At 71.7% G+C, this 115,343-nt stretch carries 92 protein-coding genes and 4 tRNA genes (2 of these 96 only partly in view); 60 read left to right on the forward strand and 36 right to left on the reverse strand.

The features are described 5' to 3' along the window. Positions 1–1,744, reverse strand: the 5' portion of a protein-coding gene (gene cysC, locus FRANCCI3_RS06705; protein ID WP_035958213.1) for an adenylyl-sulfate kinase. 143 nt of this gene lie to the left of the window's left edge; 1,744 of the gene's 1,887 nt are visible here — the first part of the coding sequence; its start codon is at positions 1,742–1,744; its stop codon lies off the left edge, out of view. Between the two features lie 35 nt (positions 1,745–1,779). Between cysC and FRANCCI3_RS06710 the strand changes: the two genes are divergently transcribed. From FRANCCI3_RS06710 to FRANCCI3_RS06720, 3 genes are all read left to right on the forward strand, one after another. After that, the gene (locus tag FRANCCI3_RS06710) at positions 1,780–2,592 is read left to right on the forward strand and encodes a 3'(2'),5'-bisphosphate nucleotidase CysQ (RefSeq protein WP_011435783.1); all 813 of its coding nucleotides are present in this window, start codon (positions 1,780–1,782) and stop codon (positions 2,590–2,592) included. 196 nt (positions 2,593–2,788) lie between these two features. Next, complete coding sequence (gene cysD / locus FRANCCI3_RS06715) at positions 2,789–3,694, forward strand: sulfate adenylyltransferase subunit CysD (protein ID WP_023840933.1); 906 nt, start codon at positions 2,789–2,791, stop codon at positions 3,692–3,694. Beyond that, positions 3,694–4,938, forward strand: coding sequence for a sulfate adenylyltransferase subunit 1 (locus FRANCCI3_RS06720; RefSeq protein ID WP_011435785.1), 1,245 nt, complete (start codon positions 3,694–3,696; stop codon positions 4,936–4,938). Before cysD ends, FRANCCI3_RS06720 begins: the two co-directional genes overlap by 1 nt. A 31-nt stretch (positions 4,939–4,969) precedes the next feature. Here the strand turns inward: FRANCCI3_RS06720 and FRANCCI3_RS06725 are convergent, their stop codons facing one another. From FRANCCI3_RS06725 to FRANCCI3_RS06735, 3 genes are all read right to left on the reverse strand, one after another. After that, positions 4,970–7,195: a hypothetical protein gene (locus tag FRANCCI3_RS06725; RefSeq protein WP_011435786.1), complete on the reverse strand. Its 2,226-nt coding sequence runs from the start codon at positions 7,193–7,195 to the stop codon at positions 4,970–4,972. A gap of 5 nt (positions 7,196–7,200) precedes the next feature. Then, on the reverse strand, positions 7,201–7,482 hold the full coding sequence (locus tag FRANCCI3_RS06730) for a hypothetical protein (RefSeq protein WP_011435787.1): 282 nt from the start codon (positions 7,480–7,482) through the stop codon (positions 7,201–7,203). A 158-nt stretch (positions 7,483–7,640) separates the two neighbouring features. Further along, positions 7,641–8,522, reverse strand: coding sequence for a pyrimidine reductase family protein (locus FRANCCI3_RS06735; protein WP_049760862.1), 882 nt, complete (start codon positions 8,520–8,522; stop codon positions 7,641–7,643). 178 nt (positions 8,523–8,700) lie between these two features. Between FRANCCI3_RS06735 and zapE the strand changes: the two genes are divergently transcribed. Next, positions 8,701–9,873, forward strand: coding sequence for a cell division protein ZapE (zapE, locus tag FRANCCI3_RS06740; RefSeq protein WP_011435789.1), 1,173 nt, complete (start codon positions 8,701–8,703; stop codon positions 9,871–9,873). A 341-nt stretch (positions 9,874–10,214) separates the two neighbouring features. On the opposite strand, the gene treZ is transcribed toward zapE, so the two are convergent. The 3 genes from treZ to glgX form a co-directional block, all read right to left on the reverse strand. Further along, on the reverse strand, positions 10,215–11,996 hold the full coding sequence (gene treZ, locus FRANCCI3_RS06745; RefSeq protein ID WP_011435790.1) for a malto-oligosyltrehalose trehalohydrolase: 1,782 nt from the start codon (positions 11,994–11,996) through the stop codon (positions 10,215–10,217). 694 nt (positions 11,997–12,690) lie between these two features. After that, positions 12,691–15,186: a malto-oligosyltrehalose synthase gene (gene treY / locus FRANCCI3_RS06755; protein WP_011435792.1), complete on the reverse strand. Its 2,496-nt coding sequence runs from the start codon at positions 15,184–15,186 to the stop codon at positions 12,691–12,693. Next, a complete protein-coding gene (gene glgX / locus FRANCCI3_RS06760; RefSeq protein WP_023840937.1) occupies positions 15,176–17,455 on the reverse strand; it encodes a glycogen debranching protein GlgX in 2,280 nt (759 codons plus the stop codon). The genes treY and glgX overlap by 11 nt, the downstream gene beginning before the upstream one ends. Before the next feature lie 125 nt (positions 17,456–17,580). Between glgX and FRANCCI3_RS06765 the strand changes: the two genes are divergently transcribed. From FRANCCI3_RS06765 to FRANCCI3_RS06780, 4 genes are all read left to right on the forward strand, one after another. Then, positions 17,581–18,015, forward strand: coding sequence for an NfeD family protein (locus tag FRANCCI3_RS06765; protein WP_011435794.1), 435 nt, complete (start codon positions 17,581–17,583; stop codon positions 18,013–18,015). A gap of 127 nt (positions 18,016–18,142) precedes the next feature. Further along, entirely contained in the window at positions 18,143–19,087 is a 945-nt protein-coding gene (locus FRANCCI3_RS06770; protein WP_011435795.1) for an SPFH domain-containing protein, read from the forward strand. A 298-nt stretch (positions 19,088–19,385) separates the two neighbouring features. Then, positions 19,386–19,919 (forward strand): DUF3145 domain-containing protein, encoded by a 534-nt coding sequence (locus FRANCCI3_RS06775; protein WP_049760863.1) that lies wholly within the window; start codon positions 19,386–19,388, stop codon positions 19,917–19,919. A gap of 291 nt (positions 19,920–20,210) precedes the next feature. Next, positions 20,211–20,504 (forward strand): DUF4193 domain-containing protein, encoded by a 294-nt coding sequence (locus FRANCCI3_RS06780; RefSeq protein WP_011435797.1) that lies wholly within the window; start codon positions 20,211–20,213, stop codon positions 20,502–20,504. Between the two features lie 111 nt (positions 20,505–20,615). Here FRANCCI3_RS06780 and FRANCCI3_RS06785 read toward each other — a convergent pair whose 3' ends face one another. Then, complete coding sequence (locus FRANCCI3_RS06785; protein ID WP_011435798.1) at positions 20,616–21,203, reverse strand: isochorismatase family protein; 588 nt, start codon at positions 21,201–21,203, stop codon at positions 20,616–20,618. Positions 21,204–21,429: 226 nt separating this feature from the next. On the opposite strand from FRANCCI3_RS06785, the gene FRANCCI3_RS06790 reads away from it, so the two are divergent. Together FRANCCI3_RS06790 and FRANCCI3_RS06795 are read left to right on the forward strand one after the other, a co-directional pair. After that, the gene (locus FRANCCI3_RS06790) at positions 21,430–22,239 is read left to right on the forward strand and encodes a DUF3097 domain-containing protein (RefSeq protein WP_011435799.1); all 810 of its coding nucleotides are present in this window, start codon (positions 21,430–21,432) and stop codon (positions 22,237–22,239) included. A 99-nt stretch (positions 22,240–22,338) separates the two neighbouring features. Beyond that, entirely contained in the window at positions 22,339–23,199 is an 861-nt protein-coding gene (locus FRANCCI3_RS06795; protein ID WP_011435800.1) for an N-acetylmuramoyl-L-alanine amidase, read from the forward strand. 145 nt (positions 23,200–23,344) lie between these two features. Here the strand turns inward: FRANCCI3_RS06795 and FRANCCI3_RS06800 are convergent. The 3 genes from FRANCCI3_RS06800 to FRANCCI3_RS06810 form a co-directional block, all read right to left on the reverse strand. Continuing rightward, a tRNA-Val gene (locus FRANCCI3_RS06800) sits at positions 23,345–23,416 on the reverse strand. A 13-nt stretch (positions 23,417–23,429) separates the two neighbouring features. Then, positions 23,430–23,501 (reverse strand) — tRNA-Cys (locus FRANCCI3_RS06805). A 43-nt stretch (positions 23,502–23,544) separates the two neighbouring features. Further along, positions 23,545–23,617 (reverse strand) — tRNA-Gly (locus FRANCCI3_RS06810). Positions 23,618–23,837: 220 nt separating this feature from the next. On the opposite strand from FRANCCI3_RS06810, the gene FRANCCI3_RS06815 reads away from it, so the two are divergent. Then, positions 23,838–25,019, forward strand: a complete 1,182-nt coding sequence (locus FRANCCI3_RS06815) for a chorismate-binding protein (RefSeq protein WP_023840940.1) — start codon at positions 23,838–23,840, stop codon at positions 25,017–25,019. A gap of 152 nt (positions 25,020–25,171) precedes the next feature. Here FRANCCI3_RS06815 and FRANCCI3_RS06820 read toward each other — a convergent pair whose 3' ends face one another. Beyond that, positions 25,172–25,603, reverse strand: a complete 432-nt coding sequence (locus FRANCCI3_RS06820; RefSeq protein ID WP_009739629.1) for an SsgA family sporulation/cell division regulator — start codon at positions 25,601–25,603, stop codon at positions 25,172–25,174. Between the two features lie 444 nt (positions 25,604–26,047). Between FRANCCI3_RS06820 and FRANCCI3_RS06825 the strand changes: the two genes are divergently transcribed. Then, positions 26,048–26,119, forward strand: a tRNA-Val gene (locus FRANCCI3_RS06825). A 1,343-nt stretch (positions 26,120–27,462) separates the two neighbouring features. Then, positions 27,463–28,041: an HIT family protein gene (locus tag FRANCCI3_RS06830; RefSeq protein WP_011435802.1), complete on the forward strand. Its 579-nt coding sequence runs from the start codon at positions 27,463–27,465 to the stop codon at positions 28,039–28,041. A gap of 212 nt (positions 28,042–28,253) precedes the next feature. Here the strand turns inward: FRANCCI3_RS06830 and FRANCCI3_RS06835 are convergent, their stop codons facing one another. Beyond that, positions 28,254–30,422 carry an elongation factor G-like protein EF-G2 gene (locus FRANCCI3_RS06835; RefSeq protein ID WP_011435803.1) on the reverse strand — a complete coding sequence of 723 codons (2,169 nt, stop codon included), beginning with the start codon at positions 30,420–30,422 and terminating at the stop codon, positions 28,254–28,256. A 181-nt stretch (positions 30,423–30,603) separates the two neighbouring features. Here FRANCCI3_RS06835 and pgsA point away from each other — a divergent pair, with 181 nt between their 5' ends. From pgsA to cutA, 17 genes are all read left to right on the forward strand, one after another. Beyond that, a complete protein-coding gene (gene pgsA, locus FRANCCI3_RS06840) occupies positions 30,604–31,317 on the forward strand; it encodes a phosphatidylinositol phosphate synthase (RefSeq protein WP_023840942.1) in 714 nt (237 codons plus the stop codon). Between the two features lie 35 nt (positions 31,318–31,352). Then, positions 31,353–32,231 (forward strand): phosphatidylinositol mannoside acyltransferase, encoded by an 879-nt coding sequence (locus FRANCCI3_RS06845; protein WP_011435805.1) that lies wholly within the window; start codon positions 31,353–31,355, stop codon positions 32,229–32,231. Positions 32,232–32,238: 7 nt separating this feature from the next. After that, positions 32,239–33,405, forward strand: coding sequence for a glycosyltransferase family 4 protein (locus FRANCCI3_RS06850; protein WP_011435806.1), 1,167 nt, complete (start codon positions 32,239–32,241; stop codon positions 33,403–33,405). Positions 33,406–33,459: 54 nt separating this feature from the next. Continuing rightward, entirely contained in the window at positions 33,460–34,014 is a 555-nt protein-coding gene (locus FRANCCI3_RS06855) for a hypothetical protein (RefSeq protein ID WP_023840944.1), read from the forward strand. Between the two features lie 149 nt (positions 34,015–34,163). Beyond that, complete coding sequence (gene pdxS, locus FRANCCI3_RS06860; protein ID WP_011435808.1) at positions 34,164–35,096, forward strand: pyridoxal 5'-phosphate synthase lyase subunit PdxS; 933 nt, start codon at positions 34,164–34,166, stop codon at positions 35,094–35,096. Further along, positions 35,093–35,692, forward strand: a complete 600-nt coding sequence (gene pdxT / locus FRANCCI3_RS06865; RefSeq protein ID WP_011435809.1) for a pyridoxal 5'-phosphate synthase glutaminase subunit PdxT — start codon at positions 35,093–35,095, stop codon at positions 35,690–35,692. Before pdxS ends, pdxT begins: the two co-directional genes overlap by 4 nt. A gap of 22 nt (positions 35,693–35,714) precedes the next feature. After that, complete coding sequence (locus FRANCCI3_RS06870) at positions 35,715–36,470, forward strand: YebC/PmpR family DNA-binding transcriptional regulator (protein WP_011435810.1); 756 nt, start codon at positions 35,715–35,717, stop codon at positions 36,468–36,470. A 103-nt stretch (positions 36,471–36,573) separates the two neighbouring features. Further along, positions 36,574–37,092 carry a crossover junction endodeoxyribonuclease RuvC gene (gene ruvC, locus FRANCCI3_RS06875; RefSeq protein ID WP_011435811.1) on the forward strand — a complete coding sequence of 173 codons (519 nt, stop codon included), beginning with the start codon at positions 36,574–36,576 and terminating at the stop codon, positions 37,090–37,092. Further along, on the forward strand, positions 37,089–37,832 hold the full coding sequence (gene ruvA, locus FRANCCI3_RS06880) for a Holliday junction branch migration protein RuvA (protein ID WP_011435812.1): 744 nt from the start codon (positions 37,089–37,091) through the stop codon (positions 37,830–37,832). The genes ruvC and ruvA overlap by 4 nt, the downstream gene beginning before the upstream one ends. Positions 37,833–37,962: 130 nt before the next feature. Beyond that, the gene (gene ruvB, locus FRANCCI3_RS06885; protein ID WP_011435813.1) at positions 37,963–39,009 is read left to right on the forward strand and encodes a Holliday junction branch migration DNA helicase RuvB; all 1,047 of its coding nucleotides are present in this window, start codon (positions 37,963–37,965) and stop codon (positions 39,007–39,009) included. A gap of 185 nt (positions 39,010–39,194) precedes the next feature. Then, positions 39,195–39,662 (forward strand): preprotein translocase subunit YajC, encoded by a 468-nt coding sequence (gene yajC, locus FRANCCI3_RS06890; RefSeq protein WP_011435814.1) that lies wholly within the window; start codon positions 39,195–39,197, stop codon positions 39,660–39,662. Positions 39,663–39,809: 147 nt separating this feature from the next. Beyond that, positions 39,810–41,633 (forward strand): protein translocase subunit SecD, encoded by a 1,824-nt coding sequence (gene secD / locus FRANCCI3_RS06895; protein WP_011435815.1) that lies wholly within the window; start codon positions 39,810–39,812, stop codon positions 41,631–41,633. Between the two features lies 1 nt (position 41,634). Continuing rightward, positions 41,635–42,831: a protein translocase subunit SecF gene (gene secF / locus FRANCCI3_RS06900; RefSeq protein WP_011435816.1), complete on the forward strand. Its 1,197-nt coding sequence runs from the start codon at positions 41,635–41,637 to the stop codon at positions 42,829–42,831. Between the two features lie 141 nt (positions 42,832–42,972). Beyond that, positions 42,973–43,539 (forward strand): adenine phosphoribosyltransferase, encoded by a 567-nt coding sequence (locus FRANCCI3_RS06905; protein ID WP_011435817.1) that lies wholly within the window; start codon positions 42,973–42,975, stop codon positions 43,537–43,539. Between the two features lie 82 nt (positions 43,540–43,621). Then, on the forward strand, positions 43,622–46,210 hold the full coding sequence (locus FRANCCI3_RS06910; protein ID WP_011435818.1) for a RelA/SpoT family protein: 2,589 nt from the start codon (positions 43,622–43,624) through the stop codon (positions 46,208–46,210). 22 nt (positions 46,211–46,232) lie between these two features. After that, positions 46,233–48,476 carry a RelA/SpoT family protein gene (locus FRANCCI3_RS06915; protein WP_011435819.1) on the forward strand — a complete coding sequence of 748 codons (2,244 nt, stop codon included), beginning with the start codon at positions 46,233–46,235 and terminating at the stop codon, positions 48,474–48,476. A 346-nt stretch (positions 48,477–48,822) separates the two neighbouring features. After that, positions 48,823–49,149, forward strand: coding sequence for a divalent-cation tolerance protein CutA (gene cutA / locus FRANCCI3_RS06920; protein WP_011435820.1), 327 nt, complete (start codon positions 48,823–48,825; stop codon positions 49,147–49,149). Here the strand turns inward: cutA and FRANCCI3_RS06925 are convergent. Further along, complete coding sequence (locus tag FRANCCI3_RS06925) at positions 49,142–50,665, reverse strand: helix-turn-helix domain-containing protein (protein WP_011435821.1); 1,524 nt, start codon at positions 50,663–50,665, stop codon at positions 49,142–49,144. The genes cutA and FRANCCI3_RS06925 overlap by 8 nt on opposite strands. Positions 50,666–50,837: 172 nt before the next feature. Between FRANCCI3_RS06925 and FRANCCI3_RS06930 the strand changes: the two genes are divergently transcribed. Then, positions 50,838–52,643 carry a DEAD/DEAH box helicase gene (locus FRANCCI3_RS06930; protein ID WP_011435822.1) on the forward strand — a complete coding sequence of 602 codons (1,806 nt, stop codon included), beginning with the start codon at positions 50,838–50,840 and terminating at the stop codon, positions 52,641–52,643. Positions 52,644–52,651: 8 nt separating this feature from the next. On the opposite strand, the gene FRANCCI3_RS06935 is transcribed toward FRANCCI3_RS06930, so the two are convergent. Continuing rightward, entirely contained in the window at positions 52,652–53,530 is an 879-nt protein-coding gene (locus tag FRANCCI3_RS06935) for a peptidylprolyl isomerase (protein ID WP_011435823.1), read from the reverse strand. A gap of 221 nt (positions 53,531–53,751) precedes the next feature. Between FRANCCI3_RS06935 and serS the strand changes: the two genes are divergently transcribed. Next, positions 53,752–55,014, forward strand: a complete 1,263-nt coding sequence (gene serS / locus FRANCCI3_RS06940; RefSeq protein ID WP_011435824.1) for a serine--tRNA ligase — start codon at positions 53,752–53,754, stop codon at positions 55,012–55,014. Here the strand turns inward: serS and FRANCCI3_RS06945 are convergent. From FRANCCI3_RS06945 to FRANCCI3_RS06970, 6 genes are all read right to left on the reverse strand, one after another. After that, positions 54,987–55,988: a phytoene/squalene synthase family protein gene (locus tag FRANCCI3_RS06945; protein ID WP_035958219.1), complete on the reverse strand. Its 1,002-nt coding sequence runs from the start codon at positions 55,986–55,988 to the stop codon at positions 54,987–54,989. The two genes, serS and FRANCCI3_RS06945, sit on opposite strands and share 28 nt — an antisense overlap. Positions 55,989–56,095: 107 nt before the next feature. Next, on the reverse strand, positions 56,096–57,055 hold the full coding sequence (locus FRANCCI3_RS06950) for a VWA domain-containing protein (RefSeq protein ID WP_011435826.1): 960 nt from the start codon (positions 57,053–57,055) through the stop codon (positions 56,096–56,098). Then, positions 57,052–58,104, reverse strand: a complete 1,053-nt coding sequence (locus FRANCCI3_RS06955; protein ID WP_011435827.1) for a DUF58 domain-containing protein — start codon at positions 58,102–58,104, stop codon at positions 57,052–57,054. The genes FRANCCI3_RS06950 and FRANCCI3_RS06955 overlap by 4 nt, the downstream gene beginning before the upstream one ends. After that, the gene (locus FRANCCI3_RS06960) at positions 58,101–59,210 is read right to left on the reverse strand and encodes an AAA family ATPase (protein WP_011435828.1); all 1,110 of its coding nucleotides are present in this window, start codon (positions 59,208–59,210) and stop codon (positions 58,101–58,103) included. Before FRANCCI3_RS06960 ends, FRANCCI3_RS06955 begins: the two co-directional genes overlap by 4 nt. A gap of 177 nt (positions 59,211–59,387) precedes the next feature. Continuing rightward, positions 59,388–60,899, reverse strand: coding sequence for a phytoene desaturase family protein (gene crtI / locus FRANCCI3_RS06965; RefSeq protein WP_011435829.1), 1,512 nt, complete (start codon positions 60,897–60,899; stop codon positions 59,388–59,390). A gap of 67 nt (positions 60,900–60,966) precedes the next feature. Continuing rightward, positions 60,967–62,163: a polyprenyl synthetase family protein gene (locus FRANCCI3_RS06970; RefSeq protein ID WP_049761056.1), complete on the reverse strand. Its 1,197-nt coding sequence runs from the start codon at positions 62,161–62,163 to the stop codon at positions 60,967–60,969. Between the two features lie 99 nt (positions 62,164–62,262). Between FRANCCI3_RS06970 and FRANCCI3_RS06975 the strand changes: the two genes are divergently transcribed. Then, a complete protein-coding gene (locus FRANCCI3_RS06975) occupies positions 62,263–62,955 on the forward strand; it encodes a hypothetical protein (protein ID WP_236707299.1) in 693 nt (230 codons plus the stop codon). A gap of 244 nt (positions 62,956–63,199) precedes the next feature. Continuing rightward, the gene (gene metF, locus FRANCCI3_RS06980) at positions 63,200–64,096 is read left to right on the forward strand and encodes a methylenetetrahydrofolate reductase [NAD(P)H] (protein ID WP_011435831.1); all 897 of its coding nucleotides are present in this window, start codon (positions 63,200–63,202) and stop codon (positions 64,094–64,096) included. A gap of 104 nt (positions 64,097–64,200) precedes the next feature. Here metF and FRANCCI3_RS06985 read toward each other — a convergent pair whose 3' ends face one another. After that, a complete protein-coding gene (locus tag FRANCCI3_RS06985; RefSeq protein ID WP_011435832.1) occupies positions 64,201–64,449 on the reverse strand; it encodes a hypothetical protein in 249 nt (82 codons plus the stop codon). Positions 64,450–64,738: 289 nt separating this feature from the next. Between FRANCCI3_RS06985 and FRANCCI3_RS06990 the strand changes: the two genes are divergently transcribed. Next, the gene (locus FRANCCI3_RS06990; RefSeq protein ID WP_023840954.1) at positions 64,739–65,497 is read left to right on the forward strand and encodes a CDP-alcohol phosphatidyltransferase family protein; all 759 of its coding nucleotides are present in this window, start codon (positions 64,739–64,741) and stop codon (positions 65,495–65,497) included. Here FRANCCI3_RS06990 and FRANCCI3_RS06995 read toward each other — a convergent pair. The 7 genes from FRANCCI3_RS06995 to FRANCCI3_RS23260 form a co-directional block, all read right to left on the reverse strand. Beyond that, entirely contained in the window at positions 65,420–66,907 is a 1,488-nt protein-coding gene (locus FRANCCI3_RS06995) for a phytoene desaturase family protein (RefSeq protein ID WP_011435834.1), read from the reverse strand. The two genes, FRANCCI3_RS06990 and FRANCCI3_RS06995, sit on opposite strands and share 78 nt — an antisense overlap. Positions 66,908–67,055: 148 nt before the next feature. Next, positions 67,056–68,243 carry a glycosyltransferase gene (locus FRANCCI3_RS07000; RefSeq protein ID WP_011435835.1) on the reverse strand — a complete coding sequence of 396 codons (1,188 nt, stop codon included), beginning with the start codon at positions 68,241–68,243 and terminating at the stop codon, positions 67,056–67,058. Further along, positions 68,240–69,067, reverse strand: a complete 828-nt coding sequence (gene cruF, locus FRANCCI3_RS07005; protein ID WP_011435836.1) for a bisanhydrobacterioruberin hydratase CruF — start codon at positions 69,065–69,067, stop codon at positions 68,240–68,242. Before cruF ends, FRANCCI3_RS07000 begins: the two co-directional genes overlap by 4 nt. After that, positions 69,064–69,642, reverse strand: coding sequence for a GNAT family N-acetyltransferase (locus FRANCCI3_RS07010; protein WP_232234953.1), 579 nt, complete (start codon positions 69,640–69,642; stop codon positions 69,064–69,066). Before FRANCCI3_RS07010 ends, cruF begins: the two co-directional genes overlap by 4 nt. Before the next feature lie 220 nt (positions 69,643–69,862). After that, complete coding sequence (locus FRANCCI3_RS07015) at positions 69,863–72,547, reverse strand: FAD-dependent oxidoreductase (RefSeq protein ID WP_011435838.1); 2,685 nt, start codon at positions 72,545–72,547, stop codon at positions 69,863–69,865. A gap of 144 nt (positions 72,548–72,691) precedes the next feature. Further along, positions 72,692–73,435 carry a hypothetical protein gene (locus FRANCCI3_RS07020; protein WP_011435839.1) on the reverse strand — a complete coding sequence of 248 codons (744 nt, stop codon included), beginning with the start codon at positions 73,433–73,435 and terminating at the stop codon, positions 72,692–72,694. Beyond that, complete coding sequence (locus FRANCCI3_RS23260) at positions 73,432–77,391, reverse strand: BTAD domain-containing putative transcriptional regulator (protein WP_011435840.1); 3,960 nt, start codon at positions 77,389–77,391, stop codon at positions 73,432–73,434. The genes FRANCCI3_RS07020 and FRANCCI3_RS23260 overlap by 4 nt, the downstream gene beginning before the upstream one ends. A gap of 336 nt (positions 77,392–77,727) precedes the next feature. Here FRANCCI3_RS23260 and FRANCCI3_RS07030 point away from each other — a divergent pair, with 336 nt between their 5' ends. Both FRANCCI3_RS07030 and FRANCCI3_RS24255 read left to right on the forward strand, forming a co-directional pair. Then, positions 77,728–78,465, forward strand: coding sequence for a hypothetical protein (locus FRANCCI3_RS07030; RefSeq protein ID WP_011435841.1), 738 nt, complete (start codon positions 77,728–77,730; stop codon positions 78,463–78,465). A 74-nt stretch (positions 78,466–78,539) separates the two neighbouring features. Then, positions 78,540–79,181, forward strand: a complete 642-nt coding sequence (locus FRANCCI3_RS24255) for an SAV_6107 family HEPN domain-containing protein (protein ID WP_011435842.1) — start codon at positions 78,540–78,542, stop codon at positions 79,179–79,181. Positions 79,182–79,257: 76 nt separating this feature from the next. Here the strand turns inward: FRANCCI3_RS24255 and FRANCCI3_RS27875 are convergent, their stop codons facing one another. Beyond that, a complete protein-coding gene (locus FRANCCI3_RS27875; RefSeq protein ID WP_035730597.1) occupies positions 79,258–79,497 on the reverse strand; it encodes a hypothetical protein in 240 nt (79 codons plus the stop codon). Here FRANCCI3_RS27875 and FRANCCI3_RS07045 point away from each other — a divergent pair. Together FRANCCI3_RS07045 and FRANCCI3_RS07050 are read left to right on the forward strand one after the other, a co-directional pair. Continuing rightward, positions 79,496–80,308 carry a class I SAM-dependent methyltransferase gene (locus tag FRANCCI3_RS07045; protein WP_011435843.1) on the forward strand — a complete coding sequence of 271 codons (813 nt, stop codon included), beginning with the start codon at positions 79,496–79,498 and terminating at the stop codon, positions 80,306–80,308. The two genes, FRANCCI3_RS27875 and FRANCCI3_RS07045, sit on opposite strands and share 2 nt — an antisense overlap. 167 nt (positions 80,309–80,475) lie before the next feature. Further along, positions 80,476–80,886, forward strand: a complete 411-nt coding sequence (locus FRANCCI3_RS07050) for a DUF3040 domain-containing protein (protein ID WP_011435844.1) — start codon at positions 80,476–80,478, stop codon at positions 80,884–80,886. Here the strand turns inward: FRANCCI3_RS07050 and FRANCCI3_RS07055 are convergent. The 3 genes from FRANCCI3_RS07055 to FRANCCI3_RS07065 are packed head-to-tail and all read right to left on the reverse strand — an operon-like array spanning position 80,834 to position 85,904. Continuing rightward, the gene (locus FRANCCI3_RS07055) at positions 80,834–83,401 is read right to left on the reverse strand and encodes a transglutaminaseTgpA domain-containing protein (RefSeq protein WP_023840959.1); all 2,568 of its coding nucleotides are present in this window, start codon (positions 83,399–83,401) and stop codon (positions 80,834–80,836) included. The genes FRANCCI3_RS07050 and FRANCCI3_RS07055 overlap by 53 nt on opposite strands. Further along, positions 83,398–84,837 (reverse strand): DUF58 domain-containing protein, encoded by a 1,440-nt coding sequence (locus FRANCCI3_RS07060; protein WP_011435846.1) that lies wholly within the window; start codon positions 84,835–84,837, stop codon positions 83,398–83,400. The genes FRANCCI3_RS07055 and FRANCCI3_RS07060 overlap by 4 nt, the downstream gene beginning before the upstream one ends. 38 nt (positions 84,838–84,875) lie before the next feature. After that, a complete protein-coding gene (locus tag FRANCCI3_RS07065) occupies positions 84,876–85,904 on the reverse strand; it encodes an AAA family ATPase (protein WP_011435847.1) in 1,029 nt (342 codons plus the stop codon). 460 nt (positions 85,905–86,364) lie between these two features. Here FRANCCI3_RS07065 and mraZ point away from each other — a divergent pair, with 460 nt between their 5' ends. The 10 genes from mraZ to murG all read left to right on the forward strand — a co-directional run bounded on the left by mraZ (position 86,365) and on the right by murG (position 99,156). After that, positions 86,365–86,796 carry a division/cell wall cluster transcriptional repressor MraZ gene (gene mraZ, locus FRANCCI3_RS07070; protein WP_011435848.1) on the forward strand — a complete coding sequence of 144 codons (432 nt, stop codon included), beginning with the start codon at positions 86,365–86,367 and terminating at the stop codon, positions 86,794–86,796. 223 nt (positions 86,797–87,019) lie between these two features. Further along, entirely contained in the window at positions 87,020–88,006 is a 987-nt protein-coding gene (gene rsmH, locus FRANCCI3_RS07075; protein ID WP_035730593.1) for a 16S rRNA (cytosine(1402)-N(4))-methyltransferase RsmH, read from the forward strand. A 101-nt stretch (positions 88,007–88,107) separates the two neighbouring features. Further along, positions 88,108–88,773, forward strand: a complete 666-nt coding sequence (locus FRANCCI3_RS07080; protein WP_011435850.1) for a hypothetical protein — start codon at positions 88,108–88,110, stop codon at positions 88,771–88,773. A gap of 86 nt (positions 88,774–88,859) precedes the next feature. After that, positions 88,860–90,782, forward strand: coding sequence for a peptidoglycan D,D-transpeptidase FtsI family protein (locus FRANCCI3_RS07085; RefSeq protein WP_308726843.1), 1,923 nt, complete (start codon positions 88,860–88,862; stop codon positions 90,780–90,782). Between the two features lie 73 nt (positions 90,783–90,855). Next, complete coding sequence (locus tag FRANCCI3_RS07090) at positions 90,856–92,490, forward strand: UDP-N-acetylmuramoyl-L-alanyl-D-glutamate--2,6-diaminopimelate ligase (protein WP_011435852.1); 1,635 nt, start codon at positions 90,856–90,858, stop codon at positions 92,488–92,490. Beyond that, positions 92,487–93,890, forward strand: coding sequence for a UDP-N-acetylmuramoyl-tripeptide--D-alanyl-D-alanine ligase (gene murF, locus FRANCCI3_RS07095; RefSeq protein ID WP_011435853.1), 1,404 nt, complete (start codon positions 92,487–92,489; stop codon positions 93,888–93,890). The genes FRANCCI3_RS07090 and murF overlap by 4 nt, the downstream gene beginning before the upstream one ends. Before the next feature lie 49 nt (positions 93,891–93,939). After that, positions 93,940–95,007: a phospho-N-acetylmuramoyl-pentapeptide-transferase gene (mraY, locus tag FRANCCI3_RS07100; protein ID WP_011435854.1), complete on the forward strand. Its 1,068-nt coding sequence runs from the start codon at positions 93,940–93,942 to the stop codon at positions 95,005–95,007. 4 nt (positions 95,008–95,011) lie between these two features. Further along, positions 95,012–96,427 (forward strand): UDP-N-acetylmuramoyl-L-alanine--D-glutamate ligase, encoded by a 1,416-nt coding sequence (murD, locus tag FRANCCI3_RS07105; RefSeq protein ID WP_011435855.1) that lies wholly within the window; start codon positions 95,012–95,014, stop codon positions 96,425–96,427. 2 nt (positions 96,428–96,429) lie between these two features. Next, positions 96,430–98,022 carry a putative lipid II flippase FtsW gene (gene ftsW, locus FRANCCI3_RS07110; protein ID WP_011435856.1) on the forward strand — a complete coding sequence of 531 codons (1,593 nt, stop codon included), beginning with the start codon at positions 96,430–96,432 and terminating at the stop codon, positions 98,020–98,022. Positions 98,023–98,025: 3 nt separating this feature from the next. Next, the gene (murG, locus tag FRANCCI3_RS07115) at positions 98,026–99,156 is read left to right on the forward strand and encodes an undecaprenyldiphospho-muramoylpentapeptide beta-N-acetylglucosaminyltransferase (RefSeq protein WP_011435857.1); all 1,131 of its coding nucleotides are present in this window, start codon (positions 98,026–98,028) and stop codon (positions 99,154–99,156) included. Between the two features lie 57 nt (positions 99,157–99,213). Here murG and FRANCCI3_RS07120 read toward each other — a convergent pair whose 3' ends face one another. Together FRANCCI3_RS07120 and murC are read right to left on the reverse strand one after the other, a co-directional pair. Further along, positions 99,214–99,663, reverse strand: coding sequence for a nitroreductase family deazaflavin-dependent oxidoreductase (locus FRANCCI3_RS07120; protein WP_011435858.1), 450 nt, complete (start codon positions 99,661–99,663; stop codon positions 99,214–99,216). Between the two features lie 333 nt (positions 99,664–99,996). Beyond that, positions 99,997–101,505, reverse strand: coding sequence for a UDP-N-acetylmuramate--L-alanine ligase (murC, locus tag FRANCCI3_RS07125; RefSeq protein ID WP_011435859.1), 1,509 nt, complete (start codon positions 101,503–101,505; stop codon positions 99,997–99,999). 435 nt (positions 101,506–101,940) lie between these two features. Between murC and ftsZ the strand changes: the two genes are divergently transcribed. The 6 genes from ftsZ to FRANCCI3_RS07155 all read left to right on the forward strand — a co-directional run bounded on the left by ftsZ (position 101,941) and on the right by FRANCCI3_RS07155 (position 107,102). Beyond that, positions 101,941–103,431, forward strand: coding sequence for a cell division protein FtsZ (ftsZ, locus tag FRANCCI3_RS07130; RefSeq protein WP_011435860.1), 1,491 nt, complete (start codon positions 101,941–101,943; stop codon positions 103,429–103,431). Between the two features lie 23 nt (positions 103,432–103,454). Further along, on the forward strand, positions 103,455–104,138 hold the full coding sequence (gene pgeF, locus FRANCCI3_RS07135) for a peptidoglycan editing factor PgeF (protein WP_011435861.1): 684 nt from the start codon (positions 103,455–103,457) through the stop codon (positions 104,136–104,138). 14 nt (positions 104,139–104,152) lie between these two features. Continuing rightward, positions 104,153–105,175, forward strand: a complete 1,023-nt coding sequence (locus tag FRANCCI3_RS07140; RefSeq protein ID WP_148214906.1) for a YggS family pyridoxal phosphate enzyme — start codon at positions 104,153–104,155, stop codon at positions 105,173–105,175. Between the two features lie 10 nt (positions 105,176–105,185). Beyond that, the gene (locus FRANCCI3_RS07145; protein WP_023840535.1) at positions 105,186–105,728 is read left to right on the forward strand and encodes a cell division protein SepF; all 543 of its coding nucleotides are present in this window, start codon (positions 105,186–105,188) and stop codon (positions 105,726–105,728) included. A 74-nt stretch (positions 105,729–105,802) separates the two neighbouring features. Continuing rightward, entirely contained in the window at positions 105,803–106,057 is a 255-nt protein-coding gene (locus tag FRANCCI3_RS07150; RefSeq protein WP_035730579.1) for a YggT family protein, read from the forward strand. Positions 106,058–106,151: 94 nt separating this feature from the next. Then, positions 106,152–107,102 carry a DivIVA domain-containing protein gene (locus FRANCCI3_RS07155; protein WP_011435865.1) on the forward strand — a complete coding sequence of 317 codons (951 nt, stop codon included), beginning with the start codon at positions 106,152–106,154 and terminating at the stop codon, positions 107,100–107,102. Positions 107,103–107,376: 274 nt separating this feature from the next. Here FRANCCI3_RS07155 and ileS read toward each other — a convergent pair whose 3' ends face one another. After that, positions 107,377–110,586, reverse strand: a complete 3,210-nt coding sequence (gene ileS / locus FRANCCI3_RS07160) for an isoleucine--tRNA ligase (RefSeq protein ID WP_011435866.1) — start codon at positions 110,584–110,586, stop codon at positions 107,377–107,379. A 571-nt stretch (positions 110,587–111,157) separates the two neighbouring features. Between ileS and lspA the strand changes: the two genes are divergently transcribed. The 5 genes from lspA to FRANCCI3_RS07185 all read left to right on the forward strand — a co-directional run. After that, positions 111,158–111,763 (forward strand): signal peptidase II, encoded by a 606-nt coding sequence (gene lspA / locus FRANCCI3_RS07165; RefSeq protein WP_011435867.1) that lies wholly within the window; start codon positions 111,158–111,160, stop codon positions 111,761–111,763. Beyond that, positions 111,744–112,685: an RluA family pseudouridine synthase gene (locus FRANCCI3_RS07170; protein ID WP_011435868.1), complete on the forward strand. Its 942-nt coding sequence runs from the start codon at positions 111,744–111,746 to the stop codon at positions 112,683–112,685. The genes lspA and FRANCCI3_RS07170 overlap by 20 nt, the downstream gene beginning before the upstream one ends. Beyond that, positions 112,682–113,764: a hypothetical protein gene (locus FRANCCI3_RS07175; protein ID WP_011435869.1), complete on the forward strand. Its 1,083-nt coding sequence runs from the start codon at positions 112,682–112,684 to the stop codon at positions 113,762–113,764. Before FRANCCI3_RS07170 ends, FRANCCI3_RS07175 begins: the two co-directional genes overlap by 4 nt. Positions 113,765–113,954: 190 nt before the next feature. Next, positions 113,955–114,599, forward strand: a complete 645-nt coding sequence (locus tag FRANCCI3_RS07180; RefSeq protein WP_035730575.1) for a DUF6308 family protein — start codon at positions 113,955–113,957, stop codon at positions 114,597–114,599. A gap of 49 nt (positions 114,600–114,648) precedes the next feature. Further along, positions 114,649–115,343, forward strand: partial view of an ABC transporter ATP-binding protein gene (locus FRANCCI3_RS07185; RefSeq protein WP_011435871.1) — the 5' portion only. The gene runs 268 nt beyond the window's last position; 695 of the gene's 963 nt are visible here — the first part of the coding sequence; its start codon is at positions 114,649–114,651; its stop codon lies off the right edge, out of view.

The following is a 115,343-nucleotide window of genomic DNA, read 5'->3' on the forward strand; positions in this document are numbered from 1 at the left end:
GGACGCCTGCGCGCGCCTTGGCATAGAGCCCCTTGCGGTCCCGCGCCTCGCACACCTCCAGCGGTGTGGACACGTGTACCAGCACGAATCCGCCGCCTGCGGCCCGGACCATCCCCCGGACCTGGGCGCGCACGTCGGCGTACGGCGCGATCGGCGCGCACACCGCGGTGCCTCCGGCTCCCGCGACCTGGGCCGCGACGAAGCCGATCCGTCGGACGTTGATATCGCGGTCGGCGCGGGAGAATCCCAGTCCCTGGGACAGGTGGGTCCGCACGACGTCCCCGTCGAGCAAAGTGAGCCGGCGTCCGCCGTATTCCAGCAGTCGACAGACGAGCAGGCCGGCCAGCGTCGACTTCCCGGAGCCGGACAGCCCGGTGAGAAACACGGTCAGGCCCCGCTTCGAACGTGGTGGGATGGCGCGGGAGAGCTCCGCGGCCACCGTCGGCGGGGTCAGTTCGGCCGGTATCGGGTTGCCAGCGTCGAGCAGCGAGGCCAGCTCCATCCGCCCGGGTGCCCCGATCGCCGGCCCGATGAGGCTGCCGGTCAGGCCGTAGAAGCTGGCCAGATGCGCCCGCTGGGCGGCGAGTTTCGCCAGTTCGTCGGCGGAGCTCGCCGCCGTCTCCACGCCTGTCCAGGCCGCGCCCGCCGCCGCCCACGCGATGTCCGCCAGGTCCGTCGGCGCTGGGGGGGCGGGCGTCACGGCCGTGGCCGGGCCCGGTACCCCTGCCGCCGCGTCGCTCGGTTTCGCGGATGTTTTCAGGACCGTCGCGCTCATGCCCGGTTCGCGGGGGGTGGCCAGCGCCTCCGACGGGATGACCGGAACGAGGACCAGCAGGCTGCGGTGCTCCGGCGTTCCCGCCTCGCCGGCTTTCGGCCGCCGGTAGGGGTCTGGCGGCGGTTCCGACCGCCGGCCGGCAACACCCGGCGGGCTGATCGCGTCGGCGGCGAGCGCCTCCGAGGAGAGCGTCGCCTCGGCGGCCCGCAACGGGGCGTCAACCGCCTTGAGAGCGGCGAGCAGGCAACGGACCCGCAGGTGATGCTCGGCGTCCGCGGGATCGGCGCCACCCACCGGGGCGAGGACGACACACCGTTTGCCCTGCCGGGTCAGCGCCCGGATCCGGCCCACGTCCGCCGTGTGGAGCAGGCCGTCCGCCCACACCGCCCAGCACGCGCCGGAACCCGCCTCGAGGCTGATCCAGCCTCGGGCGAGCAGCTCGGCCCGGACCTGGGCCGGGGTGAGCCGCAGGCCGGGATGATCGGGGTGGTGGGGCAGCCGGATGCCCTCGACCGTGCCGACTAGCCGGACCCGGGGTCCGTCCGGCCCCCCCGGCTGGTCCGGCAGGGGAATGGTCGTTCGGAGGTGCAGCGCCGCGATCATCACTCCCTCGGTGTCCCGCAGGGCCGCCGTGGAACTCGGTGTCAGTGCCTCGGCCTCGGCCGCGCCGACGACGAGGGTCGGCACCGGCACGCCGTTGATCTCGGGGTCCTCGGGATAACCGGGTTCCGACCCGAAGGCACCGAGCAGCAGCAGTTCCAGCTCGGCGAGCTGGGTCGGGCGCAGGGTCAGCGACGGCCAGGCGACCGACGCGGCCGTCAGCTCCGCGCCCCGGGCCGGCGTCGCCAGGACGGGGGTTGGTCCGGACCCGCCGGACTTGCCAGATCCGCCGGTCACACCGGCGGCACCGTTGGCACCGGACCTGGGGTGGTGATCAGGATCGGGGGCGGGATGGGAGGTGGTACTCACACTTGCGACGGTAGCTGGTGACAGACTCCATCCCAATGAACACCGATGACACCCGCCCGCCGTCCACCGTGCCGGTCGACATCGCGACCGACGAACTCGATGACGACGTCCTGGCCCGACGGTTGGCCACGGACGCCGGCAAACTGCTGTTGCGGATCAGGGAGGAGGTCGGGTTCGCCGAACCCGCGACCCTGCGTGACGCCGGGGACGCGCGTTCGCATCAGCTCCTGACCCGGGCGTTGGCGCGGCACCGCCCGCGGGACGCTGTGCTGTCCGAGGAGGGCGTTGACGACGTCGCGCGGCTGTCCGCGGAGCGGGTCTGGATCGTCGACCCCCTGGACGGCACCCGCGAGTTCGCCGAACCCGGCAGGTCGGACTGGGCGGTGCATGTCGCGCTCTGGCAGGCCGGCGAGCTCGTCTCGGGCGCGGTGGCGCTGCCGGCGCTCGGGTTGACGCTGTCCAGCGCGGGCGGGCTGCCGCCGCGGCTGGCCGGGGCGCGTCCGCCACGGATCGTGGTCAGCCGGACCCGGGCCCCACAGCTGGTCACGGAGGTCGCGGAGGCACTGGGCGCCACCATCGTCCCGATGGGTTCGGCCGGTGCGAAGGCCGGCGCCGTCATCCGCGGGGAAGCCGAGATCTACCTGCACGCCGGCGGCCAGTACGAGTGGGACTCCGCCGCCCCGGTGGCGGTCGCGCGGTCGGCGGGGCTGCACACCAGCCGGCTGGACGGCTCGCCGCTGCGGTACAACCAGCCCGACCCGCTGTTGCCCGACCTGGTCATCTGTGCTGCGAGCTGGGCATCGGAGGTTCTCCGGGCGATCGGCGCCGCGGGGGGCTCCGGCGGTTGAGGCGCGTGCCTGCGGAGTGCGCTCGGAGCGGCCGCGGAGGGTGGCGATTGTCGATCCATGGTTGTTCTGGATGGCGTCGGTCGTGGATGTGGGTCCACCGTGAGGGGCGTAATGCCGCCGAAACCGCCGGCAGGGCCGCCGTGTCCGCTACTTTGGTGGGACACATCGCCTCGACGGGGGGTTTCGCGTGCCGGTGATGGGTTACGAGCTCACCCAGCTGCAGATGCTTGAGGCCGAGGCCGTCCACATCTTCCGCGAGGTGGCCGCGGAGTTCGAGCGTCCCGCCCTGCTGTTCAGCGGCGGGAAGGACTCGATCGTCATGCTCCGGGTCGCGCAGAAGGCCTTCTGGCCCGCGAAGCTGCCGTTCCCCCTGCTGCACATCGACACCGGGCACAACTTCGACGAGGTCCTCGAGTTTCGGGACAGGCGGGCGGCGGAGCTCGCCGCCCGCCTGGTGGTCGGTTCCGTCCAGGCCGCCATTGACGAGGGCGTGCTCACCGAAGACACCCGTCCGGGAGCCTCGCGTAACCAGCTACAGACACCGGTGCTGCTCGACGCCATCGCCGACAACAAGTTCGACGCGGTGTTCGGCGGCGCGCGCCGGGACGAGGAGAAGGCGCGGGCCAAAGAGCGAGTTTACTCCTTCCGGGACGAGTTCGGCCAGTGGGACCCCAAGAACCAGCGCCCCGAGCTGTGGTCGCTCTACAACGGCCGGCACCGCCCCGGTGAGCACATCCGGGTGTTCCCGCTGTCGAACTGGACCGAGCTCGACATCTGGCGGTACATCGCCCAGGAACGGCTGGAGATCCCCTCCATCTACTACGCGCATCGCCGGGACGTGTTCGAGCGTGACGGCATGCTGCTGGCGGTCACGCCGCTGACCCGCCCCCTGGCCGGTGAGACGGCGGCGCCCCGGCAGGTGCGCTATCGCACGGTGGGCGACATCACCTGCACCGGAGCGGTCGAGTCAACCGCGGCGACCGTCGAGGAGGTCATCGCCGAGGTGGCCACCACCCGGCTCACCGAACGCGGCGCGACCCGGGCTGACGACCGGGTCAGCGAGGCGGCGATGGAGGACCGTAAGCGGGAGGGGTACTTCTGATGGCCGAGTTGCTGCGGGTCGCGACGGCGGGGTCCGTCGACGACGGGAAGTCGACCCTGATCGGGCGGCTCCTCTACGACACGAAGTCGCTGTTCTCCGACCAGCTCGCCGCGGTCGAGCGGACCAGTCGGGAGCGCGGCGACGGCTACGTCGACCTCGCGCTGCTCACCGATGGTCTGCGGGCCGAGCGGGAGCAGGGCATCACGATCGACGTCGCGTACCGTTACTTCGCCACGCCCCGGCGGTCGTTCATCCTCGCTGACACCCCCGGGCACGTGCAGTACACCCGCAACATGGTCACCGGCGCGTCCACCGCCGACCTCGCGCTGCTGCTCGTCGACGCGCGCAAGGGGGTCGTCGAGCAGACCCGCCGGCACGCCTTCCTGACGTCCTTGCTGCGCGTGCCCCATCTGGTGCTCTGTGTGAACAAGATGGACCTCGTCGACTTCGATCGGGACGTCTTCGAGAAGATCAAGGAGGAGTTCCGGCACTTCGCGGCGAAACTGGAGATCGTCGACGTCACGACGATCCCGATCTCCGCGCTGGGCGGGGACAACGTGGTCTCCCGGTCGCCGAGCACTCCCTGGTACGGGGGCAGCTCGCTGCTGCACCACCTGGAGGAGCTCCACATCGCCTCCGACCGCAACCTCATCGATGTGCGCTTCCCGGTGCAGTGGGTGGTCCGGCCGCGGAACGACGACCTGCACGACTACCGCGGGTACGCCGGTCAGGTCGCCGGCGGGGTGCTCAAGCCCGGCGACGAGGTCGTCGTCCTGCCCTCCGGGCTGACCACGCGGATCGTCGGCATCGACACGTTCGACGGCCCGGTTGACGAGGCCTTCCCGCCGATGTCGGTGACCATCCGGCTCGAGGACGATCTGGACGTCTCCCGGGGCGACATGATCGCCCGGCCGATGAACCAGCCGACCGTCGGCCAGGAACTCAACCTGATGGTCTCCTGGATGGTCGACGCCCCGCTGCGCCGCCGGGCCCGGATCGGGATCAAGCACACCACCCGTTCGGTACGGGCGATGGTCACCGACATCTGCTACCGCGTCGACATCGACACCCTGCACCGCGACGAGACCGTCGAGACGCTGGGTCTGAACGACATCGGCCGGATCGCCCTGCGGACGACGTCCCCGCTGTGCTACGACCTGTACCGCCGCAACCGGAACACCGGCAGCGTGCTGCTCATCGACGAGTCGACCGGGACCACTCTCGGCGCCGGGATGATCATCTAGCCGGTGGCGACGGGGAGAGCCGGGGGCCGGGTCAGCCCGGCCGCCGCCCCCAGTCCGGTGGCAGGGAGGATCCCCGGCTGCCGGCCCGGCCGTCGAGGAACGAGATGCGGTCGTTGTTCGCGACCATCGCCGGGCTCGCGAGCCAGGCGGCATAGGCACGCCGCTGGGTCGGCGTCATCCGCGCGGACGGACGCGGATTCCCCGAGGCGTCGAGGAAGTTCTCCGCCGGCGAGGTGATGAACCCGTCGGCCCTCGGATCGCCGGTGTAGACGCGGCACGGCCCGCCGGCGGGGGCCACCGCGATCGGCCGGAGCGGGTCACGATCCCGGCGGGCCCAGAGCCGGCGGGCGCTGGTCTCGTAGGCCGCCGCCCAGCCGGGCAGGACCCGGGAGGCGTCTCGCAGGTCCGCGACGACCTGGGCGGGGCGGGTGGTCGGCAGGTCGCTGTAACGGGCCCGGATCCAGGCCTCGATCATCTCCACGGTGACCCCGACGCCCAGATGGACGAAGGTGCCCGGTGGGTTCGTCGGATCGATGGACTTGCCCACCTCCCCGAGCACGTCGAGCAGCACCGCCTGCTGCCGGCGGTGGGCGCCGACCGCGTCGGCATGCTCGCGCAGCACCGCCTCGGTCGCATCGGCGAGGGCGCCGGCGAAGAACGCCTGCGCGCGTTCGACCCGCAGGTAGCCCAATGCCAGGGGGCTCGACGAATACCCGCCGGGGGCCGTTTTCCAGCCCTGGACCGAGGCGGCCACCTGGTCGTCGAGACGAAGACCGTAGGTCGTGACATCCTGGGCGAGCAGACCGGCCAGCGCCCCGCCGCGCAGGCACTCCCGCAACAGCGACTCCCACGCCTCGAGCGGGATCAGCTCGACCAGGGCGGACTGCGCCGCCGCGGCCCCGGCCTGCGGGTCCACCGTGGGACCGGGGACCACGGCGGTGACGGCGTCGTAGAGCTCGTCCCGATAGGTCCGTAGCGCCGGGACGAGGGCCGCCCGCAGCCGGAGGAGCAATGGCCGGTCACCGGTCGCCTGGACGGCCCCGGCCAGCCGGGAGACGAACGAGGCCGAGGCCCGCGGATCGGCACGGCGGCTCTCCTGGCTTCCCGCCGCGGCCACCAGCCGGATCCAGGCATCTTCCAGGGATCGGGCCGTCGCGAGATCCACCGGCAGCGGAAGGGCGAGCACGGCCGCGCCGCGCAGGATGGTGTCGATGTGGTCCGCCGCGAACCGGGCGGCCAGCGCCGGGGTCGCGGCGATGGCGTCCAGCAGCACCCCCTGGTAGTCGGTGACGGTCGGTCGGCCCCGGCTCGTGGGCCCGGCCGCGGCGGGGGCGAGCAGGCCGACGTCGTGCGGCGCCGACGGGGCGACCGCGGCGTCACCTGGTCCGTTACCCGGTCGGTCACCCGGTCCGAAGGCCATCCGGCCCAGCCGGTCTAGCAGCGCACTGTCGAGGCGGGCCGAGGCGAGCAGGGGGGTCAGTAGGACCGTCTCGGCCGTGTCGGTCCTCCCGGCGGTGTTGAACCGACCGAGCCAGGCGGCGTCGAGAGTTCGCCGGTGGCTGTAGGAGGCCAGGGTGGCGCCGAGGATCCGTTCGGCCTCCCGCCGGTCGAAGCCGAGCGGTTCGGGTGGACGGTGGACCATCGGCCCCCGCGACAGTCCCTCCACCCGGTAGAGCAGCCGCGCGAGCCCGTCGGGTCCCAGCGCGTCGTGAAAGCCCAGGACGAAGTCCGGATCGTTCATCCGGGACCGCAGCACGGTCAGCGCGTCACGCGGGGTGACCATGCCTGAGGCGTTTCCGCCCGTTCCGCCCCGGCCCGTTCCGCCCCGGCCCGTTCCGTGCCGGCCTGATCCGTGCCGGTCCGGCTCGTCCCCCCGCAGCGAGTGCGCCAACGCCCGTCCGGCGGCCACGGCCTGCTCGGAGGCGCGGGGCGCCTCGGAGGTACCAGGAATGCCCGGCGCCTCGCGGTGCACCGGCCGCCGAAGCGGGGCGGATGTCGGCCTGATCGTGATGCCGATCCCGTCGTCGACACCCTCGGCGAGACGCAGCCGGCGCCGCAGCATGGTGACCTCGGCCTTGACTTCGTCCTCCAGCGCGCCGAGCCGTTCCGCCGGGGTGGGCGGCAACCCGGCATCCGTCAACGCCGCGACGAGGGAGCGGGACCAGGAGCGCAGCAGATCCCCGGCCTCGGCCACGCTGGACACCAGCACACGCATCCGGTCGGGGTCGACGAGCACCCGGTCGCTTGGTCCGGGCATGCGCGTCAGCCGACCTTCCGCGGCCCGCCGGGGCCCGCCGGGGCGAACGCTGTCTCGCGGACCTGCAACGCTGTCTCGCAGGCCTGCACGCACCGATCGAGGGCCATGGCCGCCTCCGCCGCGAGCCGCCGCATCCGGCGTTGCCAGACCTCGGCCTGACGACCCTCCCAGGCCTCGGCACCGACCGCCGAGATCCGCTCCAGCGCGGCGGCTACGTCCAGCCGGGCACGCCGGGCTTGGGTCAGGGCGACGGCCACCGTCGCGCGACGTCCCTCGGGCACCGTCATGCGCACACCACCCAGATCGTGATCAGGTTTACCGGTGGCGACGCTAACAGCGGCCCGCCCGCCCGCGCCCGCGCGGCGACGCGACTGTGGATGACGCCGGTGCCGGTTCGGCCGCCTGTGGATGACGCCGGTGCCGGTTCAGCGCCGGTAACGCCGGTTCAGCGCCGGTAACGCAGGAACAGGACGTCGTCCTCGGCGAGGATCTGGGTCAGGGTGAGCGCGGCCGGTGCCGGCCACGGCTCGCCTTTCATGATCCCGAGTCGGCCCGGTCCGGCCAGTACCGGGGCGATCGTCAGGCACAGCTCGTCGAGGAGACCCGCCGCGGCGAGCTGGGAGTGCAGCAGCGGACCGCCCTCGGTGAGGATGCGGGTCATTCCCCGTTCCGCCAGGGCCCGGACGGCGAGGTCGGGTTCAACGGCGCTGCCGCCGCAGATCGCGATGTCGGCGACCGCCGCCAGCCGCCGGCGCCGATCGAGGGGCGCGGTCTCGCAGGTCAGTAGCACCGGTCGGATCTCCCCGCGGAACAGCCGGGCACCCGGGTCGAAGCCCGCCGTCGCGGTCACGACCGCGATCGGGGGCACCGCCGCGAGCCCCGCGGCGACGCGCCGCTCCCTCCGTTCGGGCGGGATGACCACCGGCCCGTAGTTCTCCGTCCGGGCAGTGCCGGCACCGACCAGCACCACGTCGCTGAGCCAGCGCAGCAACCGGAAGACCCGCAGGTCGGCTTCCCCGCCCAGGGGGCCCGAGCGGCCGCCCACCTCGGCGGCCCCATCGACCGAGGCCACGAAGTTTGCCCGGATGTAGGGGGTATGCGCGGCGGACGGGGGGTAGGCGTACACCTCGTCGAGATCGATGTCCTCGATGTCCTCGACGGCCTCGATGTCCTCGATGGCCTTCCTCGCGAGCCCGGCGCCCGCCGCGGCCGTGGAGTCTGTGGTCGCTGCGGCGTCTGTGGTCGCCGCGGCCTTTCCGGGGGCCACCGCCCCGGCGGCCCCCGCGGAACCGGCGAACGGGGGTGGAACCGGGAAGATACGTCGCACCGGGCCGACTGTAACGGGCGACGGTGCTGGTCATCCGATCGGCGGCGAACCCAGGTCGGCGGCGAGCCCATGGCCGGCCCGGGGCCGATCAACCGTTGTGGTATCGCGGTCGTTGTGACGTCGGCCGCGATACCGCGGGCCGGGACGGCGGGTACGGGCGTCTCCGTACGCTGGGCGGGTGGCGCAGCGTCTCGTCGATCGCCGGCCGATTGTGCCGCCCGGGGACCTGGTCGCGGCGCTCGTCCCGCCGCCCCGGTTCGACGCGGTCCGGTTCGCCGGCTACCTGCCCGATCCGGCCGAGCCGAGCCAGGCCGCCGCGGTCATGGCGCTGTCCGCGTTCGCCGACCGGTTGACCGCCTCGTCCGGGCGGTCCAGCCGTTCAGATCGTTCCAGCCGTTCCAGCCGTTCCAGGTATGCGGGCCATTCTGGGAAGGGCGGCCTGTGCGGGCTCCTGACCCGGGGGACGGGGGTGTCGGGTCCGTTCGGATCGGGCCCGCGCCGTTCCGGAAGCGCCGGTCCGTCCGGAATGCGGCCGGGGGTGTACCTCGACGGCGGCTTCGGCGTCGGTAAGACCCACCTGCTCGCCTCGCTGTGGCACGCCGTGCCCGGTCCGAAGGCGTATGGCACGTTCGTAGAACTGACCTCCCTGGTCGGCGCGTTGGGATTCGCCGCGACCGCGCGGGCCCTCGCGGGCCTGCGCCTGGTCGCGATCGACGAGTTCGAGCTCGACGATCCCGGCGACACGGTGCTGGTGTCCAGCCTGCTGACTCGGCTCGTCGAGGCCGGTGTCCACCTGGCCGCGACGAGCAACACCCAGCCGGAGGACCTCGGTGCCGGTCGGTTCGCCGCCGCCGACTTCCGCCGTGAGATCCAGGGTCTGGCGGCCAGCTTCGACATCCTCCGGGTGGACGGGGAGGACTATCGGCACCGGGGTCTTCCGGCCGCGCCCCCGCCGTGTACCGACGACGAGGTCGGCGCGCGGGCGGCTGCCGTGGAGGGGGCGACCGAGGACGGATTCGCCGCGCTGTGCGAGCACCTCGCCGGGCTGCACCCCTCCCGGTACGGCGCGCTCGTGGCCGGGGTCACCCTGGTCTGCCTGCACCGGGTCGTGCCGGTCGAGGATCAGGCGGTGGCGTTGCGGGTGGTGGTCCTCGCCGACCGGCTCTACGACCGGTCGATCCCGGTCGTGGCCTCCGGCGTGCCCTTCGGGGAGCTGTTCGGAGCGGAGCTGCTCGCCGGGCCGCATCGCAAGAAGTACCAGCGGGCCATGTCCCGGCTGAGCGCGCTGGCTCGGGACGCCGCGGCGGGGAACGACACCGCGGGCCGCGTCGCCGGGATGCTGCCCGGCTGACGCACCCGGCCGGGTGCGGCGGCCCGAACGTGCGGCTGACGCACCCGAGTGGGGTGTCGGAGCCTGCGGTCCGGACGCCGGACCGGCCGGAGTATCTGTTCGCCGTTCCGGGCGTGGACGACCCGCTGGCGGTTGTGCCGAGGCCTGCGACCATGGGTGCATGGGAACCTACGTCGTGCTGCTCGTCATGGTGTTGTTGGTGGGGCTGGCGGTGCTGGGCGGACTCTATTTCGTGCTGTCCAGGGACCACACCCGGCGCTGACGGCTGGTGCGCTGACGGCTGGTGCGCTGACGGCTGGTGCGCTGAGGGCTGGTGCGCTGAGGGCTGGTGCGCGGACAGGTCAGCCAGCGGTCGGCTCGACCGGGGGGAGCAGGCGGATGATCACGACCGACTCGCCGTCGAGTTCCACCCGTCCCGGCATGTAGGTGAACCCGTGGGCGGATGCGGCCGGGGCGTCGAACGGGACGCCGTCGAGGGGGACGGCCTGCCGTTCGGCGGCCAGGTTCACGACGATCGCCACGTCGCCGCGACGGACCACCAGCCAGCGGGCCTCCTCGTCGAAGGTGCACGCGACCGAGGACCACGCCGGGTCGGTCAGCGCCGGCAGCCGGCGACGCAGCGCGATCAGCCGGCGGTGCCAGTCCAGCAGGTCGGAGTGACCCTCCCGGCCTGGTTCGGACCAGTCGAGTTTCGACTGCTGGAAGGTCGCCGGGTCCTGGGGATCGGGAACGTCCTGCGGCTCCCAGCCGTGGGCGGCGAACTCGGCGCGCCGACCCTCCCGCACCGCGTCCCCCAGCCCGGGGGCGGTGTGGTCGGTGAAGTACTGCCAGGGGGTGCGGGCACCCCACTCCTCGCCCATGAACAGCATCGGGGTGACCGCCGAGGTGAGCAGCAGGGCCGCACCGATCCGGAGCAGGCCGTCGCTGAGCGTGGCTGACGCCCGGTCGCCGGCGGCCCGGTTGCCGATCTGGTCGTGGTTCTGCAGGAAGGTGACGAACCGGTAGGCGGGCGTGGTCGGGGGGATCGGCCGGCCGTGGGAGCGCCCGCGGAACGTCGAGTAGCCGCCGTCGTGGACGAACCCACTGGTCAGCGCGTGGGCGAGGGTCGAGATCGAACCGAAGTCCCCGTAGTACCCCTGCCGTTCGCCGGACAGGGTTGCCCACAGCGCGTGATGGATGTCGTCGCACCACTGCCCGTCCAGGCCGTACCCGCCGGCCTCGGGTGCGGCGACCAGTTTCGGGTCGTTGAGGTCCGACTCGGCGACGGCGAACAGCGGGCGGCGCAGCTGGGCGCCGAGCCGGTGGACCGCCTCGGCGATCTCCTCCAGCAGGTGCAGTGCCCGGCTGTCCTGAAAGGCGTGGACGGCGTCGAGACGCAGCCCGTCGCAGTGGTAGTCGCGCAGCCAGGACAGGGCGCTGTCGATGATGAACGTGCGGACCTCGTCGGAGCCGGGGGCGTCGAGGTTGACCGCGGGGCCCCACGGAGTGCTGTAGCGGTCGGTGAAGTAGGGCCCGAAGCGGCCGAGGTAGTTGCCGTCCGGACCGAGATGGTTGTAGACGACGTCCATGATCACGCCGAGGCCGCGAGCGTGCGCGGCGTCGACGAAGCGCTTGAGCCCGTCCGGGCCGCCGTAGGGCTCGTGCACCGCGAACAGACCGACGCCGTCGTAACCCCAGCCGTGCCGGCCCGGGAAGGCGTTGACCGGCAGCAGTTCGATGGCGTCGATGCCGAGCTCGACGAGATGGTCGAGCTTGCCGATGGCCGCGTCGAAGGTGCCCTCCGGGGTGAACGTCCCGACGTGCAGCTCGTAGAGCACGCTGCCGGCCAGCGCGATGCCCCGCCAGGTCCCGTCGGTCCAGGGGAAGGTCGAGTGGTCAACCAGCCGCGACCGGCCGTGAACCCCCAGCGGCCCCGGCTGCCAGGCCGATCGGGGGTCGGGCAGCTCCTCGCTGCCGTCGTCGAGCAGGAAGGCGTAGTCCGTGCCATGCTTCGCGGACGGGACGTTGACCCACCACCACCCCCGTTTCCCGGCGGTCATCTCGTGCGTCGAGTCGCCGGCGGAGCCCGCCACGACCAGGCTGACCGTCTTCGCCTCAGGGGCCCACAGCCGCAGGGTGCTCATCGGTCTTGTCTACCTGCCAGAGCCGTCGGACACGCCGTGACGGCGACAATGGTGACGACATCGGTCCCCGGCCGAAGGCGCCCGGCTGCCCGGCATGCCGAGCCGGATGGCACCGAGATGGCAGCGAGGTAGTCCCCGGAGGGGAGGGCAGCCGCCGCGCGATGCCTCCACATCTTGATCGTATGGCACCGTTATGCCATGATTTTGCTGTCGTGATGTTCGACCGGAGGTTCGCTGCACTCCCGCCCCTCCGCCGGGCCTACGACACGCCGTCCCACCTGCGCGTTGATTTTCGGGTCCTCATGATCCCTACGAGGGATTGCAACATGATCATGACGAACCGGCGGGTGGGCCACCACCAGGTCCTCATGATCCCTACGAGGGATTGCAACATGACCATGACGAACCGGCGGGTGGGCCACCACCAGGTCCTCATGATCCCTACGAGGGATTGCAACATGACGGGCGTGAGCCGGTGCGCGATGTCATTTGCCAGGAGCCTGGGACCAGGGTCTTGCCATGACCTAGGGACCATCTTGCGGCTGCCGGGACCTTGCCGCACGCGCGGTGGAACGCACGGGCGGCTGAACGGTCTGGCTCAGGGTCGGTGAGAGGCAGGCGACCCAGCCGTGAGCCGCCCCTGCCAGCCCGGCCGCGGGCCACCAGATGTTGGCCGGGGCCGGCCTGCCGCGTGCTACGCGCGGACGAGCAGGCTCACCGGGAAGTCGCGTAGCAGCCGGAGCACATAGGCGGTGCCGCCGTCGTGCTTGCGGCCGGTGAGCACGTCCGTCCAGCGTCCCTCGGGCAGGGGGATGGTGGTGTCCCGCCAACCGCCGCCGCGGCGCAGGCCGAGGACAAGCCGGGGCACCACGGTGACGACGGACTCGGACCGGCTGAAGGCGACGACGTTCTCCGCGGCCGAGCCGGAGGCCCACAGCGGCCGGTAGATCGCGTCCGCCCCGAACCATTCGGGATGGTCGCGGCGGGTCCGTAGCGCCCGGGCGACGACGAGCAGCTTCGCCGCGCCGGAGTCGTCGAGGGTCGGCGGGCGCCGCGGCGCACCGGTCTCGGCGGTCGACTCCACACCGATCTCGGCGAGCAGCTTGGTGCGGTCACCGTAGTTGACCGCCCGCCGGTTGTCCGGATCGACGAGGGAGAGATCCCACAGCTCCTGGCCCTGGTACACGTCCGCCACCCCCGGCATGGTCAGCTGGAGCAGCTTCTGGGCCAGCGAGTTCTGCCGGCCCAGCTCCACCAGCGTGGCGACGTACCGCTCCAGGATGCCGACGAACTCGTCGTCCTCCAGCACTGACTCGATGTAGTTCGTCAGGGCCGCCTCGTAGCCGGGGTCCTGGTCGGTCCAGCTCGTGTGGGTCTTCGCTTCCCGGACGGCCTTGAGCATGTACTGCGTGGCCCGGTCGGCGGGCAGCGGCCAGGCGCCGACCAGGGTCTGCAGCAGGAAGTAGACGGTGACCCGGTCGGGCCAGCCCTGCTCGGTGTCGCGGTGGCGTTCCCCGAGCCGCGCGAGCCGGCCGGCCACCTCGGCCCAGCCGCGGGGGTCCTCAGACAGCACCGCGAGCCGGGCCCGCACATCCTCCGACCGCTTGGTGTCATGCGTGGACAGGGTGGTCATCGTCAGTGGCCAGTTTCGCTGGACCGACAGGTTCGCCTCGTGGAACTCGGTGACGGCGCTGCGTGGGTGCCCGGTCGTGAACGCCGGGAAGCGGCCGGGGTTGCCGCCGACCTCGTTCAGTGCCAGCAGCCGGGCATACCGGTAGAAGGCGGTGTCCTCGATGCCCTTGGCCATCACCGGCCCACAGGTCTGCTGGAACCGGACGACGAACTCGGCCGGCCCGCCCAGCGCCAGGTCCTCGATGAGATCGACCTCGGTCGCCCGCCCCGGCAGGTGGGACCGGGCCTGCTCGCAGGCGCGGACCACGTGCCCGCGGGCCTCCAGGCTCGGCGTGCCGTCTGGGCGGATGTAGGCCCGGTAGACGTCGAAGGCGGCGAGGATCTCGCACATCGCTTCGTGCAGACCGGTTCGGGTGAGGTCGGCCCGGGCCTCCCTGGCCTCCCCGAGCGCGAGGCTTGTCAGCCGGTCCACCTCGGGCTGGAGCACGCCCGCGAGGACGTCGAGCTTGGCGGCCCGCGCCTCGGCCTCGTAGTCGGGGTCCGCACGGGTGATCTCGCCGTAGAGCACCGCGAGGGGATGACCCGCCATCGGGTCGAGAAACAGCCGGGTCAGCCGGCCGATCCCCTCGTAGCCGGTGGTGCCGTCGCAGGCCCAGGTGTCCGGCAGCGCCTCGTCATCCTCCAGGATCTTCTCGACGACGGTCCACACCCCGCCGGTGGCCTCCGACAGCCGGCGCAGGTAATCTTCCGGGTCCGCGAGCCCATCCGGATGGTCGATGCGCAGCCCGTCGAAGGTCCCCGCGCGGACCTGTTCGATGAGAATCCGGTGCGTGGCGGCGAACACGTCCGGGTCCTCCTGGCGCAGCGCCGCCAGGGTCGTGATATCGAAGAACCGCCGGTAGTTCAGCTCGGTCGCGGCGACCCGCCACCAGCACAGCCGGTAGAACTGCGCGTCGAGGGTCGCGGCGACGTCGTCGGGGTTGGCGGTGCCCGCGGCGACGGGCAGCACGTGGTCGTAGTAGACGACGACCCAGTCGCCGTCCTCGTCCTGTTCGACGGAGATCTCCCCGGCCGCCAGGCAGTCGGCGAGCCCGGCGCCCAGGATCGGCACCAACACCCGGCCGGGGTTGTCGGGGGAGGCCCAGTCGATGTCGAACCAGCTGGCGTAGGGGGATTCGGGTCCCTCGCGCAGCACCGACCACCAGGCCGCGTTCGTCGTTTCCGGGGCGATCGCCATGTGGTTGGGGACGACGTCGACGATCAGGCCGAGTCCCGCCTTGCGGCACGCGGCGACGAGCCGGCGCAGCCCGCCGGCTCCCCCCAGCTCGGGATTGATCTGCCCGTGCTCGACGACGTCGTAGCCGTGGGTCGAGCCGGGCGCGGCCTCCAGCACGGGCGAGAGGTACAGGTGGGAGACGCCGAGCGTGGCCAGGTAGGGGACGACGACCGCCGCATCGGTGAGGGAGAAGTCCAGGTTGAGCTGGAGCCGGTAGGTGGCGGTCGGTACCACCCGGTCGGCGCCGTACCCCCCGTCGGGGTGCGTCGGGTCAGCTGACACGGCGCAGCACGACGGTCGAGCGGGCGTCGAGTTCGATGGGATCGCCGGCCTTCACGGCCCTTCCCATGCTCGCGGGATCGAGGGCCGAGTGGAGCAGCGCGGTGTCGCTGAGCCGGGCGTCGACCTCGGCCGTCGACGCCCGGGTGTCGACGACGATCTCCCACGAACTGCCGAAACTGGTCGCCGGCGCCTGGAACCCGACCGGTTCATGGTGGGCATTGAAGAACAGCAGGAACGAGTCGTCGATGATGGCCTGGCCCAGCGCGTCGGGGTCCGGTATCCCCTCACCGTTGAGGTAGACGCCGAGTGATCGCGCCGTCCCGGACTCCCAGTCGCTGTCGGACATCTCCGTGCCGTCCGGGCGGAGCCAGGCGATGTCCTTGACGGCGGGGTCGTCCTTGACGGCGGGGTCGTCGCCGGAGCGCCCGCCACTGCCGTCCGCGTCCTGGCCGCCCGCCTGCCCGCCGGTGACCGCCTCGGCCGCGCCGTGCGTCGTGCCGCCCTGCCCGCGCAGCGACTTGCCCTGGAAGAACCGGCGGCGGCGGAAGATCGGATGATCATGGCGCAGCCTTGACAGCATGCCGGTGAACTCGATCAGGTCGGCGTTGCGCTCGGCGTCGGACCAGTCCAGCCAGGAGATCGGGTTGTCCTGGCAGTACGCGTTGTTGTTGCCCTGCTGGGTGCGTCCCATCTCGTCTCCGGCGACCAGCATCGGCACCCCCTGGGACAGCAACAGCGTCGTCAGCAGGTTACGGGTCTGCGCGGCGCGCAGGGACAGGACGGTCGGGTCGTCGGTGGGCCCTTCGACTCCGCAGTTCCACGACCGGTTGTCGTCGGAGCCATCCCGATTGTCCTCGCCGTTGGCTTCGTTGTGTTTTTCGTTGTAGGAGACCAGGTCGTGCAGGGTGAACCCGTCGTGCGCGGTGATGAAGTTGATCGATGCCCACGGCCGGCGCCCGCTGTTCTCGTACAGGTCGCTCGATCCGGTCAGCCGGGAGGCGAACTCGGCGATCCCGTGGTCCTGCCCGCGCCAGAAGCCGCGGACGGTGTCGCGGTATTTACCGTTCCACTCGGTCCACAGCGGGGGGAAGTTCCCCACCTGGTAACCGCCCTCGCCGAGGTCCCACGGTTCCGCGATCAGCTTGACCTGGGAGACCACCGGATCCTGCTGGACGAGGTCGAAGAACGATGACAGCCGGTCGACGTCGTAGAACTCCCGGGCCAGGGTCGCCGCGAGATCGAACCGGAACCCGTCCACGTGCATGTCGGTGACCCAGTAACGCAGCGAGTCCATGATCAGTTGTAGCACGTGCGGGTGTCGTACCCGCAGGCTGTTGCCGGTGCCCGTGTAGTCCATGTAGTACTGGGGACGGTTGTCCACGAGCCGGTAGTAGGCGCTGTTGTCGATGCCGCGGAAGCACAGCATCGGACCCATGTGGTTGCCCTCGGCGGTGTGGTTGTAGACGACGTCGAGGATCACCTCGATTCCGGCCTCGTGCAGGTTCTTGACCATTCCCTTGAACTCCTGCACCTGGCGGCCGTGGCCGCCGGAGGCGGAGTAGCCGCTGTGCGGCGCCAGGAACGCGATGGAGTTGTAGCCCCAGTAGTTGCGCAGCCCGCGGCTGACCAGATGCTCGTCATGGACGAACTGGTGCACCGGCAGCAGCTCGATCGCGGTCACGCCGAGCTTGCGATAGTGGTCGATCATCACCGGGTGGGCGACTCCCGCGTAGGTCCCGCGGTACTCCTCCGGCAGGCCGGGATGGTTCTTGGTCAGCCCCCGGACATGCGCCTCGTAGATCACCGACTCGTTGTAGGGCCGGCGTGGCGGGCGGTCCCCGTTCCAGTCGAAGAACGGGCTGATTACCACCGACTTCATCATGTGGGGGCCGGAGTCGGCGTCGTTGACGCTGTCGGGGTCGCCGAAGGTGTAGGGGAACACCGCCTGGTCCCAGGCGACCTCCCCGTCGACCGCCTTCGCGTACGGGTCGAGGAGGAGCTTGGTGGAGTTGCAGCGCAGCCCTCGGGCGGGGTCGTAGGACCCGTGGACCCGATAGCCGTAGCGCTGGCCCGGTCCCACGGTGGGAAGGTAGGCGTGCCAGACGAAGGCGTCCCGTTCCCGCAGGTCGATCCGCTCCTCGTTGCCCGCGTCGTCGAACAGGCACAGCTGGACCCGGTCGGCGACCTCGGAGAAGATCGCGAAATTTGTGCCCGATCCGTCGTATGTGGCGCCCAGGGGATAGGGGCTGCCGGGCCATACCTGTGACATACGACCGAAGCCTACGGGCCGAACGGTATTCGCGGGCCGGGGTCGCTTCATCCCGGGTTCGCGGGGCCTGCGATCCTTGAAGATTCTTTGATCGCCTGCTGAACGCCGCAGTCTATCATGGAGTCATGTCCGACGGGACGATCTGGATCGTCATCGCCGGCGCCCTGGTCGTCGGCGAACTACTGACGCTGGACCTGACGCTGGCGATGTTCGCGCTGGCCGCGCTCATCGGGGCCGGTGTCGCGCTGCTCGGCGTCGATCTGGTCTGGCAGATCGTCGCCTTCGTGGTCGCGGCGGGTGGATTTGGGCTGGGACTGCGTCCGGTGGCGAAGCGTCAGCTGCAACGTACGCCGCCCCTGCTCACGGGTGCCGACGCGCTCGTCGGAGAGCGCGCGATGGTGGTGGAGCGGGTCGACGGCGGCGGGGGTCGCGTGAAGATCAAAGGAGAGATCTGGTCGGCTCGGTCCTACCCCACCACCACCGTGCTCGAGGCCGGCAGCGAGGCGCGGGTGCTGCGCATCGATGGTGCCACCGCCATCGTCCACAGTTTCGAGCTCTGACGACCGGGGCCCCGGCGCCCCCGGCGATGCCAGTGGATGTGACAGCGCCGACATCGGGCCGGCCGGCCTTCAACCGGCCGGCATCGGGACGGCCGACATCGAGGGGGCTGACAGTGAGGGGTACGCCATGGCAGGAGTGATCGCCGCCGCGGTGATCGCGGTGGTCCTACTGATTTTTCTGGTCCGGGCGGTGCGCATCGTGCCGCAGGCGCGCGCGATGGTCATCGAACGGCTGGGCCGGTATCACCGCACGCTGACGCCGGGCCTCGCGATCCTGGTCCCGGTTGTCGACCGGGTCCGTGACCGCATCGACCTTCGGGAGCAGGTGGTCAGCTTCCCGCCGCAGCCGGTGATCACCGAGGACAACCTGGTGGTCGGGATCGACACGGTGATCTACTTCCAGGTCACCGACCCGCGGGCGGCGACCTACGAGATCGCGAACGTGATCCGGGCGATCGAGCAGCTGACCGTCACCACTCTGCGCAACGTGATCGGTGGGATGAACCTGGAGGCGACCCTCACCTCGCGGGACCAGATCAACGGGCAGCTGCGCGGCGTGCTCGACGAGGCCACCGGAAGGTGGGGAATCCGGGTCAACCGGGTGGAGCTCAAGGCCATCGATCCGCCGAAGTCCATCCAGGACTCGATGGAGAAGCAGATGCGGGCCGAGCGGGACCGCCGGGCCGCGATCCTGACCGCGGAAGGCGTCAAGCAAAGCGAGATCCTGCGGGCCGAGGGGGAGAAGCAGGCCGCGATCCTGCGGGCCGAGGGGGAGCGGGAGGCGCAGATCCTCACCGCTCAGGGCGAGGCCCAGGCGATCGACACCGTCTTCCGGGCGATCCACGAGGGTGACGCGGACCAGAAACTGCTGGCCTACCAGTACCTGCAGACGCTGCCGCGGATCGCCCAGGGGCAGGCGAGCAAGTTGTGGATCGTGCCCAGCGAGCTGACCACCGCCCTCGGCGGCCTCGGTGGCCTGTTCGGCGGTGCGGACCAGGCGGACAAGACCGTCGGGACCCGTCCCGCGCCCTCCGAGGGCCCGTCCGCGGGACCTCCGTCAACCGGTTCGTAACTCCCGGGTCTCCCGGCCCGGCGGTCCGGCGGCTCGGCGGTCCGGCGGCTCGTCGGCCGTCGTCGCCTGATCTTTTCGGGTGACCCGCCTCCTCGGATGACCTGCCCGATCGGCCCATCCCGAGCCCGTCACCAATGGTTGGTGCGGACAAGACTTCCGGCCATTTAGTGATACTTCAGGAGGAGGTAGGGCTAGTCCGCTGAGCCGGACCATGGGACGATTCACTCAGCCGAACGGGGGCGGGTCGACGGGCGCAGGGGAAGGCGTTCCTCGTCGACGGAGGTCCCGCGTGGTCGCAATGTCCCCGACAGCTCGTGAGCTGTCATCCGGCTCGTCGTCCTTCGCCGTGCCGGGCAAGCTGGCGGTTCTCGCCTGTCCGCCGGCGCTGTGCCCGCACCTGGAGTTCACCGTGTCCGGCGTTCTGTCGTCGCCAGTGTCGTTGACCTGGACGGCGCAGCCCGGCATGCCCGGATTTCTCTTCGCCGGGCTGGAGTGGCGGGCGTCGCCTGCTACCGCGGGGCGGGTGGCTAGCGCGCTGCGCCGGCTCGGGCATGTCACGTTCGAGACCGTCGAGGGACCCTCACCAGGGTGTGACGCCGAGCGGTACTCATACACCCCCGAGCTAGGGCTGCACCGCGCCGCGATCGCCGCGAACGGGGACGTCGTCGTGGGGGAGGCGGCGCTGCGGGCTCTGCTGGAACGGGGGGAAGCCCGGGAGACGCTCTCCCGGGGCCTGCACCGGCTGCTCGGAACCGCCTGGGACGACGTGCTCGAACCGCTGCGCCGGGGCGCCCACGGCGCCCCGGTCACCTGGCTGCGCCGGACCGGGTAGCCGGGTGGGGGCAGCCAGGTGACCGGGGCGCCGGCCGTGCCGTCCGGCTGCCGCGGGAGAGCTGCCGGACGTCGGCCGGGCGGGCTGGCGGGGTGGACGAGGCTCCTGGGCTGCGGAAGATCAGTGCGGCAACGTCGTCGGTCAAGGCCAGGGGATTCTCCGGGGCGTCTGAGGGCCGAGGGTGTGGTGAAGCCCACATCGGGGTAGCGCGGGTCTGACGGGCACATACCCCGGCGGTCGTGCGTTGTGGGTTGCGCACGACTACGCACAACTTCTCTGGGAGTTACTTCAGTGGCCACCGATTACGACACCCCTCGTACAGCTGACATCGAGGACGCCTCGGAGCAGAGCCTCGAGGCCCTCAAGGCTCGGCGGGCGGACGCGGCGGCTGATCTCGGTGACGACGTTGATCCGTTCGAAACCGAGCTCGGCCTGCCCGGCGCCGACCTGTCGGGCGAGGAGCTGAACGTCCGCGTGCTGCCGCGCCAGGCCGACGAGTTCACCTGCACGCAGTGCTACCTGGTGCATCACCGCAGCCAGCTCGTGGACGAGCGACGGATGATCTGCCGGGACTGCGCGGCCTGACCGACCGCATGGTCCGATCGGCTCTTGGTCAGTCTCCACCGCCGAGGACAGCTCCACGATCAGTTCGGGCTCGACCGCTACCGGCGGTTCGGGCTCGTCTGGTCCGGCTTCTCACCCGACCAGAACGCCGGCGTCCCGCAGGCGTGCCACGGCTCGCTCGTCGTCGCCCGGGCGCAGGTTGACGAACCTGGTGAGGTCGAGTGGCAGCAGCACCTTCAGGCCCCGCAGCCGGGCGTCCAGCGCGCTCTCCTGGACGCAGTAGTCGCCGGCCAGCCCGACGACCACCACCCTCGACACGCCCAGCTGTGCCAGCCGTTCACCGAGCACCGTGGCGGCCCGCCGCCCCGATGCCGGGTCACGCACCGAGAAGGCCGAGTAGCCGTCGCTGCCGTCGACCCCCTTGCGGATCACCTCACCCTTGACGATCAGGTCGGGATGGAACTGGGCGCCGGGGGTGTCCCCGACGCAGTGCGGCGGCCAGATCCCGCCGCCGGTGACGAAGTGCGGGGTCTCGTGCGGGTGCCAGTCCTGGCTGTAGAAGACCGGGGAGCCGGCGGCCACCGCCGCGGCGATCTCCGCATTGATCCCGGCGATGATCTGCTCACCGCCGGCCACGTAGAGGCTGCCGGCCGGATCGGTGAAGTCGTTCTGCACGTCCACGATCAGCAGGGCGGTCCCCGGCCCGTAACGCTGACTCATCGTCGTGTCCCCTCCGCCGCGCTCCGCCCTCGCGTCGCGGTGTACCCACCTCTCCCGGTGTACCAATCTGTCCCGATGTACCCGTTCATCTCGATGCACCCGTTTGTTCCGATACGCCCGCCTGTCCCGGCGTACCCGTCCGTTCGGTACGACCACACTGTCACATTTTCGACACGCCCGCGTCGATATCCCTGATCATGATGGTGTGTCGGCTTAGGTTCGCAGGATGCGTAGTCGAGACTACGGGCCGGACGTCCTGGCTCCCGCCGCCCGCCCGCGCCCGGTGCGCCCGCCGGAGGTCGAGCTCGAGCGTGACCTCGTGGTCGAGGACGTGGCCACCGGTTTCTGCGGGGCTGTGGTAGGCAGCGAGAACGGTGGGGTGACGCTGGAGGACCGCCACGGCATCCGGAGGGTCTTCCCCCTGGAACCCGGCGCCTTTCTGATCGAGGGCGCGCGGGTGACCCTCGTGCGCCCCCGCCGCGGGACCCCGGCCCCCGCGGCGCGCACCGCGTCCGGGTCCGTGGCGGTGCCCCGCCACCGGGCCAGGGTCGCGCGGGCGAGCCGTATCTACGTGGAGGGTCTGCACGACGCCGCCTTGGTCGAGCGGGTCTGGGGTGACGACCTGCGCATCGAGGGGGTGGTGGTGGAGAGCTTGGACGGGGTCGACGACCTGCCGTCGGTGGTCGCGGGGTTCCGCCCGGGGCCCGGCCGCCGGCTCGGCGTGTTGGTGGACCATCTCGTCCCGGGGTCGAAGGAGAGCCGGATTGCCGCCTCCGTCGCCGGTGACCACGTCCTGGTGACCGGTCATCCCTACATCGACATCTGGCAGGCGGTGAAGCCGGCGTCGGTCGGCATTCCCCGCTGGCCCGAGATTCCCCGCGGCCAGCCCTGGAAGGAAGGGGTCTGTCAGGCCCTCGGTGTGGAGGACCCGGCGCAGATGTGGCGCCGGATCCTGGCCTCGGTGGACAGCTACACCGACCTTGAGGTGGGCCTGCTCGGCGCGGTGGAACGACTGATCGACTTCGTCACCGGCTGACGGCCGGGCCCGGGCGGCCCCCGTACGCGCGCCGCGCAGCCGACCGCGTACGGTCACTTCCGGTGGGGACGGGCCCCCTCCGTAGGCGGGAGACACCGAATGCCGGCACGGATCAGACCATCGATCCTGCTTCGGATTGTCGGTGCGGCCGCCGTGGCCCTGGTCGCCGTGGCCCTGGTCGCCGGGGTGGCTCTGCATCTCGTGGTGGGCGGGTCCGCCGGGGCGGGCGCACCCGGCCCCCGGCCCGGCGTGGACGGGACCTCACCAACCGCCCTGTCCGGCCGGAAGGTCGTTCTCGATCCCGGGCACAACGGAGGAAACGGCGCCGCCGCGGGGTCGATCAACCGGCGGGTTCCGGCCGGCGGTTTCGACAAGGAATGCGACACCGTCGGCGCCGAGACCGACAGTGGTTACCCGGAGCACGCCTTCACCTTCGACGTCGCTGGGCGGGCGGCGGCCATTCTGCGCTCCCGGGGCGCGAGCGTGATCCTGACGCGCGACAACGACTCCGGGGTGGGCCCGTGCATCGACGAGCGGGCCCGCATCGGCAACCGGACCTCGGCCGACGCGGTGGTGTCGATACATGCCGACGGGGGACCGGCGGACGGGCGCGGCTTTCATGTCATCGCGCCCGCGCTCAGCCCGGACCGGGCCAACGCACCGATCCTCGCCCCGTCGGCACGTCTTGCGGCGATGGTGCGATCCGCCTTCGGCCGGGCCACCGGGCAGCCACTGGCGGACTACCTGGGCGAGGATGGTATGACGATCCGCTCCGATCTCGGTGGGCTCAACCTCTCGCGGGTGCCGAAGGTCTTCCTGGAGTGCGGCAACATGCGCAACCGCACCGATGCGGCCGAGCTCGCCGACCCGGCCTGGCGGGCCCGGGCGGCGGCGGGCCTTGTGGACGGGATCACGTCGTTCCTGCTGGGGGACGAGGCGTCCTCGCCCGGCCCGGGCTGACCCGGCTTCGTCCGGCGATGGGCGCGGCGGGCGGCCGGGCCCATCGCCGGATTTCCGGGCGGCCCACCGCCCACCGGCCGTCGCACACGCAGAGGGCCACCCGTGACGGGTGGCCCTCATAGGACAGCCAAAACGTTTCTCGCGGTGGGCGATACTGGGATTGAACCAGTGACCTCTACCGTGTCAAGGTAGCGCTCTCCCACTGAGCTAATCGCCCGCGAAAGGATCAGAGGCGGAGGCGGGAATCGAACCCGCGTACAGGGCTTTGCAGGCCCTTGCCTAAACCACTCGGCCACTCCGCCGTGGGAGGCCGCTGGGGACGGACCTCAAGCCTCTCTGCTCCCGAGCGGACGACGGGATTCGAACCCGCGACCCTCACCTTGGCAAGGTGATGCTCTACCAACTGAGCCACGTCCGCGCTGCTCCGCGCTTCTCGGCGGTGCAGGTAGCACTCTAGCGGACGATCGGGCCAGACGTCGAACCGTCCGGCGGGCATCGCTGAGATGTTGCGTTGGGTCAAGGTTCTCCGGATGAACACCGGCTTTCGCCCACGGCACGTCCATGCGGCTGGCGGCCGTCGAGGGGCTGGTCCATGCCCTGGGCGGCGGGTCACCTCGGGCGGCGGTAGCGTGATCGGAATGAGCGAGACGAACGTGGCGGCTCGGGAGACGAGCCCTCTCGGGCGTGTGGCACCGTCACCCCCGTGGGATGCCTCCTCGTTCCTGCTCGCCGGCGGCCGGTTCGCGACCGAGGTCGTGGAGATCAGCGATGACGCCGCGGTGCTGGATCGAGATGGCTTCTGGGCGGTCGTCGTCGACTTCAAGGGGGCCGTCCGTTGCATCCGGTTCGCCGACGTGCGGCCGGCGCCTCCCGGTGGTGTCGCGGCGCTGCGGCGTGGCCCCTGGCTCGGACCGTCGCGAGCCGCATGGGCGACGACCATGAACCGGGCAGCCTACCTTGACGGGGTTGCGGCGATCCGTGAGCGCATCGCGGCGGGGGAGGTCTACCAGGTCAATCTCTGCCGATTGCTGTCGGCGCCCCTGTCGGCGCCCGCGGCGGAAGGCGCGGGGGGTCCCGGTGTCGGTGCCGCCGGTGTCGATCTCGGTGCCCTGGCGGCCGTCGTCGCCGCCGGCAATCCCGCGCCGTACGCGGTCGTCCTGGACGTGCCGGAGGCCGGGGTGCGCATCGTCGGCGCCTCCCCGGAGCTGTTCCTCTCCCGCCAGGGCGACGTCGTGAGCTCCAGGCCCATCAAGGGAACCGGTCGGACGGCGGCGGATCTGCGGGAGAAGGACGTCGCCGAGAACATCATGATTGTCGATCTTGTTCGCAACGATCTCGGGCGGGTTGCCCACCCGGGAAGCGTGACGGTGCCTTCACTCTGTGCTGTGGAGAAACACCCCGGTCTCGTGCACCTCGTCTCGACCGTCCGGGCCCGGCTGCGGCCGGGGGTGGGCTGGCGGGACCTCCTGGCGGCGACCTGCCCGCCCGGTTCCGTCTCCGGTGCGCCGAAGTCGAGTGCGCTGCGGATCATCCGAGAACTGGAACCGGCCTCTCGGGGCTACTACTGCGGGGGGATCGGCTGGGTGGATGCCGACCGGAACGTGGGTTGGCTGTCTGTTGGTATTCGTACGTTCTGGATCGAGGACGACCGGATCTGGTTCGGTACCGGCGCTGGTATCACGTGGGGGAGTGATCCGGACTCGGAGTGGCGTGAGACCGAGCTGAAGGCCGACCGGCTGGTGGGGCTGGCGAGCCGATCGGACGATAAGCCGGGCACCGGCGGTGGGCCGAGGACAAAAGGACCCGCCTGGCGGCGCTAGGCCGGCCAGGCGGGCGGGTGCTCTGTGTGTGACTGGTCTGTGTGTGACCGGGTGGAAGCTACCTCGGATGCAGGTGGGGAAGGGCCTCCCCTGGTCGCAAAATGCCCGCACCGGCTTGCCGGGATCGGACAGCGGTCCCGACCCCGGTGAGATCACCGCTCGGGGCCGCCCCAGATGAGGAGGGCGAGTTCGGCGTCAAGATCGATGATGTCGCTCTCCCCGCCGAGGGGGACGGCTGAATACGTCCGCCGTAGGAAGGCCAGCACCTCGGACCGCGGCATCTCGAACAGTGCATGCCCGGACGGGCTGGACAGGGACAGGCAGACGATCCGTCCCCCGGACTGGGCGGCAGGCCACACCTGCACGTCGCCATCCCCGGCAGGTCGGCGCACACCGTCGCTGAGGAGCTGGCGCGCGAATGTCCACTCCACGACCTCGTCCGCACCGGTGCGGAAGCCGATGCTGATCGCGTACGGATCGGCCGGCTCGTACCGGACGGTGGCGGCGACCGGCACGGGCGCCCCGCCGGGAACGACAAGGCGGAGGGCGAGTTCTGCGGTGATTGAATCGTGACGAATAGTCATCGGGCGGCCTCTCATGGTGCGATGGTGCGGGCGAGCACCCGTGTAACGGGATAGTTCCCTCTCCGAGTCCCGTTGGAAACAAGATTATGCCAAGACAACATCCGTTACGGTAGTTCGGGCGAGTTGCCTGGCCCGGAAGGGTGAACCTGCTTCGAGTGATCATGGTTCGGTCGACTATCGGACGGATCTTCTACTTATATCCTATAGATGATTACTGTCCGTAGCGTCCGAACGTCCCCGAGCGCCAGGTCATCCCGCCAAGGCCGTTCCCCCGTGAGCCTTCCCCATCGGGACCCTTCCCAACCACGGCCAGTCGCGGCGAACCTGACCCAGTCCGGCCACCGGACAGGACGGTGGACATCGCCCCATCCGTCCGTCGACCCCCCGCTGCCGCCCCCCTTCGTCGGCCCGTATCCCCGGCGTGTAGGGTGGTCCCACCGGCAAGGGCGTATAGCTCAGTGGTAGAGCGCTGCCTTCACACGGCAGAGGTCCGTGGTTCGAAACCACGTACGCCCACGCGATTGGGCTTGCCATGCTCCGCTCCCGGGCCGGGAGCTTGTTGTGCTCCCATGAGATATCTGTCCGATGGATGATCTTCGCGCCCCCCGCGATGCGGCGTTTTTCCTGGTCCGGGTGGGTTTGTCGGTGCCTGGGAGGGGCTACTCCAAACGGGTGGTGCAGCTCGGCGGTGTCCTCTCCCGCCGGCGGGACTCGGCACGTTTCCCCCGGTGGCAGGCCGTCTCGGTCCCGTCCGAGGTCTGCCCGGGTGTGCCCCCGGCCCTCGCGGCGTGCTGTGGCTCGAAGGGTGGTCGGAGCTGTCCGCCCCCGGTGGGGCGCCTGCCTCGGGGAGTGGTGCGAAATATCCCCGATTGGCCGGTTTCTGGGTGTCTGGGCTGCGACGTCGTGGGCTGGCGACGAATCGACATCTACCCCCACTTTGGTGGGGACATCGCCGATGGAGGCGGATCCCGGAGGGGGTCCCGGCCGATGCTCCAGCCCGGGAGACAGTGTGGGCGACGAGCGCGTCGATACCTCGACCCGGGGTCGGCTCCGAGCCTCGTTCTTCACGGAAAGTGACGTCCAAGCCCGCGTCGCCGTGCCCCTGGGTGCATCGCGCGAGCCGCCACCGCGATGCGTCGCGGCCCTTGGGAGCGGGCCTGTCCACCTTTCGGGCGCATGCTGTTGATTCGTGGTGCCCGTGGAGTTCCGCGTGCTGGAGATGGTCGCCGCCGTGCGTCGCCGTGGAACGATTCCGGTGGTCGTTGATATACCGGTTGGTCCATGGTTGATCGGCATCGTTGTGCGTCCCGCCCCTTTCCGCAGGTCACTGGTTTGCGAGCGGGGTCCACGCCGGGTCCGATTGGCGTTTTCCCCCATGAAGGTGCCGCTGACGCTGTACAGATCGGCTTAACGTCCGCTAAGCTGGTCGGGCAGGGCGTAACGGGCTCGGGCTGTCGCAAGGTTGTCGTGATGGCTTCTCGCGGGGTTGCGCCGGGAGGGCTCCTCTCGGTCGCGGACCTCTCGTGCGCATCATCCGCGCGTCAGATCCAGGGCGCCGTGGTTCGAAACCGATTACGTCACTTGAGGGGGACTGGCGGCGACCCCCCCACGCCGTCAGTCTCCCTCTTCATGCGCCGGACCGCACCCGCACGCGAGCCTCCTCGCCTACCGGGGGCGTCTCTCGTCGCTCAGATCCTGATAAATTGACGAGATGATATTGCTCCCCCCCGGGGAGCTCGTCCCGGGGAGGCGGTGCCCTTGCTGACGGCCGAGCAGGTTCCGGTGTCCATGGCCCGCTCGATGGGCGCTGCCTGCGTGTTCACTCGGCTCGGCCGGGGCGGCGTCGTGGCGGTCGCCCCGTGACGGCCGAGCTCTCACCCGAGGGGGTTCCCCTGGAGGAGCAGGCGGGGGTCGGCGGTCCGGATGCTTTCCAGCGGCTCTACACCCCGCATCGCATGGCTTATATCAGGGGTGAGGGCCGCTCCCGTGACGATGAATGCCCATTCTGCTCCATTGTCGGGATGTCCGACGAGGACGGCCTCGTGGTTGCCCGGGGTAAAAGCGTCTACGCGGTCCTCAACCTGTACCCCTACAATGCCGGACACCTTCTCGTCGTGCCCTATCGCCACGTCGCGGACTACGCCGACATGGACCCCGAAGAGATCGTCGAGATGGCATTCTTCGTTCAGCACGCGCTCCGTGCGCTGCGGGCCGCCAGCGGGGCCCACGGGTTCAACACCGGCATGAACCTGGGGGATGTCGCCGGCGCCGGGATCGCCTCGCACGTGCATCAGCACGTGGTGCCGCGGTGGGGCGGTGACACGAACTTCATGCCCGTGGTGGGCGCGACCAGGGTGCTGCCCGCCCTGCTCGGGCAGACCAGGCAGATGCTCGCCCAGGCCTGGGCGCAGACCGCGTCCGACGAGCAGGGCGGATAGCGCCGGGCCCGGTGGAGGCCGCAGCCGGGTCGGGGCGCCCCCGTCGGGGCTGCCCGCCGCACCGGGTCCCGCCCGGCGTCCTGCCCGGTGCGGCGGGTGTGCGGTCACGGATGTCTCCCGTCGGCGATCCTTCCTGAGTTGGGCCGAAGGTTGCCAGTCGTCCGCCTTTCCCGCTTTATGTCCGATTCCTGCTTTATGCCGATTTTTTCGCTTCACGCCGACAGGGCATCCCCAAGCTGTGGTGGCATCGGCTCGTAGCCGCGATGGTTCCGCGTGAAGCTACCCGTGCCGTGGCTCAAGGATCGTAGTTCAATCGCATATCTGATCATTTCGCTCGCAGGGACCTCTGCGTGAATGACCGCCCGGGGGGTGGCCCTGGGCCTGCCAGGGATGGGTTCCATCCCGACGACCCGTCCTCGGCGAGTGGACAGGTCGCCCATCACGGCCCCGACGTACTCGTCGGGTACCAGGACGTCAACGGCCAGGATCGGCTCGAGCACGACGACGCCGGCGGCCCGGGCCGCGTCCTTGAGCGCCAGTGCGCCGGCGATCTGAAAGGCCATGTCCGAGGAGTCGACGCTGTGCGCCTTGCCGTCAACGAGGCGGACCCGTAGATCAACCATGGGATGGCCGGTGCGGACGCCCTGCGCCATCTGCGCCCGGACGCCCTTCTCCACCGACGGGATGAAGGCCCGGGGAACCGCGCCGCCGACCACCTCATCGACGAACTCGAAGCCCCCGCCCGCCGGGAGCGGTTCGACCTCGATCTGGCATACCGCGAACTGACCGTGCCCACCGGACTGCTTGACCTGACGGCCGAGTCCGCGTGCCGGGGCACGCAGTGTCTCCCGCAGCGGGATCCGGGGCGCGATCCGGTCCACCGCGGCGCCGTAGCGCTGGGCGAGCCGTTCCAGGACCGCGTCGCTGTGGGCCTCGCCCATGCACCACAGGACGAGTTGGGCGGTCTCGGGGTTCTGCTCGATCCGTAGCGTCGGGTCCTCCACGGCCAGCCGGCCGAGTGCGGTCGACAGCCTGTCCTCGTCCGCGCGGCTTCGGGCACTGATCGCGACGGGGAGCTGCGGTTCGGGCATCGACCATGCGGGCAGGTAGCGCGGGTCGTCGCGATCGGAGAGGGTGTCGCCGGTCTCGGCGGTGCTGAGCTTCGTCACCACGCAGATGCCGCCGGCCGGGCACTCGCCCACCGTGTGCAGAACCGAGCCGTACGGCCGGGAGAGCGCCCCGACCTGCTCGTCGTCGTCGTGGTCGGCGTGCCTGGCCGTGGCTCTGCCGTGCCCGCTGACGTGCACCGCATCGTCGGGATGCAGCGTGCCGGAGAACACCCGAATCACCGACATCCGGCCCACGTAAGGGTCCGTGGTCGTCTTCACGACCTCGGCCACGAGCGGCCCGGCCGGATCACCGTGGCTCTGCTCGCAGGGGGAGCCGTCAGGGCGGCTCACCGGCGGCAGGAGATGCTCCCGCGGCGAGGGGAACCCCTGCACGAACAGGTCCAGCAGCTCGACGGAGCCGAAACCGCCGGCCCGATCGACGCCCCGATCGCTCCCTGCACCGGCGCCCGGACCCGAGGTCGAACCCGGAAGCAGACCGGCCGGCAACACCGGGAAGAACGTCCCGCGGGCGACCGCGGTCTCCAGATCGCCGAGCAGGAGCTTGGTGTCGGGCTCATCACCGGACAGGTACCGGTCGAGGAGGGCCTCGTCCTCGCTCTCAGCGATGATCCCCTCGACCAGGGCGGCGCGGGCGGAGGCGTACCGGCCGGTGAGGTCGGCCGGGGTGGCGAGTTCCCGGCAGCCGCCGTCCGGGTACTCCCGCACCCGCCCGGACAGCAGATCCACCAGCCGCATCGAGGCGCCGGCCTCCCGCTCGGGCAGGTAGGCCGGCAGCACACCGGCCCCGAAGGCCCGTTGGCAGCCCTCGACGGCCGCCGCGAAATCGGCCCGGGGATGGTCGAGATGGGTGAGCACGATCGCGCGGGGCATGCCGACCCCGGCGCACTCCGCCCACACCATGCCGGTCGCGCCATCCACCCCGTCGATCGCGCTGACGACGAACAGAGCGGCGTCGGCGGCCCGCAGGCCCGCCCGCAGCTCGCCCACGAAGTCGGGATAGCCCGGGGTGTCCAGAAGATTGATCGTGAGCCCGCGATGACTGACCGAACACAGGGTGAGGCTGACCGACCGTGCCGGGCGACGCTCGGGATCGGCATGGCCGACGTAGCTGGTCTGGGCGGTCTGACGGTCGCCGTTCTGGCGGTCCGGCGGCCCGGCGGTGGCGAGTAGACGGTCCACCAGAGCCGTCTTGCCCGCGCCGGTGTGGCCTACCAGGACGACGTTGCGCACATCGCACGAGGCTGATGACATCCTCGCCTCCTTGACTGGGAGGTAACGGCCTGTTCGGTAACGGCAGAGTCCTCCCCTGTTACCTGGGACACAAGCCCGAGGGCGGCCGTGGTCGGGAATGCGCGGATCGTGGCGGCTGTACTGTGAAGACCGCCCGAAGTCGGGCGCACGCGGGACGACCACGCGGGACGACGGGACGGACATGCTCGCTAGCAAGGCACGACCGCAGATCCAGAAGTTGCTCGACCCGGTGAGCCAGTGGGCCGCCCGGTCGTCGGTGTCGCCGGATGTCGTGACGATCATCGGCATGGTCGGGGTCGCGGGCGGGGCTCTGGGGTTCTTCACCCGCGGGGTGTTCTTCCTCGGCACCGTGGTAGTCACGCTGTTCGTCTTCTCGGACCTGATCGACGGGGTCATCGCCCGCGCCCGCGGCATCTCCTCCAAGTGGGGGGCCTTTCTCGACTCCACGTCCGACCGGGTCGGCGACGGCGCGATCTTCGGATCGCTCGTCCTCTGGTACGCCGGCGACGGCGATTCCCTGCCGTTGGCGGGTGCGGCCCTGATCTGCCTGGTCGCCGGGTCGATCACCTCGTACGTCAAGGCCCGCGCCGAGGGACTCGGCTTCACCTGTGACGTGGGGTTCGCCGAACGGGGCGAGCGGTTGCTGATCCTGCTGGTCGCCGCCGGGCTGTACGGCCTCGGGGTGCCCTACCTCCTGCCCGCGGCGCTGTGGTTCCTCGTCGGTGCCACCACGCTGACGGTCGTCCAGCGGGTCGTCCACGTCTACCGGCAGTGGTACCGTGCGGGGGACCCTCCCTCCCCGTTGACGTCAAGGGCGGCCCCGACCACCGCGTCCCGGACCACGGCTGCGTCCCGGAGCGCGACCACCTTCGGCCCCGGCCGCAACGGCCGCTGAGCGGTCATCGAGACGACCCGACGAAGAGCCGAGCGTTGACGACGGGCGTGCGGGCGACGGCGGCTGGGCGGTTCACCGACCTCGCCTACGCGCTGGGCTGGCGCGGCGTCCGGCTGCTCCCGCAGCCCGTGGCCGCCGCGGCGTTCCGGTTCGGCGCCGACCTGGCCTACCGCCGCGACGGGCGGGGGGTGCGCCGGCTGCGGTCGAATCTCGCCCGGGTGGCGCCGCCGGGAACCGATCTGGACCGGTTGACCCGGGCGGCGATGCGCTCCTACGCGCGGTACTGGCTGGAGGTGTTCCGCTTCCGAGAGATCGGTCTGGACCGTGTCGTCGGCCGGCTGCGGCTGCTGGACCAGTATCGGTTGTGGGATGCGCACGCCCGCGGGAAAGGGACCATCGTGGCGCTGCCGCACATGGGCAACTGGGAGCAGGCGGGCGCCTGGCTGGTGGCGAATGGCGTGCCGTTCACGACCGTCGCCGAACGCCTGCGGCCGGAGGCGCTCTTCGAGCGGTTCTTGGCCTTCCGCTCGGAACTCGGCATGGAGGTCGTCCCGCTGACCGGCGGGCAGGCTCCTCCGTTCGACCTGCTCACCGAGCGCCTGCTGGCCGGGGGGATGCTCTGCCTGCTCGCGGACCGGGATCTCTCCCGTGGCGGGATCCCGGTGAGGTTCTTCGGCGCCACGGCCACCATGCCCGGCGGGCCCGCGGCGCTCGCGTTGCGCACCGGAGCGGCGCTGCTGCCCGCCACGCTCTGGTTCGACCATGACGGGTGGAGCGGGCGGATCCATCCCGCCGTCGAGCCGAGCGACATCCCGACGATGACGCAGGGACTCGCGGACGCCTTCGCCGCCGGCGTTGCCGCGCACCCCGCGGACTGGCACATGCTCCAGCGGATCTGGCGCGACGACGGATGACGCCGCCGTGAAGATCGGTCTGGCCTGCCCCTATGCCTGGGACGTACCGGGCGGGGTCCAGGCGCACGTGCGTGACCTCGCCGAGACCCTGATCGCCGCCGGTCACGAGGTGTCCGTCATCACCCCGGTGGACGACGAACGGACCCTGCCGCCCTACGCGGTGGACGCGGGTCGGGCGTTACCGCTGCCCTACAACGGCTCCGTCGCCCGGCTCCTGATGGGCCCGGTCTCGGCCGCCCGGGTCCGCCGTTGGCTGCGTGAGCACGACTTCGATGTCCTGCACGCCCACGAACCGACCGCGCCCAGCGTCAGCCTCCTGGCCTGCATGCTGGCCGATGGACCGATCGTCGCCACCTTCCACACCGCCAACCCCCGGTCGCGGTTCCTCACCGCGGCCCAGGGCGCGCTGCAGCCGTCGTTCGAGAAGCTGCGGGCTCGGATCGCGGTCTCCGAGGCGGCCCGGCGCACCCTCGTCGAGCATCTGGGCGCCGACGCCATCCTGATCCCGAACGGGGTGGCGGTGCAGAACTTCGCCGGCGCCCGGCCCCTGCCCGACTACGACGACGGGCGGCCCACCGTCGTGTTCCTCGGGCGTATCGACGAGCCGCGCAAGGGCCTTGACGTGCTGCTCGCCGCCCTGCCTGCGCTCGCCGCCGAGATCGACGGTGTCCGGCTGCTGGTGGCGGGGCCCGGTGACGGGGCGGCGGTGCGGGCCCGGCTGGAGCCCACCCTGCGCTCGCGGGTCGACCTCGTCGGCATGGTCTCCGACGCTGACAAGCCCCGGGTTTTCGCCTCCGGGCAGGTCTACTGCGCCCCGAACACCGGTCAGGAGAGCTTCGGGATCGTGCTGCTCGAGGCGATGGCGACCGGGACCCCGGTGGTGGCCAGCGACATCGACGCCTTCCGCCGGGTCCTCGATGACGGGCGCGCCGGCAGGCTGTTCGACGTCGGCGATCCCGCGCGGCTGGCCGCGACCCTGGCCCAGGTGCTGCGTGATCCCGCCGGCGCCGCGCGGCTGGTGGAACGCGGTCGCGCCGTCGTCACCGCCTACGACTGGCGGGCCATCGCCGAGCGGATCGTCGGGGTGTACCAGATGGTCTCCGGGGACATGCGGGTGTCGGTCGCGACGGCGACGCGGTTGCCGGTCCGGGGCGACGCGAGGAGTGGTAACTGACCTGCCCCGGTACCAGAGCCACGTCACATTCGGCCGTTGGTTACGCTGCGCGGGATGACCGTCGTCGTGGTGGTGGTCGCCTTGGTGGTGGCGATCGCGACCTATCTGACCTGGCTGGCCACTCGGCTCGACCGACTCGCGGCCCGGGTCGCGGACGCCCGCGGTGGGCTGGTGGCGCACCTGGTCGCCCGCGCCGACGCCGCGCGCGAGCTGGCCCTGCGATGTGAGCTGGCCGAGCTGGGCGAGAGCGTGGCCCGGGCCCGAACGGCCTATCCGGACCTGCTCGCCGGGGGGGCGTTGGACGCCGCGGTCGAGCAGAGCGAGAATGCCCTGAGCCGGGCGTTACGGTCCGCCGAGGTCGCCGCGGCCGGCCAGCACCACCCCGCCGAGCTGCATGCGGTCGACTCCTGCGCGGCCCGGGTCGCGCTCGCCCGGCAGTTCCACAACGACGCGGTCCGCGACCTGCGGGCACTCGCCGGTCGACGCGTGGTGCGGATGGCGCACCTGGCCGGCCGCCGGCCGCCGGCCAGCTACTTCGAGATCGACGACGCCCTGCCGATCCGTGGCGAGGGCGTCCCTCGCGACGACCTGCCGGGGCTGGCCTCCTGATGGCCCGGCCGGTCGCGAGATCGCCGTACCATGGAAAACCGACCCACCCGTACGGGAACCATCCGGTGGGGTAGCCGACATGCAGGTGCCAGACATGCCGGTACCCAGCGGCCCTGGCGACCCGACCCAGTGAAAAGAGACGGCACATCATGTCCGAGGGCCAGACTGCCCCCGCCGCCGGCCCGGCGACCGACTCCGCCCGGCATGCCGGTACCGCCCGCGTCAAGCGCGGCATGGCGGAGATGCTCAAGGGCGGTGTGATCATGGATGTGGTCACCGCCGAGCAGGCCCGCATCGCCGAGGACGCCGGCGCCGTCGCGGTGATGGCGCTGGAGCGGGTTCCCGCCGACATCCGGGCGCAGGGTGGGGTGGCGCGGATGAGTGATCCCGACATGATCTCGGAGATCATCGAGGCGGTCTCCATCCCGGTCATGGCCAAGGCCCGGATCGGGCATTTCGTCGAGGCACAGGTGCTGCAGGCGCTCGGGGTGGACTACGTCGACGAGTCCGAGGTTCTCACGCCTGCCGACCCGCACCACCACATCGACAAGTGGCGCTTCACGGTGCCGTTCGTCTGCGGAGCCACCAACCTGGGGGAGGCGCTGCGCCGGATCGCCGAGGGCGCGGCGATGATCCGTTCCAAGGGTGAGGCGGGCACCGGCGAGGTGTCCAACGCCGTGGTGCACATGCGTACCATCCGGGCGGAGATCGCCCGGCTGTCGGGGCTGCCCGCCGAGGAGCTCTACGCGGCGGCCAAGGAGCTGCGCGCCCCGGTCGAGCTGGTCGCCGAGGTGGCCCGGCTCGGTCGGCTGCCCGTCGTGCTGTTCACCGCCGGCGGTATCGCCACCCCGGCGGACGCGGCGCTGATGATGCAGCTCGGCGCGGACGGGGTGTTCGTCGGGTCCGGGATCTTCAAGTCCGGGGACCCGGCGCGCCGCGCTCGGGCCATCGTCGAGGCGACCACCATGTTCAAGGACCCCGACGTTCTGGTGAAGGTCTCCCGGGGCCTTGGCGAGGCGATGGTAGGCATCAACGTCACCGAGCTTCCCCCGGAAGCCCGCTACGCCGACCGCGGCTGGTGAGTGGCCCGCGGATCGGCATCCTCGCGTTGCAGGGGGATGTGCGCGAGCACGCCCGGGCGCTCACCGAGGCCGGCGCGCGGCCGGTGGCGGTGCGCCACGCGGTGGAGCTCGCCGAGGTCGACGGGCTCGTCCTGCCCGGAGGTGAATCCACCACGATCGGCCGGTTGCTGCGCGTGTTCGAGCTGTTGGAGCCGTTGCGGGCGGCGGTGGCCGCGGGGTTGCCCGTGTTCGGTTCATGTGCTGGCATGATCCTGCTTGCGCGGGACGTCGTGGGCGGTCGGCCGGATCAACCACTGATCGGCGGACTGGACATCGTCGTCCGGCGTAACGCCTTCGGCCGGCAGGTGGACTCGTTCGAGGCACACCTCGAGGTCGTCGGGGTGGCGGGGCCACCTGTGCACGCGGTCTTCATCCGGGCACCATGGGTAGAAAAGGCAGGAGACGCGGTCGAGGTCCTGGCCCGTGTCGCCGAGGCGCCGGTGACGGTCCGCCAAGGACCGCTGCTGGCCACCGCGTTCCATCCGGAGCTGACCGGTGATGCCCGGGTGCACCGGCTATTCGTCGACAGCGTCCGATCGTCCGGGTCCGGTCGATGATCGGGCGCAAGAGAGGCAGGTCATGAGCGGCCACTCCAAGTGGGCGACCACCAAGCACAAGAAGGCGGTCATCGATGCCCGCCGGGGCAAGCTGTTCGCCAAACTGATCAAGACGGTCGAGGTGGCGGCCAAGACGGGCGGCGGAGACCCCGCGGGCAACCCGACGCTCGCCGACGCCATCGCCAAGGCGAAGTCGCAGTCCGTGCCGAACGACAACATCGAACGGGCCGTCAAGCGGGGTTCCGGCGAGCTCGCCGGTGGGGTGAACTACGAGGACATCACCTATGAGGCGTACGGCCCGGGCGGGGTGGCGATCCTCGTGGAGTGCCTGACCGACAACCGTAACCGGGCGGCGTCGGATGTCCGGGTGGCGATCACCCGTAACGGCGGCACGGTGGCCGACCCGGGGTCGGTGTCGTACCTGTTCAACCGCAAGGGTGTCGTGCTTATCGAGAAGACCGCCGGCCTCACCGAGGACGACGTACTGCTCGCTGTGCTCGACGCCGGCGCGGAGGAGGTCAACGACGTCGGGGAGGCCTTCGAGGTGGTCTCCGAGGCGACCGATCTGCACGCCGTGCGGGTGGCCGCCACCGATGCCGGCCTGGCGGTCACCTCCGCGGACATCTCCTGGCTGCCGAGTGTGAGCGTGTCGCTGGAGGCCGAACCCGCCGCCAAGGTCCTCAAGCTCATCGAGGCGGTCGAGGATCTCGATGACGTCCAGAACGTCTGGTTCAATGCCGACATCTCCGATGACGTGATGGAGCTCGTCGGCAGCTGATCGTCCTCTCGGGCGATCTGTTGGGCGTGTCGTGGATGTCCGGTTGTGCCGCCGCCCCTAGAATCGAACGAATGTTCTTGTGAACGTGCGGTCGGGAGGGTGGATGCGGGTGCTGGGGGTCGATCCGGGGCTGACCCGGTGTGGCCTGGGGGTCGTCGACGGTGGCCTCGGCATCCGGGCCCACCTGGTCGAGGTGGGGGTGGTGCGCACCCCCGCCACCGCCGAGGTCGCCGAACGGTTGTGCGCCGTGTCCGATGGCATCGACGCCTGGCTCGATCGCACCCGCCCGGAGGCGGTCGCGGTCGAGAAGGTCTTCAGCCAGGCGAACATGCGTACCGTGATGGGCACCGCGCAGGCCGGGGCGGTCGCCATCGTGCTGGCCGCCCGGCGAGGCCTGCCGGTGGGTCTCTACACGCCCAGTGAGGTGAAGGCCGCGGTGACCGGCAGCGGCCGGGCGGACAAAGCGCAGGTCAGTTTTATGATCACCAGATTGCTCGGGCTGACCGAGGCGCCACGCCCGGCCGACGCGGCGGACGCCCTCGCGTTGGCGCTCTGCCACCTGTGGCGTGGGCCGGCGCTGGCCCGGTTCCGTTCCGCCGCGCCGGGCGGACCCACCCGATGATCGCGTCGTTGGCCGGCACGGTCACCGCGCTGACCCCGCTGTCCGCCGTCATCGAGGTCGGCGGGGTGGGCCTGCTCGTCCACTGCTCGCCGTCGACGCTGTCGCGGCTGCGGGTGGGGGAGTCCGCCTCCCTCGCCACCACCCTGATCGTGCGCGAGACCGAGCTGACCCTCTACGGCTTCGCCGACGCCGATGCGCGCGACGTCTTCGAGATCCTGCAGAGCGCGGCCGGGGTCGGGCCCAAGCTCGCCCAGGCCGTGCTCGGGGTGCACGATCCCGACACGGTGCGCCGCGCCGTCGCCGAGGAGGATCTCGCGGTGCTGACGAAGGTCCCCGGTATCGGGCGCAAGGGCGCGCAGCGCATCGTCCTGGACCTGCGGGACCGGCTCGGTCCGCCGGGTGACGGTGCGCCGCTGCCCGGCCCGCGCCTGACGTCGGGACCGGAACCGATGCCGGCCGATGCCGTCGGGGTCGCGGCGACCGTGCGGGAGGCGCTGGTGGGCCTGGGCTACTCGGGTCGTGAGGCCGACGCCGCCGTGTCCCGGGCGCTCGTGGTCCTGGCCGCGCCCGTCGGCGAGGGCGCCGCAGCCGGTGGCGAGCAGGCCGCCCCGGGCAAGGGAGACGTCCCGGGAAAGGAAGGCGCCCCGGGTTCCCGGGCCGGGGCCGACTCGGGAACCGGCGGCGCTCCGCCCGACACCGCGACCCTGCTGCGCGCGAGTCTTGCCGTGCTACGCAGGTGAGGGCCGTTATGACGCCGCCATGCGGCGCGCGACCGCGTCGGGCGGTGGTCAGCCGGGGCGGTGGTCAGCCGGGGCGGCGGTCGGTCGGAGCGGGGGTACGTCGAGGGGCGGGGGTACGCGGAGGTGGGACATGAGTGACGACGGCCTGGTGTCCGCCGCGGCGAGTCCCGAGGAGCGCGCCTTCGAGGCCGGGCTGCGTCCGCGCACCCTGGCCGAGTTCGTCGGCCAGCGTAAGGTGCGCGAGCAGCTCACAATCATGCTCGAGGGGGCGCGGGCGCGTGGTCGCCCGCCGGACCACGTCCTGCTGTCGGGCCCGCCCGGTCTGGGCAAGACCAGCCTTGCGATGATCATGGCGCAGGAGCTCGAGGTTCCGTTGCGGATGACCAGTGGGCCGGCGATCGAACGCGCCGGGGATCTCGTCGCGATCCTCACTGCCCTCTCCCCGGGAGAGGTCCTGTTCCTCGACGAGATTCACCGGATCGCCCGGCCAGCCGAGGAACTGCTCTACGCCGCGATGGAGGACTTCCGGGTTGACGTCATCCTGGGCAAGGGCCCGGGCGCGACCGCGATCCCCCTCGACGTGTCGCCATTCACGCTGGTCGGGGCTACCACCCGGTCGGGCCTGCTGACCGGCCCGCTGCGGGATCGGTTCGGGTTCACCGCCCATCTGGACTTCTACGACGCCGACGAGCTCGCCCGGGTGCTGACTCGCTCGGCCGGCCTGCTGGGGGTCACCCTCACCGCCGAGGGAGCCGCCGAGGTCGCTGGCCGGTCGCGTGGTACGCCCCGCATCGCCAACCGGTTGCTGCGCCGGGTGCGCGACTACGCGGAGGTGCGGGCCGACGGCGTGGTCACCCGCGAGATCGCCCAGGCGGCGCTGCGGATCTACGACGTCGACGGGCTCGGACTGGACCGTCTCGACCGGGCCGTGCTGGAGGCGCTGGTCACCCGGTTCGGCGGCGGTCCGGTCGGGCTCACCACGCTCGCCGTGTCGGTCGGGGAGGAACCGGAGACGGTGGAGGACGTGGCCGAGCCGTTCCTGCTGCGTGCCGGCCTGCTGATCCGTACCGCCCGGGGCCGGATGGCCACTCCCGCCGCCTTCGAGCACCTCGGTCTGGACCCCGTCACCGATCCGCTCGGTCGTACCCAGGTCTCGCTGTTCACCGAGGGAGAATGACTGTGAGAGGGTCGGTCGGCCGGGGAGTAGTCACTGAAGGTGATTACTCCGTCCGGGATGAGTCGTCCCCGTAGCATCGGCCATTCCGGCCGGAGGAGGTCCTGTGTGCCGGGCACAACCGCCCTGCCCACCACAGGCATCCGATCGATACGTACGATCGCCGCAACACATCAGGAGGGCAGGACGTGCACGTACTCGTGGCAGCTTCGGTGGCGGCCGGCAAGGACGGGGGCAGTTCGATCAGCGGGCTTCTGTTCCCGCTGATCCTCATCCTGGTGATCGTCTACTTCTTCTCGATGCAGCGGCGCCGCGCCAAGGCGCAACAGCAGCAGATATCGCGGATCGTTCCCGGTACCCTGGTGATGACCACCGCTGGTCTCTACGCCACGGTCGTCGAGATGGAGGACGGCGACCTCCTGCTGGAGGTTGCGCCCGATGTCGTCTGCCGCTTCTCGCGCAGCGCGGTCGCTCGGGTGATCAGTACGCCCGGCGGAGCCGGGGACGGCGGGGAGTCCTCCGGGGAACCCCGGTCACACGACGACGGTTCCGACGGCCCCGGTGGCGCCGAGGCGTCGCATCCCGGCGGTGGCCTCCCCGGTGGGGACGGCGGCACGGGCGGTGAAACGACACACCCGCCCCGCAAGGAGCTGTGATCGCCGGTCACCTGACCGAGCACTACCGTTCGGGGAGCGGAACGCACCCTCGGTGACATTCGTTCGGATACTTTGGGCACCGCCGGTCCGGGCAGCGGCGAGACGAACGAGCGCCGGCACACCGGCGCGTGAGGAAGGGACTCGCAGGTGGCACGCGGCTCGGCACGGGTACCCAGGGGGATCTCCGTCTGGACCCGGCTGGGGATCCTCGGCGGTCTGATCGTCGTCCTCTACGGCCTCATGGCCGCTACCGGAAACTGGAAGCCCCGGCTCGGGCTCGACCTGCAGGGCGGGACGAGCGTCATCCTCACGCCTCGTGCCACGCAGGGAAACAACGTCGACAGTGGTGCCGTCAACCAGGCCGTCGACATCATCCGGCAGCGCGTTGACGGCTTGGGCGTCGCCGAGTCCGAGGTTCATCGTACCGGCAACCAGATCGAGATCTCGGTGCCCGGCCGCGGCCGCAACGACGTCGTGGATCTGGTCGGGCAGACCGCTGAACTGCGTTTCCGTGAGGTCGCCACGTCCGGCCAGGCCACCCCGGTGCCCACCCCCACTGGGGCGGCCTCCGCACCCACGCCGGGTGCGACGGGCCAGCCGGCCCCGACGGCCGGCCAGAGCACGCCGAGCATCGCGCCGTCATCCCCGGCACCCGCCGCGTCGAACAAACCGGCCGCGCTCGGTGACGGCACGGGCCGCGGCCTGATCGCCCAGCCGGTGTCGCTGACCGCCGCGGGCACACCCGCGGTGGGCGCGGCCTCGGCTTCTCCGGTGGCCTCGGCTTCTCCGGCCCCGGCCCCCGCGCCGGCGGCGACCGGGTCGACCGGGTCGACCGGGGACAGCCCGCCTGCCGACGTGTTCGCTCGCTACGAGTCGCTGACGTGCGCAGCGGCCGACGTCCGCAAAGCCTCGGTCAGCACCGACCGCCCGCAGGACTGGACCGCCGCCTGTGACCGGACCGGGACGACGAAGTACCTGCTCAAGCCGGCCACGGTGGTCGGGACGGATGTGAAGACCGCCTCCGCGGGCCTGCAGGGCGGCGGCGGGACCACGGGCATCACCACCGGGCAGTGGGTCGTGAACGTCGAGTTCACCGGTCCGGGCCAGAACAAGTTCACCAAGCTGACCGAGAGCACGATCGGCAAGCAGGTTGCGATCGTGCTCGACGGGGTGGTGCAGTCCGCGCCGCAGACCAACGAGCGCATCCCCGGATCGGCCCAGATCTCCGGCGGCTTCAGCCAGTCCGACGCCGAGGACCTCGCCAACGTGCTGCGCTACGGTGCCCTTCCCCTGGCCTTCGAGCGCTCCCAGGCCGAGTCCATCTCGCCGACCCTCGGTCGTGACTCGCTGCACGGCGGACTGCTCGCCGGCGCCATCGGACTCGTTCTCGTCATCGCCTACTCCTTCCTGTACTACCGGGCGCTGGGCATGGTCGTGATCATCTCCCTCGCCGTCAGCGGTCTGCTGATCTACGCCTCGGTGGTGCTGCTCGGCGTGGCGATCGGGTTCACGCTGACCCTGGCCGGCATCGCCGGCCTGATCGTGTCGATCGGTGTCACGGCGGACTCGTTCGTGGTCTACTTCGAACGGATCAAAGACGAGGTCCGGGCCGGTCGCACGGTCCGGGCGGCCACGGATCGTGCCTGGCCCGCCGCGCGGCGCACGATGCTCTCCGCGGACACGGTTTCCTTCCTGGCCGCCGCGGTCCTCTACATCCTGTCGATCGGCTCGGTGCGCGGCTTCGCCTTTACGCTCGGGCTGTCGACGTTGAGCGATGTCGTGATCATGTTTATCTTCACCCGGCCGTTGGTGACGTTGCTGGTGCGGCGCAGACTGTTCTCGGTCAGCCGGTACTCGGGCCTGAGTCCGAAGACCCTCGGCGGGCGTGGCGGTGGCGTGGCGCCGGCCGCTTCCACCCGGGCGCGACTGGCCAAGCGGCCGGCGCCGGCCGGGCAGAGGCGGGAGAGCTGAGATGGCACTGGTCGGGCGGATCTACCGCAGCGACTTCAACGTCGACTTCGTCGGCCGGCGCAAGGCCTGGTATGCCGTCTCCGGCGTCGTGGTCGCCGTCTGCATCATCAGCATGATCTTCCGTGGCTTCACCTTCGGTATCGAGTTCTCCGGTGGCGCGGTCTTCCAGCTACCCAGCGGTGGCGGTACCGTCGCGCAGGTCGAGGACACGCTGTCCGGCATCGGGCTCGACCCGGCGGACAGTGTGGTCCAGCAACTGGAGACCTCCCACCAGTTCCGGATCCAGACGCCGACCCTCTCCGACGCCCAGACCCGTGAGCTGACCGGCGCGTTGGCCAAGCGCTTCTCGGTGTCGAACCCGGACCGCGACATCGCCGTGTCGACCGTCGGCTCGTCCTGGGGATCGACGATCACGAACAAGGCCCTCCAGGGCCTGGCCGTCTTCCTCGTGCTCGTCGTGATCTACCTCTCGGTACGGTTCGAGTGGAGGATGGCGCTCGCGGCGATGGCCGCTCTTGTTCACGACCTCGTCGTCACCATGGGTGTCTACTCGCTGGTAGGTTTCGAGGTGACGCCGTCGACGGTCATCGCCGTGCTGACGATCCTCGGATTCTCCCTGTACGACACGGTGGTGGTGTTCGACCGGGTGCGGGAGAACACCGCGGGCATGGGCACGTCGACGCGGCGGACCTACGCGGAGGCGACGAACGACGCGCTCAACGAGACGTTGGTGCGTTCACTGAACACCTCCCTCATCGCCCTCATCCCGGTCGCATCCCTCCTCTTCGTCGGCGCCGGTCTGCTCGGTGCCGGCACGCTGAAGGACCTCGCGCTCGCCCAGTTCGTCGGTATCGCCTCCGGTACATACTCCTCCCTGTTCTTTGCCACGCCGCTGCTCGTCGACCTCAAGCGCGGCGATCCCGCCGTGCGGGCGCTGGATGCGCGGGTCGCCCGTGAGCGCGCCAGGCGGGTCCGGGCCGCCGCGGGTGTGCCGGGCACGGCTGTTCCCGCCGGCGCGGCGGTCGATCCGGCCGGCTGGGGTGAGGACGCTCCCGTCTCCGGCGCGCGTGAACCGGTTCCGGCCGGGGCGAACCTGGGCGGTGCCGCCCGACGACCGTCGGGCGCGCCCCCTGCCCGGCGCGCCGCGGGGCGCAAACCCGGGCGGCGCGGACGGCCGAGCGGTAAGAAACGCCGGTGAGCCAGGTCGCCGGCCGCGCGGATCTGGGCGGGGCTCCGATCGGGTGGCCGCGGATCTCCGGACGATCTTGATGTCGGGACGATCCTGATGTCCGGGCAACCCTGAAGTCCAGACGACCCTGAAGGTGGGAGAAGCGGCACGATGACGAGCATCGACGACGCACCGCAGCGGTCCGCCGCGCACGACGCGGTCGCCGAGGTCCTGCGTGGCCACATCCGCGACATTCCCGACTGGCCGCAGCCAGGGGTCGTGTTCAAAGACATCACCCCGCTGCTCGCGACGCCGACCGCCTTCGGGGTGGTCATCGGTGCGCTGGCGGACGCGGCCCGGGCGCTGGGGGCCACCACGATCGCCGGCATCGAGGCGCGGGGCTTCCTGCTAGCCGCGCCGGTCGCGGACCGGCTGGGCACCGGCCTCGTGCCGATCCGTAAGCAGGGCAAGCTGCCGGGGCCGACCCGAAGCGCCTCCTACGACCTGGAGTACGGCGCCGCCACGATCGAGATCCACGCCGACGCGGTGCACGACGGCGACCGGGTCCTGCTCGTTGACGACGTGTTGGCCACCGGTGGCACCGCGGCCGCCGCACACAGCCTGCTCGCGGCTGGTGGCGGGGAGGTCGTGGGGCTGGCGGTCCTCATGGAGCTGTCCTTCCTACCGGGCCGTGATCGGGTCGCGCCGCTCGATGTCGTCTCCCTTCTGACGATTTGACCTCGCCCGGGCGAGGTCCGCGGAAGGCTTCTGACCAGTGCGGCGTTAGGCTCGGTGTCTAGTCCTTACGCAGGAGCGGTCCGTGCCCGAGGCAGCGCCGGTGACCACCGGAGTTTCGCAGCCCGCCGTCACTCCCTTCCGGGAGCCCCGGCCGGTGGGCGATGCCGCGCGGGCCACCGCCGGATCGGCGGCGCGTGAGTCGGCAGTCCACGGGCCGGCAGTCCACGGGCCGGCACAGCCGCCGGCTGCGGATGGTGGCGACGTCCGCGGGCAGGAGCCGCCGGGTGGATCCCCGGGGGGGTCCGAGCTGGTCACCGCGGTCGGCATGGGACGGCGTCCCGAGGACGGTTCCCCGGTCGTCCCCCGGTTGGGGCACGAGTCGCCGCCGCTGCCGCGTCGGGTACGCGGTCGGCTCTCCCGCCTTGCGACGCACCGGGCGACGCCTCCCTCGGCTCTCGACCCGGTGCTGCGTGGGCTGCTCGCGAACCACCCGCGCGCCGACATCGCCCAGGTGCAGCAGGCGTTCGAGGTCGCCGACGCCGCGCACGCCGGCCAGGTGCGCTTCTCCGGCCACCCGTACATCACTCATCCGATCGCGGTCGCGAGCATCCTCGCCGATCTGGGGATGGACACCGCGACGCTGTCCGCGGCGTTGCTGCACGACACCCTCGAGGAGACGACGCTTACCGTCGATGCAATCCGGGACACCTTCGGTGACCATATCGCGCTCATCGTCGACGCGGTCAGCAAGCTCAACCGGGTCAAGGTCGGCGAGGCGGCCCAGGCGGAGACCATCCGCCGGATGGTCGTCGCGATGGCCCGCGACCCACGCGCGCTGGTGGTCAAGCTCGCCGACCGCCTGCACAACATGCGTACCCTGCGCTTTCTGCCCGAGCACAAGCAGGAACGCAAGGCTCGGGAGACGCTCGAGGTCTACGCCCCGCTCGCCCACCGGCTCGGCATGAACTCGTTGAAGTGGGAGCTGGAGGACCTCTCGTTCGCCGCGTTGTATCCGAAACGGTACGACGAGATCGTCCGGCTGGTCGCTGACCGGGCCCCGAGCCGGGACGTCTATCTGGCCGAGGTGATCGGGCAGGTACAGGTCGGCCTGCGGGACGCGCGGATCAAGGCGGTCGTCTCCGGGCGGCCGAAGCACTATTACTCGATCTACCAGAAGATGGTGGTGCGCGGCCGTTCCTTCGACGACATCTATGATCTGGTCGGCATCCGCGTCCTGGTCGACTCGGTCCGGGACTGCTATGCCACGCTGGGTACCGTGCACGCGACCTGGAAGCCGATTCCCGGCCGGTTCAAGGACTACATCGCGATGCCCAAGTTCAACATGTACCAGTCCTTGCACACGACGGTCATCGGTCCCGAGGGCAAACCGGTCGAGCTGCAGATCCGCACGCACGCGATGCACAACCGGGCCGAGTACGGCATTGCCGCGCACTGGAAGTACAAGGAGGACGGGGTTGCGGCCCGGCCCTCGGCGGGGACCCCGGAGGGCGGGCGGGCCGGTCGGCGCAAGGGCGGACCCGATGCGGACCTCATGACCTGGCTGCGTCAGGTGCTCGACTGGCAGCGGGAGACCGCGGACCCGGGAGAGTTCCTCGACAGCCTGCGGTTCGCCGCCGAGACCGACGAGGTTTTCGTCTTCACCCCCAAGGGCGACGTCATCCCGCTGCCTGCCGGGTCGACCTCGGTGGACTTCGCTTACGCGGTGCACACCGACATCGGCCACCAGTGCGTCGGGGCCCGGATCAACGGCCGTCTCGCGGCCCTGGACACCCCGCTGGACAACGGCGACGCGGTCGAGATCTTCACCTCGCGGGCCCATTCGGCCGGCCCGAGCGAGGACTGGTTGATGTTCGTCCGTTCGTCGCGGGCCAGGACGAAGATCCGCCAGTGGCACGCCCGTGGGCGCCGGGAGGACGCGATCGTCGCCGGCCGCGACGCGATCGGCCGCGCGATGCGCCGCCACGGCCTGCCGCTGTCCCGCCTGATGAGCGGGGACGCGCTGTTGAACCTGGCCAAGGACCTGCGCTACGCCGACGTGGCCGCCCTCTACGCGGCCGTGGGGGAGAACCACGTCAGCGCCCAGTCGGTGGTCTCGCGGCTGCTCGTGGCCCTCGGCGGTCCGGAGGGGGCCGAGGAGGACGCGGGTGAGACCGAGCTGCCGATCCGCACGCTGCGTCGCTCGACCGGGGAGGCGGGGGTGCTCGTCACCGGTGCTCCCGACGTGTGGACGAAGCTCGCCCGCTGCTGCACCCCCATGCCCGGCGACGAGATCGCCGGTTTCGTCACCCGGGGCAAGGGCGTGTCGGTCCACCGGACGGACTGCTCCAACCTGTCGGGGCTGCGCGGCGGGCCGCACGACCGCACGGTCCAGGTCGAGTGGGCGCCGTCGTCGGGCTCGGTGTTCCTCGTCGTGATCCAGGTCGAGGCGATGGACCGTACCAAACTACTTTCGGATGTCACCCGGGTACTGTCCGACCGGCACGTGAACATCCTGTCGGCGTCGGTGGCCACCACACGGGATCAGGTGGCGGTCAGCCGCTTCACGTTCGAGATGGGAGACGCCAAGCATCTCCGGCACATCCTGAGTGCGGTGCGTGCCATCGAGGGCGTATACGGCTGTTTCCGCGTTACCTCGGGCGTACAGGTCTAACGGGTCGAATCAGGGGGGTGCCGTGGATGCTGAGACCGTGGGTGCGGGTCTGCCGGCCGGCGGCGGTCTGACCCCCGCGCTGTCCCGGGCCGACGGCGGTGCCGACGAGGCCTCCCGGGCCCTGTCGGCGGCCCGGCAGGCGAGCGTGCGTCTCGCCCACCTGGCCCGGCGGATGGCGACACCGCGGATGTCCCAGGTGCCGCCGGAGCTGCGTGACATCGTCGAGGCGCATCGCGACTATCATCCGCGCGCCGACATCGGCCTGCTGGTGCACGCCTACGGCGTCGCCGAGCGGCTGCACGCCGGTCAGATGCGGCGCAGCGGGGATCCGTACATCAGCCATCCCCTCGCCGTCACCGAGGTCCTCGCGGAGCTGGGGGTGGACACGACTACCCTGATCGCTGCCCTGCTGCATGACACGGTCGAGGACACCGGGTACACCCTCGACTCCGTCACCCAGGAGTTCGGCGCGGAGGTGGCCAACCTCGTCGACGGTGTCACCAAGCTGGACAAGATGCGGTTCGGGGAGGCCGCGGAGGCCGAGACGCTGCGCAAGCTGATCGTGGCCTTGGCCCGGGACTACCGAGTACTGGTCATCAAGATCGCGGACCGGTTGCACAACATGCGCACGCTCGCCTTCATGTCCCCTCCCAAACAGGTGAAGATCTCCCGGGTCACGCTCGAGGTCCTGGCCCCGCTGGCCCACCGGCTCGGCGTCAGTGTGATCAAGCGAGAGCTGGAGGACCGGGCGTTCGCCGTGCTCCATCCCGCCGAGCACGCCCGGATTGCCGCCACGGTGGACGAGTTCACCGCCGCTGAGCGCGCGGCCGGAACCGTCGCGGCGCTGGTGGCACGGTTGCGAGCCGGGCTCGCGGGGGCTCGCATCGACGGCGCCGTCTCCATCCGGGTCAGCCACCTGTTCTCGATCTACAAGCGGGCTCAGGAGCGCAACCGGCCCGTCCAGGACTACACCGACCTCGTCCGCGTCCTCGTGCTCGTTGACGAGGTGACGGACTGTTACGCGGCGCTGGGTGTCATCCACGCCCTGTGGCGACCGGTGCCCGGCAGGCTGCGCGACTTCGTGGCTACCCCGAAGTTCAACATGTACCAGTCCCTGCACACGACGGTGACCGACGGCGCCGGCCGCTCCCTCGACATCCAGATCAGGACGCCGTCGATGCACCGGCTGGCCGAGACCGGGATCGTCGCCCGACCGGTCGGCCCCGGCGCGGACGGCGCCCGCCTGGAGGGCCTGTCCTGGTTGCACAGCTTGCTGGACTGGCAGGAGGAGGTCGACTCGGACGAGTTCCTCGAGTCGCTGTCCTCAGACCTGGATGCCGACGAGGTGCTGGCGTTCACGCCCAAGGGCAGGATGCTCGCACTGCCGGCCCGGTCCTCCCCGGTGGACGTCGCCTACGCCGTGCACACCGACATCGGGCACCGGGCGATCGGCGCCCGGGTCAACGGTCGGCTCGTCCCGTTGCATACCCGGCTGCGCAACGGCGACGTCGTCGAGATCCTGACCTCCAACCTCCCCGGCGCGGGACCGTCGGAGGACTGGTTGCACTTCGTCAGGACCTCCCGGGCCCGGGTACGTATCCGGCGCCGGCTGGCCCGGCAGCGCAGGGACACCGCCGCCGGGGCGGCCGAGCCGGGCGTCACGACCACCCGGTCCGGGAGCGGCGGCGGGGCGCGGACCGCCGGCGGCGCGGACGGCGCCTCGTCGGGCCTGCCGTCGCCGACCCGTCCGATCGCCCGGCGTGGGATGCCCAGCCTCGCGGCCGTGGCAGACGACGGGGTGGGTGGTCGGGTGCCGGCGAGGCTGGCGCGATGTTGCCTTCCGCTGCCCGGAGACGTGGTCGTCGGCTTCGCGACGCACGGCAGCACCGTGTCTCTGCACCGCCGGGAGTGCATGAACGCCACCGAGGCGGGGTCGGACCGCGAGCGCGTCGCGGTGGCGACCTGGTCGGCACCACAGGCGCAGATTTTTCCCGCGGAGATCGCCGTCGAGGCGTTCGACCGCTACGGGCTGCTCGCGGACATCACCGAGGTGCTCTCGGAGATCTCGGCGTCCGTCCGCGCGGCCTCGACGACCACATCCGATGATCGGGTCGCGCATGCGCGTTTCACGATCGAGGTCACCGGGCCGGAGCAACTGGACAAGGTGCTCGGCGCCGTGCGCGGCGTCGGCGGTGTCTACGACTGCTACCGCGTGTGCCAGACCCAGGGGTCGTCGGCTCACGGCGCGCCCGCCGGGGACGGGTGAAGCCAGCGCAGGGCGGCGGTGGCACCGACCCGGGCGGGGGACCGCGGCAGCGGTAGGACCAACCGGTGGGTGAGACCAGGCTGGTTACGGGAGCAGGCCGGTCTTCTCCGGCCGGCGTGGGGTGCTGTCTCTTGCGCCCAGCGTGGCCTTTCCGCGCCGGAATGTACCCTCCCGATCAACCGGCGGTAAACGGCTTGCGACTGAACCGCCCATTCCGGGTGGATCCGGGTGGAATGTCACGCGGAGAATACGGACCATCCTACCGGACGCCGTAAATTCAACGGCTACCGCCACTGATCGATGTAGGGTATCTTGCGTATCCATCGTTTTAGAGATGGGAGTGCGCGTGGGTCACCTTCAGGTCATCGTGAGTATCGACTCCCGGGAAAGCGCTGACCGTATCGGTAGGATCCTGGTGGAGGCGCGTCTGGTCGCCTGTTTCCAGGTGATCGGACCGATGAGCAGCACCTACCGCTGGAAGGGCCAGATCGAGCAGGCCGAGGAATGGCTCTGTCTGGCGAAAACGACCACCGAACGATTCGATGAGCTACATGAGCGGCTCGTGGTCCTCCACCCCTACGAAAATCCCGAGATCATTGCCACGCCGATCGTCGCCGGCCATGCCGACTATCTGGGCTGGATCAGCGCCGAGACGGCACCCACCGTCAGGTGAGTGCCCGCAGCTGCTCGTCGAACTCGCGCACGGCCTGGGTGTGCTGCCAGGGCCGCAGGTGCTCCCGGGCGCGGCGGATACGGGCCAGGCCCAGCGAGAAGTCCGTCTGGAGCACGATCGCGAGGGACTCGGCCGCGAAGTGGCAGGCCGCCTCGATCTCCCGCCGCTGGATGTGCACCTCCGCGATGTCGCTCATCAGCAACGACCGCTTCTTCGTCGCACCGGGAGCGGCCGCCCGCAGTGCCTCGGTGGCGGCGGCGTAGGCCGCGGCGGGTCGCCGTAGCCGCGTGTAGGTGGTGACCTTCAGGCCATCGAGCCGGCCCCGGTCGAAGAACTGCGTCCAGACCCGGTCCCCGTCGCTCTCACCCCGGTCGAAGGCATCCTGGGCACGGTCGAGGGCGGCCAGCGCCGCCCGGCCCTCGCCGCGAGCGGCCTGCTCCTCGGCCTCCCGGGCAGCCAGCCAGGCCCTGGTCATCACCGTGCTGCCCGTGGCGGCTCGCCGCTGGGCTTCACCGAGCAGCGCGCAGGCCTGGTCGTGGCGGCCACGGCTGGCGGTCTGGTAGCTCTCGTAACCGAGTACGCAGGCCCACAGGGCGTGGTCATCGGCCTCGCGGGCGGCCTCGATGGCCACCCGGTAGTAGGCGACGGCCGCGGGCAGGTCGTTCATGTCGAACGAGAGCCATCCGGCGAGCGCCGCCGTCTCCCCGGCGGTGGAGGTCAGCTCACGGCGCACCGGGGACCGGCTCGTGGTCTCCAGCAGCTGACTGAGCCTGCTCAGATGCCCGGTGACCCGCTGTATCAGGATCCGGGCGGGAACGCGTTCCTCTAAGCCGTACAGCCCCGCGGTGAGCTGGCCCAGCTCGTTGACGAGCTCCGGGGTCACCGTGCTACGGCGACGCAGCGCCGCCGAGAGGCGCTCCCAGGGCGGGGTGTCCGTGACGCCGTTCATGGGCACGACGGCGACGCCGCCCGCCGCGGCGAAGAGCCGGAGAAAGTCCCGACGTTCCACGGGAATACCGTTCGTGTCGATCATGTCGGTGCCGGGGTGAAGTACGAGTGTGCCCGCGGCGCCCGTCTCGCAGGCCGCCTGTTCAAGGTTCATCGACGCGGCGACGGCCGTACCCTGACCGGTTCCGCCCCGCAGTGCTCCGACGGCGGCGGGAAGCGCTTCGTCATCCACGAAACCGAGCTCCGCCGACGACCGGCCGAATAGCGCCCGCAACAACCGCTGATAACGCAGGCTTGGTTTCTTGTCGCCCTTCTCCCACTTGCAGATCATGTTGCCGGTCACCCCGGCCTCGCGACCCTCGTGGATGACGGAGAACCGACGGATCTCGGTGGCGAGCCGTTCCTGCGACCAGCCCCGTTCCTCCCGACTCAGTCGCAGCCGGGTGTTGGGTGTGCGGGTGTTGGGTGTGCGGGTGGTGGGCGTCCTGTCACCACCGGATACCTCAGGTGTTGGCGCGGAGGCCACCGGTGCGCGGGGAACTGCCGAAGGACCGGTCGTGAGCTGCATCGGGGCCTCCGAAGTCAATCGGTTGACTCCAGGAGCTTAACCCTCTGTGAGATAAGACGGTCATGCTCGGGCGTGGTCCCTTCGGGACCATCCACGGCAAAAGTGTGGTCATCCCGACGCGCCTGCGGCCGCCAGCGTCTTCGCCGAGTGCCGCCTTCTAGAGTGTGATGGCGTGAGAGCCGGCCCCCTCGACCGAAGCCCTCGTCCACGACGTCCCGTTCCACCAGCCCGACCGCTGCGCGCGTGGCAGCGTGCGGCCCTGGAGATCTACCGGTCACGGTCGTCGTCGGGCGCCCGGGACTTCATGGCGGTCGCCACCCCGGGCGCCGGGAAGACGACCTTCGCCCTGCAGGTGGCCGCCGACCTTCTCACTGCCGGCGAGATCAGTCGGATCACCGTCGTCGCGCCCACCGAGCACCTCAAACGCCAGTGGGCCGTGGCCGCGGCGGAGGTTGGTGTCGACCTCGATCCGGACTTCCGCAACTCGGCCGGGGCGACATCCTCCGACTACACCGGTGTCGCCGTGACCTACGCCCAGGTGGCGGCGCATCCGGCCCTGCACCGTGCCCGGACCGCCGCGCGTCGCACCCTGATCGTCCTGGACGAGATCCACCACGCCGGCGACGCGCTGTCATGGGGTGAGGCGATCCGGGAGGCGTTCACCCCGGCCGCGCGTCGCCTCGCCCTGACTGGTACTCCGTTTCGCTCCGACGTCAACCCGATCCCTTTCGTCACCTACCTGCCGGGCCCCGACGGGGTGATGCGCAGCATCGCGGACTCCTCCTACGGCTATGCCGAGGCGCTGCGCGACGGGGTTGTCCGCCCGGTGCTCTTCCTCGCCTACTCGGGCGAGATGACCTGGCGGACCAGTGCCGGCGCGGAACTGAGCGCCCGACTCGGGGAGCCGCTCACCAACGAGCAGACCGCCGCCGCGTGGCGCACCGCGCTCGACCCGGGCGGGGACTGGATGCCGGCGGTGCTCGCCTCCGCCGACACCCGGCTGTCCCAGGTGCGGGCCGGCGGCATGCCCGACGCGGGCGGGCTGGTCATCGCCACGGATCACGCGGCCGCGCGCGCCTACGCCGCGCTGCTCACCCGGATCACCGGCACCTCGCCCGTGCTGATCCTCTCCGACGACCCGACCGCGTCGACCAAGATCGATGACTTTCGCCGGTCGGCCGACCGGTGGATGGTGGCGGTACGGATGGTCAGTGAGGGCGTGGACGTGCCTCGCCTGGCGGTCGGGGTCTATGCGACCTCGGCGTCAACCCCGCTGTTCTTCGCCCAGGCCGTCGGGCGGTTCGTTCGGGGCCGCGGTCGCGGGGAGACGGCGTCGGTCTTCCTCCCGAGCGTGCCGTCCCTGCTGGCGCTGGCTGGCGAGATGGAGGTCCAGCGGGACCACGCCCTGGAGAAGTCCCCGCGCGATCCGGACGCCTTCGACGACGACGCGCTGCGGGACGCCAACCGGCGCAAGGACATCCCCGACAAGCCGGACACCTTGTTCACGGCGTTGGGATCCTCGGCCCATCTCGACCGAGTGATCTTCGATGGCGGCGAGTTCGGCACCCCGGCGGCCCCCGGGTCCATCGAGGAGGAGGACTTCCTGGGCCTGCCGGGCCTGCTGGAGCCCGATCAGGTCGCGGTTCTGCTGCGCCAGCGGGAGGCCGCCCAGCAGGCCGCCCAGCAGGCCGCCACGCGCCGTGCCGCTGCCCGTGCCGCGGATTCGCCGGTCGTCCCGCCGGCCCGCGAGGGCGTGCAGCCGGCGGTCGAGGCGGCCACCCGGCCCGTGCACGAGGTGATCGGCGAGCTGCGCAAGGAGCTGAACCGGCTTGTCGGCGCACACTTCCACCGCACGGGCAAACCGCACGGGATGATCCACGCCGAGCTGCGCCGGACCTGTGGCGGTCCGCCGAGCGGCCAGGCCACCGCCGCGCAGCTCCAGGCCCGCATCGACACCATCCGCCGCTGGGCCGGTTGACCGGCGGGTCAGCCGCCCTGGGTGATCGTGATCGAAAGAATCTTCGGCTTGCTCGCCGGGGCACCATCGGAGCCGCCGCCCTCGACGCCGGGCCCGGTGAGCTTGTCGAGCACGTCGAGTCCCTTGGTGATCTTCCCGAAGACGGTGTAATTGCCGGCGAGCGCCGCCGCGCCCTGCGGGGTCGGGTTCTGGTAGTTGATGAAGAACTGACTGCCGTTGCTGTCCGGCAGTTGGCTGTGCGCCATCGCCAGCACGCCTCGGTCGTAGGTCACGCCCTGGGTATTCTCGTTGGCGTACCCGTACCCCGGGCCGCCGTTGCCGGTTCCGGTGGGATCGCCGCACTGCAGGACCGAGATGCCTGCGTCGGCCCCCCCGGTCTGGCGGTGGCACGTGGTGCCGTCGAAGTACCTGGCGTCGGCGAGCGTGCGCAGGGCGTGCACCGTGCATGGTGCCTTCTGGGCGTCCAAGGCGGCCGTGATGGTGCCGGCGTCGGTGATGATCACCATTGTCGCCGGGGACGTGTCGACGGTGGCCGCGGCCGCCGGCAGGGTGGCGCCGCGGGCCGGGGCCTCCCCGTTGGAGGTGTAGGTGCACTGCCCGACCCTGCTGGTCTGACGGGGGGCGGCCGATGGTGTCGGTGCGGTCGCGGTGGGTGCGGTCGCGGTGGGTGTCGTCGCGGCACCGGCGGCGGCCACGTCGGGCTGGTCGTCCTTGCCGGTGAGCAGGATCGCGGCGATCGTCGATGCCGCGACGACGATCGCGATGAATCCGGCGACGATCGCGAGCCGCTGCTGACGACGGCGATGGGCGAGCCGGCGCCGCTGCGCCTGCCGGGCCGCCCGGGCCTCGGCGAGCTCGCGTTGACGTCGCTCCTTTGAACTGGCCACCGTCGCCGGCCTCCCTCGCTTCTGATGCGGTCTGCTGGTTCTGGTGTGGTCTGGTTCTGGTGTGGTCTGTGCACCGTAACCGGTGAGCGGCGGATCGCCCCGCATGGTGCCTGCCGGGGCGGGTGCCCGCCGGGCCGGGAGCGGACCGGTGCGCGGGCCGGACGGCTGGTAGCGTTACCGCAAAGCACAATGCGGTACCGATCAGAGGCTGACGCGATTCCATGCTCGATAAGCGCTTTATCCGGGAGAATCCGCAGGCCGTGAAAGACGCGGTCGCGGCCAAAGGCATTGATCTGGATGTCGATGAACTGCTGCAGCTCGACCGGGACAATCGCAAACTGCAGTTCGAGGTGGACGAGGCGCAGGCTCGGCGCAAGAGCTTCGCGAAGCAGTTCGCCGGGGCCGACGCGGCCCGGCGGGCCGAGCTGCGGGCCGAGCACGAGGCGTTCGACCGCCAGCTGAAGGACCTGCGCGAGCAGCTGGCCCGAACCGGGGGCCGGCTGTCCGAGCTGATGCTGCTGGTGCCGGGCATCCCGTGGTCGGGTGCGCCGGTGGGAGCCGACGAGTCGGCCAACGTGGTGTTGCGGACCGTCGGCGAGCCGCCGGAGTTCGACTTCACCCCGCTCGACCACACGGCACTGGCCGAGAAACGAGGGTGGGCGGAGTTCGCCCGGGCCCGGCGGGTCGCGGGGGAGCGGGCGTACGCCCTCGTCGGTGACATGGTCATGCTGGAGCGCGCGGTGCATTCCTATGCGCTCGACCTGCTGCGCGGGCTGGACTTCACCCCCGTGTCGGTGCCCGCCCTGGTCCGGGAGGAGCCGCTCGTCGGCACCGGGATGCTACCCAAGGCCCGCGAGGAGATCTATGCGATCCCCGCCGACGACCTTTACCTGGCGGGGACTGCCGAGGTGGCTCTTGTCGGCCTGCATGCCGGGGAGATTCTCGATGTGGGCCGCCTGCCGATCCGCTACGCCGGCATCTCGCCGTGCTTTCGCCGGGAGATCGGCAGCGCCAGCCGGGACGTCCGCGGTCTGCTGCGCGTCCACCAGTTCGAGAAGGTCGAACAGTTCGTGCTGTGCGCCGCTGACGAGGCCGAGTCGGCCCGCTGGCATGCCGAGTTGCTGGCCACTGCCGAGCGGATCCTGTCCGACCTCGGGCTGTGTTACGAGGTCGTCGAATGCGCCACCGGGGACATGGGCGTCGGCAAGTTCCGGATGAACGACATCAACACCTGGTTCCCCTCGCTCGGTCGATTCCGCGAGACGCACAGCTGCTCGACGCTGCACGACTGGCAGGCGCGCCGGGCGAACCTGCGCTACCGCGACACCGACGGCACCGTGCGTTTCGCGCACACGCTCAACAACACCGCCGTGGCGACCCCACGGCTGCTGGCGGCGTTGCTGGAGAACTTCCAGACCGCCGACGGCGAGGTACGCGTTCCCAAAGTGCTGCGGCCCTACCTGGGGGGCCGTGAGCTGATCTGAGGCATCCCGTGGCCCTGGCCGCGACGCGCCCGGACGGCCCGGACCAGGGCGGGTCCGGCGACCGCCAGCCGGCGCGGGGGCCCGACTGACACGCGGCGTTCGAGCACCCGGTAGTCGGCGCGCTCGACCTCGTCGAGGATGCCCCGGTAGAGGACGAACGCCGTCCGCAGGCAGTCGCGTGAGGTTGGGTGCAGCAGGCGGATGCCGGGCTCGGCGGCGCGGAACAGCTCCCGCGCCCGGCTGATCTCGAAGGCCAGCAGCCGGCGGACCGGCCCGTCAACGACGCCGGCGGCCAGCTGCTCCCGGGTGACCCCGAACAGGTCCAGCGAAGTCCGGGGCAGATAGACGCGGCCGCGCCGCAGATCCTCGCCGACGTCGCGGATGAAGTTGGCGAGCTGGAAGGCCATCCCCAGGTCGCGGGCATAGGGCAGGGCGCTGTCGTCCACTGGCTCGAGGATCGGCACCATCTGCAGGCCGATCACCGCGGCCGATCCGTGCATGTAGACGGTCAGCTCGTCCCAGGTCGCGTACTCCGTCACGGTGAGGTCCATCGCCATCGAGGCCAGGAACGCCGCGAAGTGGTCCGGATCGATCTTGAAGCGGTGAATGGTGTCGACCACCGCGGGCAGCACCGAGACCTCCGCGCGGTGCCGGTCCCTCCCGGTGCCGGCCATCTCGGTGCCGACGTCAACGGCGGGTGTCCCCGCCCGTAGCGCCGCAAGGAACCGGCTGCCCCACTCGTGCAGCCAGCGCGCCCGCTCGGCCTCGGTCAGCGTGGAGTCGAGATCGTCGACGATCTCGTCCGCGTAGCGGGCGAAGCCGTACAGCGCGTGGACGTGGGGCCGCTTCCACCCTGGCAGCAGCAGGGTGGCCAGGTAGTACGTGCGGCCGTGGGCGGCATTGAGCGCCCGGGCCCGCGCATAGGAGGAACGTAGTCGAGGATCGATGATTCCGGCCGCGTCGAGCTGCCCCACGTTAGTCAGCGTAGCCACCCAGCGAGGCGGATAGCGACGGCTCCCGCCCGATCGGGGTCGACCTGCCCCGGGGCGTCCGGTTGACCCCCTCGTCGGCGTCGATCCCCTCAGGGAAGCCGGGACGTGAACGCCAGGGACGTCGCCGCCGCGGCGAATCCCAGCCCCAGGGACAGCCCGAGGAACCAGGTGGTGACCTCCCGGTATTCGGTCCGGTAGCCGATCGAGCTACCGAGCCCCCGGTAGACCGAACGCAGTTCGTCGCCGGAGGTGGCACGATGGTACGAGCCGCCGGTCTGCTCCGCGATGTCACGGAGCGCCTGTTCGTTGACCGGCACCGGCACCTCCTGGCCGCCGACGTCGAGCGTTCCGTCGGCGGTGCCGTAGGCGATGGTGTCCACCGGGATACGGGCTTGCCGCGCCGCCTCGATCGCCTGGTTGTTCGGCCGCCCACGGGTGGTCTCCCCGTCGGAGAGCAGCACGATGGCGGCCGGAGGCGCGCTCTGCCCCGTGTCGGAGAACCGTTTGCCGGCGGTGGTGATCGCCTGGAGCGAGGCGAAGATTCCTTCGCCGACGGCGGTCGCGGGACCGAGCTGCAGGCCGCGGATGCCGGCGCGGACCGACTCGCGGTCGGCGGACGCGGGCACCAGGACCGTCGCGCTGCCGGCGAACGAGACCAGCCCGAGGTTGATACGGGGAGGGAGCTGGTCGACGAATGCCGAGGCGCCCTGCTTGGCGGCCGCCAGCCGGGTCGGGGCGATGTCCGTGGCCGCCATCGAGTTGGAGACGTCGATCGCCAGGATGATCGTCGCGCGTTCCCGGGGAACCCGCTCGGCCCGCGCCGGTCGCGCCAGGGAGAACACCAACCCGGCGAGGGCGAGCAGCAGCAGCGCCGCCGGGACGTGACGGCGCCACCACTGCGGTCGGCGGGGAAGCACCGAGGACAGCAGCGACGTCGACGACAGCCGGGCGGCATACACCCGCCGCCGCGCCGAGACCACGACATAGGAGATCAGCAACGCGCCGACCCCCAGGTACAGCCACAGCCAGTGCCCGGCCAGGAAGCTCACCGGCTGCCTGCCCGACTGGTGCCTGCCCGACTGGTGGCGGGCGCCGCCGTGCCACCCTGGTCGGTCCGACCCACGGGCGGGCGGCGGCCGGCTCCCCGGCCGCGCCGGTTCGCCGAGGCGAACCGGACGATGTCGACCAGCCAGTCCGAGTCGGTGCGCAGGACCAGATGGTCGGCGCCGACCCGGCGCAACGCCAGCGAGACCGCGCTGCGGTGGGCGACGGCGGCCGCGGCGTAACGTTCCCGCAACCGCCGCGACGACGTCGGGACCTCGACGAACGCCCCCGTCTCGGCGTCGACGACGGGCAGCGGCCCGACCGGTGGCAGGGTCAGCTCGAGCGGGTCAACGATCTCGATGGCGAGCACCTGATGCCGCGCCGCGAGCACCCGCAGCGGCCGTTCCCAGCGCAGGTCGGTGGACAGGAAGTCGGAGACGACGACCGCGAGCCCCCGGCGGCGCGGCGGGCGCAGCAGGCCCTCCACCGCCGCGGCGAGGTCGGTGGCCGCCGCCGGATCGGGCCGGCGGCGGGGCCGGTCGTGCGCGCCGCGAGGCGCGGTGATGAGCGTGTGCAGCAGCGCCCGCAGCCCGTCCCGGCCGGGCCGGGCCGGGATCGCCCGTGGACCGGCCTGGGTCAGCGCGATCGCGCCCATCCGGTTGCCGGTGCGGGCGGTCAGGAAGCCGACCGCGGCCGTGGCGGCAATCGCCAGATCACGCTTCTGCCAGGTACCGGTGCCGAACTCGGTGCTGGCGGTGAGGTCCACCAGCGCCCAGGTCTCGAGCTCCCGGTCGGCGATGAGATCGTGGACGTGGGGGACGGTGGTCCGGGCCGTGACGGCCCAGTCCATCCGGCGCACGTCGTCACCGACGGCGTACTCGCGGCTCTCGGCCTTCTCGCTGCCCTGACCGGGCAGCAGCCCGAGATGATCGCCGAGGAGCATGCCGTCGAGACGGCGGAGCACGGTCAGTTCGAGCCGGCGCAGGGTCCGCTCCACCGCCGGATCGGTCGCCGACACGGAGCCGGCCCGGAGCCGGTCCGCGGGGTCCGTCATCCGGACGCACCCTGGTCGAGGTATTCCGGGAAGCCCGAACGCGGGTTCGTCCCCCACCCGCCGGCATGCGGACCGGTGGGGTAGTGGGGGCCCTGCTGGCGGGGCGCCACCTGAGGCTGCGGGACCACGCCCAGGATCCGGGCGGCGATCGCGTCCGCGGTCAGCCCCTCGGCCAGCGCCTCGTACGAGAGCACCAGGCGGTGGGGCAGGACGTCCAGGGCGACCGCGGCGACGTCGTCGGGTACGACGTAGTCGCGCCCGCGCAGCAGGCCGAGCGCGCGGGCCGCCGCGACCAGTCCGAGCGAGGCGCGCGGCGAGGCTCCGTAGGCCAGGTGGCCCTCGAGTTCGGGTAGACCCGCCTCGCCGGGGGACCGGGTGGCGAGCACCAGCCGGACGGCGAACTCGATGATGGCGTGATGGACGAACACCTCGTCGGCTCGGGTCTGCAGCCGGGTCAGCGCCTGCGGGGTCAGGACCCGCTCGGGGAGCGGTGGCGAGGTGCCCATCCGCCGGACGATCTCGAGCTCCTCCGCCGGGTTCGGGTAGGGGACGTTGACCTTCATCAGGAACCGGTCCCGCTGCGCCTCCGGTAGCGGGTAGACACCCTCGGATTCGATCGGGTTCTGGGTGGCCAGTACCAGGAACGGCTCGGGAAGCCGGTGGGTGACCCCGCCGAGCGAGACCTGCTTCTCCGACATCACCTCCAGCAGCGCCGACTGCACCTTCGCGGGTGCCCGGTTGATCTCGTCGGCGAGCACGAAGTTCGCGAAGACCGGGCCGAGCTCGACGTCGAACGCCTCCTGACTCGCCCGGTAGATGCGGGCACCGACGATGTCGGAGGGCACGAGGTCGTTGGTGAACTGGATGCGGACAAACGAACCGCCGACGACGGTTGCGAGGGTCTGCACGGCCAGCGTCTTCGCGACCCCGGGCACGCCCTCCAGCAGGCAGTGGCCCCGGGCGAGCAGGGCGACGAGCATACGTTCGACCATCCGGTCCTGTCCGACGATCACTTTTTTGATCTCGAACAGGGCGCGTTCGAGCAGCGCCGCGTCCGACGTGGTGTCCGGTACGGCGAGGCCGGCCGGGCTGTGCCCTTCGTCCATGGCAGCATTGTCCCAGCCGCATCGTGGAACAGGGTGCCAAAGGACTCGGCACGGCCTGGCCGGAAGCCTCTTCTAAGCCGCTCTTCAGCAACTTCTCGGCGGTGGGAAATGTTCGGGGCACCGGGGCACCGGGGCACCGGGCTGTCGGGCTGTCGGGCTGCCGGGGTGCGTCACGGGTCAGCACAGGGCGCGGGAACGGTAACCCCGGTCAGCGCCGAGGATCCGCTCCGCGGCCAGCCGGCCGGAAATGAGGACCATCGGGACCCCGACGCCGGGCCGGGTGCCGCTGCCGGCGAACACGACGTTCGCGAGGCCCGGGGCCAGGTTCGAGGGGCGGAACGGACCGGTCTGGCGAAAGGTGTGGGCCGCCGCGAACGGGGCGCCCGCCGCCATCCCGCGGGCCCGCCAGTCGGCGGGCGTGGTGACCTGCTCCACCTCGATGGCGTCGCCGAAGCCTCGGTAGCCGTGGCGTTCGCAGGTGGCGACCACCTCGTCGCGGTAGCGCGAGCGCAGCACCGACCAGTCGAGCGGGGCGGTGAGGTTGGGTGTGGGGAAGAGCACGTAGTACGTGTGGCCGCCGGCCGAGGCCATCGCGGGTTCGGTGCGTGAGGGGGTGGTGACGAGGAAGGACGGGTCGCTCATCAGCTCGCCGCGATCGATGATCTCGCGGAAGGTCGACCGCCAGGCCCGGCCGAAGTGGATGGTGTGATGCGCGGTGTGCGGGTACTCCACGCGCGCCCCAGCCAGCAGGAGGAAGCACGAGGGCGAGTACCGCAGGCGGCGCAGGCGGGCCGGCGCCGTCGAGGGAGGCAGCAGTTCGGTGTAGGCGATCGGCAGGTCGGGGTTGAGCACCACCACGTCGGCGCCGATGCGCTCCCCCGCCGCGGTGTGCACCGCGACCGCCCGGCCGCCCCGCACCTCCACCCGCGTCACCGTGGTCTCGTAGCGCAGGGTGGCACCGTGTTTGGCCGCGGCGCCGGCCAGCGCCTCGGCGACGGCGTGCATGCCGCCGGCCGGGTGGTAGACCCCGGCGACGCAGTCCATGTAGGAGATGACGGCATAGAGGGCCAGTGCGTCGTGCGGGGCGAGCCCGGCGTACATCGCCTGGAAGGAGAACATCCGCCGGGTCCGCGGGTCCCGTAGATGGCGGCCGACGACGGTGTCGAGCCGGCGGAAGCCGCCGAGGGCGGCCAGCCGGGCGAGCTGCGGGCGCAGCAACGACAGCGGGGAGTCGACCTGCGCGTCGATGAAGTGGCGCAGCTGGGTGCGGAACATTGCAGTGACGATTCCGACGAACCGCTCGAAGCCGGCCGCCTCCGCCGGGCCGCACAGCGCCCGGATCTCCTGTGCGGTGTCGGCGGGGTCGGCGCGGATGTCCAGCGACGAACCGTCGGCGAAGAACCCCCGGTACATCGGGTCGAGCCGGGTCAGTGACAGCCAGCGGTCGAGATCCTCCCCGACACAGTCCAGGGCGTCGGCAATCAGCTCGGGCATGGTCAGGACGGTCGGTCCGGTGTCGAAACGATAGTCGCCCAGTGCGAGCAGGCCGGCCCGACCGCCGGGGGTCGCATCCCGCTCGAGCACCGTCACCCGCCGGCCGGCTCCGACCAGGCGCAGCGCGACCGACAGACCGGCGAGACCGGCCCCGACGATGACGACGTGATCCGTCGCTCCGGTCACCGTGCGCACCTGCCACCTGCTTCCTGGTCGATGGACTTCCCTGTCGATGGTGCGGTTACCCGATGTGGTCGGTTGCTCAATGTGATCGCGAAGTCGCTGCCATGGCGAGTTCCGTCAGGGCGGCGAGGGTTGTGACGTCCAGATCCGCCCGTCGGGCCGCCTCGACCGCCGTGGCGGTCCGGGCGGCGATCCGTTCCTCGGCGGCGGCCACCGCTCCGCTTGCGGCGATGATGTCGCGGGCCTCGGCGACCCGGGCGGCGCGGGCCGCGGGGTTCTCGGTGGGCCCGAATCCCGGGGAACATCCGGGTCCCCCGGAATACCCGGGATTCTCGGGCTGTCCCGCATCCTCAGGGTGCCCGGCGCGCCGGACCGGCGGGGAGATCAGCGTGCGCAGCCGGGCCGCCGCGGCCGGCTGCGCACGGGTCAGCGCGAGCGCCAGCAGGCCAGTGGGCCGCCCGTCACGCAGATCCTCCCCGGTGGGTTTTCCCGTCACCGCCGGATCGCCGAACACGCCCAGGAGGTCATCGCGGAGTTGGAACGCCTCGCCGAGCGGCAGGCCGAACGCCGCATAGGCCGCCAACAGGTCCGGCGGCGCGCCCGCGAGCAGACCGCCGAGCTGCAGGGGACGGACCACCGTGTAACCGGCGGTCTTGTACCGGGCGATGCGGACCGCCCGCCCGGGATCGAGGCCGCCGTGCGGACCGGCCTCGGCCTGGCCGACGAGGTCGAGGTACTGCCCCGCCATCAGCTCGCTGCGCATCCGCCCGTAGGTGGGCCAGGCCCGGACCAACGCCTCGGGTGGCATCCTGCTGGCCGCGAGCAGTTCGTCGGCCCAGGCCAGGAACAGATCGCCGAGCAGGATCGCGGCCGAGCGGCCGAAGTCGGCGGGATCACCCCGCCAGCCGGCGGTCCGGTGGACCCGGGAGAAGCGCCGGTGCGCGGCCGGCCTGCCGCGCCGTGTGTCGGAGGCGTCCATGACGTCGTCGTGGATCAGCGCGCAGGCGTGCAGCAGCTCGATGGCGGCGGCGGCGGTCACAATCTCGTCGCAGTCCGGGCCGCCCGCGCCCCGCCACCCCCAGTAGCAGAAGGCGGGACGCAACCGCTTGCCCTCCGCCAGCAGAAATTCGGTGGCGATACGGACGAACGGGATCAGATCGTCGTCGATTCCGCGCAGGAGCGCTCCGCGCGAACCGGCGAAGCGCCGCAACACGGCGGAGACCCGCCGGCGCACATCCACCGTGGTGTGGTCCGGCACCGTGGTGTGGTCCGGCACCGTGGTGTGGTCCGGCACCGTGGTGTGGTCCGGCACCGTGGTGTGGTCCGGCACCGTGGTGTGGCCGGGGATTGGCCGGCGCCCGGGGTACCGTGCGGTGTGCCCGTGTTCGACACCGCCGTCGTCGTGGTCGCCGTTCTGCTGGTCGCCGCCGCACTGGGCGGATTGACCCTGTTGCGGCTGCCACCCGCGGAGCTGACTCACACTGTCGACGGTATCGACGCCGTGGAGGTTCTGGTGGCCGCCGGCCGCGTCGAGATCTCCGGGCGGGACCGCGAGGACGTGCACGTCGCGCTGACCGTGCGGCGTCGTCCCGGTCGGTCCGTACCCGTGCTCACGAGGGCCGGGAGCACGCTGCGGATCGACGGCCGGGCCAGCGACGTGCGGGTCAGGCTGACCGTGCCGCCACGGGTCCGGGTGCGGGCCGAGGTGCTCGCCGGCGAAATCACGCTGTGGGGGGTAGGCGGTGAACTGTCCCTGGTCACCCGCGATGGCACCATCGCCGGGCGGGAGCTCACGCGCGGTCCGGTCGCCGCGCGCAGCCGGGACGGCGACGTCAACCTGCACTTCAGCGAACCGCCGGACGGCGTGCGGGCGCAGAGCGAGACAGGCATGGTCACCGTCATGCTGCCCGACGGCGAGTACGGGGTGGAGGTGGAGACCGCCGATCCCGGGGCGGCCGACGTGGAGCTGACCCCGTCGGCGCACGCGGCGTGCCAGGTGGTGGCGCGCAGCGTGTCCGGGCGGGTACGGGTCGGTCTCGCCGCGCCGCTGGGACCCTTGTCTATCTGACGTCTCTTGTCCATCTACCGTCCATCTGGGTTGTCCCAGCTGGTCCCGCCCAACGAGCCCGTTTCAGCCGGGTTGCTCACCCACGTTGGTGGAATCGACGGATCATGACTCTCGCGTGATCACGCTGGGGATTCATGGGATCACGCCGGGGAAATGTTGCTGCCCGCTGTCGGGGCCTGATCGGTCGTGTTTCCGATCGGGGGTCCGTCTTCGATCGTGGCCACGCTCGGTCTACCCTCGTGCCATGGCGGCGGTCCGGAGTCTGAGCACGCAACCCACGACGATGGGCGAGTACCTCGCCACCGGTCGTGCGTCCTTTTCCTTCGAGTTCTTTCCGCCGAAGACGCCGGACGGCGAGCGGCAGTTGTGGACGGCCCTGCGCCAGATCGAGGCGCTGCATCCCTCGTTCGTCTCGGTGACGTACGGGGCGGGCGGGTCGACGCGCGAGGGCACGATCCGGGTGACCGAGCGGATCGCCACCGACACCACCCTCACGCCGATCGCCCATCTCACCGCGGTCAACCACTCCGTCGCCGAGCTGCGCCGGGTCATCGGCAACTACGCCGGCGTCGGGGTGCGCAACGTCCTGGCCCTGCGCGGCGACCCGCCAGGGGATCCGCAGGGCACCTGGACCGCCCATCCCGCGGGCCTGCGGCACGCGGACGAACTCGTGCGCCTGGTGAGGTCGGTCGGCGGCTTCTGCGTCGGCGTGGCAGCCTTCCCCGACAAGCACCCACGATCGGTCGACTTCGACAGCGACGCGCGCTACCTGGTGGGCAAGTTCGACGCCGGCGCGGACTACGCCATCACCCAGTTCTTCTTCGGCGCTGACGACTATTTCCGTCTCGTCGACCGGGTCCGCCGGCTGGGCTGCGACAAGCCGATCATTCCTGGGATCATGCCGGTGACGAACGTCGCGCAGATCGTCCGGATGGCGCAGCTGTCCGGCGCGGCCTTCCCGCCGGCGCTGGCCTCCCGGTTGCAGGCCGTCGCCGACGACCCGGCGGCCGTGCGGGCGATCGGGGTCGAGGTGGCGACCGAGTTGTCCCGTCGCCTGCTGGACGGCGGTGCACCGGGCCTGCACTTCATCACCCTCAACCGCTCCAGCGCCACCCGAGAGATCTACCAGGCGGTCCGATAGCCGGCCGCGGTCCGCGGGGTGGCCGATCCGCGGGGTGTCCCGGTGGCGCATGACGGGTGGGCCGCTCGCCTGACCCGTCCGCGCTCATGCCGCCGGGCCGGCACTCAGTCGTGCTCGTCGTAGGCATCGAAGACGCACAGCAGCCATTCGTCGCGGAGCGAATGCTCCCGGACCAGCGCGAACCCGGCCTGGTTGGCGGCGTCCACCACCGCCGTCACCAGGCTGAGATCAAGGGTGTTGAAGATCGGGGTGATCCGTACCGCAAGGATCACCTGGTCGCGATGGGCGGAGAAGACCGCCCGCGGGTCGAGGTCCTCAAGGGTCTCCACTACGCCGCCTACCTGTTCGGACACGTCACTCCCGCCACGTCTGGGTGGCACCGCTGTTCTCTCGTGACACCGCTGTTCCTCCGACACCGCGTCTCCCCACCTCGGGCCGGTCCGGTGACCGATCGACGCCTTCGGTTTTGGTCGCCGGCCGGACGCAGGGTGCCGCTACGGCTCGCGGTAGGGGACGACGAGACTCTATGTCCCAGCATGTCCCAGCGCGAGACGGCGTACCGGACGGATGGCGGCGTACCGGGCGGGGCGCTGGCCGTACCGGGCGGAACGGGATGGCGGAACGGGATGGACGACGGGCACGATGGACGACGTGAGCACCCCGCTACCCGGTCGGGACACCTACCTTGCCCAATGGTCGGCCCTGCACGGCGGCTACGACCTGGCGCGCGGGCTATGGCTCGTTCGTGCCTGGTTGACGGTGGTCTACTGGCTGGCCAGGCCGCTCGCCGCCCGCCGGGTGCGCCCGTCGGCGGTGACCGCCGGGGGGGCCGTGCTCACCGCCCTCGCGATTCCCCCGGCCGTGGCCGGTGGCCGGTGGCCACTGCTGGGGGCTCTGGTGATCGTGCTCAGTGGCCTGGCCGACAACCTCGACGGAGCGGTGGCGATTCTCACCCGACGCGCGAGCGCCTGGGGATATGTCCTGGACTCCGTCGTGGACCGCTGCGGTGACCTGGCCTACCTGCTGGCCCTGTGGTGTCTCGGCGCACCCGGCGGCCTCGTGATCGCGGCAGGCAGCATGCTGGGACTGCTGGAGTACACCCGGGCCCGGGCCGGCAACGCCGGCTTCGACGAGATCGGTGTGGTGACCGTCGGGGAGCGGCCGACCCGGATCATCATCGCCGCGGTTGGCTCGTTCGGAGCGGGTCTGGTGCCCGGCCTCGCGAACCTCGCCGCGAGTATCGCGACGACCGCGACGCTGGCGGTCTGCGCCATCGGCCTCCTTCAGCTCACGGCCACGGTCCACGCGGCCCTGACCGCCGGGTCAGGCCGGGCCGATGAGACCGGCGACGATGCCGGCGGAGAGCACGACGAGCGGCAGCCCGCCGCCGGGATGGGTTGACCCACCGACGAGGAACAGGCCGGGTACCCGGGATGCGTTCGGAGGCCGCAGGAAGGCCGCCCGCACGCCGTTCGAGGATCCACCGTAGATGGATCCGCCCACCGTCCCGGTGCGCCGTTCCAGATCCGCCGGGGTGATGGTCTCGTACCAGCGCAACCGGGAGCGGACGTCGAACCCGCGGGCGGCGAGCACGTCGAGGATGCGCCGGGCGTAGCCGTCGGTGAGCCCGGGACGGTCCCAGTCCAGGGTGCCTGCGCCGTTGTGGCCGCCCGCGCCGCGATGCGGGGGCGCGTTCACCAGGATGAACCACGCCTCGCAGCCCGGCGGCGCGCAGGCCGGGTCGGCGGGCGCGGCAAGATAGATAGTGGGATCGGCCGCCAGCCGGCCCGCGAAGACGGCATCGAACTCGGCATCGTAGTCGGCGGGGAAGGTGACCGTGTGATGCCCCAGCCCGGGCGTGCGACCCGTCAGGGCCAGCAGCAGCACGAAGCCGGACATCGACGGTACAGTCCGCCGCAGCCGCCGGCGGCCGACCCGATCGTTCACCAGCCGGCCGTAGAGCGCCGCCGCGTCGGCGTTCGCGACGACGACGTCCGCGGGCAGCCGGATACCGTCGGCGAGACGGACCCCGTCGACCCGGCCGCCGGGGGTCCGGGTCACCGCCAGCACCGGCGCGTCGAGCAGGATCCGGACGCCGCGTTCCTCGGCGCGGCGGGTGAGCGCATCCCCGAGGCGGCGCAGGCCGCCCGCGACGTACCAGCCCCCGAAGCGCCGTTCCGCGTGGACCACCGACACCAGAGCGGCGGGGGCGTGCCGGGGATCGGACCCGGAGTAGGTGGCATAGCGGTCCAGGATCATCCGCAGCCGGGGATCACGCAGGTAGCGCAGGCCCAGCCGGCGCAGGCTCCGGCCGGGCGCGATCGCGGCGATGTCACCGGGTGCGGACCAGGCGAGCCGAACCAGCCCGGTCGCCGACACGGGACTGGACAGGAACGGTCCTTCGGCGGCGTCGAAGACCCGGCAGGCCCGGTCGGCGAGCCGCCGCCAGTCCTCGCCCGACCCGGGGGCGATCCGATCGTCCAGTTCGGCCACGAACGCGTCGTCGTCGGCATGTGCGGCGAGCGTCGTGCCGTCGGCGAACCGGTAGGACGCGATCGGGTCCAGCCGACGCAGCTCCACCTCGCCGCGCAACGGCCCGCCGGTCGCGGTGAACAGGTCCTCGAACACGCCGGGCATGGTCAGCAGGGACGGACCGGTGTCGAAGCCGAACCCATCGCGCTCGTACCAGCCGAGCTTGCCTCCGGTCCGCGACGACTGCTCGCAGACCGTCACGTCATGCCCGGTGGCGGCGAGCCGGGCCGCGGCCGCCAGCCCGCCCACACCGGCGCCGATCACCACAACACGGGCCATGCGACGACTGTACGAGCTGCTCCTTCCCGGTTATCCACGAGGAAGGAAACGGGCATCGAAGCCTCGGGAAGAAGAAGGAAGCCGCCGGAGGGGCAAGGGAAGCTCCTGGCGGGGTGCGGGGTGCGGGGTGCGGGGTGCGGACCAGTGGTCAGGGGCAGCGGGTAACCGGTCGTCCCTTCCATCGGGCGGTACCCCGCCGACGACGCCACCACGACACCGCAGTCAGGTAGCCCAACAGGCTCACGGAAGCCGGATGAGCGGCGGCGTCGGGCCAGCTCCGGCCGCCCGTGCGGCGGGCGGCGAGCACCCGGCCGGCGACCCCGGCGAGGTACCCGACCGCGCCCGGGCCCGAGCCACCCAGTGCCGCCACCGCCGGCACGACGAACAGCCAGGCCAGCATGCCGATCTGCCCGACGCTGCCGAGCGTGCTTCCACCGGCGACGGCCAGCGACTTCGCGTAGCCGTCCCGCAGCTGTGACCATCCGGAGTACATCCGGTTGACCGCGAGATCGGTGCCGTCCACGACCACTCCCCGCCCGCCGGCACGCTTGAGCCTGCGCAGCAGGGCGACATCCTCGATGACCTGGTCCCGGACACCCTCGTGGCCGCCGGCCCGGCGGTAGGCCGCCACGTCCACGGCCAGCAGCTGTCCGCCCGCCGCCGAAAGCGACGGCCGGGCGGAGCGTTCGGCCAGCCGCAGCGGCAGCAGCGCCAGCCACGACCACTGGAGCAGGGGTTGGATCAGCCTTTCGGCGACACCGGCCGCCTCCTGACGCGGGTAGGGCGAGACGAGGTCGAGGCCGGCGTCCCGCAGGAGGAGAACGGTCCGCGCGACGCCGTCGGGGGCCACCGTGACGTCGGCGTCGACGAAGACGAGGACCGTGCCTGTGGCCGCCGCCGCGGCCCGGGCGCAGGCGTGCGGTTTGCCGAGCCAGCCGGCGGGCGGCTCCGCACCGCGCAGCGCGACGATCCGGTTGTCCCTCGCCGCCCACCGCGCGAGGATCTCCCCGGTGCCGTCGGTGGAACCGTCGTCGTAGACGAGGATCTCGAGGTCGGGCACCCACCGTGAGCCGAGCAGGGCCGACAGGCACCGCGGCAGGCTCCTGGCCTCGTCGCGGACGGGTAGCACGACCGTCACCCGTTCGCGTACCGGCCGGGCCGGCGGTGGGACGCGTAGCAGCCGCGCGTTCACCGCCGTGTGCACGGCGATGGCGGTGGACGCCACCGCGGCGGACCGTACCGCACCCGACCAGCATCGCCCGGCAAGCCACCGGGCCGGGGATCTCGGTACCGTCCGGTGCCTCGTCCCGTGCCCTGTCCGCCACGGCGCCGTCATCGTGGTGGGGAGCCCGCCGGGACCGGGCGGTCCCCGGCCCGGGCACGGTCCCGGGGTCCGGCCCGGGCCGCCGCGACGAGCGCAGCCCCCATCGCGATCCCGCCGGCCGCGGCCACACCGGGACGGTCGAAGAAGGTGAGGTTCGCCAGCGTCGAGGAGACGTAGGCCCACAGGAGAAGGGCGAGCGGGGCGCGCTCGTCGCGAGCCGTGCTCCCGGCCTGGTCCGGAAGCGCCGTCAACGCCGCGGTCATGGCGATCGCGACGGCCACCCAGCCGGCGGTGTTGGTGAGTGGGATTCCGTTGAGCGTCGGGCCGCCGCCGAGCCACCGCCAGTACCCCGCGGCGACCATCTGCGGGTCGATGAAAAGATCCCAGGCCGCGAGGACGAGCGCGGCCAGCACGACGGTGCGCGCCCGGCCGCGGTGGTGGCGACGGGCCAGGACATACGCCGGGTAGGTCGCCATCGCCCAGGCCATCGGCACCACGACCGGGACGCCGTACAGGCGGGTGCCCAGGGCGGAGCCGTAGACGTAGCGGCCGAAGGGCCAGCCGGTGTGCACGCCCACGGTCTCCACGAGCAGCCCGCCGCCGACGGTCACGGCGAGAAACCCGGCGGTCCACGCTCGGCCACGGGTGAGCAGGGCGTGGCTCACCGAGGAGGCGAAGAACAGCACGATCGAGGCGATGGCGAGCGCCGCCCCGGCGGATCCGGTGACCAACGGACAGGGGAGCTGCACCGCCACGGTGGCCGCCGCGAAGATCCACGGCACCGCGGTGGGCCGCGCCGGCCGCGCCGATCCGGTGAAGAGCGCGTCGGCGGTCATCGTACCGGTGCGTGCCGGTCGGCTCCTTGGGCGGAGGCAGCGTCGGGACGGGCGGGGGAGCGTCCGCGGAGCTCCTTGCCGAGCACGGCGTAGGGGGTGAGGGTCCCGGGGAACTGGAAGTCGGACAACAATGGAACGAATCCCTCATGATCGTACAACCGGCGCGCCGGACTGCCCGGGGGTTCGAGGGCGGACAGCGCGGCCGTGCGTTGCGGGGCCCCGCGCAGCAGCTCCCGCAGTATGGTGCGCCCGATCGCCCGGCCCTGGTAGGCGGGCAGGACGTGCAGCTCCACGATCTCGAGACAGTCGTCGAGCCAGTACGCGGCCGAGTCCGGCGGGAGCGCGCCGGCGACGACGTCGTGCCACCACTGGCCGACCCGGCCGGGCAGGGCGTAGGTGATCCCGATGAGTTCGTCGTCGGGTGTGACGGCCGCCACGGCACGAAGGTCCCGCCGCTCGAAGTGCCGGCGCGCATGGGCGGCCCGGTCCCGGGCGGCCCGCTGCGGGTCAGGCTCGTGGTGATCGAGGAAAGCGGCCTTGTAGACCGCGATGACATCGTCGAGCCGGGTGCGCATCCGGCTCGGGGACCAGCGGACCACCCTCACGTCCACGTCGGTCACCGGCGTCGCCTCCTGTCCGCGCCCGGATCGCCGACCTGGCCCCACGAGTCGGGTCCGGCGAGCCAGGAGGCTGGGGCGCACCATCACGTCGCTCGACGATAACTCGCCGCCCGCCGGCACCGCTCGGCGATGGGAATTACTGCTACGTAACGTCATTCCACTGATGTGGAGGGTGCTAACTCCGGATGGGTGGGAGACCGGCCCGATCACCGGCCATGGCGAGCGTGGCGCAGCGCGGCGTGCCGGCGAGGAGGTCGGCCACCAGCATGGCCACCGCCGGGGCCTGCACGGTGCCACCCGCGTTCGTCCCTGCCGCCACGATCACCCGGCCGCCGTGGTCTGCCACGGCCTCGACAAGGGGGAGGCCGTCCGGGGTCGCCGGGCGCTCGCAGACGCGGACGTCGAGCATCTCCACGCTGCCGTCAGGCCGGCGCAGCGTCGGGAACAGGCCGGCGACCGCCTGCTCGAAAACCGCGCGCAGACGGGCGACGCCGCTGTCCGCGGCCGCCCGCACGGCGGTGCCCAGATACCCGAATCCGCCGCTGACATGGATCCTGGCACCATCGGCGGACAGCGTCACATTGATCACACCTAGGGGATCTCCGGCGTGGACCTTCACCGGCCGTCGCAGACCCGGGTTCGGCAGGGTCAGCGAGAGGCCGAGCAGATGCGCGACGGCACCGGCGCCGGGCCAGGCGGCGCCCAGCAGCCGCTGCAGGTCGCGGCCGGCCACGGTCACCACGGCCCAGCCGGTGCGCAGGGTCGAGCCGTCCGCGAGATGCAGCCGGACCCCGCTGCCGGCTCCGTTCCCGATTTCGTGCCCGGCCTCGTTCCCGTTGCCGTCGGGGTTCCCGTCGAGGTTCCCGTCGATGTCGGTCTCGATGTCGGTCTCGATGTCGGTCTCGATGCGTTCCACCCGGGTGCCGGCGCGCACCTCGACGCCCGCGGCCCGCAGCCGGTCGATGAGTACCGTGGCCAGATCGTGGATGTTGACCGCGTAGCCGTCCACCTCGACCGCTGCGGTCACCTCCCGGACGCCGTCGGGCAGCGGGACCGAGCGGCCCAGCGCGGGCCAGTCGCGAACCAGGTCCGCCCGGGACAACCGAACGACCCGCCCCCCCGCGGACCGCTGCAGCCGCTCGCCCGCGGCGAGGTCGTCCGGACCGAGATAGATCCGCGGGATGCGGGCGTCCCAGCGCAACCCGCACCCGGCAGCGAGCCCGTCCCCGCCGTCGGCGAGCGCGAAAAGATGCTCCCACCCGCGCAACCCCAGCCGGTTCAGGGCGATCACCAGGTCCCGGGCCACCGCGTGCAGCCCGGGACGGTCGGCGCACTGCTCGAAGGCGCCGGCCCAGGCCCTCTCCGGCTCCGACAGCGACTCCGGGTCCCGTAGCCGCCAGCCGCCGTGCGTCGGATCGCGATCGAGGACACCCGCGCGGCTCGCGTCCGCCTGCGGCAGGGTCTCGGTCGCCGACAGGTGCCGACCGTTCGTCCCCGCGAACGTCGTGCCCTGGGCGGCAGGGTCTGCCCGGTCGGCAGGCGCGGCGTCGAGGACCCGGACGGGGTGGCCCCGCAGCCGCAGCACGAGCGCGATCGTGAGTCCGACGATCCCGCCGCCGACGACCACCACGTCGTGCTTGTCGACGGCGGAACCGTCAGAGGCCGGGTCCTCGACGGCCCGGCGGCCGGTGCCCCGCCGATCGCCCCGGCGATCGGCCAGGTCATGACGATCGTCCTTCGGGCCGTTCCCGGTGAGGCCGTTCCCGGTGAGGTCGTTCCCGGTGAGGTCGTTCCCGGTGAGGTCGTTCCCGGTGAGGTCGTCCAGGTCGGCCCGTCCGACCACCGCGAGGAACGCCTGATCGAGATCGTTGCTGCAGGCGGGACTGTGCATCGCCACGGAGCAGAGAGTGAATCCGCGCCGCGGCTCCCCGCCGTCCTCGGCGATCCGCCCCGCGAGCAGCTCGCGGACCGGGCCGAGGAACCGGGGGGCGTTGTCGATCACGACCTCCAGGTCGCGGCGGTCGTAGGCGTCGACCAGCGCCCGGTCGGTGAAGACGTGCGGTTCGCTGACCGACACGAGTCGGCGGCCGGTGAACGACTTGACGTGCCGCATGTCGATCATGCCCGCGGATATCCGGGGCCCGTCGTGCACGAGGGGCGCGGCGATGCTGATCAGATCGGCGGCGTCGAGGACGTCCTCGACGGTGCGGGCGACGTGGATCCGGTCTACCGGCAGTCGGTGCTTCGCCGCCCAGAGCGCGACCGTCGCCGGCCTCGCCGCGAGTGAGGGAGCGTGCACGGCCAGGTGCCAGCCGCGTGCGACGCCCTCCCGGGCGACCCGGCTGTTGATGTTTCCGGCGCCGACGAGGCCGAGCACGCCCGGCCGATCGGTGCGCGTGGCGGCCCCGGCCGACTCGGCGCCGGGTGCGTGGCCGAGCGGGTCGAACAGCCGGTCGACGATGAACCGGGCGACGTGCCGGGCGTTGACCTCGGGGGTGTTGCGCACCTCGATCCGGTGGCGGGCCGCGGCGGCCAGGTCGACGGCAGCGAGGGAGGTGCCCCGGCGGACCAGCAGCAGGGGTCGGTCCCGGCCGGCCTCCGCCGGGTCCGTGCGGACCGCGGTGGCCCACCGTTCGAGTGCCGGTCCATCCACCGCGTTCACCCCGACGACGAGGGTGTGCGGCCGCAGTTCGACCAGGGCGTCGGCCAGGCCCGTCGGCCGGGTGGCCAGCTCCGGGCGTAGCCGGGCGGCGTCGTGCCGAGTGACGAGCCGCGCGACCCGTTCGCTCACCGGTGTCGCGATCAGAACCCGACGGCGGGGGGGCTGCGTCCAGGGCGCCTGCTCGCGGGGTATCGACATGCGGCTTGCTTCACCCGGTTCGTGGGAAGGTGCGGGGCGTGGGAAGGTACGGGCGGCCCCTCCACGGTGGCGGGTGCCGTTCAACGGGGTGTCAAAGCAGGCCGTGTCCCCGCCCGGATACGGCGGGGGGCCGTGGCCGGATCTTCAACGCGGCGTCAACGTCGGCCCGGGGCTGACCTGCAGGAGAGGATCCCGCCCGCCCAGCGTCCCCCGCGAGCCGAGCACCGCGAACCGCGCGAACAGTTCCTCGCTGTACCAGCCGACCATCGGTGTGCGCCGGACGACCTCGCTGTGCGCGGGGCGGCCGTAAGCGAACCTGCGCAGCGACGCCGCGTCCTGCCAGAGGCTGAACGTTCCCTGTAAGCCGATCGGCGCCTCCCCGATGCCAGCCGCGAAGATCAGACCCTCGGCCTCGGCGAGGTCGACCGCCACCGCCGGCACCGCTTGGCGGAAGGCGAGGGTGTGCCGCAGGGCGATGCGGGCCCGGGTGATCACCGCGACCGCCGCGGGGGCGCTCGCGGGAGGCGGAACGTTCGACGCCGCCGGGTCGCCGAAGGGCTCCTGCCGTGACCACCGCCCACGTGACGACAGCGGGTGAAGGTCGATCCGCCAGCGTTCTTCGGCCAGCGACGACCATGCCCGCACCGGCGCGGATCGTTCGAAGGAACGGGCCGCCGACGGGGAGGACCAGACGGCGACCATCGCCCACTGGCACGGATCGGCGTCGCGCAGGGTGAAACTGCTCGCCGAACCGGTGCCCAGCAGTTTTGCGAAGGTCAGTCCCGGTGTGTGCCGCAGGGCGGTACGGTCGGCGGCCATCCGCGCCAGGGCGTAACCGATCCGTCGCCGGGGCACCCGCCAGAAGTCGACGGTGACAAGCGTGCTCATCGCCGCACCGATGACAGGCGCAGCAAGCTGTCCCGGGCGGCCCCGTACTTGTCGGCGAAGGCCGTGGCCACGGCCCCGGCGCCGTCGTTGTCGCGCAGGGGTACCATCCGGCACCGTCCGGTTCCAGCCAGTACATGCCGACCGTCGCCCGCCACCTCCGCGAGCAGGCCGTCCGGACCGCCGCGGCCCAGCAGCGCGACGAGGTCGGGGGAGGAGACGTACACCGCCCCGTCGAGGCGCACGAACTCGGCCTGTACCTCGAGATGGCCCGCGTCCGACGGGGAGACGCGCAGCGGCACCCGCAGATAGTCGTCCAAGGCGGTGCTCCCTTCCAGACTCCAGAGCCGCTCGAAGTGCTGTTCGACGAACTGGACCAGGGTGGAGGAGACGGCCGCCTCGTGCTGGGTCGCGGCGGCCGAGGAGTACCCGACGGGGAACGTCGAGACCAGCGCCCCGGTGTCCCAGCGGTGATACGTCGTCAGGGGCTGTTCGGTGTAGAGACGCACCGCGAGCCGGGAGCGCAGGACGGGAGCGAGCCGATCCCGCAGTGCCTCGAGGACCAGCAGGTTCGAGCGGATCATGCCCGGTACGTCGACGCTGTGCAGGAGGTCGGCGGCTCGTCCGGCCACGGCCGGGGAGTCCGGGTCGAGTAGGAGCACCTGAATGATCGCTCCGGCGTCGACCGCCGCGAGCACCGCGTCGGCGAAGGCGGTCCGGTGCTCGGGGGTCGCCAGATCCGTCCAGGTGTTGAGTAACCGGACGCTGCGCCGGGACGATGCGATCCGGGCGATGAAGTACGCCGGGTCGAACGTGCTGAGCAGCCGCCCGCTGGTGAACTGGGTGGGCTCGGCCGTGACCGGTGCGCTCAGCCGTTCCTCGGCGGCCGGCAGCTCGGGGGAGCCCTGCTGACGTAGCAGCGTGATGCCCTGCTGCCAGGATCGCCGCGCCGCCGGATGGTCGTCCATCTGGGCGAGGATGTCACCCCGGCGGATGAGCACGCGTGGCTCCCAGCGGGTGTCGGGTAGCTCGGCGAGCAGCGGCAGGCTCTCGTTGTAGCTTGCCAGAGCCCGGTCCAACCGGTACTGGAAACGGTGGAGATCGCCCAACCGGCGCAGGGCCAGCGCCTCCAGCGGGCGGTTGCCGAGTTCGCGGGCGATCGACAGGCTCATCGTCAGGCAGTTGATGCCGTCGGTGAGCTCGTCCCGGTCGCCGTGGACCATGGCGACGTTCACCAGGGTCTCCGCCTCGGCCTTGCGGGCGCCGCCCCGGCGCATCATCTCCAGGCCGGCCTCGAAGTGGACCAGGGCCGCGGAGAACTCCCCCCGACCGCGGCAGGCGTCGGCCAGCCCGCGCAGCGTCCGGGCCTCACCCAGCTCGTCGCCGAAGTCGACGAAGATCTTCCGGGCGCGGGTGAGGCGTTCCGTGGCCAGCGCCAGGTGGTCGACCGTAGCCCGGTAGACCTCGACCGCCGGTTGACCGTCGGGGTCCGTGCCGTCCGCGTCCAGTCGCCAGAAGGCGTCCTCGAAGGCCAGCGTGATGTCGCGCTCGGCGAGGTTGGTCAGCAGCGTCGCCTCGGCGAGGCGGTGCCCGCCCCGGCGGGCCGCGGCCAGCCCCAGGACGTGGCTCTGCTCCCAGTCGCCCCAGTGCGCCGCGAAGGCGTAGAACTCGGCGGCCTCGGTGGCGAGCAGCCAGGTCGGCTCGTCGAGACCGGCCGCGTGGGCCTGGTCGATCAGGCTCAGGAGGTTTCCCCGTTCCCCGCCGAACCAGACCAGCGGCCGACCGACCAGGTCGGCGACGCCTGCCTGTTCAAACCGAAACACGGCCCCCGTCGTGAGCGCCGCCGCGTCCTCGGCGGCGGGGGTGAGGGTGCGCACCCCGCCGGGGCTGAAGGTGTCGACCGCCTCCCGCAGCATCGCCAGATAGGCGTACAGCAGCCGCCCCAAGGCCGCCCGGTGTTCTCCGGACACGGTGGAGGGGGCCTCGGTGGAGGGGGCCTCGGTGGAGGGGGCCCCGGCGGAGGGGGCCCCGGCAGCGTCGTGGTGCCCGTTGCCGGTGTGCCCGTTGCCGGTGTGCCCGTTGCCGGTGTGACGGTTGTCCCCGCCGGCCTCGGGGATCCGACCCGGGGCCGCGGGGTGGCCGAGCGGGGTGCCGACCCCGGTCTCGCGCTCCCGGGCGAACACCCGGAGCAGGTCGTGAAAGCGGTAGCGCTCGGTTCCCGTCCGGTCGGCGCCACGTCGTTCGAGTAGCTGGGCGTCGGCGAGCCGGTCGACGACGTCCTCGGCTTCGTCGAGGTCGAGGTCGAGGACCGCCGCCGCGGCCCATGGCGCGAAATCGCTCATCGCGGGCAGCGACAGCAGCCGGAAGGCGCGCTGCTCGTCCGGCGGCCGGCCCTCGTAGCTCAGCGAGAAGCTGGCCCGGATCTCCAGGTCGCCGGCCTCCAGCCAGGACAGCCGGTCGCGTTCGTTGGCGAGCCGCCCGGCCAGGCGGGCCAGTTTCCAGTGCGGATGGGCGGCCAGCTTGCGCCCGGCGATCTGGATCGCCAGCGGTAGGTAGCCGCACAGGCCGACGATGTCACGCGCGGCCTCGGGCTCGGTGTCGACCCGCTGCGTGCTGACCATCTTGGCCAGCAGCTCCACCGCGTCACTGGGCAGCAGGACGTCCACCATCCAGTACGGGGCGCTCAGACCGTGCAGCCGCGACCGACTCGTGATGATGACCGCGCAGCCCGGGCTGGTCGGCAGCAGCGGCCGGATCTGTGCCTCGCCCCCCGCGTTGTCGAGGATGATCAGGACCTTGCGGGTCGCGAGCAGCTCCCGGTACATCTCGCCGAGATCGTCGGGGTCGGCCGGTACCGCGGAGCGGCTGACCCCGAGCGTCTGGACGAACCGGGACAGCACCCGGGCCGGGGCCAGCGGGGTGCTGTTGCCCCGCAGGTCCACGTACAGCGTGTCGGTGAACCCCGTGCGGACGCGATGCGCGATGTGCACGGCCAGGGCGGTCTTGCCGGCGCCGGCCTTACCCGCGAACGCCGCCACCACGGTTCCCCGTGACAGCCCGACCGGATCGGTCAGCATGGCGTGCACCTGGGCCTGGATCGTGTCGCGCCCGGTGTATTCGCGGATGTCCGGGGGCAGCTGGTACCCCCCCTGGCTCGTGGGCGCCACGGAGACCCGCCGGTCGAGCGAGCGGGGCGGGGTCCAGGCCAGGCTGGACGCGCCGCGCAGCACGTCCTCCTGCAGCTGCTGCAACATCGCGGAGTCCAGCCCCAGGTCGTGCAGCGCCTCCAGGCCCTCCCGGCAGGCCCGGGCCGCGTCCTCGATCCGACCGTCCCGGTAGAAGGCGAGAACCAGCTCTCGGCGCAGCCCGTCGTCGTGGGGGTGCCGTGTCACCAGCACGCGCAGATCCCCGATGACCTCGCGATGACGACCCAGAGAGAGATCGGCGGCGATCCGGGTCTTGGCGATGTCGAGCTGGAGTTCGTCGAGGGCGTCCACGTAGGCCCGGGTGAACGGGTAGTCGATCAGGTCGACCAGCGGCGGTCCCCGCCAGAGGGCCTGGGCCTCCTGCAACGGGGCGATCGCGCTCACCGGGTCACCGTCATCCACCGCGCGCCGGCCCTGTTCCAGCAGCCGACGGGCCTGCTCGGAGTCGATCTGCTCCGGGCGCACGTCAAGGACGTACCCGGTCCCCTTGCGCAACAGCACCTCGGAACCGGTCTCCAGCCGCCGCCGCAGCTCGCTGACATGGGTGCGCAATGTGGCCAGCGCCTTCTCCGGCGGTGGGTCCCCCCAGATCACCTCCAGCAGCCGGTGACCGGGCACCACCTGACCGGCTTCCAGCAGCAACGCGGCCATCAGCACCTTGCGCTGGGTGCCGCCGAGCACGATGGGTGCTCCCCCGGCAGTGATCTCCAACGGGCCGAGGATGGCGAACTGCAGGCTGTCGCGGTCAGGCATCTGGTCCTCTCGTACGACCCCCGGTGATGTCTGTATTACCGCAGCGTGCGCCGGGAGGGGACATGGCGGCAACTACCGATCTGGAACGGCCCCCTGTCGTTTCCGCGTCAGGCCTGCTCCGGCGCCCGGTGTCCGGTGCGACGCGGGTGGCGGTCCGACTCCGTGGGGTGTCGTGTGACCCGATCGCGGAATCCAGGTGTTCCGATCAACACATTCTCAATGGTTCTGGTGATTGTGCGTGCAGTGGGTGTTGATCGCTTGGAGGTGCACTGAGTCCACGAAATCGAGGCGGCAGACGGCCGGGAGACGGCCGGCGAGGCGGAGGGGGTTGGGAACATGGCGATCACGGTGCCCAGGAGCCTGGCGAGGCGGCCCGCGTCGGCGGCGGGCCCGGCGGTGACCCCGGCGGTGACCCCGGCGGTGACCCGGACCCGGACACCGCGGACGACGGCCGGGGCGGACCTTCTCCCGCGGCGGGCCGGCGGACTGCCGCACGAGCTGATCTTCCGGATCGAGTCGGTATCCCGGCACGCCTCGGTCCGGCACGTGCACGTCGAGACCGACGAGGGCGCGGTGCTGGCCGACTGGTGGTCGCGGGGCCGGGTCGAGCTGATGGCGGCCGGCCGGCCGTTCGTGCTGGAGACCGACCTCGACGGTTTCGGGATCCGTCTGGTCGAACCCATGGGACGGGTGCCCCTGGCCGCCTTCGAGCCAGGCCGCCACGGGGGCTGGGTGCGCCTGTCGGACGGTGCCACGCTGCGTTGGCTCAGGCCGACCCGCGGCGAGTTCGCCAGCGGGCTCGTGGGTCACCGTGATGTGAACATCATCCGGTTTGCGCTGGACGGAACGGCGCTTGTCGTGGCCGATCCGGATGCGCTCGACCCGAGGGTCACCCGGGTGGCCCGGACGACAGGTGCGGATTCGGGACATGTCTGTCGGGGGAAAGTCGCGGACCCGCGGCTGGGATGGGTTCCCGACGTGGTGGCCCTGCTCGTCCTCGGCTGGTTTCTTCGGGTGGTCGAGTCCGAGGTCGCCGGATCTGCTCGATCGCGTGTTCGATACCTCGATGCTTGACGGGCGGCGCTGGCGAGGGTTCACTACTTCGTGATCGAACCTATGTTCGAGACTCGGGAGGTGTTGTGACCACCGTGACCAGTCGGCCGATCAGTGGCTCGGACAGTGGCTCGGACCCGGCGGGAGGAGCGGCCCGCGGTAAGGGTGCGTTTGGCGGCCCCGGTGGATCCACCGGGCCGCACGGTGGATCCACCGGGCCGGTTGGACGGACCCTGGTGCCGGCGGCGGGGTTGCCTCGCCGCTCCCGCGACGATCTGTTGGTCGCCGCCCGGCGCGGTCTCGGTGAGGCCGAGTGCGCCCAGACGGCCGGGGAGCGCTACGCCCTCGCCCACCTCGCGGCGCTGCGGGCGGCGGCCGCTGTCCTGGCGGACCGGGCCCGGCCCCGTCCCGGTCGTCGCGGTCGGCCCGTGAGTGCCTGGTGCCTGCTTGTCCGGGTGGCCCCCGAGCTCGCGGAGTGGGCGGAGTTCTTCGCGGCGGGGGCCGCCCGGCGATCGGCGGCCGAGGCCGGGCTGAAGGTAGTGACCAGGCGGGAGGCCGATGATCTGATCCGTCAGGTCGATCTGTTCGTCGGGGTTGTCGAGGGCGTACTGGGCCTCCCGTCCCAACCGATGATCGCCGGCACCGGTCCGGTCGGGCCTGGGGAGGTCACGATGGTCATGTCGCCGGGCCGAGGGCAGGCTGACCGTGGTCGGCCCGGCGGCGCCCCGGGTGGGTGACGAGCGGTTGCGTTTACGGTGAGCATCGGTCACTATCGGTTACCTTCCGAGGGGTAGTGGTTGGCGGAGCAGGAGATCATCGATGGTCCTCACCGGTTCTGAGCATCGGCACCGCGGCGCGCATCGGGCCGTGCCGTCCGCCGTTGCGCGTCGCAACATCTGGGTACTGCGGGTCGTAGGGCTGTCGGCTGGCGGGCTGGTCGTCGGGGTCGCCATAGGCCTCACCGTGGGTCGGTGACGCGCCTGGTCCTCCGGCGTGGGCGAGCGGGCTGACGGCGGCGCCGACGATGCCGGCGTGAGGAGGCGCGACGCGCATGACCAGCCATGTCACCGGCGCGGATCTGCGGCAGGCCGCGATCTGGCACGGCCTGCGGACGGTCCTGCCCGGATCGGCAGCGGGGGTTCCGGCCTGGTCGGTGGCCCCGACGGCCACAGCCATCCCGCCGATCATCGTTGACGCGGGCGGTGGGAGTGGTGGCTTCGCCGTACCCCTGGCGGTCGAGGGCTACCTGGTGATCGTCGTGGACCCGTCGCCGGACGCCCTGGCAGCGTTGCGCCGTCGCGCCGACGAACGGGGCGTCGCCGACCGGGTCACGGCCGAGCAGGGCGATCTGGCCGACCTGACCGGCATCGTCGGAGCCGAGACCGCCGATTTGTTGCTGTGCCACTCCGTCCTCGACGTCGTTGACGATCCCGAGGCCGCGCTGGCGGGGGCCCTGCGGGTGCTGCGCCCGGGAGGCGTTCTCAGCCTCGTCGTCGCGGGCCGGGCTGCCACGGTGCTCGCCCGCGCCCTGGCGGGTCGCTTCGAGCAGGCGCAGGCCGTGCTGACCGGCCAGGGCGCCGGGGCGCCCCGGACGCCCGCCGGGTTCACCACCGCCGAGATCGTCGCGCTGGTGAACGCGGCGGGCGCGGACGTCGTCGACGTCCACGGGGTGCGCGTGTTCGCCGACCTGGTCCCCGGGGCGCGGGTCGACTCCGATCCCTTCACCGCGCAGCGGCTGCTGCGCCTGGAACTGGCCGCGGCCGCCCTGGAGCCGTTCCGTGACCTCGCGGCACAGCTGCACGTGCTTGCCCGCCGTCGTGCCGCTGGTACCGCTCGCGAAGCCGGCGCCGCCGGGTTCCCGTGACCGTGGATTTCCCGGTATGAAAGACCCCAGTTCGGGCACGGACCAGGTGACGGGAATCGCTCGGTTCCAACCAGCATGACAGGTTGCCTACCGCACCCGCCCGCACATGCCTATCCTTGGTTATCAGGTTCCGTCCGCCGGGCCTACAGGTCGTGGGAGGAGCGTCGATGCCGCTCTCGGAGAACGAGCAGCGCCTGCTGGAGCAGATCGAGCGCGCTCTCGTACAGGACGATCCAAAGTTTGCCAGTACCGTGCGTTCGACGGACCCCCGTACCTATCTGCTGCGCCGGGTGCGCCGCAGCGCGGTCGTCTTCGTCCTCGGTCTGGCCGTCCTGGTCGTCGGTGTGGTACTCAACCGGGTACCGCTGACGGTGATCCTCGGCATCCTCGGTTTCCTCATGATGTTGTTCGCCGCGCTGCGCGGTGCGGCAGACCTGCGCCGGATCAGCGGCCGTGACACCGGTCACCGGCGGCCGGGCGGCGTGCAGGGGGGATCGAAGCCGAAGCCGCGGGCTAGGGCTCCGTTCATGGAACGGGTCGAGGAGCGGTGGCGGCGGCGCTGGGAGGACCGTCCCTGACCGCGTCCAGCCAGTCCTGATTGTCCTGATTGTCTTCGTTCTGAACCGTGGTGGGCGTGGCGGGTCCGTCGTCCTTACCGCCTCCCCGTCCCATCCTCGACCGTCCGCGCGCCGAGGCCGGCGCGGCGCGCCGGAGAACCGATGCCGGGGCGATCCGCGCCAACATCCGCCTGGCCCGCGGTGCCAGCGCCAACAGCGTGGTGGTGGCCAGGACGACATCTTCGCTGAGGTCTGCGACGGACGGCGGCGCGGCCATCTCCGGCGGCGCGTAGCGGGCCCGCTCCTCCGCGGAGGCCAGTCGGGCGAGTGCCGCGCGGGCCTGCGGGTAGGTCGTGGGGGGCTCGCTGCCCCCGGACTGCCACGCAGACGGTTCCGGGCCGGATCCCGGAGCCTGTGCGGTGGTCGGCTCGGCGTCCAGGTAGGCGGTCAGCCGGGCCACTCCGGCCCGCGGCGAGTCGTTCGGCCGGATCATGATTCCCAGGTCCGCGGCGACGTCCAGCAGTTCCGCCCAGGCGTCGTGGACCCGTTCCACCGTCGCCCCAGACGGATCTGGGGGATCGTCTTCGGCCGGGCGCAGCCGGACCCGCCTCCGCCGGATCCGGATGATCGCCGGAACGGCTAGCAGGCCCAGGACGGGCAGGGCAGCGCACAGCCAGACCACCCAGGAGGGAATTTCGGTGGAGGTCGATGCGTCGTCACCTGACCGCGCAGCGCCCATCGCGGTCGGATCGTCGCCGGGAGCCGGCGTGGAGGTATCCGGCACGGGCACCGGCTCGGGCACTGCCTGCGGTTCGGCCTGAGCCTGCTCTTCCGGCAGGGCGGCGTCGTTGTCGGGGTCCTCGGGCCCGGCGGGGGCGTAGGACGGCGCCGAGGTGGTTCCGTCGCTGCGGCGGGTCGGCTCGAAGCTGATCCAGCCGATCGACGGGAACCAGACCTCGGGCCAGGCGTGCGCCTGCCGGTTGGTGATGACGTAGCTGCCGTCGCTCTGCCGCTCCCCGGGGACGAAGCCGATCGCGACCCGGGCGGGTAGGCCCAGTATCCGCACCATGACCGTCATGGCCGAGGCGAACTGTTCGCAGTAGCCGCGGTGGGTGTCGAACAGGAACTGGCTGAGCGCGCCCTCCTGCGTGGTGGGGGCGCCCCGGAGGTCGTAGGTGAACTGCGGCCCCCGCAGGTATTCCTGGATCGCGTACACCTTTTCATAGGGGGTGCGCGCACCCGCGGTCACGGCCTTGGTGAGCTGACGCAGCTGGGGATCGAGATTGTCAGGGAGCGCGGTCGCGACGCCGAGCGAGTCCGGGATCGGCCCGGTCGCGGCCTGAAGCTGTGCGCTTGTGGGATTCGGCACCACCGCGTCCACCTGGTAGTGCGCGTTCGCCGTCGAGGTCCGGGTCGAGAAGATCGTGCCTGTCGGGCTCGCCAGCCGCCAGTCGCCGGTCAGCCCCTCGATCCGGATTGGGATGCCCGGAACCGGCAGATACAGCTCGTTGAACCGCCCGGTGACGGCCACCTCCGCACGCACCGACTGGGTAGCGCCGCCCGTCCGTGGTTTCGGTAATCCCTCGCTGACCCGGTCTTCCCGGGTGGCATTCAACGCCCGCAGGGTGAACAGTTGGCCGTCGAAGTTCTCCAGCGCCGTCAGTCGCAGATACTTCGGCTCGTCGGAGCGCAGCCGAAGCAGGGGCACCTCCGTGCTGGCGTGCAGCTGCTGGCTCACCGAGACGATCGGCTGCACGACGCTGGCCGAACTCGGACCGTCCCCGGCACCGGATCCACCCTTGCGCGACACCAGTCCCTCGCCGTCAAGGGACGGCAGGCCAAGCGGCACCACGATCGCGGCGACCAGCGCGGTGACGGCGACCCCGAGCGCGCCCACGGCGATGCGACCGCCGAACATCTCGACGCCAGCCCTCCGCTGGTCGGAGACGGTCCGGCCCCATCGCTCGTACGCCAACCGCCCGTCGAGCAGGAGCAGGGCGATGAAGCTCACCGCGCCGAGCAGGAAGGGCACCACGCCGACCCCCCCGGGCAGAATCGCCGCCGACACCGCATACAGCGCCAGCAGCGGAAGGCCGCCGAGCGTCGGGTGGTCGAACTTCACCACGATCAGATCGACGATCATCACCAGGAGGTAGACGCCGATCACCGTGAGGACCACCAGGCCCGGCCGGGCGGGCACCGGCGCGGCCAGCCGTGAGATGTCGGAGCCGCCGGCGGAGATGAGCGTGTGCAGCGTCTCGACCGTGGTGGCGGTCGGCAGGAAGCCCAGCAACGCCGTCGACCGCGCGGACAGCACGGTGACGGTGCCGATGAGGCCGACCAGACTGAGCAGGATCTCGGCCGCCGCCGGCAGCCGGAGCAGGCGGCTCGCCACCCCCGTCCCGACGGCCACGGTCGTGGCAACGAGCACCGGCCCGAACCACCAGAGGACACCCTCGAACAGACGGGTCAGCGCGCTGGTGGACAGCAGACAGGCGACGGTGGCGATCACTGTGGGCACCGGGCGGGCGTTCACGGCACCGACCGTCCGCCGGTGTGGAGATCGCCGGTGAGTCCCGTCGCCCCGGTGAGTCCCGTCGCCCCGGTGAGTCCCGTCGCCCCGGTGAGTCCCGTCGCCCCGGTGAGTCCCACGGTCCTGGTGAGTCCCGCGGCCCCGGGACGTCCGGAGACTCCGGCGGCACCCGGGGCACCGACGCCGCCCGGGCCCCGGGCCCGGGCGGCGACCCGCGGCCACATCGCCGCGAGGCTGGTGCCCGCCGCCGCGCCGAGGACCGCCCAGCCGGCGCGGGTGAGCACCGCGTGCGTCGTTTCGAGGTCGGCGGCGATCTTCGGGGCCGCCGCGGCGGTGCTCCAGCTGGCCACGTTGACGAGCACCGCGATCGCCGGGGCGCTGCGGGGCCGCAGCCCGGCCAGCGCGGTGGCGGTGGGCGCATCGGTGCGGCCGAGGACGGCGACGAACATGCCGCCGCGATCGACTCGCCCGCGGCCGGCCGCGAGCGCTGGGTACAGGGACTCGGTGGGGGCGGGCGTCAGCGTCGAAAGCTCGTCAAGGAGCCCGCCGACGGTACCCTCCGCGGCGATGGCCGCCAGCCCCTGATCGGTCAGCAGCCGGACCCGGTACCCGCCCCGGACGAGGTGGACGCCGATCGCCCCGACCGCGCTCACCGCCCACTCGAACGACGCTGACGGGCCCCCGTCAGGCCACGCCCGGGCCCGAGTGTCGATCAGGATGGTCGCCCCGCCCGTCCGCGGGTGCTCCTCGCGCCGGACCATCAGCTCGCCGCGGCGGGCGGTCGTCTTCCAGTGCACCTTGCGCAGGTCGTCGCCGGACCGGTACGGACGGGTCGTCGTCTCGTCCTCACCCACGAGCCCGGTCGCGCGGCGCAGCTCGGTGCTGACGCGCGCGGCACCGGTCGGGCGGGCCGGCGGCAGCCGCTCGATCGGGGGGGCCACGACCAGTTCGTCCAGGCTGCGGAAACTGCGCGACAGTTCGCACAGCCCGAACGGGTCACCGAGGCGGATCGCCATCGGTCCGATCTGGTAGCGGCCGCGCATCCCCGCGTGGAGGACATAGGACAGGTCCCGGCTGCCACCGGGCTCGATCCGGTCGAGTACGAACCGGGCCCCGCCGCCCAGCCCGTCCGCGGCAGCGTCCTCCAGCAGGAGCACCGACGACGGCGACCGGCTGACGTTCTCCAGCCTGATCTGGACCGAGACCCGGTCCCCGGCGGTCACCCGGCTCGGTTCGAGCCGGCGGGTGCAGGCGAGCCGGTAGCGGGTCCGGCAGACGAAGGCCGCCGCGAGCACGGGGAGGAGCATGACGAGCAGGCCGATCCGCAGCAGGTCCTGCTCGCCGAGCACGGCCGCGGACGCCGCGCAGGCGATGCCGGCGGCGACGAACGACCGGCCGCGGATCGTCAGGCCACGCAGCGCCGCGACAAAGTCACGCACCCGGAGGTTCCGCACCCGGAGGTTCCGCACACGGAGCTCTAACGGCCGTGCCGGGTCGGGCGTGCCGTACCGGGGCGAAGGATCGGAATCCGGCGCAGGACGTCGGTCAGGATGCGGGCGGCGACCTCGATCGTCGGCTCCCCGGAGAGCATGATCTCGGGGTGCAGCAGTAGGCGGTGCGCCATGACCGGGACAGCCATCTCCTGAACGTCGTCGGGGAGGACGAAACCGCGCTGGTCCAGGGCCGCGCGGGCCCGGGCAGCACGGATGAGATGCAGCGCCGCCCGGGGGGACGCGCCGAGCGCGATCTCGGGATGCGTGCGGGTCCCGCCGACCAGGTCGACGATGTAGTGGCGCACCTCGGGCGAGACGTGCACCGTGCGGACGAGTGCGATCAGCTTGGCGATCTCGGCGGCGTCGGTGACCGGGGTGATGCCGGCCAGCGGGTTGGCGTTGCCGTGGCTGTCGAGCATCTCCAGCTCGGCCGCGGGGGAGGGGTAGCCCATCGAGATCCGGGCGGTGAAACGGTCGCGCTGGGCCTCCGGCAACGCCCGGGTGCCCTCCATCTCCACCGGGTTCTGGGTCGCGATCACCATGAAGGGTGACTCGAGCCGGTAGGTGACGCCGTCGACCGTGACCTGGTGTTCTTCCATGCATTCGAGGAGCGCCGACTGCGCCTTCGGCTCGGCGCGGTTGATCTCGTCGCCGACGACGATGTTGGCGAACACCGGGCCGGGACGGAACTCGAAGTCACGGGTGCCCTGGTTGTAGATGCTGACTCCGGTGACGTCGCCGGGGAGCAGGTCCGGAGTGAACTGGATGCGGCGCACCCGGGCATCGATGGACCGTGCGAGGGCCTTGGCGAGCATGGTCTTGCCGACCCCGGGGACGTCCTCGATCAGCAGATGACCCTCGGACAGCAGCACGACCAGGGCCGTCGTGATCGCCTCGGACTTGCCGTCGATGACCGTCTCGACGCTGGTCCGCACTCGATTGGTGACGTCGGCGAGATGGCCGATGTCGGTCACCGGGTCACGCCAGTGCAGAAGACCAGGGTCGGTCACCACGAGGTTGGCCCCCCTCCGGGTGTCGAGTGTCGGGATGCGTCGCGCGTCGGGATGCGCGGACCCGGCCCCGGTGGGACCTGTCCCCCCCCGAGTGTGACATCCACCGCGGGCGCGCAGGCCGTGGTGGTCGAGGAAACATGCCTCGAAGCGGAACCCGACAGGAGATTGAGGGGTAGGTGTCCGTAGCTGACCGGCCTCGCCGGGACGGCGAGTGAGACCAAATGTTCCTTCGCCCACCAGAGTCATTTGTACTGATTTTTTGCGATTTATACCACCTTCTTCTTAGGTATCGCGGGCGACCCCCGATAGAGGGGGTTCGGTGGGGTGGTGCGGGGTGTTGAGGGGGTGTCGGGTGGGGGGGAGTGGGGTAGAGTGGCGCGCAGTGGGGGACAGCAGCTTACGGGTGGCCGTCGCGGGGTGACCTGTCGCTGTCTTCCTCGCAGTGGCGAGGAGGTTGCCGGTGTTTCTCGGCAGCCACGCGCCGCGGCTCGACGACAAAGGGCGACTGACGCTGCCCGCGAAATTCCGCGACGAGTTGGAGGGGGGGCTTGTGATCACCAAGGGGCAGGAACGCTGCCTGTACGTCTTTCCGATGGCGGAGTTCACTCGGATCAGCGAGTCCCTCCGTACCGTTCCGGTTACCGCAAAGGCGTTGCGTGACTACAGTCGGGTGTTCTTCTCCTCGGCCGCGGACGACGTGCCGGACCGGCAGGGGCGGATCACGGTTCCGGCTCCGCTGCGGTCCTACGCGGGCTTGATGCGCGACTGCGTGGTCAATGGGGCCAACACCCGGATTGAGATCTGGGATGCCCAGCGGTGGCAGGCCTACCTGGAAAGCCAGGAGGAGAGCTTCGCCGAGCTGTCCGAGGAGGTCCTGCCCGGAGTGATCTGAGCTGCCTTGGGTTCATGGATCCGGGTGCTCCGCGGGCTCGCCACGCGCACCGTCCCCTCCGGCTGTCCCTTCCCCGGCGGCCGGCATCCGGGACGTACGCGAGGGCGGTCGGCCCCGGTCACCCGACCCGGGCCCGCCGCCCGGTGGCTTCCGCCGACGAAGCCCCCATGCCCGTCAGCACATCTGAAGACGAGGTCCACGAGCGGTCGAGGGAGGCTCAGCACTGAACGCCACACATACGCCTGTGCTGACCGACCGTGTACTGACTTTGTTGGCTCCCGCCCTGCGGGCATCCGGAGCGATCGTGGTGGACGCGACGGTGGGTCTCGGTGGGCATGCCGCGGCTGTGCTCACGGCCTTCCCGCACGTACGGCTGGTGGGGCTCGACCGCGACCCCGACGCCCTGGAGCGCAGCGGTGAGCGGCTGCACGGGCTCGCCCCCGGCCGGGTGGAGCTCGTCCACGCCGTCTACGACGAGGTGGCCGAGATCCTGGACCGGCTCGGTCATCCGGTGGTGCAGGGCATCCTGTTCGACCTCGGCGTGTCGTCGTTGCAGCTGGACACGGACGACCGTGGGTTCGCCTACTCCCGGGACGCGCCGCTGGACATGCGGATGGACCAGACACGGGGCAGGACGGCCGCCGACGTCCTCAACACCTACGATGCCGACGCGCTGACCCGCATCCTGCGGGAATACGGCGAGGAGCGCTTCGCCCGCCGCATCGCCGGTGCGATCGTCCAGGCCAGGGCCGTCACCCCGTTCGCCACCTCGGCGCGGCTCGCCGACCTGGTACGCGACGCCATCCCGGCGCCGGCCCGGCGGACCGGCGGCAATCCGGCAAAACGCACTTTCCAGGCGTTACGTATCGAGGTCAACGCCGAACTCGACGTGCTCGCCCGGGCGTTGCCCGCGGCCTTCGACGCGCTGGCCGTGTCCGGCCGGCTCGTCGTCCTGTCGTACCACTCGCTTGAGGACCGGCTGGTCAAGCGGCAACTGCGCGGCTACGCGGAGGCCTCGGTCCCGCCGGACCTGCCGGTGGTGCCCGAGGGCGCGGGCCCCAGGTTGCGCTGGTTGACCCGAGGTGCGGAACCGGCGAGCGAGACCGAGAAGGCCGAGAACCCGCGGGCGGCCTCCGTCCGCCTGCGTGCCGTCGAACGTACCGCGCCGAACCCGGACCACACCCGGAAACCGACCGGAGGTGCATCGTGACCGCTCCCGCGCAGCCGCTCGCCCGCGCCGGGCGTTCCGGTTCCGCCTCCGCCCGGACCGGCTCCGCCCGGACCGGCTCCGGGCAAGGGGGCCCTGGGCGGATGACAAGCGCCCCGACCCCCTCGACGGGGCGGCCCGCGGCCCGCTCGGCCGCCGCGACCGCTCCGGCCATCGGCCCGCAGCCGCGCCGGGCGTCGAGCCGGGCGCGGCTCGCGGTGGTCCGGCCTGCGCCGGACGGGGGCCGCAAGGGTCCCTTCGTCGTGTTGCTGCTGGTCCTGCTGGGCGCTGGTCTGCTCTGCCTGCTGCTGCTGAACCTGGCGTTGATGGAGAACTCGTTCCAGGCCAACACTCTGCGCAATCGGGCGTCCGCCCTGGCCGACGAGGAACAGGCGCTGTCGGTGCATGCCGACCAGCTCTCCGATCCGGCGTCGCTGGCCGCGCAGGCCTCCCGCTACGGCATGATCCCCGGCGGGATACCGGAATACCTTCCGCCGGGCGCTCCGCTGCCCGTTGGTTCCCGGACCCTGGCCCGGGAACCGGGCAGCGGATCCGTCATCATCGTCGTGCCCGCATCGCCCGGCCCGAGCCCGGCCGGCGGTCCCGGGAAGACCGGCGGTCCCGGGAAGAACGGTCAGCCAGCGGCCGGCGCGACGGCGGGTGGTGCCGGCGGAACCGCTCACGCCCACCTTCCCGCCACCGGGGCGAACGCTGCCGCGGCCGGTGGTGCCGCGATCGGGGCGGCGGGAAAGGCCGGAGCCGGGCAGTGAGCTCGACGCCCCCGGGCTCCCCTCAGCGCGGCCGCGGACGGCTACGCCTTGTTCCTCCACCGCCACCTTCAGTGTATGGCGGTCGGTTGCGGAGGGATGTCGACGACCCGGGTCGGGCGGTCGGCGACGGGCCCGGTGCGGACGAGTACGGCGACGAGGAGCACGACGGCCGGTATCCGGGCGGCCGGTATGTGGGCCGGCCAGGCTCGGTGCCCTGGCGTCCCGGTCGGGTCAGCCGGCCGCGGCACCCCCCGGCTCGTCGCGCCTACCGGCTGGGCAGCCCGCGTCGGCGGCTGCGGGTGTCCATCGTGCTCATGTGCGCGGTCCTCAGTGTCCTCGGGCTGCGCCTGACCCAGCTGCAGGGTTTCTCCGCCTCCACCTACGCGGCCCAGGCCGAGGCCCAGCGGCTGCGGACCATCGTGCTGCCCGCGGCGCGTGGCGCCATCACCGACCGGGCGGGCCACACGCTCGCGCAGTATGTCGAGCTGCGGGCCGTCTACGCGAACCCGACGAACGTCAGGGACATCGCGGGGACGGCCGCGAAGCTCGCGCCGGTCCTCGACGACAGCACCGAGGCGTTGCGCAGACGGCTTACCACCGACCCGGCCGAGCACATCAAGTTCGTCTACCTCGCCCGCGGGCTCACTCCGGACGTGGCGGAGAAGGTCAGCGCCCTGGGGCTGCGCGGTATCGGCATCACCGAGGAACGCGGACGCACCTACCCGTCCCGGGAACTGGCCGCGAACGTCATCGGGTTCATGCGGCACGGCGATGGTGACATCCTCGAGGGCGGCGGCGGGCTGGAGCTGGCGTATGACGAGGTGCTGCGCGGTACCGACGGCCTTCGCCGACTGGAGGCGAACCCGGCGGGCATCGAGATCCCCTCGGGCCAGAGCCGCGAGAAGGACCCGATCCCGGGTTCTTCGCTGCGCCTGACCCTCGAGCGGGACATCCAGTGGAACGCCCAGAACGCGATCGCCGACGCGGTCCGTACCTCCGAGGCCGACGGCGGCACGGCCGTCGTGATGGACCCCCGCACCGGGGACATCCTCGCGATGGCCGACGCGCCGCAGTTCGACCCGAACAACATCACCGCCCGGGACACCCCGGCGCTGGGCAATCGGTCCACGCGGGACGCCTACGAGCCCGGCAGCGTCAACAAAGTGATCACGATGGCCGCGGCGCTGGACCGCGGTCTGATCACCTCCGAGACCCCGATGACCATCCCGCCGTTCATCACCCGGGGTGGGGTACGCATCGAGGACTCCGAGCCGCACGGCGTCGAACATCTCACCGCCGCCGGCGTCCTGGCCCGCTCCAGCAACATCGGCACCGTGGAGATCTCCGAGCGGGTCGGGCGGATCGGGCTGGAGCAGGCGCTGCGCTCGTTCGGGCTCGGTGCCCGCACGGGTCTGAACTTCCCCGGCGAGGGCGCCGGCCTGCTGCCGGCAGCCCGGGACTGGTCGGGCAGCCAGGCCGCCACCATTTCCTACGGGCAGGGCATGTCGGCGACGGCGCTCCAGATGGCCTCGGTGTACGCGACTATCGCGAACGGCGGTGTTCGCGTGACCCCGCGGCTTGTCGACGCCATCACCGGTCCGGACGGCGTCGTCAAGGTGACTCCCCAACCGCCTGGTCAGCGCGTCGTCAGCGCGCAGACCGCGGCCACGCTCACCCGGATGCTCGAGGCGGTGGCGACGAACGAGGGCACGGCGCCGCTTGCCGAGGTTCCCGGTTACCGGGTGGCCGGCAAGACGGGCACCGCCAAACGGCCCGACCCGGTGCACGGCGGTTACCAGGGCTACGTTCCCTCGTTCATCGGGTTCGCCCCGGCGGATGATCCGCGGGTGGTGGTGGAGATCGTCCTGGACAACCCGAAGAAGGGTTACTTCGGCGGTCAGGTCGCCGCGCCCGTGTTCCAACGTGTCATGTCCTTCGCGTTGACCACCCTCGGCGTGCCACAGCCGATCACCAGGCCCGCACCGCTCCTGCTCGACCTGGACAGATGATCGCGATCCGCGCCGGGACGTGGTGGGCGGGGAAGGTCGGCTGGACCACCGCCGTGCCCGGGCGCCCGTGGGGATGGCCGTGCCCGCCCCCACTAAGGTCGTGACCGTGACCTCTCCGGCACCTCGACCGGCTGCCCCGCCCGCGTGCAGCCTCGCCGATCTGCGCGCGGTGCTCGCGGCCGTGGCGCCCGTCCCGGAGCCGGCGGCGTTCGCGGGTGCGGGACATTCGCCGTCGGACACACATGCGGACACACATGCGGACACGGACACGGACGTGATCGTGCATGGCGTCACCCACGACTCGCATGCGGTCCGGCCGGGCGACCTCCACGCGGCACTGCCCGGTGCCCACACGCACGGTGCGGCCTTCGCGGCCGCCGCGGTGGCCGGCGGCGCCGTCGCCGTGCTCACCGACGCCGAGGGCGCCCGCCGGATCGCGGCCATGCCGCCCGGCCCCCCCGGGGAAGTCCCGGTGCTTGTCAGCGACGATCCACGGCGCGACCTCGCCCCGGTGGCGGCGAGGATCTACGGTGATCCCTCTGCGGCGCTGCGCCTGCTCGGCGTCACCGGCACCAACGGGAAGACGACCACGGCCTTCCTGCTCGACGCCGGGCTGCGCGCCGCCGGCCACACCACGGGCCTGATCGGCACGATCGAGACCCGGATCGCCGACGAACGGCTGGCCTCCGCCCGCACCACCCCGGAGGCGAGCGACCTGCAGGCCCTGCTCGCCACGATGGTCGAGCGTGGCGTGGGGGCCGCCACGATGGAGGTGTCCAGCCACGCGCTGGCCCTGCACCGGGCCGACGCCCTGCACTTCGCCGGGGCCGTGTTCACCAACCTCAGCCAGGACCATCTGGACTTCCACTCCTCCATGGAGGACTACTTCGCGGCGAAGGCGTCCCTGTTCGACCCGGCCCGGACCGCCGTCGCGGTGATCGGCGTGGCGGACCGGTGGGGCCGCCGGCTCGCCGAACGGCATCCCGGCGCGATCACGTTCGCCGTCGAGGGGCCGGCCGACTGGACGGCCCGGGACGTCTCCTACGGGCCGACCGGCACACTGCTGCGCGCCGAGGGTCCGGACGGGCTGCGGGTGGATCTGTCCGTGCCGCTGCCCGGCGCCTTTAACGTCGCCAACACGCTCGGCGCGCTGGCGCTGCTCGTCGCCATCGGGGTCCCCCCGGCCACGGCGGCGGCGGGGATCGGCTCCCTGCCCGGGGTGCCCGGCCGGATGGAGCGGGTCGACGCCGGCCAGCCGTTCCTGGCCCTGGTCGACTTCGCGCACACCCCGGACGCGGTCACGACGCTGCTCGAGACGGTTCGCCCGCTGGTGAAGGGCAGGGTCATCGTCGTGCTCGGCTGCGGTGGCGACCGCGACCGCGGCAAGCGCCCGCTGATGGGGGCCGCCGCGGCGACACTCGCCGACGTCGCGATCCTCACGAACGACAATCCGCGCTCGGAGGATCCGGCGGAGATCCTCGCCCAGATGCTCGCCGGGGTCACGGCGCTGTCGGCCTCGGCCACGGTCTTGGTCGAACCGGACCGCGCCGCGGCCATCGCGGCCGCCGTGGCCGAGGCCGGACCTCAGGACGCCGTCGTTGTCGCCGGCAAGGGTCATGAGTCGGGCCAGGAACAGGCGGGGGTGGTGACCCCCTTCGACGATCGGGTCGCCCTGCGCGCCGCGCTCTCCTCGGTGGAGAGGAGATGATCCCGCTGACCCTGGCCGAGGTCGCGTCGGCGACCGGCGGCCGGCTCGACGCGGTGCCCGACCCGGGCGTCACGGTGCGTTCGGTCGTCGTCGACTCCCGCGAGGTCCGCGACGGCGCCTTGTTCGTCGCCCTGGCTGGCAGCCGGGTCGACGGGCACGACTTCGCCGCCGCCGCCGTCGCCGCCGGCGCGTCCGCCGTGCTCGCCGCCCGGTCGGTGGGCGAGCCGGCCGTCATCGTTCCCGATCCGCCTTCGGCGCTCGCCGCGCTCGCCGCGTACGTCCGTGATCTGGCCGCCGCCACCGTGGTCGCCGTGACCGGGTCGGCGGGCAAGACGACGACCAAGGACCTGCTCGCCGACGTGCTGGGCGGGCTCGCCCCGACGGTGGCCGCGCCCGGCTCCTTCAACAACGAGATCGGACTGCCGCTGACGCTGCTGCGCACCGAGCCGGACACGGCGTTCGTCGTCCTGGAGATGGGTGCCCGCGGTCCGGGGCACATCGCCACCCTCTGCGCGGTAGCCCGCCCGGCTGTGGGGGTGGTCCTCAACGTCGGCAGTGCCCACCTGGGCGAGTACGCCGACGGCCGGCTGGGGATCGCCGCGGCTAAGGGCGAGCTTGCCGAGGCCGCGAGCGAGGCCGTCGTGCTCAACGCCGATGACCCGCTGGTCGCGGCGATGGCGGTTCGGACGACGGCCGAAGTGATCACTTTCGGGGAGGGTGGACGGGCCGACGTGCGGGCCGGTGCCGTCGATGTCGACCGGCTGGGCCGCGCCTCGTTCGACCTGCTGGCGCACGGCGAGCACCATCGGGTGACCCTCGGGCTCGTCGGCGCGCACCAGGTGCCGAACGCGTTGGCCGCGGCGGCCGTCGCGATCCGGCTGGGGCTGTCCCCGGACCGGGTCGCCGCGGCGCTGTCCGCCGCCCGCCCGCGCAGCCGGTGGCGGATGGAGGTGACCTCCACCGCGGCCGGGGTGGTGGTCGTCAACGACGCCTACAACGCGAACCCGGAGTCGATGCGGGCGGCGCTGAAGGCGTTGGTGGACATGCGGGGGAAGGGCCGGGCGTTCGCGGTGCTCGGTCCGATGGGGGAACTCGGTGACGCCGCCGCCGCCGAGCACGACGTGCTCGGCCGGTTCGCGGTCCGCCTCGGGGTCGATCGACTGATCGCGGTGGGTCCGGCGGCCCGCCATATCCACCTGGGCGCCTCGCTGGAAGGCTCCTGGGACGGGGAGTCGGTGGAGGTGACCGACGCCGAGGAGGCGGTGGCCCTGGTGGCCGCGCAGGCCGGACCGGACGACGTGGTACTGGTCAAGGCCAGCCGGTCCTTCGGTCTGGAGCGCGTCGCCGAGGCGTTGGTGACCAGATTCGGCGTCCTCGGCGCCGGGATCGAGGGGACATGACGGCGGACGGCTGGCTTCACACACGCGGACCCGCGCGGGTGACGCACGCGTGAGAGGCGTTCTTATCGCGGCCATGGTCGCGTTGGTCGTGTCGTTGCTGGGCACACCCTGGGTGATCCGGCTCTTCCGCCGGCAGGGATATGGCCAGGAGATCCGCGAGGACGGGCCGTCCAGCCACCTGACCAAGCGGGGCACCCCCACGATGGGGGGCACTGTCATCATTGTCGCTGCCCTGGCCGGGTACTTCCTGGCCCACCTGGTGACCGGCATCGGGTTCACCGCGTCGGGTCTGCTTGTGCTGATGGTGATGACCGGGCTTGGCCTGGTCGGCTTTCTGGACGACTACATCAAGATCCGCAAGCAGCGCAGCCTCGGGCTCACCGCCCGGATGAAGTTCACCGGGCAGGCCGCGGTCGCGATCGTCTTCGGCCTGCTGGCCGTCCGGTTCAAGAACGACGCCGGGCTGCTCCCCGGCTCGACGTACATCTCGATCGTGCGGGACACGAGTCTCTCCGTCGGCATCATCGCCTTTCCCTTGCTGGCCTGGATCATCATCGCCGCGACCTCTAACGCGGTGAACCTCACCGACGGCCTCGACGGCCTCGCGGCCGGCACCTCGGCAATGGTGTTCGGCGCGTACGTCATCATCTCCTTCTGGCAGTTCGGCAACCTGTGCGAGCCGCACGCGGCCGAGGCGGGCTGTTACCTCGTGCGTGATCCCCTCGACGTCGCGCTGGTCGCGGCGGCGGCGATGGGGGCCTGTTTCGGGTTCCTGTGGTGGAACGCCAGCCCGGCGAAGATCTTCATGGGGGACACCGGGTCGCTCGCGCTGGGCGGTGCCTTCGCCAGTATCGCGATCGTCAGCCGGACCGAGCTGCTTCTCGTCGTCCTCGGCGGCCTGTTCGTCATCGAGACCCTGTCCGTGATGATCCAGGTCGCGTTCTTCAAGGCGACGAAGAAACGCGTGTTCAACATGGCGCCGATCCATCACCATTTCGAGCTCGCCGAATGGCCCGAGACGACGGTGATCATCAGATTCTGGATCGTCTCGGGACTCGCGGTGGCCTTCGGCCTGGGCCTGTTCTACGCGGAGTTCCTCTCCCACGGAGGTGGCTGACGCCATGACGGGCGACGGTCAGGGCCCGGGCGACGGTCAGGGCCCAGGCAACCTCACGACCTCGATCTCCTGGGCGGGCCTGCCCGTGCTGGTCGTCGGGATCGGGGTCTCCGGGCTCGCCGCGGCCCGGGCGCTGCTTGCCCGCGGTGCGCGGGTCCGGGTCGTCGACGCCGGCGACTCCCCACGTCACCAGGGTGCGGCCGCGACGCTGCGGGCGCTCGGGGCCGAGGTGAACCTCGGCGGCCTGCCGGCCGGCCCCGGGGACAGCGCCCTCGTCGTCACCTCGCCCGGCGTCCCGCCGACGGCCCCGCTGATCACCGGGGCGGCCGGCGCCGGGATCCCGGTCTGGGGGGAGGTGGAGCTCGCCTGGCGGTGGCGGGGTGGGAGCCGGTGGCTCGCCGTCACGGGAACGAACGGCAAGACGACGACCACCGAGATGCTCGGCGCGATGCTCGCCGCCGGTGGCCGGCGATCCACCACCGCCGGGAACATCGGGACCCCGATCGTGGACGCGGTTGCCGCCGAGCCGCCCTACGAGACCCTCGCGGTGGAACTGTCCAGCTTCCAGCTCCATTACACCCACACCATGGCCCCCCTCGCCGCGGCCGTGCTCAACGTCGCCCCCGACCATCTCGACTGGCACGGGGGCGCGGCGGCCTATGCGGCAGCGAAGGCGGGGATCTGGCGTCGTCCCGGGACGACCGCGATCGGCAACGCCGACGACGCAACCAGCGCGGACCTGCTCGCCGCCGCTCCGGGGCGGCGGGTCCTGTTCGGTCTCGACCCGGCGGCCCGGCCGCGGCCCGGCCTGACCGTCGTCGACGGCCACCTCGTCGACGACGCCTTCGGTGGCGGGCGGCTGGTCGCCGTCCGTGACCTCGTGCTGACAAGTCCGCACATGATCTCCAATGCGCTGGCCGCCGCCGCGCTTGCCCGCGCCGAGGGCGTTGGCCCGGCCGCGATCGGCGCGGCGCTCGTCGCTTTCCGGCCCGGCGCCCACCGCAACGCCGAGGTGGCCGTCATCGACGGGGTCCGCTGGGTGGATGACAGCAAGGCGACGAACCCACACGCCGCCGCCGCGTCGCTGGCCGGCTACCCCTCGGTGGTGTGGATCGCGGGCGGCCTCAACAAGGGCCTCGCCTTCGACGATCTCGTCCGCGACGCGCGCCGGGTGCTGCGCGCCGCGGTCCTCATCGGGCGCTGCGCCGATGAGATCGCCGCCGCTCTCGCCCGACACGCCCCCGATGTCCCCGTGGAACGGGCTGACGGCATGGACGATGCGGTGAAGGCTGCGGCGGCGTTCGCGACCACCGGTGACACTGTGCTCTTGGCGCCGGCCGCGGCCTCGATGGACATGTTCCGGGACTACGCGGCGCGCGGAGATCTGTTCGCGGCGGCGGTCCGCGCACGAGAGGGGTAACCGTGGCGGGGTCGGGAGCGTCGTCGCCGCCGTCCACCGGGACGTCGGCGCGGCCCGCGCGGGCGGCGCGAGGGCCCAAAGCCGTGCGAACCGGCTCCGCGGCCGAGCCCGACTCCGCCGGCGGGGGAACCGGCGCGGCGGACGGGGCCGAAGCACGGCTGCCGCTGCTCGACCGGCCGTTGGCGTCCTACTACCTGCTGCTGTCCTCGGCCGCTCTGCTGCTGGTGCTCGGACTGGTCATGGTCCTGTCGGCGTCGAGCGTGCGCTCCTACGCCGACTTCGGCTCCTCCTACACGCTGTTCATCCGGCAGGTGATCTGGGTCGCGATCGGTCTGCCGGTGGTCGCCGTCGCCTCCCGGCTGCCTGTGCGGGTCTTCCGCGCCTTTGCCTACCCGTTGTTGCTCGGGACCGTGCTGATGCTGATGGCGGTGCTCATCCCGGGTATCGGCAGCGTGCGTGGTGGCGCCCGCCAGTGGATCGTCGTCGGGCCGATCACGATCCAGCCCAGCGAGTTGGCGAAGATCGCCCTTGCGCTGTGGTGTTCGGATCTGCTTGTCCGCAAACGGCGGCTGCTGTCCGACCCCAAACACCTGCTCGTTCCGCTGGTCCCGGTGTTCCTGTTCATCGACCTGCTGCTGCTGCTGGAACCGGATCTCGGCGGGGCGATCTGCGTGACCGTCGTGCCGTTGACCGTGCTGTGGGTGATCGGTACCCCGATGCGCCTCTACACCGGGATCCTGGGATCGATGGTCGCGGCGGCGTCGGTCCTCGCCGTGGTCGAGCCCTACCGCGTCCGGCGCCTGCTGTCGTTCACCGATCCGTTCGCCGACGCGCACGGCGACGGCTTCCAGGCCGTGCAGGGCATCTATGCCCTGTCGACCGGCGGCTGGTGGGGGGAGGGCCTTGGCGCATCCCGGGAGAAGTGGCCGCAGTTACTGCCCGCGGTGCACACCGACTTCATCCTCGCGATCATCGGCGAGGAACTCGGGCTGGTCGGCAGCCTGGTGGTGGTGGGCCTGTTCGGCGTGCTGGGATACGCGGGCCTGCGGATTGCGCACCGTTGTGACGAGCTGTTCGTCCGGCTCGCCGCAGCGGGGGTCACCGCCTGGATCCTCGTCCAGGCGGTGGTCAACATAGGTGCCGTCGTGGGTCTGTTGCCGATTACCGGCGTCACCCTTCCGCTGGTGTCGTTCGGTGGCTCCGCGTTGCTGCCGACCCTCGCGGCCCTCGGCATGCTGCTCTCCTTCGCCCGGTCCGAGCCGGCCGCGGCCGAATTCTTGTCCCGACGGGCCGAGGAACGCCACGCCGCGCGTCTCGCCGCGTCCGGCCGGCGCCGCCAGCGCTGGCGCCGCGGCCGGGAGCGGCGCGCCGATGCCACCGGGGTGATACCGCGGGAGGAGAGGCGGCCGCCCGGCCGCCGGGGCCACCGACCGGACCTCGGCCTCGTACCGGTCGACGACGCGCGGTCGGGTCCGGTGGGTCCGGTGCCGGAGTCCGGGTCGGGGCGTTCGTCGGGGCGCATATCATCCCGTGTGCGGGCCCGGGTGACCGGGGCCGGGCTGCCCGGGAGACGGCGTGATGTGTCATCGTCTTGACCGATGTTGCGAAGCGTAGTGCTCGCCGGCGGCGGGACAGCCGGCCACGTGGAACCCGCACTCGCCGTCGCGGACGCGCTGCGGGCGACCGACTCCCGGGTACGGCTGACCCTGCTCGGCACCGCGACCGGTCTGGAGGCGCGCCTGGTGCCCGCCCGGGGCCATGAGTTGGCGACGGTGCCGAAGGTCCCGATGCCGCGCCGCCCCACCCCGGCCGTGTTCAAGCTGCCCGCCCGGTTCCTCGACGCGATCTGTCAGGCGGGGGAGACCCTCGACCTGGTTCGGGCGGACGTGGTCGTGGGGTTCGGTGGATACGTGTCCGCGCCCGCGTACCTCGCCGCCCGGCGCCGCGGCATCCCGATCGTGGTGCACGAGGCGAACCCGCTGCCGGGACTGGCCAACCGGCTCGGCGCCCGGCTCACCCCGTTCGTCGCCACGTCCTACCCGAGCACGCCCCTGCGCGGCGCGACGCTCACCGGGATCCCGCTGCGGGGGGAGATCCTCACCCTCGACCGTTCCCCGGCCGCGATGCGGGCCGCCCGGGCGCGCTACGGGCTCGACCCGCACCGGCCGACCCTGCTCGTCTTCGGCGGTTCGCAGGGCGCCCGCTCGCTCAACCAGGTGATGACGGCGGCGGCGCATCCCCTTGCCGCCGCCGGGATCCAGGTGCTGCACGCGACCGGACCGAAGAACTTCGACGAGGTCGCCGCGGCGCTGCCCCTCGACCTGCCCACGCCATACGAGCTGCGGCCGTACCTCGACCACATCCCCTCGGCCTACGCCGCGGCCGACATGACCCTGTGCCGGTCGGGCGCGATGACATGCGCGGAACTCGCCGCGGCGGGGCTCCCGGCGGTGTACGTCCCCCTGCCGCACGGCAACGGTGAGCAGCGCCGCAACGCGCTGCCGACGGTGGAGGCCGGCGGTGGTCTCCTCGTCGACGACGCCGAGCTCAGCGCGTCCTGGCTGCTCGAGAACGCGCTGCCGGTGCTCATCTCCGCCGAACGGCTGGCGAAGATGTCGGCCGCCTGCGCCGGCAGCGGCCATCCCCAGGCCGCCGCCGCGATCGTCGCCATGATCCGGGACGCCGCCGCCACCCGGCGGCGATCCCGCCCGCGGCACGCGGCTCCCTGACCGCTCCGCCGTCCCCGGCCGCTGGACAGCCAGGGGGTGTCCAACGCTGGCCGGTTATCACAGCGTGACCAGCACGACCACCGGGATCTCCCGTTCCACCTGCTCCTGGTGGCCGCGGATCCCCGGCATCGTCTCGACCAGTGCCTCGTAGAGCCGCTGCCGCTCGTCCCCGGTGGCGGTCAACGCCTCGGCCTCGAACCGGTCGGTGCCGAGCTCCACCACGACCTTCGGCTCGGCCGTCAGGTTCTGGTACCAGTCCGGATGCCGTGGGGCGGCCATGTTGGACGCGAAGACGACGATGCGGCCGGGACCGCCGTCCATGACGTACCCCAGCGGGGTGGTGTGCTCCTTCCCGCTGCGCCGCCCGGTCGTCGTCACGAGCACCAGCCTGGAACCGGGCAGCGTCTTCTCCAACACGCCGCCAGTCGCCCGGTACTCGGCGATCACGGTCTGATTGACCGCCCTGACGTCGAAGCCAGGTCTGCGCGGGTCCTGCGTGTCGGCCATCGTCTCGATCCTCACCTGTCGCCGCCGGCCATGCCGGCGGGGGCGTGTTGCGGCAGTCAACCATCGACGCCGGGCAACAGCCGGCAGGATCATCGCCCGGGACGTCGCGTCGGCGTTACGGGTCCGCGGCGCGGTGCCGCTTTCACGCCGGGGAGGAGGCGCCGTCTCACGGGCATCGGATGGCACTTCTTTGTACGAGAGAATTGAAGCCCTTCTTGTTTTCGACGGTACCCCACCGCGGTACCTCACCGCCGTTCGGACGGCCGTGGGGGAGTACCCGTCGCGGCGAGGTAAGGCGGCATGAGAGCGCCATTGGACGCTCACATGCAACGGTCAACCGGCCGCCGAGAAGCCCAGGGCGGCCAGCAGCCGGGGACCGACCGTGGTGATCGTTCCCGCTCCGAGCGTGAGCAGCAGGATCCCCCGCGACGCCTCGTCGCTCAGGGTGACGCGGACGTCCGTGGCGAGTCGTTCGACGAGTTCGGGCCAGGACACGTAGTATGTTGCCGCCGGCTCGCTCACCCGCTTGACCAGGTCGACGGCATGCAGACCGAGGTCGTCGGTCTCGCGGGCGGCATAGATGTCGGTGACGTACACCCGGTCGGCGTCGCTGAACGCGGCCGCGAAGTCGTCCAGTAGCGCGGCGAACCGACTGAACGTATGTGGCTGGAGTACCGTCCAGATCTGCCGTCCCCGAGCCCGTGAACGGGCCGCGGCGAGCGTCAGACGGACCTCCGTCGGATGATGCGCGTAGTCGTCGATCACCTCCAGGCTGCCCGGACCTCCGGCGGGTCCGACGCCGGTGCTGTCGGCGGGGCCGTTCCAGAAGCCCACGAACTCGAACCGTCGGGCCGCGCCGGTGAAGGTCGTCAGGGTGGTGAGGGTCTGGGCGGGAGCGACTCCCAGCTCGGTGGCGGTGGCGAGGACCGCGAGCGCGTTCAGCACCGAGTGCCGGCCGGGTACCGTCAGGGTCAGCGCGCCGATCTCCTGACCGGCCCGCAGGACGGTCGCCCTGGTCATGTCGTCCCCCGCGGTGGTGACGACGTCGACGGCGCGCCAGTGGCGTTCGGCACCGAAGCCGTAGTCGATCACCGCGACGTCATTCACCGCGACGTCATTGCCGGGCCGCTGGCGACCCAGCTCGGTGAGGACGGCGACCACCCCGGGATGATCTCCGCAGACGACCAGTCGTCCACCCGGCCGGACCCGTCGGGCGAACGCGGCGAAGGCCGTCCGGACCGATGCCTCGTCGGGGAAGACGTCAGGGTGCTCCCACTCGACGTTGGTGATGACGGCGATGCTCGGGTCGAGGCCCGCGAAGGCGCCGCCGTACTCGTCGGACTCCAGGACGAAGACGTCGCCGGAGCCGGCCAGCGCGTTCCCTCCCAGCTGTGACACCTCCGCGCCGATGACCGCCGTGGGATCCAGCCCGGCGGCGCGCAGGACCAGGGTGAGCATCGCCGAGGTGGTCGACTTGCCGTGCGAACCGGCGACGGCGACCAGCCGGTAGCCGGCGGTGAGCTCCGGTAGCCATTCCGAACGGCGGCGCACGGGCAGACCGAGCGCGCGGGCGGCGACGATCTCCGGATGGTCGTCGGGCAGCGCACTGGACGCGACCACGACATCCGCACCGGCGAGCTCGGCGGCGAAGGCGGCCGGACCGGGCGTGGCCCCGATCCGGATCGGTACCCCCCGTGCGCGTAGGGTCGCCACCCGGGGCGAGTCTTCGGAGTCACTGCCGCTCACCGTCCCGCCGCCCGCGAGATGGATCTGGGCCAGCGGAGACAGGCCGCTGCCTCCGATGCCGAGGAAATGGACGTGCTGGGTGCGCTGACCGGTCACGGGAGGCAGTACACCATCATCGGCCCCGGTGGTGGTGAGGTCTCTTGATCCGTGGCACGGCCAGGCGTCGGGATCCGTACATTGATCGGGGTCCGTACATTGAGACGAAGCCCCCGTCGGCTGCGCCGGGAAGGTCGCCGGAGGCGAGTCACGGTTACCACAGACTCCTTCCGGGGCGGGGGTCCCCGCATTGTGGCGAAGCCACCATGCGGGGAAAGTCGTGACGCGCCGACAGCGTCCTTGACCACCGCCGAAGCCGTGCCTACTGTCCGATCCACAGTCGGAAGTTGACATAACTGTAACCGTCTAGCTGACGGTGAAGGTTGAGACTTCGACTGCTTTCCTCGCTCGCCGCGCGGCTCCGCCTTCCCGCGGCGGCGCAGGGGCGGGGTAACCCCCGTCCGACCACCGACGCCGCTGGAGGACCGACACCGCATGGCTGCCCCACAGAACTATCTCGCGGTCATCAAGGTCGTCGGGATCGGTGGTGGTGGCGTCAACGCCGTCAACCGGATGATCGAAGTCGGTCTCAAGGGCGTCGAGTTCATCGCCATCAACACCGATGCCCAGGCCCTGCTCATGAGCGACGCCGACGTGAAACTCGATGTCGGCCGTGAGCTCACCCGAGGCCTCGGCGCCGGAGCCGACCCCGAGGTCGGCCGCCAGGCTGCCGAGGATCACCGGGAGGAGATCGAGGAGGTCCTCAAGGGGGCCGACATGGTCTTCGTCACCGCGGGTGAGGGTGGTGGCACGGGTACCGGCGGTGCGCCGGTCGTCGCGAACGTCGCCCGCTCCCTCGGAGCACTCACCATCGGTGTGGTCACCCGGCCGTTCACCTTCGAGGGTCGGCGCCGGGCCACTCAGGCCGACACCGGTATCGACACTTTGCGTAATGAGGTCGACACCCTCATCGTCATCCCGAACGACCGTCTGCTGGCGATGACGGACCGGGACATCAGCGTTCTCGACGCCTTCCGCAGCGCCGACCAGGTGTTGCTCTCCGGTGTCCAGGGCATCACTGACCTGATCACCACGCCCGGCCTGATCAACCTGGACTTCGCCGACGTCAAGACGGTCATGTCCCATGCCGGCAGCGCCCTGATGGGCATCGGACGGGCCCGCGGCGACGACCGGGCCACCGTCGCCGCCGAACAGGCCATCGCGTCCCCCCTGCTCGAGGCGAGCATGGACGGGGCTCAGGGGGTGCTGCTCAACATCTCGGGTGGGTCGGACCTCGGCCTGTTCGAGATCAACGCGGCCGCCGAGCTGGTCGCCGACGCGGCCCACCCGGAAGCGAACATCATCTTCGGTGCGGTCATCGACGACGCACTCGGGGACGAGGTGCGGGTGACGGTCATCGCCGCCGGCTTCGACACCGTCCAGGACCGGCGGACCCGCACCCTCAACGCGGCGGGGCAGCGGCGCCCGCCGGGGCCGGCCGGCGGGTCGGCTGCCGGGCCGCCGACGGTGGCCGCCCCGGCCACCTCGCCCGCGACAACGATCCTGCCGCCGCTGCCGACGATCTCCACAGTCCCGTCTCGGACGCCGCCCGCCGCCCCCGCCACCCCCGCCGCGCCCCCGCCCGTCGCGCCGGTCCCGCCGCCCACACCGAGCTACCTGCAGGCACCCCCGCCGCCGATCGCGCCGTCGAACGTCGGTCATTACCACCCGGAACCGCTGCCGGGGGCGCCGGCCTCGAACGAACCCGCTGCGGCCGCCACGGCCGAATCGACCGTGATCCCGACGATCGAGTCTCGCCTCGCCCCGCCGAACCGTGAACCGGTGGAGCCGCCGGTCGATCAGGCCTATGGTCAGCACCGCCCGGAGCCGCCGCGCACTGCTCCCCGGCCGACCTACCCGCCTCGCCGGCCGGTGCGGCCGGTGGCCGACGACGACGAGTTGGACGTGCCGGACTTCCTCAAGTAGCCGGTGCCAGGCAGACTTCCGGCATGCCGGTTCTCGTCACCTCGCGCTCGGGCGGGGTCAGCGACCCGCCGTTCGAGGGACTCAATCTGGGCGACCACGTCGGGGATGCCGACGAGGCCGTCGCCGTCAACCGACGCCGGCTCGTCGACCGGCTGCGGATGCCGGTCCAGTACATGCGGCAGGTGCATGGGAGGCAGGTCGCCGTGTTGCGTCGGCACGGGCCGCCTCCACAGGCGGACGCGCTGGTGACCGATGTCCCCGGCCTCGTGCTCGCCGTGATGGTTGCCGACTGCGCACCGGTGCTGTTCGAGGCCCCCGCGGTGGTGGGAGTGGCGCACGCCGGCCGGGTTGGGATGGCCAGTGGCGTGATACACGCCACTCTTGGGGCCCTCGAGCGGCTCGGCGCCGCCCGGGACGAGCTCCGTGTCACCATCGGTCCATGTATCTGTGCCGGCTGTTACGAGGTGCCGGAGGATCTTCGTTGCGAGGTGGATACCCAGGTGCCGGGGAGTGCGGCCACCACCCGCGTCGGCACCGCGGCGATCGACCTGCGTGCCGGTATCCGTCGTCAACTCGCCGCCGCCGGTGTGACCGATATAACAATTTCTGCTCGATGCACCGCCGAGGATCCGGAGCTCTACTCCTACCGTCGAGAGGGTCGGACGGGACGCTTCGCCGGTCTGGCCTGGCTCGGGCCGACGCCATGATCCACCGGCCCGAGATGCCCGCGAGGCATGGCGCATCCGGCTCGGGGGAGTCCGACGGACCGTTCGACCCGGACCGGCCTGCCCCGGACCGGCCTGCCCCGGACCGGCCTGCCCCGGACCGGCCTGCCCCGGACCGGCCTGCCCCGGACCGGCCTGCCCCGGACCGGCCTGCCCCGGACCGGCCTGCCCCGGACCGGCCCGCCCCGGACCGGCCCGCCCCGATCGAGCTCGATCCGGCGCGCCTGGACCGGTTGACGCAGCGGCTGGCCGAGGTCCGGGCTCGGATCGCGGGGGCGGCCCGGGCCGCGGGCCGTGATCCGGACCACCTCACCCTCATTGCGGTCAGTAAAACCTACCCACCCCAGGATGTTGTGATGATGCACACGCTCGGGGTGCGGCACTTCGCCGAGAACCGGGAGCAGGAGGCCGGGCCGAAGGTGAGTCTCGTCACCCGGCTGATCGGCGGGGAACGGAGCGTCCCGGCCAAGGGAACCGGTGACGGCCTGTCCTCCGGTGCCACCGGTTCCGACGATCCGATCTGGCATTTCGTGGGACAACTGCAGCGCAACAAGGCCAGATCCGTTCTTCGTTGGGCGGATTGGGTGCAGTCGGTGGATCGGGTGAGCCTGGTGCCAGTGCTCTCCCGGCTGGCAATGGAACGCGGCCGCCCGCTGTCGATCTGTCTCCAGGTCTCGTTGGACCTCCCTGGTGCTTCCGATGGGAAGATCGGCGCGTCGATCGCCGGCTCGAGGCGCGGAGGGATCGATCCGGCCGGCCTTTCCGCCCTGGCCGATCTTGTCGAGGAGGCGCCGGGACTGGCCCTGCGAGGCGTGATGGCTGTCGCCCCCCGGAGGGGGCAGCCACGACCTGCGTTCGCGCGACTGCGTGAGGTGGCGGAACGCCTGAAGGTGGGGCATCCCCAGGCCACCGTCATCAGTGCCGGCATGTCGGGAGATCTTGAGGACGCTGTGGCCGAAGGCGCGACACACCTTCGGATCGGCACCGCTTTGTTCGGTGAACGGCCTGGTGTCCCTTAGAGTCGCGCCCATGGGGCTCGGGCGCAGGGCGATGGTCTACCTCGGTCTGGCCGAGGAGGATGAGGACTATCTCGACGACGACTATGACGACGGTCGTGCGGTCGGTCGTGACGACCGGCGTGCTATGCACGAACCGGTTCCGATGGACCGTACGGTCCGTCGGATAGACGCACGTGAGGAGCCGGTCGCCATGCCGCGACGTCCACCGGTCGAACCGCTGCGTCCCGCCGGTCCCGTGCCGATGCGCAGGGTGGCCGCGGTGGAGGAGTCGCACCCCTACCGGATCACCACGCTTCAGCCACGCAGCTACAATGAGGCGCGCCAGATCGGCGAGGAGTTCAGGGACGGGACGCCCGTTATCATGAACCTCACCGACATGGACGATGCCGACGCCAAGCGGCTGGTCGACTTCGCCGCAGGTCTGATCTTCGGGCTGCGGGGCGACCTCGAGAAGGTGACAAACAAGGTCTTCCTGCTCTCGCCGCACAACGTCGAGGTCACCGAGACGGACAAGCGACGCATCCGCGAGGGTGGGTTCTACAACCAGTCATAGTCAGGGGGCGTTCGCGTCCCCCCCGTTTCTCAGGAGAGAGCACCATCAGCACAGTAGGAAGCTTGATCTTTTGGGTGCTGACGGTCTATCTGTTGCTCCTGATAGCACGATGGATCATCGATCTGGTTCTTGCCCTCAGCCGATCGTTCCGCCCGACCGGCCCGCTGGTACTGGTCTTCGAGATCGTGTACACGGTAACTGACCCTCCGTTACGATTCATCCGGCGATTTCTTCCGCCGTTGCGGGTGGGTAGCGTTGCGCTTGACCTCGGGTTCCTGCTGCTCTTCCTAGTGGTCATCGTGCTTCGAAGCTATGCGCAGAGGCTGTGACGGGGTTGTTGTGCACACCGCGAGCGCGGGCGCGGCAGACTGCCCGCAGACCGCCCTCTCTTCGGGGAGCGGCGATGCCGCACGAGGAGGCGACGTGGCTCTGACACCACAGGACGTTCAGAACAAGGTCTTCAGTCCGACGAGGTTTCGCACGGGCTACAACGAGGATGAGGTCGACACCTTCCTCGACGAGGTCGAGGCCGAGCTGACGCGGCTGCTGGACGAGAACAGCGACCTGCGCCGGCAGCTCGACGAGGCCCGGCGTTCCGGCGGTGGTGGTCCGGGCGTGCCCGCGCAGATCCTCGAGGAGAACCAGGGCCTGCGCCGCCAGCTCGACGAGGCGCGTCGCCAGATCGCCCAGGCGCAGGCCCAGGCCGCCCAGGCTGCCCGGGAGCGGGGCCAGCAGCCGCAGCCCCCCGCGCCGCAGCAGGGTGGCGCCCCCACCACGGTGATCTCGGCGGTGGGTACCTCCGGACCGCCCGCCCGGGCCGGCGGCAACCCGCAGGTGGAGGCCGACATCGAGCAGCGGGTCGCCCGTACCCTCGTGCTGGCCCAGCGCACGGCGGACGAGGCGCTGCGCGAGGCGCGCGCGGAGTCCGAACGCGCCCGCCGCGAGGCGAGGGCGGACGCGGACCGCATCATCGGTGAGGCCCGGGCGCACGTGGCCGAGCAGCTCGGCGGCTTGGAGGACGACAAGCGTCGTCTCGAGGGCCAGGTCGAGCAGCTTCGGGCGTTCGAGCGGGAGTACCGCACCCGGCTGCGGGCCTACCTGGAGATGCAGCTGCGGGACCTGGACGGCATGCCGACCCAGCCGGCCGTCGGTGCCGGCGGGCCTCCGCGGCCGGGCCTCAACCCGGGTGGTGGACCCACACCGCCCGCGGTGGGCATGGGGCCCAGTGGCGCTGCGCAGAGCCCCGCCCACCAGCCGACCTTCCCGCCCGGTCCGCCCCTGCCCGCCGGCGCCGCCATGGCCCGCGACAACGGTCACGGCCGGCCGGACATGGACGCCACCCGGCGGGACGCCCCGGGAATGCAGGAGTTCTGATCATCCACCGCGCGGCCCTCGGCGGGTCCGGCGTGGCCCTCGGCACCGGCGCGGACGGCCGGTCTCGTGATGGGGTGATCGAGAGATGCTGACGCTTTGTGGAGCGGTTCTTGCTCTGTGTACGGTTCTTGCGGTGGTCGGCATCCTCGCCGGCAGCGGTTTCGTCTATGCGTCCCTGATCTTGACGCTGGCCGCCGCGGCGCTGCTCCCGGCGGGAGCAGTACGCCGGGCCTCTCGCTGGCCCCGGGCCTCTCGCTGACCCCGGGCCTCGGTCTCAGCCGCCGGTCGTCTCGTGCCGGGTGAGCGTGAACGCCAGGCCCAGCTCCTCGGCCGCCGAGCGGGCTGCCGTCTCGCGCGGCTGCGCCGCAGGTAGCTCCGTGCGGGCCGCCTCGGTGAAGGAGACCGCCAGCACCTCCTCGGCCACCGTCTGACCGTGGGTACGCAGAGCGAGCGCGGTCTCCTCGCGCGTCGCCGCCCAGGAGACGTCCACCCGGTCGGTGATCTCCAGCCCCGCCGCCTTGCGCGCGTCCTGGAGCACCCGGACGACGTCGCGGGCGAGCCCGGCGCGGGCGAGCTGCGGGGAGATCTCCAGGTCGAGGGCGACGGAGAGCCCGGACTCGGCGGTGACCGCCCAGCCCTGCCGCGGCGTCTCCGTGATGATCAGCTCGTCCCCGGACAGCTCGACGTCCTCCCCGTCAACGGTGACGGTGAGCCGTCCGTTGACGGGAGGACCGGCGGCCGCGATGGCCGCGGCGGCCGCCTTGGTGTTCCTGCCGAAGCGCCGCCCCAGCGCCCGGAAGTTCGGCTTCACCGAGATGTCGACGACCTCCGAGGTCGCCGGCTCCACCGTGGTCACGTTGAGCTCCTCGGTGATCTGCGCGATCAGCTCGGGGGAGAGCTCGTCAAAGGCACTCGCGCCGACGACCGCCCGCGGCAACGGCTGGCGGGTGCGCACCCCGCTGGCGGCCCGGGCGGCGCGGCCGAGTTCCACGATCCGCCGGACGAGATCCATCTGCTCCGAGAGCTCCGGCGTGTGCAGCCCCGCCGGGAGCTCGGGCCAGGCGGCCAGGTGCACCGAGTCGGGGGTCCGCGGGGATGCGTCGGCGAACAGCCGTGACCACAGCCAGTCGGTGAGGAACGGCGTGAACGGCGCCATCACCCGGGTCAGCGCGTCCAGGCAGGTGTGCAGGGTGCTCAGGGCGTCGGCGTCGCCGGCCCAGAACCGGCGGCGGGACCGGCGGACGTACCAGTTGGACAGGTCGTCGACGAACCGGGCGATCCGCCGCCCGGCCCGCAGCGAGTCGAAGTTCTCCAGCGCATCGTCCACCTCGGCGACGGTGGCCGCGAGCTCGGACAGCGCCCAGCGGTCCAGCACGTGCCGTCGGGCCGGCGGTGTCGCGCGCGGGTCCGCGGCCGGGTCCGCGCCTGGGCGCCAGCCGGCTGCCCCGGCATAGAGAGCGAAGAAGGACGAGGTGTTCCAGTAGGTGAGCAGGACCTTGCGGACGATGTCCTCGATCGCCTCGTGACTCACCCGGCGGTCCGCCCACGGCGAGCCGCCGGCGAGCATCAGCCAGCGGACCGCGTCCGCGCCGTGCCGCTCGAACAGCTCGAAGGGATCGAGCACGTTGCCGAGATGCTTGCTCATCTTGCGGCCGTCGGCGTCCAGGAGCAGGCCGAGACAGAGCACCGTCTCGTAGGAGGAGCGGCCGAACACCAGCGTGCCGACCGCCATCATCGTGTAGAACCAGCCGCGGGTCTGGTCGATCGCCTCGCAAATGTACTGCGCCGGGTACTGCCGGGTGAACGCCGCGAGGTTGTGGTGCGGGGCGCCCCACTGGGCGAACGGCATCGCGCCGCTGTCATACCAGACGTCGATCACCTCGGGCACCCGGTGCGAGGCGCCGCCACAGGTCGGGCAGGTCCCGGTGACCTCGTCGACGAACGGGCGGTGCGGGTCGAGGTCGGCCAGGTTCCGCCCGGCGAGCTCGGAGAGCTCCGCGAGTGACCCGACGCACACCAGGTGGGTGGGGTCGTCGTCGCAGCGCCAGACCGGCAGCGGTGTCCCCCAGTATCGGTTGCGGGACAGCGCCCAGTCGACGTTGCCGCGCAGCCACTCGCCGTACCGACCGGTCTTGATCCGCTCGGGGTGCCAGGTCGTCCGCTCGTTCTGCGCCAGCAGCTCGTCGCGGATGGCGGTGGTCCGGATGTACCAGGACGGCAGCGGATAGTAGATCAACGGTGTGTGACAGCGCCAGCAGTGCGGATAACTGTGCGTATACGTCGACGCCCGCCACAGCCGGCCCCGCTCGCGCAGGTCGGCGGTCAGCGGCGCGTCGGCATCCTTGAAGAACATCCCGCCGACCAGGGGGACGTCGGCGAGGAAGCGACCGTCCGTCCCGATCGGGTTCACCACCGGCAGCCCGCTCGCCCGGCAGACTGCGAGGTCCTCCGCGCCGAACGCTGGCGCCTGGTGGACCAGGCCCGTGCCATCCGTGGTCGTCACGTAGTCGGCGAGCACGACCGAGTGCGGGACGCCGGTGCCGGCCGCGAACCGCTCGGCCGCCAGCAGCTCGAACGGGCGGGTGTAGCGGGCACCGGCCAGCTCCGCCCCGCGGAACCGCTCGACGATCTCGGCGTCCTCGCCGAGGGCCGCGGTGACCAGTGGTTCGGCGACGACGAACAACTCCCCGTCCCCCGCGCGGGCCAGGACGTACTCCACCTCCGGATGAACGGCCACCGCCGTGTTCGACACCAGCGTCCACGGGGTCGTCGTCCATACCAGCAGCTGCGCACCCTGCCCGGCGAGGCCCAGGGCGTCGGCGACGAGCGGGAAACGGACGTAGACCGAGGGGTCGTCGACGTCCGAGTAGCCCTGGGACACCTCGTGGTCACTAAGCGGCGTTTCGTCGCGCGGGCAGTACGGGGTGACCCGGAAGTCCTCGACCAGCAGGCCCTGGTCGAAGATCTGCTTGAGCGACCACCAGACGCTCTCGACGTAGCTGGTGTCCATGGTGCGGTAGGCGCCATCGAGGTCGACCCAATAGCCCATCCGCTCGGTCATCGCGGAGAAGTCCGCGACATGGCGCAGCACCGACTCGCGGCACCGGGCGTTGAACTCGGCGATGCCGAACGCCTCGATGTCGTTTTTGCTGGTGAAGCCGAGCTCCTTCTCGACCGCGAGCTCGACGGGCAGCCCGTGGCAGTCCCAGCCCGCCCGCCGGGGAACGTGGTAGCCCTTCATCGTCCGGTAGCGGGGGAACAGGTCCTTGAAGACCCTGGCCTCCACGTGGTGCGCCCCCGGCCTGCCGTTGGCGGTGGGTGGGCCCTCGTAGAAAACCCACAGCGGGCGGTCCGCGGTGGCCTCCAGCGAACGGTGGAACACCTTGGTGTCGCGCCAGCGGGCCAACGTCTCCCGCTCCAGGGCGGGCAGGTCCACCTGGGCGGGCAGCGGAGCGAAGGTGGGATGCCGCAGAGGGGTGCTCATCGTGGGGACCCGGTCTCCATAGTCGTAATCTCCGTCGGGCTGGTTCTCCAACGGAGGGACGACGCCTCACCGGTCCCGGGCGTGACCATCCGGCCGATGCGCCGGCCGCCTGTCCTACCCGGACCGGGGGTACCGCGGTACCACCCTCCTTGCGCACCCGCTCGGCCGGATCGGGCCGAGGGATGGCCCCTCGTTGTCCTCGCGGCGGCCGGATCTACTGGGGACCCGATGGTCGACCGGATTCCGTTCTTCCGGCGGCTCGGGGGTGATCTTCGCGACGCGCTGGCCACCGGGCTTCCACCGACCCCGGCTCGCTCGGGCTGCGCCCGCCGCTACTCGTCCCCGTCCACGCCGTACCGCTGTCCATCAGCGTAGCTCAGCGGGACGAGTGGTCCCGTCCCCGGCTCGGCCCTTCGCCGCGCGGCCGGTTCATCGTCGGGACTCGGGGCCGTAGAGTGGTCCGGTAGGAGAGGTGCCGACCATCGGGAGCGGTGTGTCCGAAGATCCCGTCGATCACGCGGTGACCGCGCCGGGGGGCGTCACCCCGGGCGCGGGGTCCGTCGCGCCGGCGATGTCGACGAAGCCCTCGGCCCCGCCCGGGGGGTCGACGCCGGTGCCGCACGGGCGGGACGAGGCTCGCCCTACCGCCGGTTCCCGCCGGGCGGTGGCCACGCTGACGGTCGCGGCGGCGATCGTCCTGCTGTCGGACATCCTCACCAAGCATGTCGCGGTGGCCACCCTGTCTGACCGGGGGCCTGTCGAGGTCATCCCCGGCCTGCTCGACCTGGAGCTCACCCGCAACTCCGGAGCGGCCTTCAGCCTCGCGGGCGGCGCGACGGTGCTACTCAGCCTGGTCGCCCTGGCCGTGGTCGCGGTGGTGGTGTTCACCGCCCGCCGGCTGCGGTCGGTGGGGTGGGCTCTCGTGCTCGGCGCCCTGCTCGGCGGGGCGGTGGGCAACCTCGCCGACCGCCTCTTCCGCGCGCCCGGTCCCCTGCGCGGTCACGTCGTGGACTTCGTCCACCTCCACTACTGGCCCATCTTCAACGTGGCCGACTCCGCGATCGTCTGCGGCGGCGTGCTCGCGGTCATCCTGTCCCTGCGCGGCGTGGGTCTGGACGGCACGCGCTACGCCGAGCATCATCCCCCCGGCGGGGGCAGTGACCATCACGGGCGGTGACCTGCGGTCCCTGCCGGTCCCGGACGGGCTCGACGGCGTCCGTCTCGACGCGGCGATCGCGAGGATGTTCGGGCTGTCGCGGACCGTGGCCGCCGCGCTCGTCGACGACGGCCAGGCGAGCCTCGACGGGAAGGTCCGGGGCCGGTCCGACCGGGTCAGCGGCGGTGCCTGGCTGGAGGTCCGGCTGCCCGCTCCGCCGCGTCCGGTGGCGGTGGAACCCACGCCGGTCGAGGCTCTCGGCATTCTCTACGACGACGACGACATCATCGTGGTGGACAAGCCGGTCGGGGTCGCCGTCCATCCGGCGCCCGGCTTCACCGGACCGACCGTGATCGGGGCGTTGGCCGCCGCGGGATACCGCATTTCCACCTCGGGCGCGGCCGAGCGTCAGGGGGTGGTGCACCGTCTCGACGTCGGTACCACCGGGGTGATGGTGGTCGCCAAGAGCGAGCGCGCATATACCCTGCTGAAACGGGCGTTTCGTGACCGTACGGTGGACAAGCGCTACCGGGCCGTGGTGCAGGGCCATCCCGATCCGCTGCGGGGCACCGTGGACGCCCCGATCGACCGGCATCCGCGCCGGCCGGGGCTGTTCGCCGTCGTCGCGGACGGCAAGCCGAGTATCACCCACTACGACCTCCAGGAGGCGTTCCGGGCCGCCTCCCTGCTGTCCGTGCGATTGGAGACCGGGCGCACCCACCAGATCCGGGTGCACATGTCCGCCCTGCGGCACCCGTGTGTCGGGGATCTCGCCTACGGGGCCGATCCCACGCTCGCCGAGCGGCTCGGCCTGACCCGCCAGTGGCTGCACGCGGCGCGGCTGTCCTTCGATCATCCCGGTCACGGCGGACGGGTCGAGTTCACCAGTCCGGACCCGGCTGACCTGGCCGAGGCGGTGGAACGGCTGCGGGACCAGCCATGACGGAGCCGGCGACGCTCGGGGAGGCGACCTCGGCGCCGGTGCCCGCTCCCGCGGCACCCGGGGGAGCGGTGCCGGCCCCGGCCCCCGCCTGCCGGGGGTGGTCCACCGTGCGCCCACCGGTCCACGGGTTGGGGGCGCTGCTCGATCGGGTCGACGCCCGCACGCTGCCGGCGACCTCTCGCGCGATCGCGATCGTCCGGGTGTGGATGGTGGGCCTGGCGGAGCGGGAGATCGGTCGGGTCCGCCGAACCCGGGACCGGGTCCGGCGGACCCGGGACCGGGTCCGGCCCTCGCCTGCCGGCTCCGACGACGATGACGGTCCGCCGGCCCTGCTCGACGTGGCCGGAGTCACGCCCGGCGGGGTGGTGGACTGGGGCGTCCGGATGCTCGTCCTCGGACTCGTCGCGTTGATCGTGGTGAGCGCGACGGCCGCGATCCTGCAGGGCGTCGATCATGCTCCGTCGTCCGGACCGTCCTCCTCGGCGACCGAGCAGGCAGCGACGTCCGCGAACCAGCCGGCGGCGCCCGACCAGCCGGTGGCGCCCGCGCTGCCCGCGGTGACGATCGGCCCCGGGCCGAACGACCCGGTCGCCGACTACCTCGGCGCCAGCCGGCAGAACCTCGCGTTGCTGACCTCGGCCGCCCCCGGCGCCGATCTCTACGCCGTGGCCAGTCTCACCGCGCCCCGCACCCCCGCCGACCTGCTCGAGGTGTTCGGCGACTTCCGGACCGTCCAGGTGTTCTTCACCGCCGGTATCGGGGGTGAACAGGAGCAGGCCGTCGTGCGCGATCCGGTGGCCGACGTCCGGGCGGCCTTCGGGTCGGCGGCGGCCCAGGCGGACGCCCGAGCCGCCGCCGACACACAGGTCGGCAACACCGCCGCCGCCGACCGCGAGCGGCGGGCGGCGAACGACCTGCGGGCCGGGTGCGGGTGTCTGTTCGCCGTGGTGGTCCGCGCCCCGGCCGGCCGGCTCTCGCAGCTCGAAACCGATCCCCGGGTGCGGGTGGTGGATCCGGCCCCACCGGGAAGCGGGCCGCCGGGTGTGAGATTCATCCCACTGTCCCCGGACCGTCGCTGATCCGGTTGAGCCGTCCGCATGATCGGACGGCGTGCCGGGCACGGGTGGCGGACGGTGACCGTTCTGGCGTGGCATCCGACCCCTGCGCCATCGTCGACCGGGACAGGAGAGGATGAGGGGCGAGACCGGCTTCGTCACCTGGGGTTGCGACCGGCCGGGGAGTTCACGGATCATGATGAGGAGACCCAGGTTGAAGCTGGCGAAGGGCACCCGGGAGGTCTTCGACGCGGAGAGCCTGCTCGAGGAGTACCTGGGGCCGCGCAAGCGAGGTCTGCGCTACGCCTACCCGTACTACGACGGCCTGGTCACCAATAGTGATCCGGATCTGCTGTGCACCGGGGATCTCCTGGCCCCGTGCCTGCTCGGCGTCCACGTGGACCTGGATCGGATGCACACGCTCACCGCGCTGATGCCGTTGCTGCAGCGGGCGTTGGACAGGCTTCCTCCCGGCATCGAGCTCATCGAGGCCGACGAGGTCACCCTCGATCTGGTCGCCGCGCTCTACGACCCCCTCGACGACCCGGACGTCTCCGACCGGGACGTCAAGGGCTCCCTCATCGCCAAGGTGCTGCACCGCAAGCGGCCCGCCCTGGTCCCGTTGTTCGACTCCAAGGTGAGGATCTTCTACCAGCACGAGGACTGCGTCCCGCCGTCGCCGCGGGACGGGCGGTCCTGGCGGCAGTACATGGGCCTGCTCATCCGCGCGATGCAGTACGACCTGCGGGAGAACGCCGAGGAGTTCCGCCGGCTCGGGGCGCTGGTACCCGTCGCGGGTCCCCCGATCACCCCGCTGCGGATGCTCGACGTCGTGGTGTGGATGAGCAGCGCGGTGTGATCAGCGCCCGTTGTCGGCCCGGGACCATCGACCGGCTCCGACTGCGACAATGGTCGATGTGTTGAGCTACGCGGTCCGCGGGCTCACCCGGCGGCACGGGACGGGTGAGCATGCCGTTCTCGCCAATGATCGGATCGATCTCGACGTCCGGCAGGGCGAGGTGTTCGGGGTGCTCGGGCCGAACGGCGCCGGGAAGACCACGCTGGTCCGCCAGTTGATGGGTCTGCTGCGGCCGGACGCGGGCACGATTACCCTTTTTGGCCGCGACGTGCTGGCCGCCCGCGGTCTGCCGGCCCGGCTCGCCGCCTATCTGGGCCAGGACGATCTCGCGCTGGCCGAGCTGCCGGTCGCCACCGCCGTGGCGACCACCGCCCGCATGCGCGGCGTCCCCCGCTCCGCCGTGCGGGCGGTCCGTGACGCCGTGCTCGGCGAGCTCGGTCTGGAGGCGGTGGCGCATCGCCCGCTGTCGAAGCTGTCCGGTGGGCAACGCCGGCTGGCGTGTGTCGCTACCACCCTGGTGGGGGACCGGCCGATGCTCGTCCTCGACGAGCCGACCACCGGCCTCGACCCCGTCGCCCGGCGGGCCGTGTGGTCGGCGCTGCAACGTCGCCGGGACACCGTCGGTGTCACCGTCCTGCTGATCACGCACAACGTCCTCGAGGCGGAGTCGGTGCTTGACCGGGTCGCCGTCCTGGATGCCGGGCGGGTGATCGCCTGCGACACTCCGGGCCAGCTCAAGGCATC

Origin of the sequence: Frankia casuarinae, assembly GCF_000013345.1 — a bacterium.
Taxonomy (GTDB): Bacteria; Actinomycetota; Actinomycetes; order Frankiales; family Frankiaceae; genus Frankia; species Frankia casuarinae.

What these genes read in the sequence shown, in the direction of transcription:
- pdxS (WP_011435808.1), top strand. Translation starts at nt 34,164, where the DNA reads ATGTCCGAGGGCCAGACTGCCCCCGCCGCCGGCCCGGCGACCGACTCC.
- FRANCCI3_RS06765 (WP_011435794.1), top strand. Translation starts at nt 17,581, where the DNA reads ATGTCCGACGGGACGATCTGGATCGTCATCGCCGGCGCCCTGGTCGTC.
- FRANCCI3_RS06710 (WP_011435783.1), top strand. Translation starts at nt 1,780, where the DNA reads ATGAACACCGATGACACCCGCCCGCCGTCCACCGTGCCGGTCGACATC.
- FRANCCI3_RS27875 (WP_035730597.1), bottom strand. Translation starts at nt 79,497, where the DNA reads ATGCGCGTCGCGCCTCCTCACGCCGGCATCGTCGGCGCCGCCGTCAGC.
- FRANCCI3_RS06815 (WP_023840940.1), top strand. Translation starts at nt 23,838, where the DNA reads ATGAGCGAGACGAACGTGGCGGCTCGGGAGACGAGCCCTCTCGGGCGT.
- FRANCCI3_RS06720 (WP_011435785.1), top strand. Translation starts at nt 3,694, where the DNA reads ATGGCCGAGTTGCTGCGGGTCGCGACGGCGGGGTCCGTCGACGACGGG.
- FRANCCI3_RS06820 (WP_009739629.1), bottom strand. Translation starts at nt 25,603, where the DNA reads ATGACTATTCGTCACGATTCAATCACCGCAGAACTCGCCCTCCGCCTT.
- FRANCCI3_RS06955 (WP_011435827.1), bottom strand. Translation starts at nt 58,104, where the DNA reads ATGACGGACCCCGCGGACCGGCTCCGGGCCGGCTCCGTGTCGGCGACC.
- murF (WP_011435853.1), top strand. Translation starts at nt 92,487, where the DNA reads ATGATCCCGCTGACCCTGGCCGAGGTCGCGTCGGCGACCGGCGGCCGG.
- metF (WP_011435831.1), top strand. Translation starts at nt 63,200, where the DNA reads ATGGCGGCGGTCCGGAGTCTGAGCACGCAACCCACGACGATGGGCGAG.
- murD (WP_011435855.1), top strand. Translation starts at nt 95,012, where the DNA reads ATGACGGGCGACGGTCAGGGCCCGGGCGACGGTCAGGGCCCAGGCAAC.
- glgX (WP_023840937.1), bottom strand. Translation starts at nt 17,455, where the DNA reads ATGTCACAGGTATGGCCCGGCAGCCCCTATCCCCTGGGCGCCACATAC.
- cysD (WP_023840933.1), top strand. Translation starts at nt 2,789, where the DNA reads ATGGGTTACGAGCTCACCCAGCTGCAGATGCTTGAGGCCGAGGCCGTC.
- secF (WP_011435816.1), top strand. Translation starts at nt 41,635, where the DNA reads ATGGCACTGGTCGGGCGGATCTACCGCAGCGACTTCAACGTCGACTTC.
- FRANCCI3_RS07145 (WP_023840535.1), top strand. Translation starts at nt 105,186, where the DNA reads ATGGGGCTCGGGCGCAGGGCGATGGTCTACCTCGGTCTGGCCGAGGAG.
- FRANCCI3_RS06905 (WP_011435817.1), top strand. Translation starts at nt 42,973, where the DNA reads ATGACGAGCATCGACGACGCACCGCAGCGGTCCGCCGCGCACGACGCG.
- murG (WP_011435857.1), top strand. Translation starts at nt 98,026, where the DNA reads ATGTTGCGAAGCGTAGTGCTCGCCGGCGGCGGGACAGCCGGCCACGTG.
- FRANCCI3_RS07120 (WP_011435858.1), bottom strand. Translation starts at nt 99,663, where the DNA reads ATGGCCGACACGCAGGACCCGCGCAGACCTGGCTTCGACGTCAGGGCG.
- FRANCCI3_RS06960 (WP_011435828.1), bottom strand. Translation starts at nt 59,210, where the DNA reads ATGGACGAAGGGCACAGCCCGGCCGGCCTCGCCGTACCGGACACCACG.
- FRANCCI3_RS07090 (WP_011435852.1), top strand. Translation starts at nt 90,856, where the DNA reads ATGGCCGTGCCCGCCCCCACTAAGGTCGTGACCGTGACCTCTCCGGCA.
- FRANCCI3_RS07175 (WP_011435869.1), top strand. Translation starts at nt 112,682, where the DNA reads ATGACGGAGCCGGCGACGCTCGGGGAGGCGACCTCGGCGCCGGTGCCC.
- FRANCCI3_RS06725 (WP_011435786.1), bottom strand. Translation starts at nt 7,195, where the DNA reads ATGCCCGGACCAAGCGACCGGGTGCTCGTCGACCCCGACCGGATGCGT.
- lspA (WP_011435867.1), top strand. Translation starts at nt 111,158, where the DNA reads ATGTCGACGAAGCCCTCGGCCCCGCCCGGGGGGTCGACGCCGGTGCCG.
- ruvA (WP_011435812.1), top strand. Translation starts at nt 37,089, where the DNA reads ATGATCGCGTCGTTGGCCGGCACGGTCACCGCGCTGACCCCGCTGTCC.
- FRANCCI3_RS06795 (WP_011435800.1), top strand. Translation starts at nt 22,339, where the DNA reads ATGCCGGCACGGATCAGACCATCGATCCTGCTTCGGATTGTCGGTGCG.
- pgeF (WP_011435861.1), top strand. Translation starts at nt 103,455, where the DNA reads ATGCCGGTTCTCGTCACCTCGCGCTCGGGCGGGGTCAGCGACCCGCCG.
- serS (WP_011435824.1), top strand. Translation starts at nt 53,752, where the DNA reads ATGCTCGATAAGCGCTTTATCCGGGAGAATCCGCAGGCCGTGAAAGAC.
- FRANCCI3_RS06855 (WP_023840944.1), top strand. Translation starts at nt 33,460, where the DNA reads ATGACCGTCGTCGTGGTGGTGGTCGCCTTGGTGGTGGCGATCGCGACC.
- FRANCCI3_RS07030 (WP_011435841.1), top strand. Translation starts at nt 77,728, where the DNA reads ATGGCGATCACGGTGCCCAGGAGCCTGGCGAGGCGGCCCGCGTCGGCG.
- FRANCCI3_RS07140 (WP_148214906.1), top strand. Translation starts at nt 104,153, where the DNA reads ATGCCCGCGAGGCATGGCGCATCCGGCTCGGGGGAGTCCGACGGACCG.
- FRANCCI3_RS06995 (WP_011435834.1), bottom strand. Translation starts at nt 66,907, where the DNA reads ATGGCCCGTGTTGTGGTGATCGGCGCCGGTGTGGGCGGGCTGGCGGCC.
- FRANCCI3_RS23260 (WP_011435840.1), bottom strand. Translation starts at nt 77,391, where the DNA reads ATGCCTGACCGCGACAGCCTGCAGTTCGCCATCCTCGGCCCGTTGGAG.
- cruF (WP_011435836.1), bottom strand. Translation starts at nt 69,067, where the DNA reads ATGACCGCCGACGCGCTCTTCACCGGATCGGCGCGGCCGGCGCGGCCC.
- FRANCCI3_RS07010 (WP_232234953.1), bottom strand. Translation starts at nt 69,642, where the DNA reads ATGCGCACCCGGCTCGACGATGTCATCGCGGTCTACAAGGCCGCTTTC.
- treZ (WP_011435790.1), bottom strand. Translation starts at nt 11,996, where the DNA reads ATGAGCACCCTGCGGCTGTGGGCCCCTGAGGCGAAGACGGTCAGCCTG.
- FRANCCI3_RS07020 (WP_011435839.1), bottom strand. Translation starts at nt 73,435, where the DNA reads ATGAGCACGCTTGTCACCGTCGACTTCTGGCGGGTGCCCCGGCGACGG.
- FRANCCI3_RS06870 (WP_011435810.1), top strand. Translation starts at nt 35,715, where the DNA reads ATGAGCGGCCACTCCAAGTGGGCGACCACCAAGCACAAGAAGGCGGTC.
- FRANCCI3_RS06775 (WP_049760863.1), top strand. Translation starts at nt 19,386, where the DNA reads ATGTCCCCGACAGCTCGTGAGCTGTCATCCGGCTCGTCGTCCTTCGCC.
- ileS (WP_011435866.1), bottom strand. Translation starts at nt 110,586, where the DNA reads ATGAGCACCCCTCTGCGGCATCCCACCTTCGCTCCGCTGCCCGCCCAG.
- ruvC (WP_011435811.1), top strand. Translation starts at nt 36,574, where the DNA reads ATGCGGGTGCTGGGGGTCGATCCGGGGCTGACCCGGTGTGGCCTGGGG.
- FRANCCI3_RS06730 (WP_011435787.1), bottom strand. Translation starts at nt 7,482, where the DNA reads ATGACGGTGCCCGAGGGACGTCGCGCGACGGTGGCCGTCGCCCTGACC.
- FRANCCI3_RS06835 (WP_011435803.1), bottom strand. Translation starts at nt 30,422, where the DNA reads ATGTCATCAGCCTCGTGCGATGTGCGCAACGTCGTCCTGGTAGGCCAC.
- FRANCCI3_RS06790 (WP_011435799.1), top strand. Translation starts at nt 21,430, where the DNA reads ATGCGTAGTCGAGACTACGGGCCGGACGTCCTGGCTCCCGCCGCCCGC.
- FRANCCI3_RS07015 (WP_011435838.1), bottom strand. Translation starts at nt 72,547, where the DNA reads ATGTCGATACCCCGCGAGCAGGCGCCCTGGACGCAGCCCCCCCGCCGT.
- FRANCCI3_RS06770 (WP_011435795.1), top strand. Translation starts at nt 18,143, where the DNA reads ATGGCAGGAGTGATCGCCGCCGCGGTGATCGCGGTGGTCCTACTGATT.
- FRANCCI3_RS07050 (WP_011435844.1), top strand. Translation starts at nt 80,476, where the DNA reads ATGCCGCTCTCGGAGAACGAGCAGCGCCTGCTGGAGCAGATCGAGCGC.
- FRANCCI3_RS06925 (WP_011435821.1), bottom strand. Translation starts at nt 50,665, where the DNA reads ATGCAGCTCACGACCGGTCCTTCGGCAGTTCCCCGCGCACCGGTGGCC.
- FRANCCI3_RS06990 (WP_023840954.1), top strand. Translation starts at nt 64,739, where the DNA reads ATGGACGACGTGAGCACCCCGCTACCCGGTCGGGACACCTACCTTGCC.
- ruvB (WP_011435813.1), top strand. Translation starts at nt 37,963, where the DNA reads ATGAGTGACGACGGCCTGGTGTCCGCCGCGGCGAGTCCCGAGGAGCGC.
- FRANCCI3_RS06785 (WP_011435798.1), bottom strand. Translation starts at nt 21,203, where the DNA reads ATGAGTCAGCGTTACGGGCCGGGGACCGCCCTGCTGATCGTGGACGTG.
- FRANCCI3_RS07000 (WP_011435835.1), bottom strand. Translation starts at nt 68,243, where the DNA reads ATGACGGCGCCGTGGCGGACAGGGCACGGGACGAGGCACCGGACGGTA.
- FRANCCI3_RS07045 (WP_011435843.1), top strand. Translation starts at nt 79,496, where the DNA reads ATGACCAGCCATGTCACCGGCGCGGATCTGCGGCAGGCCGCGATCTGG.
- FRANCCI3_RS07080 (WP_011435850.1), top strand. Translation starts at nt 88,108, where the DNA reads ATGACAAGCGCCCCGACCCCCTCGACGGGGCGGCCCGCGGCCCGCTCG.
- ftsZ (WP_011435860.1), top strand. Translation starts at nt 101,941, where the DNA reads ATGGCTGCCCCACAGAACTATCTCGCGGTCATCAAGGTCGTCGGGATC.
- pgsA (WP_023840942.1), top strand. Translation starts at nt 30,604, where the DNA reads ATGCTCGCTAGCAAGGCACGACCGCAGATCCAGAAGTTGCTCGACCCG.